The 115,343-nt window shown below is 59.0% G+C and carries 95 protein-coding genes, 5 tRNA genes and 2 riboswitches (1 of these 102 only partly in view); of the genes, 58 read left to right on the forward strand and 42 right to left on the reverse strand.

Annotation, left to right across the window (positions count from 1 at the left end; genetic code table 11):
* The first annotated feature begins 165 nt into the window (after nt 1-165).
* From GSF27_RS00185 to GSF27_RS00215, 7 genes are all read left to right on the forward strand, one after another.
* Nucleotides 166-414: an OadG family protein gene (locus tag GSF27_RS00185; protein WP_160964531.1), complete on the forward strand. Its 249-nt coding sequence runs from the start codon at nt 166-168 to the stop codon at nt 412-414.
* An 87-nt stretch (nt 415-501) separates the two neighbouring features.
* Nucleotides 502-2,289, forward strand: a complete 1,788-nt coding sequence (gene oadA / locus GSF27_RS00190) for a sodium-extruding oxaloacetate decarboxylase subunit alpha (protein ID WP_160964533.1) — start codon at nt 502-504, stop codon at nt 2,287-2,289.
* A gap of 18 nt (nt 2,290-2,307) precedes the next feature.
* On the forward strand, nt 2,308-3,621 hold the full coding sequence (locus GSF27_RS00195; RefSeq protein ID WP_160964535.1) for a sodium ion-translocating decarboxylase subunit beta: 1,314 nt from the start codon (nt 2,308-2,310) through the stop codon (nt 3,619-3,621).
* 141 nt (nt 3,622-3,762) lie between these two features.
* The gene (locus GSF27_RS00200) at nt 3,763-4,473 is read left to right on the forward strand and encodes an ATP-dependent zinc protease (RefSeq protein ID WP_160964537.1); all 711 of its coding nucleotides are present in this window, start codon (nt 3,763-3,765) and stop codon (nt 4,471-4,473) included.
* Between the two features lie 125 nt (nt 4,474-4,598).
* Nucleotides 4,599-6,125 (forward strand): UUP1 family membrane protein, encoded by a 1,527-nt coding sequence (locus tag GSF27_RS00205; protein ID WP_160964539.1) that lies wholly within the window; start codon nt 4,599-4,601, stop codon nt 6,123-6,125.
* Nucleotides 6,125-7,105, forward strand: coding sequence for an alpha-L-glutamate ligase-like protein (locus GSF27_RS00210; protein ID WP_160964541.1), 981 nt, complete (start codon nt 6,125-6,127; stop codon nt 7,103-7,105). The genes GSF27_RS00205 and GSF27_RS00210 overlap by 1 nt, the downstream gene beginning before the upstream one ends.
* Nucleotides 7,105-7,590: a GNAT family N-acetyltransferase gene (locus tag GSF27_RS00215; RefSeq protein ID WP_160964543.1), complete on the forward strand. Its 486-nt coding sequence runs from the start codon at nt 7,105-7,107 to the stop codon at nt 7,588-7,590. The genes GSF27_RS00210 and GSF27_RS00215 overlap by 1 nt, the downstream gene beginning before the upstream one ends.
* 24 nt (nt 7,591-7,614) lie before the next feature.
* Here GSF27_RS00215 and GSF27_RS00220 read toward each other — a convergent pair whose 3' ends face one another.
* From GSF27_RS00220 to GSF27_RS00265, 10 genes are all read right to left on the reverse strand, one after another.
* Nucleotides 7,615-8,586: a sensor domain-containing diguanylate cyclase gene (locus GSF27_RS00220; protein ID WP_160964545.1), complete on the reverse strand. Its 972-nt coding sequence runs from the start codon at nt 8,584-8,586 to the stop codon at nt 7,615-7,617.
* Between the two features lie 179 nt (nt 8,587-8,765).
* Complete coding sequence (gene thiE, locus GSF27_RS00225) at nt 8,766-10,238, reverse strand: thiamine phosphate synthase (RefSeq protein ID WP_160964547.1); 1,473 nt, start codon at nt 10,236-10,238, stop codon at nt 8,766-8,768.
* Nucleotides 10,239-10,249: 11 nt separating this feature from the next.
* Nucleotides 10,250-11,065: a thiazole synthase gene (locus GSF27_RS00230; protein ID WP_160964549.1), complete on the reverse strand. Its 816-nt coding sequence runs from the start codon at nt 11,063-11,065 to the stop codon at nt 10,250-10,252.
* Between the two features lie 298 nt (nt 11,066-11,363).
* Entirely contained in the window at nt 11,364-11,567 is a 204-nt protein-coding gene (gene thiS / locus GSF27_RS00235) for a sulfur carrier protein ThiS (protein ID WP_160964551.1), read from the reverse strand.
* Nucleotides 11,564-12,739, reverse strand: coding sequence for a glycine oxidase ThiO (gene thiO / locus GSF27_RS00240; RefSeq protein WP_370462540.1), 1,176 nt, complete (start codon nt 12,737-12,739; stop codon nt 11,564-11,566). The genes thiS and thiO overlap by 4 nt, the downstream gene beginning before the upstream one ends.
* A gap of 42 nt (nt 12,740-12,781) precedes the next feature.
* The gene (gene thiC / locus GSF27_RS00245) at nt 12,782-14,656 is read right to left on the reverse strand and encodes a phosphomethylpyrimidine synthase ThiC (RefSeq protein WP_160964553.1); all 1,875 of its coding nucleotides are present in this window, start codon (nt 14,654-14,656) and stop codon (nt 12,782-12,784) included.
* Nucleotides 14,657-14,830: 174 nt separating this feature from the next.
* A riboswitch (TPP riboswitch) is annotated at nt 14,831-14,979 on the reverse strand.
* Between the two features lie 113 nt (nt 14,980-15,092).
* Nucleotides 15,093-15,914, reverse strand: coding sequence for a phosphotransferase (locus GSF27_RS00250; RefSeq protein WP_160964555.1), 822 nt, complete (start codon nt 15,912-15,914; stop codon nt 15,093-15,095).
* A gap of 7 nt (nt 15,915-15,921) precedes the next feature.
* Nucleotides 15,922-16,173: a YkoF family thiamine/hydroxymethylpyrimidine-binding protein gene (locus GSF27_RS00255; RefSeq protein ID WP_160964557.1), complete on the reverse strand. Its 252-nt coding sequence runs from the start codon at nt 16,171-16,173 to the stop codon at nt 15,922-15,924.
* Nucleotides 16,174-16,201: 28 nt separating this feature from the next.
* Nucleotides 16,202-16,786 carry a nicotinamide riboside transporter PnuC gene (gene pnuC, locus GSF27_RS00260; protein WP_160964559.1) on the reverse strand — a complete coding sequence of 195 codons (585 nt, stop codon included), beginning with the start codon at nt 16,784-16,786 and terminating at the stop codon, nt 16,202-16,204.
* Between the two features lie 29 nt (nt 16,787-16,815).
* Entirely contained in the window at nt 16,816-18,918 is a 2,103-nt protein-coding gene (locus tag GSF27_RS00265; RefSeq protein WP_160964561.1) for a TonB-dependent receptor, read from the reverse strand.
* A 68-nt stretch (nt 18,919-18,986) separates the two neighbouring features.
* Nucleotides 18,987-19,090, reverse strand: a riboswitch (TPP riboswitch).
* Between the two features lie 304 nt (nt 19,091-19,394).
* Here GSF27_RS00265 and GSF27_RS00270 point away from each other — a divergent pair.
* Nucleotides 19,395-20,090 carry a 2OG-Fe(II) oxygenase gene (locus GSF27_RS00270; RefSeq protein WP_160964563.1) on the forward strand — a complete coding sequence of 232 codons (696 nt, stop codon included), beginning with the start codon at nt 19,395-19,397 and terminating at the stop codon, nt 20,088-20,090.
* Nucleotides 20,091-20,133: 43 nt separating this feature from the next.
* Here GSF27_RS00270 and GSF27_RS00275 read toward each other — a convergent pair whose 3' ends face one another.
* Together GSF27_RS00275 and GSF27_RS00280 are read right to left on the reverse strand one after the other, a co-directional pair.
* A complete protein-coding gene (locus GSF27_RS00275) occupies nt 20,134-20,583 on the reverse strand; it encodes a hypothetical protein (RefSeq protein WP_160964565.1) in 450 nt (149 codons plus the stop codon).
* Between the two features lie 38 nt (nt 20,584-20,621).
* Nucleotides 20,622-21,839: a pyridoxal phosphate-dependent aminotransferase gene (locus GSF27_RS00280; protein ID WP_160964567.1), complete on the reverse strand. Its 1,218-nt coding sequence runs from the start codon at nt 21,837-21,839 to the stop codon at nt 20,622-20,624.
* 179 nt (nt 21,840-22,018) lie between these two features.
* On the opposite strand from GSF27_RS00280, the gene msrB reads away from it, so the two are divergent.
* From msrB to GSF27_RS00315, 7 genes are all read left to right on the forward strand, one after another.
* The gene (gene msrB / locus GSF27_RS00285; protein ID WP_237457321.1) at nt 22,019-22,426 is read left to right on the forward strand and encodes a peptide-methionine (R)-S-oxide reductase MsrB; all 408 of its coding nucleotides are present in this window, start codon (nt 22,019-22,021) and stop codon (nt 22,424-22,426) included.
* Nucleotides 22,427-22,428: 2 nt separating this feature from the next.
* On the forward strand, nt 22,429-23,103 hold the full coding sequence (locus GSF27_RS00290; RefSeq protein ID WP_160967371.1) for a DNA-3-methyladenine glycosylase I: 675 nt from the start codon (nt 22,429-22,431) through the stop codon (nt 23,101-23,103).
* Between the two features lie 75 nt (nt 23,104-23,178).
* Nucleotides 23,179-24,270: a DUF1499 domain-containing protein gene (locus GSF27_RS17770; protein WP_160964571.1), complete on the forward strand. Its 1,092-nt coding sequence runs from the start codon at nt 23,179-23,181 to the stop codon at nt 24,268-24,270.
* Nucleotides 24,271-24,419: 149 nt separating this feature from the next.
* Nucleotides 24,420-24,495, forward strand: a tRNA-Glu gene (locus GSF27_RS00300).
* A 5-nt stretch (nt 24,496-24,500) separates the two neighbouring features.
* Nucleotides 24,501-24,576 (forward strand) — tRNA-Gly (locus GSF27_RS00305).
* 111 nt (nt 24,577-24,687) lie between these two features.
* A tRNA-Glu gene (locus GSF27_RS00310) sits at nt 24,688-24,763 on the forward strand.
* Between the two features lie 5 nt (nt 24,764-24,768).
* A tRNA-Gly gene (locus GSF27_RS00315) sits at nt 24,769-24,844 on the forward strand.
* Between the two features lie 154 nt (nt 24,845-24,998).
* Here the strand turns inward: GSF27_RS00315 and GSF27_RS17710 are convergent.
* Entirely contained in the window at nt 24,999-25,388 is a 390-nt protein-coding gene (locus tag GSF27_RS17710) for a PA2817 family protein (RefSeq protein ID WP_202410214.1), read from the reverse strand.
* Nucleotides 25,389-25,506: 118 nt separating this feature from the next.
* Here GSF27_RS17710 and GSF27_RS00325 point away from each other — a divergent pair, with 118 nt between their 5' ends.
* Genes GSF27_RS00325 through queF form a run of 3 tightly spaced genes read left to right on the forward strand, consistent with a single transcriptional unit; the run spans nt 25,507 to nt 28,071 of the window.
* Nucleotides 25,507-26,433, forward strand: coding sequence for an ABC transporter ATP-binding protein (locus GSF27_RS00325; protein WP_160964573.1), 927 nt, complete (start codon nt 25,507-25,509; stop codon nt 26,431-26,433).
* A complete protein-coding gene (locus GSF27_RS00330; RefSeq protein WP_160964575.1) occupies nt 26,430-27,203 on the forward strand; it encodes an ABC transporter permease in 774 nt (257 codons plus the stop codon). Before GSF27_RS00325 ends, GSF27_RS00330 begins: the two co-directional genes overlap by 4 nt.
* Nucleotides 27,204-27,240: 37 nt before the next feature.
* Nucleotides 27,241-28,071 carry an NADPH-dependent 7-cyano-7-deazaguanine reductase QueF gene (gene queF, locus GSF27_RS00335; protein WP_160964577.1) on the forward strand — a complete coding sequence of 277 codons (831 nt, stop codon included), beginning with the start codon at nt 27,241-27,243 and terminating at the stop codon, nt 28,069-28,071.
* Between the two features lie 103 nt (nt 28,072-28,174).
* Here queF and GSF27_RS00340 read toward each other — a convergent pair whose 3' ends face one another.
* Nucleotides 28,175-29,551 carry an adenylate/guanylate cyclase domain-containing protein gene (locus tag GSF27_RS00340; protein ID WP_160964579.1) on the reverse strand — a complete coding sequence of 459 codons (1,377 nt, stop codon included), beginning with the start codon at nt 29,549-29,551 and terminating at the stop codon, nt 28,175-28,177.
* A gap of 372 nt (nt 29,552-29,923) precedes the next feature.
* On the opposite strand from GSF27_RS00340, the gene GSF27_RS00345 reads away from it, so the two are divergent.
* From GSF27_RS00345 to GSF27_RS00375, 7 genes are all read left to right on the forward strand, one after another.
* A complete protein-coding gene (locus tag GSF27_RS00345; RefSeq protein ID WP_160964581.1) occupies nt 29,924-30,487 on the forward strand; it encodes a nitroreductase family protein in 564 nt (187 codons plus the stop codon).
* Nucleotides 30,488-30,580: 93 nt separating this feature from the next.
* Nucleotides 30,581-30,668 (forward strand) — tRNA-Ser (locus GSF27_RS00350).
* 628 nt (nt 30,669-31,296) lie between these two features.
* Nucleotides 31,297-31,836, forward strand: a complete 540-nt coding sequence (locus tag GSF27_RS00355; RefSeq protein ID WP_370462541.1) for a metal-dependent hydrolase — start codon at nt 31,297-31,299, stop codon at nt 31,834-31,836.
* Between the two features lie 13 nt (nt 31,837-31,849).
* Complete coding sequence (locus tag GSF27_RS00360; protein ID WP_160964583.1) at nt 31,850-32,185, forward strand: hypothetical protein; 336 nt, start codon at nt 31,850-31,852, stop codon at nt 32,183-32,185.
* A gap of 172 nt (nt 32,186-32,357) precedes the next feature.
* On the forward strand, nt 32,358-32,750 hold the full coding sequence (locus GSF27_RS00365; protein ID WP_160964585.1) for a VOC family protein: 393 nt from the start codon (nt 32,358-32,360) through the stop codon (nt 32,748-32,750).
* 196 nt (nt 32,751-32,946) lie between these two features.
* Nucleotides 32,947-33,699: a class I SAM-dependent methyltransferase gene (locus GSF27_RS00370; RefSeq protein ID WP_160964587.1), complete on the forward strand. Its 753-nt coding sequence runs from the start codon at nt 32,947-32,949 to the stop codon at nt 33,697-33,699.
* Between the two features lie 95 nt (nt 33,700-33,794).
* Entirely contained in the window at nt 33,795-34,856 is a 1,062-nt protein-coding gene (locus tag GSF27_RS00375) for a Solitary outer membrane autotransporter beta-barrel domain (protein ID WP_237457371.1), read from the forward strand.
* A 149-nt stretch (nt 34,857-35,005) separates the two neighbouring features.
* On the opposite strand, the gene GSF27_RS00380 is transcribed toward GSF27_RS00375, so the two are convergent.
* The 6 genes from GSF27_RS00380 to GSF27_RS00405 form a co-directional block, all read right to left on the reverse strand.
* Nucleotides 35,006-36,550, reverse strand: coding sequence for a sulfotransferase (locus GSF27_RS00380; protein ID WP_160964591.1), 1,545 nt, complete (start codon nt 36,548-36,550; stop codon nt 35,006-35,008).
* Between the two features lie 468 nt (nt 36,551-37,018).
* Nucleotides 37,019-38,119, reverse strand: a complete 1,101-nt coding sequence (locus GSF27_RS00385) for a P1 family peptidase (protein WP_160964593.1) — start codon at nt 38,117-38,119, stop codon at nt 37,019-37,021.
* 12 nt (nt 38,120-38,131) lie between these two features.
* Nucleotides 38,132-38,959 (reverse strand): ABC transporter permease, encoded by an 828-nt coding sequence (locus GSF27_RS00390; protein ID WP_160964595.1) that lies wholly within the window; start codon nt 38,957-38,959, stop codon nt 38,132-38,134.
* Nucleotides 38,960-38,972: 13 nt separating this feature from the next.
* Nucleotides 38,973-39,860, reverse strand: coding sequence for an ABC transporter permease (locus GSF27_RS00395; protein WP_160964597.1), 888 nt, complete (start codon nt 39,858-39,860; stop codon nt 38,973-38,975).
* Nucleotides 39,857-40,981: an ABC transporter ATP-binding protein gene (locus tag GSF27_RS00400; RefSeq protein WP_160964599.1), complete on the reverse strand. Its 1,125-nt coding sequence runs from the start codon at nt 40,979-40,981 to the stop codon at nt 39,857-39,859. Before GSF27_RS00400 ends, GSF27_RS00395 begins: the two co-directional genes overlap by 4 nt.
* Nucleotides 40,982-41,060: 79 nt before the next feature.
* Complete coding sequence (locus GSF27_RS00405) at nt 41,061-42,131, reverse strand: spermidine/putrescine ABC transporter substrate-binding protein (protein WP_202410215.1); 1,071 nt, start codon at nt 42,129-42,131, stop codon at nt 41,061-41,063.
* 253 nt (nt 42,132-42,384) lie between these two features.
* Between GSF27_RS00405 and GSF27_RS00410 the strand changes: the two genes are divergently transcribed.
* On the forward strand, nt 42,385-43,254 hold the full coding sequence (locus GSF27_RS00410) for a MurR/RpiR family transcriptional regulator (protein ID WP_160964601.1): 870 nt from the start codon (nt 42,385-42,387) through the stop codon (nt 43,252-43,254).
* 118 nt (nt 43,255-43,372) lie between these two features.
* Nucleotides 43,373-44,011, forward strand: coding sequence for a LysE family translocator (locus tag GSF27_RS00415; RefSeq protein ID WP_160964603.1), 639 nt, complete (start codon nt 43,373-43,375; stop codon nt 44,009-44,011).
* A 118-nt stretch (nt 44,012-44,129) separates the two neighbouring features.
* Here GSF27_RS00415 and GSF27_RS00420 read toward each other — a convergent pair whose 3' ends face one another.
* The 6 genes from GSF27_RS00420 to GSF27_RS00445 all read right to left on the reverse strand — a co-directional run bounded on the left by GSF27_RS00420 (nt 44,130) and on the right by GSF27_RS00445 (nt 50,912).
* Nucleotides 44,130-45,617 carry an aldehyde dehydrogenase gene (locus tag GSF27_RS00420; RefSeq protein WP_160964605.1) on the reverse strand — a complete coding sequence of 496 codons (1,488 nt, stop codon included), beginning with the start codon at nt 45,615-45,617 and terminating at the stop codon, nt 44,130-44,132.
* Nucleotides 45,618-45,845: 228 nt separating this feature from the next.
* Nucleotides 45,846-46,769: a LysR family transcriptional regulator gene (locus GSF27_RS00425; RefSeq protein WP_160964607.1), complete on the reverse strand. Its 924-nt coding sequence runs from the start codon at nt 46,767-46,769 to the stop codon at nt 45,846-45,848.
* A gap of 219 nt (nt 46,770-46,988) precedes the next feature.
* The gene (locus tag GSF27_RS00430) at nt 46,989-48,017 is read right to left on the reverse strand and encodes an extracellular solute-binding protein (RefSeq protein ID WP_160964609.1); all 1,029 of its coding nucleotides are present in this window, start codon (nt 48,015-48,017) and stop codon (nt 46,989-46,991) included.
* Between the two features lie 49 nt (nt 48,018-48,066).
* Nucleotides 48,067-48,942: an ABC transporter permease gene (locus GSF27_RS00435; protein ID WP_202410216.1), complete on the reverse strand. Its 876-nt coding sequence runs from the start codon at nt 48,940-48,942 to the stop codon at nt 48,067-48,069.
* 3 nt (nt 48,943-48,945) lie between these two features.
* Nucleotides 48,946-49,845 carry an ABC transporter permease gene (locus tag GSF27_RS00440; protein ID WP_202410217.1) on the reverse strand — a complete coding sequence of 300 codons (900 nt, stop codon included), beginning with the start codon at nt 49,843-49,845 and terminating at the stop codon, nt 48,946-48,948.
* Nucleotides 49,842-50,912: an ABC transporter ATP-binding protein gene (locus GSF27_RS00445; protein WP_160964611.1), complete on the reverse strand. Its 1,071-nt coding sequence runs from the start codon at nt 50,910-50,912 to the stop codon at nt 49,842-49,844. Before GSF27_RS00445 ends, GSF27_RS00440 begins: the two co-directional genes overlap by 4 nt.
* Nucleotides 50,913-51,554: 642 nt before the next feature.
* On the opposite strand from GSF27_RS00445, the gene GSF27_RS00450 reads away from it, so the two are divergent.
* The 5 genes from GSF27_RS00450 to GSF27_RS00470 all read left to right on the forward strand — a co-directional run bounded on the left by GSF27_RS00450 (nt 51,555) and on the right by GSF27_RS00470 (nt 56,768).
* On the forward strand, nt 51,555-52,814 hold the full coding sequence (locus GSF27_RS00450; RefSeq protein WP_160964613.1) for an NAD(P)/FAD-dependent oxidoreductase: 1,260 nt from the start codon (nt 51,555-51,557) through the stop codon (nt 52,812-52,814).
* Between the two features lie 78 nt (nt 52,815-52,892).
* On the forward strand, nt 52,893-53,312 hold the full coding sequence (locus tag GSF27_RS00455; protein WP_160964615.1) for a RidA family protein: 420 nt from the start codon (nt 52,893-52,895) through the stop codon (nt 53,310-53,312).
* Nucleotides 53,313-53,332: 20 nt separating this feature from the next.
* Complete coding sequence (locus tag GSF27_RS00460; protein WP_160964617.1) at nt 53,333-54,004, forward strand: DUF1028 domain-containing protein; 672 nt, start codon at nt 53,333-53,335, stop codon at nt 54,002-54,004.
* 80 nt (nt 54,005-54,084) lie between these two features.
* Complete coding sequence (argE, locus tag GSF27_RS00465; protein ID WP_160964619.1) at nt 54,085-55,242, forward strand: acetylornithine deacetylase; 1,158 nt, start codon at nt 54,085-54,087, stop codon at nt 55,240-55,242.
* Nucleotides 55,243-55,373: 131 nt separating this feature from the next.
* Nucleotides 55,374-56,768, forward strand: coding sequence for an aminotransferase (locus tag GSF27_RS00470; protein WP_160964621.1), 1,395 nt, complete (start codon nt 55,374-55,376; stop codon nt 56,766-56,768).
* 211 nt (nt 56,769-56,979) lie between these two features.
* On the opposite strand, the gene GSF27_RS00475 is transcribed toward GSF27_RS00470, so the two are convergent.
* Nucleotides 56,980-59,169, reverse strand: coding sequence for a TonB-dependent receptor (locus GSF27_RS00475; RefSeq protein ID WP_160964623.1), 2,190 nt, complete (start codon nt 59,167-59,169; stop codon nt 56,980-56,982).
* Between the two features lie 222 nt (nt 59,170-59,391).
* On the reverse strand, nt 59,392-60,945 hold the full coding sequence (locus GSF27_RS00480; protein ID WP_160964625.1) for an AMP-binding protein: 1,554 nt from the start codon (nt 60,943-60,945) through the stop codon (nt 59,392-59,394).
* Between the two features lie 379 nt (nt 60,946-61,324).
* Between GSF27_RS00480 and GSF27_RS00485 the strand changes: the two genes are divergently transcribed.
* From GSF27_RS00485 to GSF27_RS00510, 6 genes are all read left to right on the forward strand, one after another.
* Nucleotides 61,325-61,813: a MarR family winged helix-turn-helix transcriptional regulator gene (locus tag GSF27_RS00485; protein ID WP_160964627.1), complete on the forward strand. Its 489-nt coding sequence runs from the start codon at nt 61,325-61,327 to the stop codon at nt 61,811-61,813.
* Complete coding sequence (locus GSF27_RS00490) at nt 61,803-62,867, forward strand: phosphotransferase family protein (protein ID WP_202410218.1); 1,065 nt, start codon at nt 61,803-61,805, stop codon at nt 62,865-62,867. The genes GSF27_RS00485 and GSF27_RS00490 overlap by 11 nt, the downstream gene beginning before the upstream one ends.
* Nucleotides 62,868-62,978: 111 nt before the next feature.
* Entirely contained in the window at nt 62,979-64,271 is a 1,293-nt protein-coding gene (locus GSF27_RS00495) for an acyl-CoA dehydrogenase family protein (RefSeq protein WP_160964631.1), read from the forward strand.
* Nucleotides 64,272-64,273: 2 nt separating this feature from the next.
* Nucleotides 64,274-65,014 (forward strand): SDR family oxidoreductase, encoded by a 741-nt coding sequence (locus tag GSF27_RS00500; protein WP_160964633.1) that lies wholly within the window; start codon nt 64,274-64,276, stop codon nt 65,012-65,014.
* A 69-nt stretch (nt 65,015-65,083) separates the two neighbouring features.
* Nucleotides 65,084-66,340 (forward strand): MFS transporter, encoded by a 1,257-nt coding sequence (locus tag GSF27_RS00505; RefSeq protein ID WP_160964635.1) that lies wholly within the window; start codon nt 65,084-65,086, stop codon nt 66,338-66,340.
* 42 nt (nt 66,341-66,382) lie between these two features.
* Complete coding sequence (locus GSF27_RS00510) at nt 66,383-67,186, forward strand: tyrosine-protein phosphatase (RefSeq protein ID WP_160964637.1); 804 nt, start codon at nt 66,383-66,385, stop codon at nt 67,184-67,186.
* Nucleotides 67,187-67,207: 21 nt separating this feature from the next.
* Here GSF27_RS00510 and GSF27_RS00515 read toward each other — a convergent pair whose 3' ends face one another.
* Nucleotides 67,208-68,131, reverse strand: a complete 924-nt coding sequence (locus GSF27_RS00515) for a LysR family transcriptional regulator (protein ID WP_160964639.1) — start codon at nt 68,129-68,131, stop codon at nt 67,208-67,210.
* A gap of 183 nt (nt 68,132-68,314) precedes the next feature.
* Between GSF27_RS00515 and GSF27_RS00520 the strand changes: the two genes are divergently transcribed.
* The 4 genes from GSF27_RS00520 to GSF27_RS00535 all read left to right on the forward strand — a co-directional run bounded on the left by GSF27_RS00520 (nt 68,315) and on the right by GSF27_RS00535 (nt 75,795).
* Entirely contained in the window at nt 68,315-72,847 is a 4,533-nt protein-coding gene (locus tag GSF27_RS00520) for a biotin carboxylase N-terminal domain-containing protein (protein ID WP_160964641.1), read from the forward strand.
* Between the two features lie 211 nt (nt 72,848-73,058).
* Complete coding sequence (locus tag GSF27_RS00525) at nt 73,059-74,009, forward strand: Gfo/Idh/MocA family protein (RefSeq protein WP_160964643.1); 951 nt, start codon at nt 73,059-73,061, stop codon at nt 74,007-74,009.
* Nucleotides 74,010-74,116: 107 nt separating this feature from the next.
* Nucleotides 74,117-74,572, forward strand: a complete 456-nt coding sequence (locus GSF27_RS00530; protein WP_160964645.1) for an NUDIX domain-containing protein — start codon at nt 74,117-74,119, stop codon at nt 74,570-74,572.
* A gap of 380 nt (nt 74,573-74,952) precedes the next feature.
* Nucleotides 74,953-75,795: a sterol desaturase family protein gene (locus GSF27_RS00535; protein ID WP_160964647.1), complete on the forward strand. Its 843-nt coding sequence runs from the start codon at nt 74,953-74,955 to the stop codon at nt 75,793-75,795.
* Between the two features lie 475 nt (nt 75,796-76,270).
* On the opposite strand, the gene GSF27_RS00540 is transcribed toward GSF27_RS00535, so the two are convergent.
* Complete coding sequence (locus tag GSF27_RS00540; protein WP_160964649.1) at nt 76,271-77,764, reverse strand: YdiU family protein; 1,494 nt, start codon at nt 77,762-77,764, stop codon at nt 76,271-76,273.
* Between the two features lie 131 nt (nt 77,765-77,895).
* Complete coding sequence (locus tag GSF27_RS00545) at nt 77,896-78,561, reverse strand: SOS response-associated peptidase (protein ID WP_160964651.1); 666 nt, start codon at nt 78,559-78,561, stop codon at nt 77,896-77,898.
* A gap of 73 nt (nt 78,562-78,634) precedes the next feature.
* Here GSF27_RS00545 and GSF27_RS00550 point away from each other — a divergent pair, with 73 nt between their 5' ends.
* From GSF27_RS00550 to GSF27_RS00580, 7 genes are all read left to right on the forward strand, one after another.
* A complete protein-coding gene (locus GSF27_RS00550; protein ID WP_160964653.1) occupies nt 78,635-79,057 on the forward strand; it encodes a hypothetical protein in 423 nt (140 codons plus the stop codon).
* Nucleotides 79,058-79,133: 76 nt separating this feature from the next.
* A complete protein-coding gene (locus GSF27_RS00555) occupies nt 79,134-80,456 on the forward strand; it encodes an efflux RND transporter periplasmic adaptor subunit (protein WP_160964655.1) in 1,323 nt (440 codons plus the stop codon).
* The gene (locus GSF27_RS00560; protein WP_160964657.1) at nt 80,453-83,584 is read left to right on the forward strand and encodes an efflux RND transporter permease subunit; all 3,132 of its coding nucleotides are present in this window, start codon (nt 80,453-80,455) and stop codon (nt 83,582-83,584) included. The genes GSF27_RS00555 and GSF27_RS00560 overlap by 4 nt, the downstream gene beginning before the upstream one ends.
* Before the next feature lie 134 nt (nt 83,585-83,718).
* Complete coding sequence (locus GSF27_RS00565) at nt 83,719-84,312, forward strand: GNAT family N-acetyltransferase (RefSeq protein ID WP_202410219.1); 594 nt, start codon at nt 83,719-83,721, stop codon at nt 84,310-84,312.
* Between the two features lie 26 nt (nt 84,313-84,338).
* Nucleotides 84,339-85,229 carry a nitrilase-related carbon-nitrogen hydrolase gene (locus tag GSF27_RS00570; RefSeq protein WP_160964659.1) on the forward strand — a complete coding sequence of 297 codons (891 nt, stop codon included), beginning with the start codon at nt 84,339-84,341 and terminating at the stop codon, nt 85,227-85,229.
* 22 nt (nt 85,230-85,251) lie between these two features.
* A complete protein-coding gene (locus GSF27_RS00575) occupies nt 85,252-86,316 on the forward strand; it encodes a hypothetical protein (RefSeq protein WP_160964661.1) in 1,065 nt (354 codons plus the stop codon).
* Between the two features lie 123 nt (nt 86,317-86,439).
* Nucleotides 86,440-87,507, forward strand: a complete 1,068-nt coding sequence (locus tag GSF27_RS00580) for a dihydrodipicolinate reductase (RefSeq protein ID WP_160964663.1) — start codon at nt 86,440-86,442, stop codon at nt 87,505-87,507.
* Between the two features lie 27 nt (nt 87,508-87,534).
* On the opposite strand, the gene GSF27_RS00585 is transcribed toward GSF27_RS00580, so the two are convergent.
* Nucleotides 87,535-88,365 (reverse strand): RimK family alpha-L-glutamate ligase, encoded by an 831-nt coding sequence (locus GSF27_RS00585; protein WP_160964665.1) that lies wholly within the window; start codon nt 88,363-88,365, stop codon nt 87,535-87,537.
* Nucleotides 88,366-88,594: 229 nt separating this feature from the next.
* Here GSF27_RS00585 and GSF27_RS00590 point away from each other — a divergent pair, with 229 nt between their 5' ends.
* Both GSF27_RS00590 and GSF27_RS00595 read left to right on the forward strand, forming a co-directional pair.
* Nucleotides 88,595-90,697: a TonB-dependent receptor gene (locus GSF27_RS00590; protein WP_160964667.1), complete on the forward strand. Its 2,103-nt coding sequence runs from the start codon at nt 88,595-88,597 to the stop codon at nt 90,695-90,697.
* A gap of 34 nt (nt 90,698-90,731) precedes the next feature.
* On the forward strand, nt 90,732-91,793 hold the full coding sequence (locus tag GSF27_RS00595) for a PepSY domain-containing protein (protein ID WP_160964669.1): 1,062 nt from the start codon (nt 90,732-90,734) through the stop codon (nt 91,791-91,793).
* A gap of 204 nt (nt 91,794-91,997) precedes the next feature.
* On the opposite strand, the gene GSF27_RS00600 is transcribed toward GSF27_RS00595, so the two are convergent.
* On the reverse strand, nt 91,998-93,254 hold the full coding sequence (locus GSF27_RS00600; protein ID WP_160964671.1) for a valine--pyruvate transaminase: 1,257 nt from the start codon (nt 93,252-93,254) through the stop codon (nt 91,998-92,000).
* Nucleotides 93,255-93,443: 189 nt separating this feature from the next.
* Between GSF27_RS00600 and GSF27_RS00605 the strand changes: the two genes are divergently transcribed.
* From GSF27_RS00605 to GSF27_RS00615, 3 genes are all read left to right on the forward strand, one after another.
* Nucleotides 93,444-94,604: a CaiB/BaiF CoA-transferase family protein gene (locus GSF27_RS00605; RefSeq protein ID WP_160964673.1), complete on the forward strand. Its 1,161-nt coding sequence runs from the start codon at nt 93,444-93,446 to the stop codon at nt 94,602-94,604.
* A gap of 252 nt (nt 94,605-94,856) precedes the next feature.
* A complete protein-coding gene (locus GSF27_RS00610; protein ID WP_160964675.1) occupies nt 94,857-95,735 on the forward strand; it encodes a glycosyltransferase family 25 protein in 879 nt (292 codons plus the stop codon).
* A gap of 127 nt (nt 95,736-95,862) precedes the next feature.
* Nucleotides 95,863-96,729: a glycosyltransferase family 25 protein gene (locus tag GSF27_RS00615; protein WP_160964677.1), complete on the forward strand. Its 867-nt coding sequence runs from the start codon at nt 95,863-95,865 to the stop codon at nt 96,727-96,729.
* Nucleotides 96,730-96,785: 56 nt separating this feature from the next.
* Here the strand turns inward: GSF27_RS00615 and GSF27_RS00620 are convergent, their stop codons facing one another.
* Genes GSF27_RS00620 through GSF27_RS00645 form a run of 6 tightly spaced genes read right to left on the reverse strand, consistent with a single transcriptional unit; the run spans nt 96,786 to nt 104,012 of the window.
* On the reverse strand, nt 96,786-98,585 hold the full coding sequence (locus GSF27_RS00620) for a BatD family protein (protein ID WP_160964679.1): 1,800 nt from the start codon (nt 98,583-98,585) through the stop codon (nt 96,786-96,788).
* Nucleotides 98,586-98,603: 18 nt separating this feature from the next.
* A complete protein-coding gene (locus GSF27_RS00625; protein WP_160964681.1) occupies nt 98,604-100,565 on the reverse strand; it encodes a VWA domain-containing protein in 1,962 nt (653 codons plus the stop codon).
* Nucleotides 100,558-101,583: a VWA domain-containing protein gene (locus GSF27_RS00630; RefSeq protein WP_160964683.1), complete on the reverse strand. Its 1,026-nt coding sequence runs from the start codon at nt 101,581-101,583 to the stop codon at nt 100,558-100,560. The genes GSF27_RS00625 and GSF27_RS00630 overlap by 8 nt, the downstream gene beginning before the upstream one ends.
* Nucleotides 101,576-102,106 carry a DUF4381 domain-containing protein gene (locus GSF27_RS00635; RefSeq protein ID WP_160964685.1) on the reverse strand — a complete coding sequence of 177 codons (531 nt, stop codon included), beginning with the start codon at nt 102,104-102,106 and terminating at the stop codon, nt 101,576-101,578. Before GSF27_RS00635 ends, GSF27_RS00630 begins: the two co-directional genes overlap by 8 nt.
* The gene (locus GSF27_RS00640) at nt 102,094-103,053 is read right to left on the reverse strand and encodes a DUF58 domain-containing protein (RefSeq protein WP_160964687.1); all 960 of its coding nucleotides are present in this window, start codon (nt 103,051-103,053) and stop codon (nt 102,094-102,096) included. Before GSF27_RS00640 ends, GSF27_RS00635 begins: the two co-directional genes overlap by 13 nt.
* Nucleotides 103,053-104,012, reverse strand: a complete 960-nt coding sequence (locus tag GSF27_RS00645) for a MoxR family ATPase (RefSeq protein ID WP_160964689.1) — start codon at nt 104,010-104,012, stop codon at nt 103,053-103,055. The genes GSF27_RS00640 and GSF27_RS00645 overlap by 1 nt, the downstream gene beginning before the upstream one ends.
* A gap of 243 nt (nt 104,013-104,255) precedes the next feature.
* On the opposite strand from GSF27_RS00645, the gene GSF27_RS00650 reads away from it, so the two are divergent.
* A complete protein-coding gene (locus GSF27_RS00650) occupies nt 104,256-109,175 on the forward strand; it encodes an NAD-glutamate dehydrogenase (RefSeq protein ID WP_370462542.1) in 4,920 nt (1,639 codons plus the stop codon).
* Nucleotides 109,176-109,215: 40 nt separating this feature from the next.
* Here the strand turns inward: GSF27_RS00650 and GSF27_RS00655 are convergent, their stop codons facing one another.
* Complete coding sequence (locus tag GSF27_RS00655) at nt 109,216-110,184, reverse strand: diguanylate cyclase domain-containing protein (protein ID WP_370462543.1); 969 nt, start codon at nt 110,182-110,184, stop codon at nt 109,216-109,218.
* Between the two features lie 416 nt (nt 110,185-110,600).
* On the opposite strand from GSF27_RS00655, the gene GSF27_RS00660 reads away from it, so the two are divergent.
* Nucleotides 110,601-111,620, forward strand: coding sequence for a quinone-dependent dihydroorotate dehydrogenase (locus tag GSF27_RS00660; protein WP_160964691.1), 1,020 nt, complete (start codon nt 110,601-110,603; stop codon nt 111,618-111,620).
* A 180-nt stretch (nt 111,621-111,800) separates the two neighbouring features.
* On the opposite strand, the gene rmf is transcribed toward GSF27_RS00660, so the two are convergent.
* Nucleotides 111,801-112,004, reverse strand: a complete 204-nt coding sequence (gene rmf, locus GSF27_RS00665) for a ribosome modulation factor (protein ID WP_160964693.1) — start codon at nt 112,002-112,004, stop codon at nt 111,801-111,803.
* A 281-nt stretch (nt 112,005-112,285) separates the two neighbouring features.
* On the opposite strand from rmf, the gene rlmKL reads away from it, so the two are divergent.
* Nucleotides 112,286-114,460 (forward strand): bifunctional 23S rRNA (guanine(2069)-N(7))-methyltransferase RlmK/23S rRNA (guanine(2445)-N(2))-methyltransferase RlmL, encoded by a 2,175-nt coding sequence (gene rlmKL, locus GSF27_RS00670; protein ID WP_160964695.1) that lies wholly within the window; start codon nt 112,286-112,288, stop codon nt 114,458-114,460.
* Nucleotides 114,461-114,486: 26 nt separating this feature from the next.
* Here the strand turns inward: rlmKL and GSF27_RS00675 are convergent, their stop codons facing one another.
* Entirely contained in the window at nt 114,487-114,822 is a 336-nt protein-coding gene (locus GSF27_RS00675) for a hypothetical protein (RefSeq protein ID WP_160964697.1), read from the reverse strand.
* Between the two features lie 303 nt (nt 114,823-115,125).
* On the opposite strand from GSF27_RS00675, the gene GSF27_RS00680 reads away from it, so the two are divergent.
* Nucleotides 115,126-115,343, forward strand: partial view of a lipoprotein-releasing ABC transporter permease subunit gene (locus tag GSF27_RS00680; protein ID WP_160964699.1) — the start only. 1,021 nt of this gene lie beyond the right edge of the window; 218 of the gene's 1,239 nt are visible here — the first part of the coding sequence; the start codon lies at nt 115,126-115,128; its stop codon lies off the right edge, out of view.

Here is a 115,343-nt window from a genome sequence, read left to right on the forward strand (position 1 = left end):
TCCTGACCATCCGGCAGGCTGTGAAACAGGATCGTTGCCAGGTCGCTGTGAGCTTATCGGCTTAACCCGTACACACTGAGAACAGTCAGGCTTCCATGAGATGCCCTGTGGACACCGACACCAGGCTGAGATCCCTGATGCCGGCACTTAGGAGAAACAGACAAGATGCAACAAGGTATCATGCAACAGGGCGTCGACCTGATGCTCTACGGGATGGGAACGGTGTTCGTTTTCCTGACCCTGCTGGTGATTGCGACCGCAATCATGTCTTCACTCGTGCAACGCTTTTTACCGGAAGCGCCCCCGGTTATCCCCGCACCGCGTCCTGCTGCGGCACCGGCTGGCGTAACCGATCCCAAACTGATCGCCGTGATCAAGGCGGCTGTGGATCAGCACCGGGCCAAAAACAAGTAACCGCTGTGACCGCCGCAGCCCGCTTCCGGGCCGGCAACGACAGCAGGATCCTCCATCTTTAAAAAGTTACCTGATAAGGGAATTCTCATGAGTGAGAACAAAAAGCCACTGGGCATTACCGATGTTGTGCTGCGCGATGCGCACCAGTCCCTGTTTGCCACCCGCATGCGCCTTGACGATATGCTGCCTGTTGCCGCGCAACTGGACGAGATCGGTTTCTGGTCTCTGGAAACCTGGGGTGGTGCTACCTTTGATGCCTGTATCCGCTATCTGGGCGAAGACCCGTGGGAGCGTATCCGCGAGCTGAAAAAGGCGATGCCCAAAACCCCGATGCAGATGCTGTTTCGCGGTCAGAATATCCTGGGTTACCGTCACTACGCCGATGACGTGGTGGAAAAATTTGTCGAGCGCTGTGTGGTTAACGGCGTCGATGTGTTCCGCGTCTTCGATGCGATGAACGATATGCGCAATATCGACGTTGCGCTGAAAGCGGTTAAAAAACAGGGCAAGCACGCCCAGGGCACCATCTCCTACACTACCAGCCCGGTGCACACCATCGACATGTGGGTCGAGCAGGGCAAGCGCATTGAAGACATGGGCGCTGACTCTATCGCCATTAAAGACATGGCGGGCCTGCTGAAACCCTACGACGGCTATGAGCTGGTGACCAAGCTGAAAGCGGCCTGTGACATTCCCATTCACATGCAGTGCCACGCCACCACCGGTATGTCCACCTCCACCATTCTCAAGTGTGTGGAAGCGGGTATCGACAATGTGGATACCGCCATCTCTTCCATGTCCATGACCTACGGCCACAGCCCAACCGAGTCCGTGGTCGCCATCCTGCAGGGTACTGACCGTGACACAGGCCTGGACCTGGGCAAGCTGGAAGAGATCGCCAACTACTTCCGCGAGGTACGGAAGAAGTACGCCAAATTCGAAGGCTCCCTGCGTGGTATCGACGGCCGCATCCTCACCGCCCAGGTGCCGGGTGGCATGCTCACCAACATGGAGAGCCAGCTGAAGGACCAGGGTGCTGCCGACCGCTTCGGTGACGTGCTGGCGGAGATCCCCCGTGTTCGCGAAGACCTGGGCTTCATCCCGCTGGTAACGCCCACTTCCCAGATTGTGGGTACTCAGGCGGTATTGAACGTGCTGACCGGCGAGCGTTACAAGTCCATCTCCAAGGAGACCCAGGGCGTGCTCAAGGGCGAGTACGGTGCAGCGCCTGCCCCGTTCAACAAAGAGCTGCAGGATCGCGTACTGGATGGTGCCGAGCCTATCACCTGCCGCCCTGCGGACCTGCTGGAACCCGAAATGGACAAGCTGGCGGCGGAGCTTAAGCAGCTGGCTTCCGAGAAGGGGATCAAACTGGCCGCCGGTGAGCAGGAAATCGACGATGTGCTGACCTATGCTCTGTTCCCGCAGATCGGCCTCAAGTTTCTCGAGAACCGTGGCAACGCCGATGCCTTTGAACCTGTGCCTACCGGTAAAGAGGGCTCTGTGGTCACTAACGACAGCGGTGAAGAGGTCTACACCGTCACCGTCGAAGGCCAGTCCTACACCGTAACTGTCTCCAACGGCGGCGACCTCACCGGCATCGCACCTGTGGGTGGCGCAGCCCCTGCAGCAGCGGCTGGCGGCGGAGCGCCGGTCAGTGGTGGTGATCCGCTGCCTTCGCCGCTGGCAGGCAATATCTTCAAGGTGCTGGCTGCACCGGGCCAGTCGGTACAGGAAGGTGACCTGCTGATTATCCTCGAAGCCATGAAGATGGAAACCGAGATCCGCGCTCCCAAGGCGGGTACTGTTGGTAGCGTCAGCGTCAAGCCAGGTGACTCCGTCGCTGTGGGCGATACGCTGCTGACCATCGCTTAAGGCCGGGGGATTAAGACAATGGAAAACTTTCTCGGTTTGTGGATGGAGTCGGGCTTGCACCTGATGCAGCCCGGCCAGGTGATTATGATCCTGGTGGGGATGGTGCTGCTGTTCCTGGCCATCAACAAAAACTTTGAACCGCTGTTGCTGGTGCCGATCGGGTTCGGTGGCATTCTGGCTAACATTCCCGGTGCGGAGCTGGCCTCCTCGGCGGTGGACGCGGCACTGCACGCGGCGCACCCTGACGTGATGGCGGCCTTTGCCAACGCCCTTGGCATCGATCCGGCCGCTGGTGTTAAAGCCATCAAGCACGCCTATGAAGTGGCTTCCGCCACTCATCATGCGCAGCTGGCCAACCTTGCGGCGGACTTCGGTTACAACAACGGCATGCTCTATAACTTCTACTCCGTAGCCATCGCCTCCGGTGTTGCACCGCTGGTGATCTTTATGGGTGTGGGTGCCATGACCGATTTTGGGCCGTTACTGGCCAATCCCAGAACCCTGTTCCTGGGGGCGGCGGCGCAGTTCGGCATCTTCGCTACCGTCATGGGCGCAGTGGCGCTGAACTACTTCGGTATTATGGATTTCAGCATCGCCGACGCAGCTGCCATCGGTATTATCGGTGGTGCGGACGGCCCGACGGCGATCTATGTAGCATCATTGCTGGCGCCGGAGCTGCTGGGTGCCATTGCCGTTGCGGCCTACTCCTATATGGCACTGGTACCGCTGATCCAGCCACCGATCATGAAGGCGCTGACCACCCACGAAGAGCGCAAGATTGTCATGACCCAGATGCGGGTGGTGAGCAAGCGCGAGAAGATCATCTTCCCCATTGTGGTGTTGGTACTGGTGGCCATGTTCCTGCCATCGGCGGCGCCGCTGCTGGGTATGTTCTGCTTTGGTAACCTGATGAAAGAGTGCGGGGTGGTAGATCGTCTCTCCGACACCGCACAAAACGCCCTCATCAATATCACCACCATCTTCCTTGGTCTCTCAGTAGGGTCCAAGCTGGCGGCTGACAAGTTCCTGGACCCTAAAACCCTGGGTATCCTGGCGCTGGGTATCGTCGCCTTTGGTATTGGTACTGCGATGGGTGTCATCATGGCCAAGCTGATGAACAAGTTCAGCAGCCAGAAGATCAACCCTTTGATCGGCTCAGCTGGTGTGTCGGCGGTGCCCATGGCGGCACGGGTATCCAACAGGGTTGGCCTGGAAGCCAACCCGCAGAACTTCCTGCTGATGCATGCCATGGGCCCCAATGTTGCGGGTGTGATTGGCTCTGCAGTGGCTGCCGGTGTTATGATCTCCATGGTTCAGGCGATGACCAACTGATCGCTTATTGACCGAATTGCGAACAATATGCGGGCCCCGCTGGAAACGGCGGGGCCTTTTTTATATAAAGCGGTTCCGGTAGCAGGGAAGCAGTACCGTGCAGACAGGGAAGTGACGAGTACCCACCTGAGGAGCAATTACATGCTGGCTTTGCCCAAAAAACTGTTGAATTCGCTGATGTTGTCGGCCTGTGTGCTGGTGTTCAGCGGTTGCAGTCTGCTGGAGCAGAAAACCACCACTGACCCACAGCAGCCGGTGCAGTCACAGGAGCCCGGCGAGGCCCCGGCTTGCCCGCAGCCCGAAGCGCCGGCAGAGCAGCCGCCGGTGGTCGAGGAGAAGCCGTTACAGCCGGAGCCGCCTGCGCTCTCCTGTCCCAAGCCCAAACCCACCGCCTGTCCCGCCGTAGTGAGTGGTGATGTTACCGGTCGCGGCGACCTGCGCATTATTGGTCAGGTGGAGTACGTGGACGTAATGCCTATCAACATGCGCAAGAAGGCGCGGGTGGATACCGGTGCCGAGACCACCTCTATTGACGCCTCGGATATCGTAGAGTTCGAGCGTGATGGCAAAAGCTGGGTCAAGTTCAAGGTGGAAGACCGCCGTACCGGCGAGGTTTCAGAGATCAAGGCGCCGGTAGTGCGCTGGGTAAGAATCAAGCAGCACGGGGTGGAAAATGTGCGCCGTCAGGTGGTGCGCCTGGAGCTGCGCATGGGCAGCCTGCACGACAAGGTAGAAGTCACCCTGGCGGACCGTGACCGGTTTGACTACCCGATCCTCATCGGCCGCAACTTCCTGCAGGGCAGGGCTGTTGTGGACGTCAGTCGCAAGTACCTGACCTTGCAGAAGGAGTAGCGAAGGCGCGATAACCCGCGTAAAGTCTGACGCGGCGTCGAGAGACGTAGTTCACCCCAAAAAGGTGAAGAGCGTGCTAATCTGCGCGCTATTTGTCAGGCTTTAGAGTCATATCGGGGGAGTCATTGAAGCTTTCTTCTGCAAATCAGGTGCACCTGCTGGTTGTCCTGTTGTTTTGTGTCGGGCTGGGTGCTGCGGCCTATAAGCACCTGGCGCTGGGCTTCCCGCTACTCGCCTCCGAAACGGAAACCATCTGGCAGCTGGAGGGCAAGATTGTCTTTGACGCGAAGCCCGGCATGCCGGTGGAAGTGCGTCTTAACCTGCCGGACAACAACCCCAGCCGCCGCCTGGTCTCCTCAGATTTTATCGCCCCCGGTTTCAATTTCGATGAGATTGAGGAAGAGGGCGCCCGTATGGCCCGCTGGCGGGGCGAGGGGATTGAAGGCGAGCAGGTAATCCTGTTGCGCTCCCTCAGCTATTTTCCCGATACCGAAGACGCCCTGGAGAGCCCGCTGGCACGTCCTCTCGGTGACGATATGGACGGTCCCCTGCGTCGCACCGGCCTGAGCCTGTTGCGGGATATACAGCCAGCTGCCGGCATTGATGGCGCCCTGCAGATTATGCGCAGCCTCAACCAGCCGGGTGAGCAGCGGGTAGAGATCCTGCTGCGGGGCAATACCACCCCGGAAAAACGTACCTATCGTATGGGGCAGGTCCTGGCCCTGGCCGGCTATCAGGTGGAGCCGGTGGGTGGCATCTTCCTGGAAGATAAAAGCCGCAGCCAGACCATTAACCACTTTCTGGAAGTGTTTATCGACGGCCGCAAGTGGCTGCTGGATACCCGTGAGCTGGAGATTATTCCCTGGGACCGGATAGTGCTGTTGCAGCGCAACAAGGAGCCCCTGCTGGAAGTTTTCGGCGGTAAGGACTCCCGGGTAACCTACGCCACCAACAAGCTGCAGCGCGCCACCTTTGCCTCGGCGGTTGACGCCGCCAGCCACGCCGAAAACCCGCTCATCGACTTCTCCATTTACAGCCTGCCGCTGTCGGAGCAGAACACATTCAAACTGCTGCTGGTGATCCCGCTGGGGGCGCTGGTGGTGGTGATCCTGCGCAACCTGGTGGGACTGCGCACGTCAGGCACCTTTATGCCGGTGCTGATCGCCCTGACTTTCCTTCAGACCACGCTGGTGGTGGGGGTGATGCTGTTTATCGTGGTGGTGGGTGTGGGCCTGATCCTGCGCTCCTATCTCAGTCACCTTAACCTGTTGCTGGTGCCGAGGATCGCCTCGGTGCTGGTGTTCGTGATTATTATCTACGGCGCCATCGGTATCCTCAGTGCAAAGATGGGCTGGCAGGGGGGACTGAAGGTGACTTTCTTCCCCATGATCATCCTCTCCTGGACCATCGAACGCATGTCGATCCTGTGGGACGAAGCCGGCCCGCGGGAGGTGATGGTGGAGTCCGGTGGCAGCCTGGTGACCGCCAGCCTCGCGTACCTGCTGATGGGCAATACCCTGATCAGCGATACCATTTTCCTCTACCCGGAACTGCTGCTGGTGATCCTGGCGGTGATTATTGCCATCGGCAGTTACACCGGTTACCGGCTGTCTGACCTGCGCCGTTTTGAGCCGCTGGAGCGTCACGACTGATGAGCAGTTTCTGGCAGCGTCTGGGCATGGCATCACCGGAGTTCCTGCGCAGCAAGGGCATTGTCGGCATGAACCGTCGCAACGTGCAGCTGATTGCCCGCAATAACCCGCGTCATCTCTATCCCAACGTGGATAACAAATACAAAACCAAGATGCTGTGCGCCGAGCACGGCATTGCGGTGCCCAAGCTGCTGGGTGTCTGCCGGGTGGAAGGGCATGTACACGAGCTAAAGGAATTCCTCAGGGATCGCACCCAGTTTGTGCTCAAGCCGGCCCAGGGCAGCGGCGGCAAGGGGATTGTGGTGATTGTGGGGCGCGACGGCGATGACTATGTCAAAGCCAGTGGCAAAAAGCTGACCCATGAGGAGCTCTGCCGCCACGTATCCAATACCCTCAGTGGACTCTACAGTCTCGGGGGCAAGCCGGATGTGGTGTTGATCGAGGACCTGATCCATTTCTCCGACCATTTCGATGGCTACTCCTACGAAGGGGTGCCGGATATCCGCGTGATCGTCTACAAAGGCTTCCCGGTGATGTCCATGACCCGCCTCTCGACCCACGTGTCGGATGGCAAGGCCAACCTGCACCAGGGGGCGGTGGGAGTCGGGCTGCACATGGCCACGGGCAAGGCGCTGAGGGCGGTACAGTTCGATCGCCCCCTGACCCATCACCCGGACACCAGTCGCCTGTTGTCCGAGCTGTATATCCCCCACTGGAAGGAGATCCTGCTGCTGGCGGCCAGGGGCTTCGAGGTGAGCAAGCTTGGCTATCTGGGGGTGGATATCGTGCTCGACAGCCATCAGGGCCCGTTGCTGCTGGAGTTGAATGCCCGTCCCGGACTGGCCATCCAGGTGGCCAATGGCGAGGGACTGTTGCCGCGTATCCGCTTTGTCGACAGCCTGCCGCAGGGATTGCAGCCGGCGGAGAGGGTGCAGCGGGTACTGAATCACTGGCAGGCAAAAATGCAGGAGGCCGGTTGATGACGGCGGCTGAAGTGCGCCGGGCTGACTGGAGCCGGACGCAGGATTGCGAGGCGCTGGAGGCATTGCTGCAGCATTACGCCTGTGACCCCATGGGGGGCGGCAAGGGCTTGCCAGCGGCGCTGCTGGCTGAGCTGCCCAAACAGCTGGCGGAGTTTCCCGGCAGCTACAGTGCCATTGCCTGGCGTGGTGATGAACCTGTGGGGTTGATCAATTGTTTTGCTGGCTTTTCCACCTTTCGCGGCCGGCCTTTGCTGAATGTCCACGATATTGTTGTGCTGCGGGAGTGTCGCGGTCAGGGGATCAGTCGCCAGTTGTTACAGGCCGCCGAGGATGAAGCCCGCCGGCGGGGCTGCTGCAAATTGACTCTGGAAGTACTCTCCGGTAATCGACGGGCGCAGGACGTTTACACAGGCTTTGGATTTGCCAGCTATGAGCTGGATCCGGAGTGTGGCCAGGCGCTGTTTATGGAAAAACCCCTCTGAGTTCCTGTCCGGCGGTGCGGCGGGTTATTGCTCGGCGATGTTATCCCAGGCCTGGGATACCTGACCGCCGCCATTATGCTTGGCCTTGTAGAGCGCCGAATCAGCCCGATCCAGGAGCTCCTGTGGGCCTTCGTTGCTGCGCAGTTGGGCTGCACCAATACTGATGCTGACACTGGTGGGCAGCTCGCTTTCCAGAGTCAATAAACTCACCCGTTGCTGCAGTTTTTCCGCCAGGATGCCGGCTTGATCCAGGCTGGTATTTGGCAGTAGCAGCATGAATTCGTCCCCACCCCAGCGCACGGGGACATCGATTTCCCGGACATTGTCCCGCAGGGTGGAAGCCACCCACACCAGCGCCATGTCACCTATTGAGTGACCGTACTGGTCGTTAATCGGTTTCAGGTTATCAATATCAATGGCCAGCAATGACAGGGGTTCGTCGAAGCGGCTGGCGCGGGCGCATTCGGTCTTCAGCTTTTCGTCAAAGTGATGGCGGTTGTAGAGCCCGGTGAGCGAGTCGTGGATGGCAATGTTCTCAACCTCTTTCACCTTGGTGGCAAGCTGCTTGTTGCGGTTGCGCAATACCCGGGTGCGGCGCTCGACCATCTTGTGGAGGGAGAGGTTTTTCTGGGCTGACTGTTGCAGCAGGCGCTTTTCGGCGGAGATGTCACGTTGGGCGCCAATCATGCGGGCGACCTGGTCATGCTCGTCGCGGGCGACAATAAAGCCGCGATCCTCAACCCAGATTTCACCACCCTTTTTAGTGATGCAGCGGTACTGGATATGGTATTCGCTACTGCGTCCCTGCACGTAGTCGTCAAAAAGCTCCATCACCTGATCGTAGTCGTCGGGATGGATGACCGCTTCCCAGGTCAATACGGTCCCGGCCAGCTCGTTGGGCTCATAGCCGAGCATGCGGAACCAGCCGGGACTACGGTAGACGTAGCCGGTGAGGGCGTTCCAGTCCCAAATGCCGTCACTCGTAAGCTCCAGCATGGCTGTAATCACTTCCTTTGTGATTTCCCGTAACATGAAGGTAGGGGCCTGATAGATCAAAAGATGCTATCAGTCTAGCGGCGTTATCTGAATGTGGAAGTAAAATTTGAGAACTAAGACTCCTTTTTTTTGTGAAATGTGGCATAAGAGACTTCTTTTTGGGTTGCGGGATATGACGCCTAATGCATTCTGAAGCTCTTCTGAAGGGCCTGCAGCCCAGTAATGCAAGGGCCTGGACCCGAAATCGCCCCTACCACCGCACAACCGCTGACCCCGGCGCTCAAAACCTCTCCGATATTGGACTGATTGATGCCTCCAATGGCCACTACCGGTAATTTTGAGTCAATAATGGCCATCCAGCGGTGTAAATTCTCCAGACCTATGGCTTTTACCCCGCTTTTGCTGGTAGTTCCGAACACCGCACCCAGGGCGAGGTAGCTGGGTTTGAGGGCCAGCGCCCGCAGCCATTCAAACTCGCTGTGGCTGCTGATGCCAAGGCGCAGGCCGGCATTGGCCAGGGCATCCAGCGCTTCTGTGGATAGGTCCTCCTGGCCCAGATGCACACCGTAGGCGCCTGAGCGGATCGCCAGCTGCCAGTGGTCGTTGATAAACAGCCTCGCCCCATAGCTCTGTGACAGCTTTACAGCGGCAGTAACCGCTTGTTCCAGCTCCGTCTCAGTGGCGTGTTTCATACGCAGTTGTACAGTGCTGACGCCGGCGTCCAGAACTCGCTGCAGCCATTCGACGCTGTCTACCAGTGGATAGAGCCCCAAAGGTTCATCCCCGCAGCCAGGAAACGCCGGACGGCTGTCTGCAGTCTCTGGCAGGTGCAGGCTAGGGAAGTCACTGAGCCGTGTCGGGTGGCCGCAATTGCCCAGCAGGCCGCCGCACTCACCGATGGCAAAACCGGTGCGCAGCCCCTGTTGGACATAGGCTTCTGCCAAAACCAGTGCATCCGGCAGCGCCTTGCCCCCGGCACATAGGGCGGCGATGGCCGAGGAGAGCATGCAGCCCGTACCCCTGCTGTAGAGGGTCTGCTGGCGCTGGTGGGTTAACCAGATGCGGCGCTCGCCGTCATCGAAGTAGTCCGCGACTTCATCGCCACCCCAGTCACTGTGTCCGCCCTTGATCAGTACCGCCCCAGCACCCAGCTGGCGCAGCTCGGCCGCGGCTGCCTCGACTTCGGGGGCAGACCTGAGAGGGCGTTGCAGCAGCTGCTCTGCTTCCGGCAGGTTGGGTGTGAGCAGGGTGATGTGGGGCAGCAGTTCAAGGTAGCGGGCAATAAAGTCAGCATCGGCGAAGCGGGTGCCGCTGCTGGAGCCGAATACCGGGTCGGCTATCACCGGGCACTGCTGGCGGGCCAGGAAGTCCTGCAGCACTGCCAGCTGCTCAATGCCGGCGAGCATGCCAATCTTGATGGCATCAATCTGTATGTCCTGCTCCAGGGCTTCGCACTGCTGTGCCAGGCTCTGTGGTGGTGTGGTGGTGATATCCAGCACCCGCTGTGAATTCTGCGCCGTGAGGGCGCTGATGACCCCCAGTCCGTGGGCGCCCAGGTCCTGCACCGTGCGCAGGTCGCAGCTGTGGCCGGCGTGGCCACTGCTGTCATAGGCGGAGATCAGGCAGACATGGGTGGTGGCTTTTGTGGTCATGATGGTGCGGCTCAGCTTTGGTGCCAGAAGGGTTGCCCCAGTGTAGGGGTGGATGGCGAGGCAGTCTGTGCCTTTTCCATCAGTCCGGCCCGCCAGGCGTCGTGTCCGGCCTCAACCGCTGCGCCAAAGGCGCGGGCCATCAGCACCGGATTGCTGGCCTTGGCTACGGCTGTGTTAAGCAGTACTGCATCAAAGCCCATCTCCATGGCTTCTGCCGCCTGTGACGGCGCACCAATGCCAGCGTCCACAATCAGGGGGACGTCCGGCAGGCGTTCACGCAAGGTGCGCAGGTTATAGCGGTTGAGCAGTCCCTGACCGGTGCCAATAGGGGCGCCCCAGGGCATCAGCACCTGACAGCCCACATCCAGCAGTTTTTGCGCCAGCACCAGATCGTCGGTGGTGTAGGGCAGTACCGCAAAGCCACGGCGGATCAATTCTGCTGCCGCTTCCACCAGCCCAAAAGGGCAGGGCTGCAGGTTGTAGTCGTCGCCGATCACTTCCAGTTTCAGCCAGTGGGTCTCAAACACCTCACGGCTCATCTCCGCCAGGTTGATGGCCTCTTTCGGGGTGCGGCAGCCGGCGGTGTTCGGCAGCAGTCGGCAGCCGCTGCTGCGGATATGCTGCCAGAAAACATCCGCCTGCTGTTGCTGGGGACTGTCCGGGTTGAGGTTCTGGCGGCGCAGGGAGAGGGTGACGATCTCCGTGCCCGAGGCGGCAATGCTGTCGGCCATGACCTGGGGCGACGGGTAGAGGGCCGTGCCCAGTAACAGGCGGCTGTTGAAGGTCTCGCCGTAGAGGGTCAGGGACCCCGTGTCTGTATTACGCATGATGTTACGTCCCATCTTGTGTGTACTGTTTGTTTGGCGCATGCCCGTGCAATGGGCCCCCGCCTTCGCGGGGGCGACGGGGTGCGGGGCGCGCAGTTCCCGGCTTCGTCATTCCCGCGAAGGCGGGAATCCACTTGCCAGCGGGCGTCCGTTACACCAGCATACTGACTCGCCACTCGCCACTCGCCTCTCGCCATTCGCCATTCGCCATTCGCCATTCGCCATTCGCCATTCGCCATTCGCCATTCGCCATTCGCCATTCGCCATTCGCCATTCGCCATTCGCCACTCTTTCTGGATCAACCCCCACCAATCGGTTTCACCAGATCAATACGGTCACCCTCGCAGAGCAGCGTTTCCTCATAGCGACTGCGGGGGGTGAACTCGCCGTTAATGGCGCAGGCAATACGTTCACCTTCCACCTGCCACTGCTCCAGTGCCTGCTGCAGGGTGGTGTGCGGGGGCAGTTCCCGCGCCTCGTCGTTTACCAATACTCGAATCATGGTGTTACTGCTTCCGGTTGTGTGGTGCGGAGCAGTTGCTCCATAAACGGACTGTGCTGGCGCTGCAGCAGGCGGTCGAGCACCGCTTCCACCATCATGGGGGCCAGCAGGTAGCCGTGGCGGTAGAGTCCATTGGCCCGCAGGCAGCGACCCTGCACCAGAATTTGTGGGTGGTTGTTTAACAGTGCCGGGCGCAAATTGACATCGGTGCGGGTAATACGGGCCTCGGCAAAGGCCGGGCTAACCGCGTAGAGCGCGCTGCTTAGCTCCAGGTTGGAGCGCAGGCTGATTGCGCTCATGTCCTCAGACTCGATCTCGGTGGCGCCGATAATAAATTGGTGATCCGGTTTGGGGACAATGTAGAGCTTGTAGCGCGGGTGCATAAAACGAACCGGGCGTTGCAGTTGCACTTCGCGGGTCTGCACCCACATCACCTCACCACGTACGCCGCGCAGTTGTGGCAGCGCCTGTTTGGCGCCGATGCCCCGGCAGTCCAGTACGTGATCGAATGTATCAATGCCATGGCTGCTGCAGATGCGATTGTCCTGCAGCAATTCCACCGCGCAATGTTCGTGCAGTGTGCCGCCCATTGCGGTGATGTCGGCCAGCAGTTGATCCAGCAGGGCGTGGTTGTCTACGTAGGCTTCCGCGGGCAGGTAGAGCGCCTGGCTGAAGTGGCTGAGGTCCGGTTCCTGCGCCTGCAGTTGAGCCTGGTTGAGCCACTGATAGCCGTTCTCACCCAGCTTGTGCTGCAAGGTGTTGGCAAACTGGTTGAGCAGTCCCTGGTCCTGCCGGTGGGCCGTCACCAGTGAGCCGCCGTCATAGTAGTGCACCGGTTGTTGCAGCTGCGCCAGCCACTGCGGCCAGAGCTGCAAGCTGTGCATGCCCATGTCGTAGACCGTGCGATCACTGTCCACAAGCTCGGACAGTGGCGAAATCATCGCCGCTGCCGTGCGTGCGGCACCGGGGCAGGTGGTGAGTGAACCCGCTTCAAACAGAGTGACCTGGCAGCCTTCGCGCAGCAGGCGCCAGGCACAGAGGCGGCCGAGCAGGCCGCCGCCGGCGATACCGATGTTCATGGTGTTCTCCTTCTGGTCATGGCTCCAGCCACAAAGCTCGCGCAGGGGATAAGGTGAATTCCGCCCCGCGGAAGAGAGGATGGTCTGGGCCACTGCGCTCCTACGGTTGCAGACGCGGAGCGAGCCGCCCGGGCATCAGACCTTGTGGTAGAGCTCGCTGCCCTGTTCTTTGAACTGCTGGGACATTTCGCTCATGCCTTTTTCCGCCTCTGCTTCCTGCTGTGCAGCGAAGTCGCGCACCTCCTGGGTGATCTTCATGGAGCAGAACTTGGGTCCGCACATGGAGCAGAAGTGAGCCACCTTGGCAGAATCCTTGGGCAGGGTTTCGTCGTGGAACGAGCGGGCGGTATCCGGGTCGAGGCTGAGGTTGAACTGGTCCTCCCAGCGGAATTCGAAGCGCGCTTTCGACAGGGCGTTGTCGCGAACCTGGGCGCCGGGCATGCCTTTCGCCAGGTCGCCGGCGTGGGCGGCGATGCGGTAGGTGATGATGCCCTGTTTCACGTCCTCACGGTTGGGCAGGCCCAAATGCTCTTTGGGGGTGACGTAGCAGAGCATGGCGCAACCGAACCAGCCGATCATGGCGGCACCGATACCGGAAGAGAAGTGATCGTAGCCGGGGCTGATGTCGGTGATCAGTGGGCCCAGGGTGTAGAACGGCGCCTCGTGGCAGTGCTTGAGCTGCTCATCCATGTTGGCTTTTACCATGTGCATGGGTACGTGGCCCGGGCCTTCGATCATAACCTGCACGTCGTGCTTCCAGGCGATTTTGGTCAGCTCACCCAGGGTGTGCAGCTCGGCAAACTGCGCCTCGTCATTGGCGTCCTGCAGGCAGCCGGGGCGCAGGCCATCACCTAGGGAGAAGGAGACGTCGTAGGCCTTCATGATCTCGCAAATTTCCTCGAAGTGGGTGTAGAGGAAATTCTCCTGGTGATGGGCCAGGCACCACTTGGCCATGATGGAGCCGCCGCGGGAGACAATGCCGGTGAGGCGCTTGGCGGTCATGGGCACATAGCGCAGCAGTACGCCGGCGTGAATGGTGAAGTAGTCCACCCCCTGTTCTGCCTGTTCGATCAGCGTGTCGCGGAAGATTTCCCAGGTGAGGTCTTCGGCTACACCGTCCACTTTTTCCAGCGCCTGGTAAATTGGCACAGTACCGATGGGCACCGGAGAGTTGCGCAGGATCCACTCGCGGGTTTCATGAATGTGTTTACCGGTGGAGAGGTCCATTACGGTATCGGCACCCCAGCGAGTACCCCACACCAGTTTTTCCACCTCTTCCTCGATGGAGGAGGTCACCGCGGAGTTACCAATATTGCCGTTGATCTTGATGTGGAAGTTGCGGCCGATAATCATCGGCTCCAGCTCAGGGTGGTTGATATTGGCCGGGATAATGGCACGGCCTTCGGCAACTTCGCTGCGCACAAATTCGGCGGTGATCTCCTGGGTCACGTTGGCGCCCCAGGTCTGTCCCGGGTGCTGCTGGTGGATGGTGTCGCTCTGCGCCAGCTGCGCACGGGCAATGTTTTCGCGGATGGCAATGTACTCCATCTCCGGCGTAATAATGCCCTGGCGGGCGTAGTGCAGCTGGCTGACATTGGCGCCGGCTTTGGCACGGCGCGGCTGATGGGTGCCCTCAAAGCGCAGCGCTTCCAGGGCGATATTCAGTTCACGGGTCTTGGTGTAGTGGGAGGTGGGGTTCTCCAGCAGCTCGGTGTCGCCGCGCTCCAGAATCCAGTTCTCCCGCAGCTTGGCCAGGCCCTTGCGCACATCAATGGTGACATCCGGGTCGGTGTAGGGGCCGGAGGTATCGTACACACGCACAGGCGGGTTCTCTTCCAGCTGGTCGTCCTGCAGGCGGGTAGGAGAGAGTTCAATTTCGCGGAAGGGTACGCGGATATCGGCGCGTGAACCGCTGAGGTAGATCTTGCGTGAGCCGGACAGTGGTGAGGTTGAAATTTCGTCCACCTGAGCGGACTCGCTCAGTTTGCGGATGGGGGTGACGTCTGACATGGCTATCGGGCTCCCTGGTTTTAAAGTCAACGGGTTATTGTCAACGTCGGGGAGCTGCAGCCGCGGGGCAGAAAAACCGTGTGCTTGTGCCGTTTCCGGCGGCCTTGCCGCAAAAAAAATACGGTTAAGGCGTGCGGTCTTTCCGTGGCAGACGGGCAGCGCATGGCTGGCGTCAGTGCGGTATCACTTGATTCCTACGCAGGTACTAACCTGTTCAGGTGCAGCGGGTTCCATCAAAAGCGTTGTTCTGTAACAAGGCTTCCGGATCTCAGCCAATGCGTGTCGCTTATAGCGAATTCACATCGGCACCCCGACAAGTGGGGCGAACAGTACCACCTCGTGAGCCACAGTGGCAAGCGGTTGCGAGAGGTGTTCGTGGTTTTATTGGCGTAGGAAAAGTGTGTCGTGATTGGAGATCGGCTACCGTTGGCGGACTTCAGTTGGCAGATGCCAGCAACTGCTGCAGGCGGGTTAATACGGCATTGGCTGCTGACGGGTTGGGTTGTAACAACAGCCACAACCACTCCAGATAACGCACCACGGGGCGGAAGGCATTGGCCTGCGACAGGAGCCCGGCGGTGTCCTGCCCTCCACTGTAGGCGCGCAGCAGTTGTTTTAGCTGGTCGTCGTTCAGGTCGCCGTGTTCGGCGAGGGTGGCGAGATCAAACCCCGGCGCGTTGACGGCGGCGTACTCCCAGTCGAGCAGCACACAGCCGCTGTCATCCACCAGCATGTTGGCGGGAATCAAATCGTTGTGGCAGAGGCAGCGCAGGGGATTAAGTTGCAGTGCCTGCTTCGTCAGCTGCAGCATGCGCCGGTGCAACTCATGGTCCCGGTGTGTGTGTGGCAGCTGTTGCCAATAGGCGTCCAGGTGGGCGGTCAGGTCCAGCGGCGGTTCGTGGTCAGTGAGCCGATGCAGCTGTGACAACGTCTGGCCGATACGGACCAGGTGGTGTGGCGGTTGCCAGTGGGGCAGGTCGATGCAGGTGCAGACCAGGGTGTGCTCATCAAACCACACCGGCTGTGGTGACAGGGCACCGGTGACGCGCAGCAGGTTCAGCTCGCGGTGTTTGGCCAGCGCCAGTTGGCGATTGTCGGGATTTTCAATCCGCACCACGTAGCGGCGTTCGTCATCACCCACCAGATAGCTCTGGTGACTGAGGCCGTCCGTCAGTTCACGCAACAACAGCGGCCGGGATTGCAGCGGCGCATCCCAGTTGCGCCACTGCTGCAGTACTGCTTGCAGTGCGTCCTGCACGCCGTAATCAGTCCAATGCCTGGTAGGCGGGCAGGAACTTGGTGACAAAAATACCCATGCCGTGTGTTTCGCGATAGGCCTTCATCTCCACCTTGAGAATATCCATGACGCGATCAAAGTCGCCCTGAATCACGGTTGAGGTAGGGAATGTCTCAATCTGCACGTCGTCGTACTGATTGAGTTGGGCAATAAACGCCTTGATCGGCGGGATGAAGTCTTCGGCGTTGGGGTAGAGGCTGATATCGACACTGACTAACATGATTTACTCCTGTGCTGGGCTCGTAGATTCAGGCGGCGGCAGTGTCTGCCAGCTCCTGCTGCTGGTATTCACGATACCACTGCCACAGCCCCCATACGGACAGTACCGTGTAGACACCGATCAGTGCGGCGTAAATATCCAGCTTGCGATCGTGGTAGAGCCAGATGGAAGCGCCGTTGAGGATCAGCCAGTAGCCCCAGGCATCAAGCACCTTTTTCACTTCCAGGTAAGTGGCGCCGAAGCTGAACAGGGTGGTAAAGGCATCAATTCGCGGGCGGGCGGCGTCGCTGTGGTGTTCAAAATAGTAGCCCAACAGCAGCGCCAGTGAACTGCAGGTGCCGATCAGGATAGCGTGCTGTTGCAGGGACAGGCGTGTTACCGGGTTATAGTCCTGCCGCTGGTACCATCGAATCCAGCCCCAGATGCCAAACAGTACGTAAAAGCCGTAGAGAATGGCCTCGGAGTAGAGTTTCGCGTGCACAAACAGCCACACGCTCAGGGCCGAGCCGACAATCCCGAAGGCCCAACTGATGACCCGATCCCTGATCAGTAACACGATAAACAGCAGGTTGGCGACGGTTGCCAGAATTTCGATCCAGGTCATCAATGTCATGGGCTGGTGTCTTCTTTATGGCTGGTTAATTACAGCTGGTAGCCGAAGCTGATGCCGAAGGTTCGCGGCTCGCCGTACTGGTAGTAGGGCTCTTCAGCGTAGAACTTGCGCGGATCGTTGCCGAAACCGCCGAAGCCACGCACGGCGTAATCCTCGTCTGTGAGGTTGCGGCCCCACAGCGATACATTCCAGTTGCTCTCTGTGTAAGTCAGGCTGGCACCCACTGTTTCATAGGACCAGGATTGTTCGTCGTGGTTGTCGGAGAAGTAGAACTCGTCTTTACCTTCGACTTCCACCCGCGCTTTCCAGTGCTCGTCGAAATGATACTGCGAAGCGAGACTGAACTGGTAGGAGGGGGCGTGAGCCTGCTCGCGACCTTCCAGGTCGACCCCGGCGCTGTTAACGAAGTCTTTCAGTTCGGTTTCCAGCAGGCCCAGGGCGGCGCTGAACAGCCACTGTTGGCTGGGCTGCCACTGCAGCTCTGCCTCGAGACCGTAGTTGGTGCCCTTGGCGGCGTTGCTGAAGTAGTCGATAAACTCACCGGGGGCGTAGGGATCGCTGACGGGCACCAGGAAGGACTGTTTCACCTGCACGTCTTTGCGCTGCTGGTAGAAGAGTGCAATCTGCGTACGCAGGGTGTCATCCAGCAGGCTGCTCTTCACACCGGCTTCCCAGTTGACCATGTGCTCGGTGTCGTAGTCGCGCAGTTCGTCAGAGAGACTGTTATTGCTGTTGATGCCACCGGTTTTATAACCGCGGGACACCAGGCCGTAAAGCAGGTGCTGGTCGTTGAGCAGGAATTCCAGGGCGATACGTCCGCCCCACAGGGATTCGTCGGTATCAAAGTCGACACCGTCACTGTCGCGGTAGTCCGCCGTAAACTCTTCCAGCCGCAGGCCGGTGGTCAGCACCAGCCGCTCGCTGAGGCGGGTCTCCAATTGTGCGTAGCCGCTGATGCGATCGGTTTCGTAGTCACTGCGGAAGTCACCTGCGGCATAGGTGTATTGACGCAGCAGGTCTTCGTCCTGGCCGCGGCCGTAGATGCCCACCACCCAGCCGGTTGTGCCGTTGATGATGGCACCGTCCGCAGTGGAGACCAGTCGTGCCTCAAGAGTCGCCGTCTGGCGTTCGCGGAGGTAGTTGTCGACGCTGGCGTACTCCCAGCCATCGCAGGCCAGGCCGGCGCAGATGGCAGGATAGGACCAGTCCTCATCGTAACCGTATTCCAGGTCAGAATCGGATCCACTGGCGATCACCTCAATGCGGAAGGCATCGAAGGTGGTGCTGGTGGCTTTAACCGCAGCGGCGGTAGTTTCCTGGCGATCGTGGCCTGGCTTGTCGGAAAGGGTATGACGGGTATTGTCCAGCGAGAAGGCATCGTAACCGTTGTCTATATCGACATAGAGGCCGGTGAAGTCCAGCGTCAGGGTGTCAGTGGCCTGCCAGCGCACTTTGCCGCGCAGGGTGGCTTCGTCGATATTGTTGGTGTCATCCCGATTGAGGTAGTCGTTCTCGATAAAGCCGTCACTGCGGTTCTGTTGGCCGGCGATGCGGTAGCTGACGTTGTCGCCCAGGGGGCCGCTGACGGCACCACTGGCAGACCAGGTGTTGTAGTTGGCCAGGGTACCGTTAACCTTTGCTGTCAGTTCCTCGGTGGGATCGGCACTCTTCATGTAGATGAGGCCGGCGAGGGCGTTGGCGCCGTAGCGGGTACCCTGGGGGCCGCGCAGGATTTCCACCTGATCTATGTCCAGCAGGGTGCCGGCGGTACCGATGCCGCTGAAATCGATGTCATCAATGATGACGCCTACAGAAGGGTTCACCGGCTCGATAAACTGGCTGCGTTCTCCGATACCACGAATCTGGTAGAAGCGCGCCCGTGAGGCACCGCTGGAGAAGTTTACGTTGGGGGCCATGTTGAGCAGTTGCTCAAGGTGCAGTGCATTGCGATCGGCGATGGTTTCCTCGCCAATAACGGTAACGCTGCCGGGCAGTTCGGTGATGCTGGTTTCCCGGAAGTCGGCGGTAACCGTGACTTCAGGCAGGGATTGCGGGCTGGTTTGTGCGGTCGCCCCGGCGGAGAGGGCAAGCAACATCAATGGGTGCGCCAGGCGCTGGTACTTGAATGGCATATTGGGCTCCATAAGCTACAGGAGACCCGGATCAGTGCGTAAATTGTGCGGCGCAATACCAGTCCATGAGTGTTGCGAAGCCCTATCCCTACGCCGGTATTATCCGGATCAGGTTCAAAGGGTCTGCTGTGTAAACAGCATCTCAGGCCCCGGGCCTCCCCTTAGGAAAGGCGCCTATTTTAGGGGGGCTGCAGCGGCGTCACAAGCGGGATTTCCGGATAGGCGGATTTTCGGTCAAATACGGGCGAGTCCTGTGCCCTGGTCAGGTGATGAAGAGAGTGGAACGCTTGCCCCGGAGGTGTGTCTGAGGCATGGCTTTGAGGTGCTGCTCCAGGACATCGCTCCGGTGTATCGGGGCATTGTGCAGGGCTGCAAAAGCGGTCAGTATTTATCATCATAACGAGGCGGTCAGTGTCGCCGCGCGCTCCGGCTATGGGCGCGCCGGTAACTCATTTCATCATTCAGGGAGAGTAGGTATGGAAGAGCTGGTAGTCGAACCACGGGTCAACGTTGCACAGCTGCAGCAAGCGGATACCACCATCCGCTCAGAGCCTTTTCCTTTCCTGGTGGCCCATAACCTGGTGTCAGAGGATCAGAAGCCGGAGCTTGTCAGGGACTTTCCCGCCATGAAAGGCGCTGGTTACCTGCCCTATGAGGAGGCGCTGTGCGGCCCCAGCATTCAAGGCGTCATCGAGGAGCTGGTTGCTCCGGAGTTTGCCGATCAGCTGGGCAGTGCCCTGGGTATCGAGCGGCTCTCGCAATTTCCCACCTATGTCTCCATCTCGAAAACCCTGAACAAGCGTCACGGCCGCATTCATACCGACGGTAAGTCCAAGGTGGCCACCATGCTGCTGTACCTGAATGAGGAGTGGCCCGACCGGACCTCCGGTTGCCTGCGATTCCTCAACCAGCTGGACGATATTAACGATACCGTGGTGCCTGAGATCGTGCCCGACTACGGCACGCTGGTGGCGTTCAAGCGGGCGGAGAACTCCTTCCACGGCCACCTGCCGTTTGAGGGGGAACGACGGGCCATCCAGATTGCCTGGCTGGTGAGTGCGGAAGACAAGTTGCGTAAATCCAAACGCGGCAAGCTCTCTCACCGGTTGAAGGCGCTGCTGGGCAAGCTGGACAGCAAGTGGCGTCGACGCGCCGAGGATAAAGGGGAATAAACAGAGGGGAATAACAGGGCTGGCGCCGGCCGGCCCTGTGCGGTTAGTGCTGGTGGGACTGCAACAGCATCTGCTGCATCACCTGTCCAATCTCCACCGAAGAACCTGACTTCAGCGCTTCGCGTAATTGGTGGATATTGGTCTGCTGGGCGGCAATAACCGACTCCGGCAGGTCGCTGTCACCGAGGTAACCTTCCGGCAAGTGGTTGGCGCGGGCGGAAAGCAGGGTGAAGCCCTTGTGAGTCAGTACCACCTCGTCCAGCCCTTCCTGCCGCAGGGTCTCTGCGTAGCGAATATAGCCTGACTCGGCCAGCCAGATGGCCGTTCCGAAACAGGCCTGGTGGCGCACGCTGTGCAGGCCGTATTCATCCGGGGTGTCCGCCCCGGAGATGTCCTCCACCAGCAGCAGCGTCTTGCGCGGAAAAGCGCGGTAGAGCTGTGCCAGGATCTTGCCGGCGTCCTTATAAAAATCGTCGATGTGAAGATCGCTCACGAAACGGCTTCCGATGCTGCGGTGTGAATGTCGTCGCGCTACTGGCTGTAGCGCTCCATGAAATGACCCAGGCGGGTGAGGGCTTTCTCCAGGTCATCGGCCCGCGGCAGGAACACGATACGGAAGTGATCCGGGGTCGCCCAGTTAAAGGAAGTCCCCTCCACCAGCAGGATCTTCTCCTGGATCAGGAAGTCCTGCACAAACTGCCGGTCGTTGTGGATCTTGTGCATGTTCAGGTCGATGCGCGGGAACAGGTAGAGGCCACCCTTGGGCTTGACGCAGCTGATGCCGGGGATGTCATTCACCAGTTTCCAGGCGATATCGCGCTGCTCTTTCAGGCGGCCGCCAGGCAGGATCAGCTCATTGATACTCTGGTAGCCCCCCAGTGCGGTCTGGATGGCGTACATGGCCGGCACGTTGGCACACAGGCGCATGGAGGAGAGCATCTCCAGTCCTTCGATGTAGCTGCGGGCACGGTGCTTGGCTCCGCTGATGACCATCCAGCCTGAGCGGAAGCCCGCCAGACGGTATGCCTTGGAGAGACCGTTAAAGCTCACGCACAGCACATCTTCCTGGGCGACACGGCCCATGGGTACAAAGGTGGCATCGTCGTAAAGGATCTTGCTGTAGATCTCATCGGCGAAAATAATCAGGTTATGGGCGCGGGCCAGTTCGACGATCTGCTCCAGCACCTGCTGGCTGTACACCGCACCGGTGGGGTTGTTGGGGTTGATAACCACAATGCCCTTGGTGTTGGGGGTGATTTTGGCCGCGATGTCGTCGATGTCCGGGAACCAATCCGACTGCTCGTCACAGACGTAATGCACCGGCTTGCCGCCGGCCAGGTTCACAGCCGCGGTCCACAGGGGGTAGTCGGGGGAGGGGATCAGCACCTCGTCGCCGTTATTAAGCAGCGCCTGCATGGACATCACGATCAGCTCGCTGGCGCCGTTGCCAAGGAAAATGTCGTTGATTTCAACACCGGGTACCCGCAGCTGCTGACACTCCTGCATAATGGCTTTGCGCGCCGCGAACAGGCCGTGTGATTCGCAGTAGCCTTGCGCGCCGCGCAGGTTGGCAATCACGTCCTGGATGATCTCGTCAGGGGCATCGAAACCGAACGGGGCAGGGTTGCCAATGTTCAGTTTCAGGATGCGGTGACCTTCCTCTTCCAGGCGGTTGGCGTGTTCCAGAACCGGACCGCGGATGTCGTAACAGACATCGTCCAGTTTGTGGGATTTATAAAAGCGCTGCATTTGCATTACCATCGTATGAGTATGAGACAGGGCTCGGGTGGCCGGGGTCGACGGTTATAGCTTATATGACGTCGGCGACCTTCAGACCGCGGCTTGATCCACTTGTTGCATGCCCGCGGCAACAAGCTGGAAAGTTCTTTCTCCGTGATTCAAACCAGCGCGGGATTATGGCAGATCGTATGACAAAAAACGACGACCTCAGGGATGACGAACGCTGGCGCGGGGCGCTGACAGCGGAACAGTTTCACGTTTGCCGGGAGAAGGGCACCGAGCGTGCCTTCACCGGTGAATACTGGCAGACCACCACCCCCGGTGAGTACCTGTGCCGCTGCTGCGGCGAGGCGTTGTTCGCCTCCGCCACCAAGTTTGATGCGGGCTGCGGCTGGCCCAGCTTCTATGAGCCCCTGCAGGCGGAAAAGATCGACGAGGAACGGGACACCAGTTACGGCATGATCCGCACCGAGGTGATGTGCAGCAACTGTGGCTGCCACCTGGGTCACGTGTTCCCCGATGGCCCGGCACCCACCGGGCTGCGCTACTGCATCAACTCGGCCTCCATCAAGCTCAAGCCGGAGGCGGGTGAGTGAGCCTGCGCCCCTTTGACAGCTTCTACGCCACGGCGGTGCTGCATAAAGGGGGCGAGGCCCAGGTGGAAGCACAACTGCCCAAGCCCCTCTCCAGCAAGAAGCTGGCGGCCATCACTGATGACCGTTACCTTTCAACCCTGAGCCTGCGTATTTTCCGTGCGGGTCTCAAGCACTCCATGGTGGACGCCAAGTGGCCGGCTTTTGAAGAGGTTTTCTTCGGTTTTGATCCGGTGCGGGTGGCCATGTTCAGCGACGAGGAGCTGGAGGGGCTGATGCAGGACAAGCGCATCATCCGCCATTTCGGCAAGATCAGGGCAGTGCGGGCCAATGCCGTGTGGATGCTGGAAGTGGCGGGCCGCGAGGGCTCCTTCGGGCGCTGGATAGCCGATTGGCCAACGGAGGATGTCGTTGGCCTGTGGGCGCAGCTGAAAAAGCACGGCAGCCAGCTGGGTGGCCAGTCCGGAGCCCGTTTCCTGCGCATGATGGGCAAGGACACTTTTTTACTTACCGACGATGTCGTGAATGTGCTCAAGGCTGAAGGCGTCGTGGACAAGATGCCCACCAGCCAGAAAGCATTACAGACGGTGCAACAGGCCTTTAATAGCTGGCAGGAGCAGTCCGGCCGCAGCCTGTCGGAGATCAGCCGGGTGCTATCCTATACCGTTAATGTGAGCTGAGCTGAGCTGGCGGGGCTCGAACAGGGATTCTATAAAACCAACAAGAACAGTCAGAAGGCAGGAGGCCGGACAGGTATGACCCGAATAATGATGATCCTGCAGTTGCTGCTGGTGGTAGCCCTGGTGTTGACCATGGCGGGCCACAAGTGGCACTGGTGGGGTTTTGGTGTGCTGTCGACCGCTATGGCAGCGGAGCTGGTGGCCATTCTGCTGCTGGGGCTGACGTCATTGGGGTTGTTGCTCTGGATCGGTTATCGCAAGTTGCGCCGCCTGATCAGGCAGGGCCCCAGGCGCACAAGTGCGACCCAGGGTAGTGATCACGGCAGGGGCAGGGGGCGTCGCCGCCGGCGCAGCTCCCTGCCCGCCAACCCGACCCGGGTGCCGCAACTGGCGGTGATTGTGGGGGTGACCGTGTTGCTGATAGTGGTGGGGCTCTCCATGGTGGGGTCGGGGCTCGATAAACCGCTTATCCATGACGTGACCACCGACATTGAGGATGTGCCCCAGTATCGCGCCGCGTTGGTGGCCCGCTCGATCAGGGAAAACAGCCTGGAGTACGAAGGCGCAAAGATTGCCCGGTTGCAGGTCAGCCACTACCCGGATGTGGTACCACTGGTCACCACAGTGGATGTCAGCACTACCTATGCCACCGTTGAGGCGTTGGTGGCAGAAAGGGGGTGGGAGGTGCTGCGCAGCGATCCCGCCGCAGGCGAGCTGGAAGCGGTGGTGGAAACCGAGCTTATGGGGTTTCGTGACGATGTCATTATCCGGGTCAGGCCCGAGGTGATGGCTGAGGCTCCCGATAGGGCTGAAGCTCCCGATATGGCTGAGGCTCCCGGTATGGCTGAGGTTCCCGGTATGGCTGAAGCTCCCAATGAAGCTGCCGGTGAAGCTGCCGGTGAAGACAGCGCGGCTATTGCCGGGGCGGAAGCAGAGGTGGTCGCAGAAGCGGGTGCAGAAACCGTCGAGGATGCCGACGCGATTAAAATGGCCCCGCCGGAACCCCGTGCTGCAACTGGCAGCCGGGTGGATATGCGCTCGGTTTCACGGGTGGGCAATGGCGACCTGGGAGCCAATGCCGCACGCATCGAGGCGTTTATGGCGGACCTCTCCGCTGCGCTGGAGCCGCAACTGGTCTCGCGGCAGGAGGTGCCAGGGGGAGGTTGACGGGCCTCTCGTTGCGCCCCCCTGTGGGGCCGTAAGTCATTGTTGTGGAATACTAAAAAAAGTCTATTTGCTTGTTGACAGGTGTGCCGGTGCTACTTAGAATGCGCCCCACTTCTGACGGCCAAGTTACTTGGTGCAGGAGGTCCGGGGTCCCCTTCGTCTAGAGGCCTAGGACACCGCCCTTTCACGGCGGTAACAGGGGTTCGACTCCCCTAGGGGACGCCATTTTTGCGGGTATAGCTCAGCTGGTAGAGCGCGACCTTGCCAAGGTCGAGGTCACGAGTTCGAACCTCGTTACCCGCTCCAAATTACTTAAAGCCGTAGCTTTTTTGCTGCGGCTTTTCTTTCCTAGGAAAGAAAGTTGTATGATTCTCCCATGAGCCGTGATTGTTCATGAGAGGGGATCACCAAGTTTCTGTCCCCTTCGTCTAGAGGCCTAGGACACCGCCCTTTCACGGCGGTAACAGGGGTTCGACTCCCCTAGGGGACGCCATTTTTGCGGGTATAGCTCAGCTGGTAGAGCGCGACCTTGCCAAGGTCGAGGTCACGAGTTCGAACCTCGTTACCCGCTCCAATTTGAAGACCTGGTAGTTTCGGCTGCCGGGTCTTTTTGTTTTTCGCGAACACAAGCCCGAATTTGTTCTGTCTGCCCTGAGCTGATTTCCGCCGGGGTGTATGGCGGCTATTCTCTGTAGTCAGCCCTGCCTGAACAGGGCTGGTCGCGGTGCCTAGTGCAGGCCCAGAATCGCAGCGCGCTCCTTCTCGTAATCAAATTCGGTGTTATCATCCCCGGCCGCAAACCGGCGTTCGTCCAGCTGCTGGAAGCGCTCGATCTCGTCATCCGGCATGTAGTGCAGGCACTCGCCGCCAAACAGCCAGAACAGGTCGCGGGGCAGCTGGGGTGTCAGGGCCGGGTAGGCGGAGACGATACGGGTGATGGCCCATTGACCGCTGCTGCGGAACTCTTCGGACTGTGACTCGCTCTGAGCCAGCGTGGCCAGGGTGTCGATCAGGGCCTGGTCGTCCTCGCTGCGGTGCTCCTCCGGCAGTTGCTGGCTGGCAGCATCCAGCAGGCCCTGCAGCAGTAGCTGCTGAAATTGAAAAAATGTTTTGCTCATGAGATCCCCTGCACGACGGTGGTGGGTGTGACGTTGCTGGCGGCATGGTAACGCAAACACCGCGGCGGGTGGATCCGGAAATGTACAGTTGGCCGTTAAGGCCGGGAAAGATACGACTATGACGTTGGCACTCTCGATAAAACAGCTGAAAAAAGTCTATGACAACGGCTTCGAAGCACTTAAGGGTATCGACCTGGAGGTGAAGGAAGGTGATTTCTTTGCCTTGCTGGGTCCCAATGGCGCCGGTAAGTCCACCACCATTGGCATCCTCTGCTCGCTGGTCACCAAGTCCTCCGGCTCGGTGAGCATCTTTGGCTGCGATATCGACTCCCAATTCAGCGAAGCCAAGAAGCTGCTGGGCATTGTGCCGCAGGAGTTCAATTTTTCACCCTTCGAAGCGGTGGAGAAGATTGTGGTCAACCAGGCGGGCTACTACGGTTTGCCCAAGGCGCTGGCCACAGAGCGCACCGAGAAGTACCTGAAAAAGCTGGGACTGTGGGACAAGCGTTCCACCCCGGCACGTATGCTCTCCGGCGGTATGAAGCGCCGCCTGATGATCGCCCGTGCGCTGGTGCACGAGCCGAAGCTGCTGATTCTTGATGAGCCCACCGCCGGTGTGGATATTGAGCTGCGTCGCTCCATGTGGGAGATCCTCAAGGAGATGAACGCCCAGGGCACCACCATTATCCTCACTACTCACTACCTGGAAGAGGCCGAGAGCCTCTGCCGCCACATCGCGATCATTGATCATGGTCGTATTGTGGAGAACACCAGCATCAAGGCGCTGCTGAAGACCCTCAACAAAGAGGTGTTTGTGCTGGACCTGCGGGAGACTCTGGCCAATGTGCCTGAAGTTCCCGGCTACCGGTTGCGCCTGGTGGATGAGCACACCCTGGAGGTGGAAGTGGAGAAGGGCAGGTCCCTGAATGAGGTGTTCGCCGGGCTCAGCCAGCAGGGCGTGCATGTGGTGAGCATGAGAAACAAGGCCAATCGCCTGGAAGAGCTGTTTGTATCGCGTATCAATGCGCAGGAGGAGTCAGCATGAACCCAAGGGAACAGTGGATTTCATTCCTCACCATCCTGCGTCGGGAGATACACCGGTTTATGCGCATTTGGGTGCAGACCCTGGTGCCACCGGTGATCACCATGGCGCTCTACTTTATTATCTTCGGCAGCCTGATTGGCTCACGTATTGGCACCATGTCCGGTTTCAGCTACATGGAGTTTGTAGTGCCCGGGCTGATCATGATGGCGGTGCTGACCAACTCCTACTCCAACGTGGTCTCCTCCTTCTACAGCGCCAAGTTCCAGCACAGTGTTGAAGAGCTGCTGGTATCGCCCACGCCCAACTACATTATCCTGCTGGGCTATGTGCTGGGCGGCGTGGCCCGGGGCCTGGCGGTGGGTTTTATCGTCACCATGATCTCCATGCTGTTTACCCGCCTGCAGGTGCATCACATCGGTGTGACAGTGGCTATCGTGATCATGACCTCGGTACTGTTTTCGCTGATGGGTTTCGTCAATGCGGTGTACGCCAACTCGTTTGACGATATCTCCATTGTGCCCACGTTTGTGCTGACGCCATTGACCTATCTGGGGGGCGTTTTCTATTCCATCTCCATGCTGCCGGAGTTCTGGCAGGGAGTGTCGCAGCTGAACCCGATTCTCTACATGGTTAACGCCTTCCGCTACGGCATCCTGGGTGTGTCCGACATCCATATCGGCAATGCCTTTGCCGGTGTGGGGGTTTTTATCGTGGTGCTGTTCGCCTATTGCCTGCACCTGCTGCGCACCGGTAAGCGGCTGCGGGCTTGATGGCAATTTTTAATGTTTGAATGTACGGGTGAGTGAGATGAGTTCATCGGACCAGGATGCCAAGTCCCTGCTGCTGGGACAGCATACCGAGTACCCCTCGCAGTATGCGCCGCAGCTGCTGTTCCCCATTGCGCGGGAAGAGTCCCGGCGGGTGTTGGGTATTGATGCCGCAGCGCTGCCGTTCCGTGGCGTGGATGTGTGGACCGGCTATGAGGTCTCCTGGCTCAACCCCAAAGGCAAGCCGCAGGTGGCGGTGGTGGAGTTTGCCTTCCCGGCGGACAGCCCGTACATGGTGGAGTCCAAGTCGTTCAAGCTCTACCTCAACTCCCTCAACCAGGCCCGGCTGGCGGATACGGATGAGTTGTTGGCAACACTGATGGCTGACCTCGGTGCCGCAGCTGGTGCTGCCGTGCAGGCGCGCCTGCTGGGCATTGCCGACGCCGCCGTGGCGGAGTGCCCCGGCCTCTGCCTGGATGATGAAGACGTGACTATTGAGGCCTATGAGCCGCAGCCTCAATTGCTGTCACTGGTGGCCGGGGAGGCGTTGGTTACCGAGACCCTCTACAGTGAACTTCTGAAAACCAACTGCCCGGTCACCGGCCAGCCGGATTGGGCCACGATCAGCGTCAGTTACAGCGGGCCCCGTATCGATCGCGCGGCGCTGCTCAGCTACATCATCTCCTTCCGCAATCACCAGGATTTTCACGAGCACTGTGTGGAGCGGATGTTTACCGACATCCTGCAGCGCTGCCGGCCACAGAGCCTGACGGTGTTTGCGCGCTATACCCGTCGTGGCGGCTTGGATATCAATCCCTGTCGTACTACTGAGGCTGAGTGGCCGCAGATGCCACGCCTGTTGCGTCAGTAGTCGGGGTTTTAGGGCAGGGGAGAGCGCCTGCAGGGATGAGCGTGCGGAGTTTCGGTAGCAGGCGCTTGTTAAGAAGGTTTCGCTCGTGGGGCGAGCGCTGGGTTCAGCGCTTTTCCTTGAGGGCGCTCACTGCCTGGTGCAGCGCGGCAATGGCGCGGTCGCGGTCGTAGTTGCGTACTTTATCCAGGTCCAGGTGCATGGAGAAGCCTTCGAGGCTGTGCTCAAAGTAGCTCTGGTTCTTGCCCATATCCTTACGCAGTCCCACTACCGAGTAGACCTTGATGGGGTGACTGAAACCCTTCACGCTGATCTCGCCCTTGTCGCGGAACATAATGGTGTCGCGGCACAGGGACCAGGTTTCGTGGGAAACCAGGATCTCTTCCGGTGCGGCTGCAGACTCCAGGCGGCTGGCCAGATTCACGTGGGTACCCAGTGCCGTGTAGTCGAGGTGGTGGGTGGTACCGAAGGTACCCAGGGTGCAGTAGCCGGTGTTGATGCCCATGCGGATCTGCATGAGGCGCTTGATGCCTTGGCTGAGCCACATCTGCTGCAGCACTTTCATACGCTTGCGCATGGCGATGGCCATGGCCACGCAGCGGATGGAGTCGTGCTTGATGCCCTTACTGCCATGGTCACCAAAGATCACCATGATCCCGTCGCCCATAAACTTGTCGATGGTGCCGCCGAACTGCTCGACGATCTTGGACATCTCTTTCAGGTAGGTGTTGAGGATCTCGGTCAGGGTCTCGGCCTCCAGCTCCTCGGAGAGCTGGCTGAAGTCCTTGATGTCAGAGAAGAAGATGGTCAGTCTCTTGCGCTCGGTCTGCAGACTGCTGTCGCGGTTCTCGCTGATGGCCGCCCAAACCTGTGGGCTGATGTAGCGGGAGAGGCGGTGGGTGCGCACCTTCAGCAGGCTCTTTTCGTCTTCCATCGTCTGCAGCTGGCTTTTCAGCGAGCGAATCTGGCTGAAGGTAAATATGGCCGAAGCGCAGAAGTAGGTGGAGATACCAATCAGGCTGGCGAGGCTGACGTTCAGCTGGGTGGTAAAGGCCCAGGCTGGCTGGTGGATCAGCAGCCCCAGCAATATGCCCCCTATCAACGAAAACGAGTGTTCCGCCCACTGCCTTCCACCGCCATGCAGCAAGGCGTTGAACTGGATCATGGTGACAAACAGGATGGTGGGCAGCAGGCTGAAGTTGCACAGCGCCAGCACCAGGCCGATCAATGCCGCATCGGTGCAGCCCAGCAGGCGGGTGACTATTTCGTGTCGGCTGGCTTTGGCCCAGCCAATCATCATGTGGGCAAAGGGGATATAAATAAGACAGAGAGCAATGGCGCCTGTCAGCAGGGGGTTGAGGTCGTTCAGCGTCAGCTGTGACGCCAGCGTGCCCGCTGCCGCAAAACAGATCAGGGCTCTGAAAAAGTGCTGTGCTCTGAGAGCGTCAAATTGTCCTGCCGGGGTGTCCGTCATACGTTGCATGTCCTGTTCTTGATGCAGGACTAATACCTTCTGTTGGTCAGGAGTGATTGGGCGCAAGAGAGGTGGCATACCACGGGCGCAGCGGATCTACCTGTCTCATGATTTCGATCCCACGATTCCGTTCCCGCCTCGTCCCTTTGGCCCGGAAACCGGAATACTGCCTGCCTATTGCCGCCAGACGCGCATGATAGTAGGGGTTTTACCCGGTTTTGTCTAACGCTACAGGCCCGTTTTGAGGCCCGCCGCAGGCCATGGGCAGGGACGGGTGCTGTCATCAGGTTTATCCATCGTAACCCCGATGACGGGCGCCTGCTACTGGAGCCCGGCAGGGGCGATGGTTACAATGTCGCCTCTTCAGGCTGGAGTGACCCCATGGATGCAATTGAAGCCCTTACCAACCGAGTCTCCTGTGGCAAATTAACCGGCCCTGCGCCGGATTCGCAGCAGCGAGACAGCCTCTACCGCGCAGCCCTGCGTGCGGCGGACCACGGCAACCTGCAGCCATGGCGATTCCTGGAGGTGGAGGGGCAGGGGCTCGACGCATTGGGCGCCCTGTACGAAGCTGCAGCCCTGCAAGACAACCCCGGGTTGCCCGACGCCCAGCGTGAACGCTACCGCGCCATGCCCGGTCGTGCCCCGCTGGTGCTGGTGGCCATCGTCCGCTACAGCGACCACCCCAAAGTCCCGCGCTGGGAGCAGCTGGTCGCCACCGGCGCCGCTGTACAAAATATCGTCAATGCCTCTTTCGCCCTCGGCATAGGCGCCTACTGGCGCACTGGCGCCCTGACCGACCACGCTGTAGTGCGCGCAGGCCTCGGCATCCAGGAAAACGAGTCCATCATTGGCTTTGTCTACCTTGGTACCTGCGATGCCCCCATGAAGCCCGTGCCGGCAGCGCCCACGGCGGAATTTTTTCAGGCGTGGCCAGCGAAATAGCATTGTCTTTCCCGAAGGGTTTGTGTAAAGTACCGCCTCCCTCGAAAGAGGGCATCGCTAACCTCCCGATAGATAAGGAGTTTTAGCGAATCCGGAGAGGTGTCCGAGTGGTCGAAGGAGCACGCCTGGAAAGTGTGTATACGGCAACGTATCGGGGGTTCGAATCCCCCCCTCTCCGCCACACGCAATAAAAAAGGGCCTACCCCACAAGGGTAGGCCCTTTTTTATTGCCCGCGCAGCGGCGGGGGGATTTAACAAATTCCCCGGTTCGACCGATTGCACAGCAATCGGGACTTCGCGCAGCGAACCCGCAGGGCAGAAATAGCCCCCAGGCTATTTCTGGTCCATCCCCCCCGTTGTCCAATTCACTCCAGCGCCAATTGCATGGGTAGGCCCTTTTTATTGCCCGCGCATCGGCGGGCGGATTTAACAAATACCCCCGGTTCGACCGATTGCACAGCAATCGGGACTTCGCGCAGCGAACCCGCAGGGCAGAAATAGCCCCCAGGCTATTTCTGGTCCATCCCCCCCGTTGTCCAATTCACTCCAGCGCCAATTGCATGGGTAGGCCCTTTTTATTGCCCGCGCATCGGCGGGCGGATTTAACAAATACCCCCGGTTCGACCGATTGCACAGCAATCGGGACTTCGCGCAGCGAACCCGCAGGGCAGAAATAGCCCCCAGGCTATTTCTGGTCCATCCCCCCCGTTGTCTCTCACTCCGATCCCCGATTCCGGCCCAAGCCCCTTTATCCAGGCTGGAAAGTTGTTTTACTCTGGCCTGCCAAATTTCGTCAAAAAGGAAAGAGTGTGCCATTTACTCCACTGCACATGGGCCCGGGAATAGCGATTAAGGCTGTGCTACAAGGTAGCTTCAGCCTCATGGTATTTGGGTGGGCGCAAATCGTCATGGATATCCAGCCCCTGATGATGATGATAACCGGTGAGGGCCACTTACACGGTTTTAGTCATACATATGTCGGGGCAACCTTGTTGGCGCTGTTCTCGGCACTTACTGGTAAGTATCTTTCAGAAATGGGCCTGTTTATGCTGGGGCTAAACAGGCAATGGCAGGTGAAGATTGCCTGGTGGGTTACTTTTGTATCGGCATTCATCGGTACATACACACATGTCCTCCTTGATAGTGTAATGCACTATGATGTTGAGCCATTTTATCCTTTTTCAACAATCAACCAATTTCAGGGCTTAATATCTATCGAATCATTACACAAGATGTGTATTTCCGGCGGAGCTGTTGGTGGCGTGTTGTATTTCGCCGTTCAGGCTACGCAAGCAGTTAAAAAGTCCAGGCAGCAGGCGCCGGCGACCGGAAAGCGCTATAGCGCATAAACCGGGGTCACTTTTGCAAGAATCATTAATTTGGAAAGATATGAATATAAAAATTTCGGGATTACTGCCGGTGCAGCTGTTTGTTGGCGGGCTGCTTTGGGCTGGAACCATTAGCGCCTCGCCAACCGATAACGAATTTATCCCCTGCAAAAAGCTCGCAGTACGTACACTGGACTTCTGCCTGAATCAAAACGGCAGCGAATGCTGGGAGAAGTCGAAAGCAGACCATGACTCCTGCAGCAAGGATGTCATTTACGGCCATAGCCGGGATGCCAGAAAATATGAGGAAGAAAAGCGCCAGGCAGAGAAGGAAGCAAGAAAGGAGCTGGAAGCCCGGCAAAAGAACTAATCGGCCGCGGTCGTGACACAGGATTGGGTAGCGGTAATTCGTCAGGCCTATCCGTTCCTTTGTAGCTCAGTTCAGCGCCACAGGCCGGATAGCGAATTATGGCTATACCGGTTTGGCTACTGTTATTGAGAGCATAAGCAGTTAATCGTTAATGGACTAAAAGGAAGTTCTAATGGAAGAGATCACAGGAATTAATCATATCGGGCTAAGAGTCTATAGTCTGGATGTATCCCGGGAATTCTACGAGAAGCTGGGGTTCAGGTTTATTGCCGGACCGATGGGGCCGGAACCCGTTGCGGTCATGGAGCACCCCTCGGGAGTCAATATTAACTTTATTCTGAATGCAAACGCCGCCGAGCGCACGAATCTGCTAATGGATATTCCGGAAAAGTATCCGGGGTATACCCATGTTGCACTTGAAGTCACCGACTTGTCCGCCGTCAGGTGTCATTTAGAGAAGATGAGTATACCGCTTACCGGAGGCCCCATTGTCCTTGATAGTGGGGCATCTTTTATTTTTGCCCGGGATCCGGACGGCAACGTGATTGAATTTCATCAGCCTTAGGGGAAGCTTCCGGAGCTGGTTTAATGCGACGCCTGGGCCTGTGTTTATGATTGAATGCGACGAATAGACCGCAGGTTCAGTCTTGCGAGACACCGGATGCCCGCAGGTCTTTTATGCCTGATGGAGAACAGAAAACCGGCGCGGACTAACGGGGAAATATTGGTCGCAGAAGGGAGCAGGCTGCCCGGAGCAAGTTATGGACGACTTCTATAATCAATTGTCACCTTTCTATCACCTGATCTACCCGGACTGGGATGCCAGTGTCGAACTACAGGGGCGCCAGCTTTCCGAGTTTATCAGCAGCAGGGTCGAGGGCGAGGCAACGTCTATACTGGACGTAGCTTGTGGTATTGGTACACAAAGCCTGGGTTTGGCAGCTCTCGGCTATGCAGTTACTGCTTCCGATTTGTCGCCGGGTGCTGTGGACAGGGGGCGTCGGGAGGCGGCTCTCCGTGGATTGGATATCGCATTTTCCGTCTGTGATATGAGGCAGATTGGGAGTCATCACAGAAGCGGATTTGACGTGGTGCTCTGTGCGGACAATTCGATGCCGCACCTGCTGTCAGACGACGCCATACTGGAGGCCCTGCGGGCCATGCATTCCCGTTTGCGTGACGGGGGCTACTGTATTGTAACTCAGCGTGATTATGCCAAAGAGCCTCGCGGACAAGGCATAGTGAAGCCCTACGGGGTGCGTGAGAGCGGCGATACACGTTACCTGATCTGGCAGGTTTGGGATTTCGAAGGCGATCACTACACGGTTTCCATGTACTTCGTCGAAGATGATATGACGGGAACCTCAGCCCGTACACGGGTTATGCGTTCGAGGTACTACGCGATAACCACTGATACAATGTTGCGGCTTATGAGCGAGGCGGGTTTTCAAGCTGTTGAACGCCTGGATAATGTCTATTTTCAGCCAGTGCTAATCGGCGTAAAGGCGAGATGAACGGTGTGGGGGTATCTGTTCTTGTGTGCTGTGTGCTGTGTGTTGCTTGCGCGGCAGTGTCTGGGTGCGGGAATTGTATAAGGAGAATGCAAAAAATGATTTTTCATGGCGGAGGAGAGCCTGCAGGCAGGAGGGTTTCTCGGTGTCGGGATTCCTCTACGCAGGGACTTTGCCCACTGCGCCTCGGTGGCGGACTAGTACTGGCTTTATTCGCCGCACATGCATTTTCCCTTACCCCCCTGGAGCGGAACGTACAGGACAGTTTGTCCGCCAGTTTTGCCACGGCGTCCCTGTTGGCGGATTCGGATGTTATCAAGTTTGGTATCTGGGATTTTAATCCCAACGATATCCTTGATTCAGAGGACGAGGGCTTTGGCTCCGATGAGTCAACAGAACTGAGGCAATCGTTACGGCAACTGAGCTTTCCTTTTCGCTGGCAGCTGTCCCCGGAAGGTGAATCCGGGAAATTCGCGGTGTTGGCGAAGATGGCCTATCTGGATGTGGAGCGGGAAGAGCAAATTTTCCCCTCTCAGTCGGGAAAGGAGGACCGCATCTACCAGCAGGTCACCTCGCTGGGGCTGGGGCTTGGATACCAGAAGCCGCTGGACGCACACTGGGGCATATCCCTGAAGGGCTACGCGACCTGGATGCACTATCGCAATGAGCTGGACTTTAACACCCCGGAGTCACGGCTGTTCGAGCCTTTTCTGGAAGATGTGATTGCCAATATCGATATTGACCTGGTGATGTTTGAGCCTATCGCGGGTTTACATTACGGCTGGCGAAAACGCGCCACCGAGTACCGCTTGTTTACAGACTATCACTACATAAAAGGCGAGCCCATCGAGGTCGACAATCCCGCTCATCACCTTCGTCCCGAGGCCTGGTACTGGTCCAACGGCTTCAGGGTGAAGCGGAATCTGGCGGGTAGCTGGGAAGGGCACAGCCTATGGTTTCGTCTGTCGCGCATCGATATGGGCGGGGATTTAACGGGGCAGCTCGGGGCCAACCACTACTATGAGGCCGGAGTGGCCTGGTTAATTGACGCCCCGGAATCCTGGAGTATGGTCAGTAATCTTGGGGTAGGTATCAACCTGAACTATGGCAGTGACTTGCGTGGCGGGACATTAATTTTTCTGTACAACTTCGATGGATAGGGGCGCGTGCGCGGCGTGAATGGCTGACTTGCCAGAATGGTACAGAGAGCTTTTTGGGGGGGCTCTGCAATGTCCGGTGACGGCTTTAGCTCGGGCCCTGCAGGACTTCAGTTTCCCATCCCGCGTTAGAGCGGGATAGGGTCATCGCTTTAATCCACTGTCAAACCATGCTCTTCGAGCCGCGTTTTAATGGATTGCAGCTGCGGCATGAAATTTTTCCAATAACCGGAAGCGCCTTTATAGATAGGCTGTCTTATCTGTATGCTGCTGGTTGTCAGTACTGGTCTGTCATTTTTATGAAAATCCAGGCAGGCATCTTCCCAGTCAAGTCCCACTGCATCCACTATGCGTCTTACTTCACTCTCAAAATTATGTACCAGGTCGTCATAGCTAACCTGCACAATATTATTGGACACATGCTTCTTCCAATAATCCATCAGGTTATGGTAGGCCAGATAATAATCAGTAAGATCATTGAGGTCGTAGGTGAACTTCAGGCCATCCTGGAAGTGTTGCTTATAGCAAGCAAAAATATTATCCAGGGGGTTGCGCCGGCAATCAATGATAATGGCATCAGGCAAAGCCTTGTGAATCACACCGATAGCTTTGTAGTTGATCATCATTTTGTCGGTAAAAAAACCATTGGCTTCTCGATGAAGTTCGCTTGTTAAAGCCATATAGCGCTTTCCAAGCCATTCCCAGTCTTTAATGTCCAGATCGGAAAACCACTCCAGAGAGTCCTCCTGAGGTCTTTTCTGTTGCCGTAATTCGGATGTCGCTGCAGACAGTTCAATCAGTTCGTCACCTGCCGTGACGCAGCTGTGACTGGATAGAATCTGCTCTATTAATGTCGTGCCCGAACGGGGCAGACCACAAATAAATATAGGCTTTGCGGGAAAAGATAAGGAGCTCACACCTTTCAACATGTTGGGCGTGAATATTTTCTTTATCGCTTCATGCTCATCTATTTCTCTATTGTGGTCGTAATTAATACAGGATTTCTTTAGTGGAGCCCCAATATTTAAGTAATCTATGCAGGCTTTGTACTCATGCCTGTGCTCCGACGCTCTCGCCAGGGAATAATATAGTAAGGCCCTGTCGCTATCGGGTTTCCTGGTGGAGTTTGCGAAGATTTCCATCCTTGCAATTTCTTCGCTTGTAATATCTTTATAAAGATCCGCCCTGTTCCAATAGGGCTGTACATAATTGGCATCCAGTTTCACACACTTGTTGAAGGCTTCCAGTGCCTTTTCAAGGTCGCCAGACTCTTTGTATGCCACGCCGAGATTATTCAATATCCTGGCATTATCAGGTTCGATCTTTAATGCTTTCCGGATCGCATCCAGTGCTTTTTGGTGCTGCTGTTTTCTTCTGTAGACAAAGCTCAAATGCAAATAGGCGGGGGTGAATTTCTTGCAGTGTTCCAGGCAGCGGGTTGCAATATCTTCCAGTTCAGGGTACTTGCCAAGCTCATGATAAATCATAAAAAGGGGAAGGTAGGCCTCCTCCAATCCTGGCTTTTCATCCAGCAACTGCCGACACAGGAATTCCACGGCGCCGAAATGTTTGGCATTTTTGGCGGTCTGTATTTGCTCAAGTACAGCACCAATGGTCATGCTCTTTATTGGGCCCGTCGGGTTGATGCGGATGTTCACCGTTTTTGAGAGCTTTTTATTGGGCTTCTTCTTACTCATTGTCTGGTCTTGGCTCTTGTATAATTTGGCCGTTGTTGAACTTGCCAAACAGGAATTCGTATAAATTCAGTGCTCGTATTGTATGGATTAATCCGGGTTATTAAAAGCCGACGCAGGCTCAGGCGGGCCGGTTTGCCCGGGTCAAATTCCGGGCGGGGGAGTTGCTCATCATTGATGAGGCGGGATTTTACAGTAGCGCCAGAAAGGTCACCGCTCGTAATGTCGGCAGTGCCCGGAAGCGATACAAGGATAGGTATGGCTTTCGGTGTACAAAATATCTCTGTAATGAAGACCTGCACCGCCCCTCCGTGGGCGGCTGTTATTTGTCATCGTATCAGCGGTTCTGGCATAGCTTCCACAAAGAGCCATTGGAACCGGTATCCATTGACCTGGCGGAATGCTCCTGCGTCTCTGCCGACCTTCACCGCGTAAACTGGCCCAGGTCCTGCGAGCTTCTGCCAGCGTCGGTTATAGTTCAACGCGGGCTCGGCACACCAGTTCGGCGAGCTTCTCTGCATCCACCGCCTTGCAAATCTGTCCCGCAGGCTGCTTGAAGGTCGGGGTATCCTCTGCCGCCACCATGGCATTGATGATGGACTCATCCACCGCATCCACCGCCGCCAGGTAAAACGCATCAAACACTTCGTCGTTCAGGTACTCCATGCTGCATTTTGGCCCTGACAGCTGTGGCAGGGGCTTTTCGTTGGCGGTGCTGAAGGCGAGAAAGATATCGCCGGAGTTGTTGCCGCCGGGGGAGCCGTTGCGGCCAATACCGATGGCGGCGCGCTTGGCCATACGCTTGAGTTGGTGGGGCAGCATGGGGGCGTCGGTGGCTAGTACCACAATGATGGAACCCTGCTCCTTGGTGTGCACCCGCTCTTCACCCTCGGCTTCCAGCAGCTTGCCCACGGGCACGCCACAGACGGTAAACCAGGGGCGGATACCGTGGTTGGCCTGTACCAGGGCAGCCACGGTGTAGGTTTCGCCATCCACCTCCACCAGCCGCGATGAGGTGCCGGTACCGCCTTTGTATTCGTAGGCGATCATGCCGGTGCCACCGCCCACATTGCCTTCGGCAATGGCGCCACCGGCTGCGCTCTCCAGTGCCGCCAGGGCATCGGCCTCGGTAACGTGCTGGGCGTTAATGTCGTTGAGTACGCCGTCGTAAGTTTCGGCCACTACTGGCATGGCCCACAGGTGGTTGTCGCGCCAGTAATCGCGGTAGTGGTTGATCATCCACTTGGTGGCGGCGTGATGGACAATGCCCACGTTGTGGCTGTTGGTGATCAGCAGCGGGCCGGTGAAGTAGCCGCCGTCCTGGATCCAGTGGGTGCCGGTCATTTCGCCATTGCCGTTAAGGGCATAGGTGCCGGCCCAGACGGGCTGGGGCTCCGCCTTCTTGCCCCGCGGCAGAATGGCGGTGACGCCGGTGCGCGCGGGGGAGTGGGGGTCGTCCTTGATCAGCGTGGTGTAGCCCACTTCCACACCGGCTACATCGGTGATGGCGTTGTGGGGGCCGGTCGTACCGGTAAAGGGCAAGCCGAAATCGCGGGCGCGTTTGTGTGTCATTGGGTGTAAACCTTAACTGTCAGTCTTGCGGGATCTGAAGTAGATACCGGCGGAAGCTATGAGGACGGATACCACCAGCATCATGGTGGCAATGGCGTTGATCTCCGGTTTCACGCCGCGGCGGATCATGCTCATGATGAACACCGGCAGGGTGGTGGAGTTGACGCCACTGATGAAATAGGTGATCACCAGGTCGTCCATGGAGATGATGAAGCTCAGCAGCGCACCGCCAATCACGCCGGGCAGGATCAGCGGCAGGGTGACGCGGCGGAAGGTCTGCCACTCGCTGGCCCCAAGATCCGCGGAGGCGGATTCAATCAGCGGGTTCATACCGGCAAGGCGTGCACTGACTACCAGGAACACGTAGCTGGTGAGAAAGGTGCAGTGGCCGATAACAATAGAGGTAACCCCGAGGTTGACCCCCACGCCGACAAAGAAGATCAGCAGCGCAATGCCCAGCACGATGTCGGGCATCACCATGGGAATCATCAGCAAAACCCTGTAGAAGCCTTGTAGTTTGAAGCGGTAGCGGGCCAGGGCCACGGCCACACTGGTGCCCAGCACGGTGGAAATGACGGTGGCAAAGGCGGCCACGGTCAGACTTACCCGCAGCGCGGCCAGTAGCTGGTCGGTGGACTCCACATAGGCGCTGTCATCCTTGAGGCTGGTGGTGCCGCCAAACAGGTTGATGTACCAGTCGAAAGTGAAATCCTTCCAGATCATGACGTTGACCGGGTTGGAGTTGAACGAGTAGGCGATCAGCAGCAGTACCGGCGCGTAGAGGAAGATAAAAAACAGCGCGCCGTAGCCTGACAGCAGGTGATTGAAGACTTTTCGCATGGGTGTCAGAGCCTCACGAGTGCTGCGGGTTTTTCATGGCCCGGATCAGGTACACGGAAACCACCAGCAACATAAACACAATCATGACCATGGAGAGGGTGGCGCCGAAGGGCCAGTTGCGGGCAGCGAGGAATTGCTGCTCCACCAGGTTGCCGATCATTACCACCTTGGCGCCGCCCAGCATGGCGGGCACCACGAAGTTGCCCAGCGCCGGGATAAACACCAGGATGCAGCCGGAGACCACACCGGGCAGGGTCATGGGAAAGATCACCCGGCGGAAGGTGGTGAACGGCGTGGCGCCCAGATCCTGCGAGGCCTTGATCAGTTTCGGGTCCAGGTTCTCCACGCTGGAGTAGACCGGCAGGAACATGAACGGGATAAAGATGTACACCATACCGATGATCACCGCGGTGCCGGAGTACATCAGGTCCAGCGGCTCACTGATAATGCCCAGTGACATGAGGATCTGGTTGGCAAAGCCGGAGTCCCGCAGGATCAGAATCCAGGCGTACAGGCGGATGATCATGCTGGAGAAGAAGGGCAGCGCGATCAGGAAAATGCAGAAGGACTTCCAGCGCGACTGCATGCGGCTGATCCAGAAAGCCACCGGGTAACAGAAGGCCAGCGTCACCAGCACCGTCACCAGTGCCAGACCGGCAGAGCGCAACAGGATCTGCAGGTAGACGATATCAAACTCTTCGTAGAAGCCGTCGGCCCAGCCCAGTACCCGGCCGTAGTTCCAGTGGTAAAAGTTCCACTCTACACCGCCGTAAAGACCCGGCTCCAAAAAACTGTAGACCGCCATAATCAGCAGCGGGCCGAGAAAGAAAATACCCAGGAAAAGTGTCGCCGGGGAGAGTAGCAGTAACAGCTGCTTCTGTTGGCTGGTGAAAGACCTCATTGCGCAGTGCCCACTCCTGAGGCCCCGGGGATCACGTGCCATGCGGTCGGGTCGTACTCCAGCGTCAGTGCCTGTCCCGGCTTAAGGCCGGAGAGGGAGCTGCGAATCAGCGCTGACAGCGGTTGGCCGTTGGCCATGCGGCAGTGCAGCTGGTGATCACGGCCGATAAACACCGACTGTTCCAGCACGGCGCTGATGCCGTTGGTACCGTTCACCTGATCTGCCGGCTTCAGCTGGAAGTGCTCCGGGCGCAACAACAGTGAGACTTCATCGCCAGCGCGGAGGCTGTGGTTGCTACACACTACTTCGGTGCCGCCCACATTGACCCGGGCAAGCTGTCCACCGGATTCCACAACCGTGCCGGAAAAGATATTACTCTCACCGATAAACTCGGTGACGAAACGGCTGGCGGGGCGATGATAGACCTCATCCGGCGTGCCCAGCTGCTCCACCTTGCCCTGGTTCAGTACCACGATGCGATCGGACATGGTGAGCGCCTCCTCCTGGTCATGGGTGACAAACAGGAAGCAGATGCCCAGCTCGGCCTGCAGGTTCTTCAGTTCAATCTGCATTTTGCCGCGCAGGTTGCGATCCAGAGCTGACAGCGGTTCGTCCAGCAGCAGCATTTTGGGACGATTGATAATGGCGCGCGCCAGTGCCACCCGCTGCTGCTGACCGCCGGAGAGTTGCGATGGCTTGCGCTTTTCCACACCGCTCAGGCCCACCATCTCCAGTGCTTCGGCCACGCGCTGGTTGCGCTCCTTTTTGGCCACACCGGCCACATCCAGGCCGTAACCGACGTTGTCACCGATGTTCAGGTGCGGGAAGAGGGCGTAGGACTGGAATACGGTATTGACCGGGCGACGGTGGGGCGGGGACTCCAGCAGCGAGGCGCCGGCCAGTAAAATTTCCCCGCGATCGAGCCGCTCAAAGCCGGCGATGATGTTCAGCAGGGTGGTCTTGCCGCAGCCCGACGGGCCCAGCAAGGTAATGAATTCGTTCGATGCCACACTCAGGTCGATGCCATCCAGTGCGCGCACTGTGCCGCCTTCCGGCGTCACAAAGTGACGGTAGGCTTTTTTTATTTTCAGGAAGTCCGGAGAAGGCTGTTGAGCAGACATAACTAACCTCGAAAAAATGTGCGGGCCTCGGGGGCCCGCACGGGTGTTATCACGCGAATACGCGGCTGATCAGTAGAGATCAGGACGCGGTGCGGAACTTGGTCCAGATGCGATCGTAGAGTTTGGTGCCCTTGCCCAGCTCACGGAAGATTTGCAGCTTTTCCTTGGTCTCGGCGGAGGGGTTGATGCTGGGGTTGTCACGGATCTCGGCTGGCAGCAGTTCAATGGCGGCCTTGTTCATGGAGCCGTTGGTTTGCTGCACGGTATTCATGGCGGAGATTTCCGGCTTCATAAAGAATTCCAGGAACAGCTTGGCGTTGGCCTTGTTGGGGGCTGACTTGAGTACGCACATGTTCTCCTGATACATGGTGGCACCTTCTTCCGGAATCACATAGGCCAGGGTGTCCGGGTCTTCCATCACGTACATCATGGCGCCCACGTACCACTGTGCTGCGGCGATATCGCCGGACTGCACCATGGGGATGCTGTCGTAAGTGAAGGCGGAGACGTTGGGTTTCTGTTCCAGCAGGAATTTCTGCGCCGCTTTCAGCTCTTTGGGGTCTACCGAGTTGACGCTCTTGCCATCCAGCAGCAGGGCCAGGCCGATGTCCTCGCGCATGTCATCCAGCATGACGATCTTCTTGCCTTGCCCGGGCAGTGCAAAGAACTCTTTCCAGCTGTTCAGCTCTGGCACGGCCTTCTTGTTATAGACGATACCGACGGTGCCCCAGCCGTAGGGCAGGCAGTATTCGCCTTTGGGGTCGGACTCGGCAATCAGGTGAGCGGTGTCGATATTTTCAAAGCCGGCGGACTGGTTGATGTTGGTCTTTTCCAGCAGGTCCAGGGTGGCCATGATGTCCTGCATATGAACTGACGGGAACACGATGTCATAACCGGTGGCGCCCACCTGGAGCTTGGCCAGCATCTCTTCGTTGGAAGAGTAGGTGTCCAGGTTCACTTTAACGCCGGTCTCTGCGGTGAAGCGCTCCAGTACCTCGGGGTTGATATAGTCGCCCCAGTTGTACAGGTTGAGTACGCCCGCCGCTTGTGTCGCCATTGCCGCACCGGCACAGGACGCGCCCAGGCACGCCATGGCCAGGGTCTTTTTAATCCATTTGCTGCCTGCGGCAGCGGAATCTACAGCCTTCATGGGTCTCACCTCCAAGTATGGGTGTTGGTTAGTTATCTGGCATAAACTCTAGGGTGATTGATATATATCATTCAATAACAACATGTGTTATTTCTGTAACATATTCGGTAACCTTATAAAAATCATTCAGTTAGATATTTTTTGAGTAGCTGTAGGCTAATATTTGCTCCATTTGGTGCGCCAATATGATGCATTTTGATAGGGGTTGCACCGATATTGAGCGGCATGGAAATGGGTTGGGAGGGGCAGGACTTTGGAGAACACATTTTCCACCAGTGGTGACTACATTTCCGGGCGCACGGCCAAAAATATTCAGGCCCTGCTGCCCGGTCTGCCGTCGTCGGAGGCGCGGGTGGCGCAGTACATTCTGCTGAACCTGGAGCGCATCGCCTACGAGACCGGAGCGTCCATTGCCGAGAAGGCGTTGGTGAGCCCCATCACCGTCAGTCGCTTTCTCAAGCGGGCGGGTTACAAGGGGATTGTGGAGCTCAAGCAGGAGGTGATGCAGGATGAGACCCTGGCGCAGGACCGCGCCGGCTACCCGACCCTCACCGACGAGGGGTTAAAGAGCACCTTCAACAAGGACCTGCAGATCCTGGTGGATCTCTTCAGTCAGTTTCAGACCGACACCTGGCTGGGGCTGGTCAACTGTGTCACCGCCGCCAGTCAGGTGTACGTCTCCGGCTTCCAGACCGTGCGCGGCATCGCCGAGGATTTCACCCGCCGGCTGGCACTGGCGCGGCCGGAGGTGCGCTACCTGTCGGCCCACGAGAGCATGCTGGGGGAGTGGCTGGGGGACAATCACCCGTCCCAGGCGGGTTCCAAGGTACTGGTGCTGATTGATGTGGTGCCTTACGCCCAGGAGGGCAAGAAGCTCTGTGAGATAGCCGCCGCCAAGGGCATCAAGGTGGTGATCATCACGGATGAGTTCTGCTACTGGGCGCGGGAATTTACGCCCCATATTATTCACGCGAAATCGAAAACCGGTCTGTTTCTGGAGTCCACCTGGGGGTTGGTGCTGGCCACCAATATGCTCTGCGACCAGGTGGCCCGGCGCAACCCCGACAGCCGCCAGCGCAGCAAGGACTGGCTGGAGCTGGCCCAGTACCTGAACCTGTTCTGATCCTGACCGCGATAGCACCAGAAAGTCTTTGCCTGGCCGCCCGGTAGGGGGTATACAGTGCCGGACTTTTATCGGGCCACGGTCACAGTGGCACAGTACAGGCAATCCGGGTGATGTGATGTTTGATTATTCTCTGGCGCATTGGACGACCTTCTTCGTGGCGGCGGTGCTGCTGAACCTCTCTCCGGGACCGGATATCGCCTATATCCTCGCCCAGACCGCCCGCCACGGACAGCGCTCGGGCTTTGTGGCCATGTTTGGTATTTGGACCGGTGCCTTTGCCCACGTACTTCTCGCGGCGGTTGGCCTCTCCGCCGTTCTGGCGACATCCGCCACAGCCTTTTCTGTCGTCAAATGGATCGGCGCGGCGTACCTGATCTGGCTGGGCATCGAGGCGCTGCGCTCTGGTGGTGGCTCCTACCTTAACGACACTGCAGCGCCGCAAACCTCCAACGCCCGGATTTTCCGGCAGGGCATGCTGGTGGCGGCGCTAAACCCGAAAATGGCGATCTTCTTTCTGGCCTTTCTGCCGCAGTTTGTGGTGGCCAACGCCGGCCCTGCCAGTGCGCAACTGTTCTTGCACGGCACGCTGATTATTGTGGTGGCGGCGTTTGTGGAGCCGTTGGCGGTTATCCTCGGCGCCCGGCTGACCAGCTCACTGAAGCAAAATGTCCGCATTGCCGCCTGGATGGACCGGGGCCTGGGGGCGGTATTTGTGGCGCTGGGGGTACGGCTGGCGCTCGCTGAGCGGGGCTGACAGTTAGGGAATCAGTCGGGGAAAAGGCAGGGAATCAGTTGGGGAAACCGGGTGGGGAACTGCACGAGCACCGGCGCCGCCTGCGGGCAGCGCCGGTGTGTGTTTAAAGGGCAGCGGCTTAGCTGCCCAGTTTGATCCAGGTGGTCTTCAGCTGGGTGAACTTGTCCAGTGCGTGCAGGGACAGGTCACGGCCAAAGCCGGACTGCTTGTAACCGCCAAACGGCGTGGAGAAGTCCAGCGCATCCATGGTGTTCACCGATACGGTACCGGCGCGCAGTTTTTTCGCCACACGGTGGGCGCGGTTGAGGCCCTCAGTCCACACCGACGCGGCCAGACCGTAGATGGAGTCGTTGGCAATGGCGATGGCCTGCTCTTCGGTGTCAAAGCTCAGCACGGCCACCACCGGTCCAAACACCTCTTCACGGGCAACTGTCATGTCCGGCGTGACGCCGTCCAGAATGGTGGGGGCCACAAAGTTGGTGGCTTCGTCACCCACACCGCCTGTCGCCACACGGGCACCTTGCTCCTCGGCCTGGGTAATAAAGCTGCGCACGCGGCGGGCCTGGTTGCTGTCAATCAGGGCGCCGACACGGGTTTCGGGATCCAGTGGGTCGCCCACTGGCAGCGATTGTGCCTTGGCGATCAGTTTGTCGATAAACTGATCCTTGATGCTGCTCTCCACCAGAATGCGGGAGTTGGCGGAGCAGACCTCACCCTGATTGAAGAAAATACCCATGGCTGCATGTTCTACGGCGGCATCCAGGTTGCAGTCGGCGAAGATCAGGTTGGGGCTCTTGCCGCCGGTCTCCGGCCATACCGGCTTCATGTTGGATTGGGCCGAGTAGCCCATCAGCAGCTTGGCCACCGCGGTGGAGCCGGTGAAGGTGAGGCAGTCCACGTCGTTGTGCAGGCCCAGGGCCTTGCCCACCACTTCGCCGTAACCGGTCACCACGTTGAGCACACCGTCCGGCAGGCCCGCCTCTTTGGCCAGCTCCGCCAGGCGCAGGGCGGTCAGCGGTGATTGCTCGGCGGGTTTCAGCACCACGGAGTTGCCGCTGATCAGCGCCGGCCCCAGTTTCCAGGCGGCGATATCCAACGGGAAGTTCCAGGGAATGATGGCCGCCACCACGCCAATGGCTTCGCGGGTGATGGTGGCAATGTTGTTACCGTCGGTGGGGGCAACTTCGCCGTAGAGTTTGTCGATGGCTTCGGCGTACCAGTCAAAGCAGGCGGCGGAGCCGGGGATGTCCACATTGAGTGAGTCCTGCACCGGCTTGCCCACGTTGAGGGTCTCCAGCAGGGCCAGCTCTTCCAGGTTGTCGCGAATCAGTGCCGCCAGTTTCTGCATCACCGCCTTGCGTTCGCGGGGGGCAGCTTCGGACCAGACGCCGGAGTTGAAGCTGCGACGGGCCGCAGCGACTGCGGTATCCACGTCTGCAGGGCTGCAGGCAGCGGTTTTCACCAGCAGTTCGCCGGTGGCCGGATTGATGGTGTCGTAGGTTTCACCGGTGCAGGCGTCGACAAATTTGCCGTCAATAAAAGCCTGGCTGTGCAGTTGGGTCTGTTGCTGTTTCGAGAGCCAGTACTCTTTGCTCTGTGCAGTCATGAATAACTCCGTGGGTTACCGTGGTTGACGCCCTTCAGGGTGGCGTCAGTGCGTGAGTTTGTCCGGGCGACAGGTAAAGCACCGAAGCTTGTGCCGCAGGTGTTGGAGCCAGCCTAGGCAGGCAGTGGGTATATGTAAAATACAATTAATCTGTTGCTTGCATTATTTTTTCGAATGCAATATTTGGCGCGCAGGGGGGGCCGGGAGCAGCGGCTACGCGGGTGTACTTCAGCGTCGTGGGAAGAGGGCGGCGAACATATTGCGGGTCTCTTCTTCCACCTTGTTGATAAAGGCTTCTGCCGCCCGGGTGAGGCGCAGGTCCGCCAGGCGGGCCACACCCATACGCAGTGGCCGCAGCTGTTCTTTCAGTGGAATCTGTTTCAGTTCGGTGCCATCCAGCGCCTGCAGGTTGGCCAGTGGCGCGTTGCCCAGCGAATAGCCCATGCCGTTGCCTACCAGCCCGCGCACCATATCGGCGGACTGCGCCTCAAAGGCGTAGTTGGGTTCCAGCCCCTGGCTCATAAACAGCGAGACAAAGTACTCGCGGCTCAGCGGCCAGTCGAGAATCACCATGGGGTGCGGCGCCAGCTCCTGCAGCGACAGTTTCTTGCGGCCGGCCAGCGGGTGATCTGCCCCCAGCATGGCGTAGGGTGGAAACTCCACCAGCGGGTGAAAGTCAATTTCCGCCGGCAGCTGCAGATCGTAGGTCAGCGCCAGTTCAAAACGACCACTGGTGAGGCCCTGGATGATGTCCTTCTGGTGCATCTCTTCGCAGCGAATCCGGACGCCCGGGTACTCGGACCGAAACTGCTTCAGCAAGCCGGGAAAGAACAGGGGGGCGAAGGTGGGGAAGCCCGCCACATTGATCGAGCCTACCACTTCCTCACTGAGGGATCTGGCGTAGTGGGCCAGACCGTCGGCGTCCGCCAACAGCTGTTTGGCCTTGAGAATAAATTGCTGCCCTGACGGGGTGAGCGACAGTCCCTGGGCGTGATGGCGCACAAACAGTTGCAGGCCGGTCACCTCTTCCAGGTGCAGAATGGCCGAAGAGATAGATGGTTGGGAGACGTGCAGGACTTCCGCCGCCTTGGTCACGCTGTTCAGCTCGCCTGCCGTGACAAAATAGTGCAGTCGCTTCAGGGTGAATTGCATGGCTCGGGTCTCCGCTTGTGGGTTGCCTGTGATGACAGGCCCTGACGCGGCTGCCCTGCGGGCAGGTTTGGTCAGGATTCCATTTGAAGCCATGCAGTATAAACCATATCAATCAGTATCGGTTTGGGAATCCGGATACCCGGGTATGAACCAGGCACTCCGGCAGGGGGTGGCCTTGCGCCCCTCCCAAACCGGGAGCAGGCGCAAGCACTGCGGCGATCAGCGCAGCAGTTGGGTCCAGACTTTATCCACCAGCGCCTGGGCGGCAGGCGAACAGGCCTCGGTAAATTTCACCGGTACGGATGGGAATACTTCCGGGGAGTTGCCAGGCTTGTGCTCTGCCAGCTCTTCATTAATAAAGGAAGTAGGCGGATGGCCGTAGAAGTTGAATTCCTGGGTGGCAACGTCCTTGGTGGTCATCCAGTTGATGAAGGTCTTGGCGTTGTTGATGTTGCTGGCGCCCTTGGGGACCACCATGGAATCCAGCCAGCCCACCAAGCCCTCTTTCGGCTGAGCGTACTTGACCGGTGCCTTGTCGTTCTTGCGCGCCATCATGCTGGTGCCGTCCCACCAGCTGTGCATGATCACTTCACCGCTGGCAACCCGTGAGCTGATATTGTCAGAGCTATACACCGCTACGCTTTTCTTCTGCTTGGCCAGCAGGTCGTATACGCGCTTCATCTCTTTGCTGTCTTCAGAGCAGTAGTCAATGCCCAGGTAGAGTTGTGCAGCGGGGATGATTTCGTCCGGCGATTCGAAGACGGCCACTTTACCCTTCAATTCTGAGCTTGGTTCGAAAAACTCTTTCCAGCTGTCGGCAGGGCCCTTGTAGAGGTCACTGTTCACAGTAAAGCCGGCAGTGCCGTAGACAAAGGGAATGGAGTATTCAGAGGTAGGATCCCACCACATGTTTTTCCACTTGTCTTCGGTGTTGGCAAAGGCAGGCATCTTGTTGGCTTCGATATTTTCCAGCAGGCCTTCCTGGATCAGGATCTTGACGAAGTGCTGACTGGGGAATGCCAGGTCGTAATCGGTAGCGCCGGATTTCAGCTTGGCCAGCAGTGCTTCGTTGGAGGTGTAGCTGTCCAGCGTCACTTCGATTCCGGTCTCTTTCTCAAACTGCTCGATCAGGGCCGGATCAATGGATTCGGACCAGGCGTAGATGTTGAGCTTTTCCGCGGCGATGGCCGGCATGGCCAGCATGGCCGTGATGGCAGACGCGAGAAGGGCTTTACCAGAGGTTTTCATAGCGCTATTTCCTTGTGGGTTAAGTTGAATCTATTAAGGTTCAAGAAAGTTATTTTCGATTGGAGAGAAACCAGAACGGCGTGGCAATCAGCAGTGAGATCGCCATGATCAGGGTGGAGATGGCATTCAGCTCCGGCGATACCCCTTGCTTGACCAGCGAGTAGATGTAGACCGGCAAGGTAGTGGCGCCGCCGCCGGAGATAATATTGCTGGTGATAAAGTCATCCAGGGAGATCACAAAGCTCAACATGGCGCCAGCGAGTACACCAGGCATAATCAGGGGCAGGGTGATCAGCTTGAAGGTGGTCCAGGGTGGCGCGTAGAGATCCTGTGCCGCCTGTTCCAGATTGGTGTTCATGCCTTTCAGGCGTGCGCGGATGGGCAGGAAGGCGAAGGGAATGCAGAAACAGGTGTGTGCCAGGATCAGTTTCAGCATGCCGTTGCGGATCTCCAGCTGCGAAAACAGGATCAGTACGGCAACCGCGAACACAATTTCCGGCAGCATCAGTGGCAGATTGACCACTGCTTCCGACACCGGTGCGTGTTTCACGTTTTTGCCCCGCGACAGTACCAGTGCCGCCGCCAGGGCAATGGAAGTGGCAAAAAAGGTGGCCACCGCAGCCACCGTGAATGACACCTGCAGGGCGCTCATCAGGCCATCATTCTGCAGGGCACTGGAGTACCACTTCCACGAGAAGCCGTGCCACACCGAGACAATCTTGTTTTCGTTAAAGGAGTAGCCAATCACCACCAGGATGGGCAGGTACAGAAAGGCAAAGAACAGTACCGTAACCGCCTTGAAGCCGGGAAAGTGTTTGGCATCGTGGTTTTTTCTGACGCTGCGACGCTTGGGAGTGTTTTCGGCAGTGGTGTTCATAGGCTCGCTGATGTTGTCACTAACGGCGTCGTTAATAGAAAGGCTCATGACTTACTGCTCCTGTTGCTTGAGGCGTGATGCCCGCAGAGCTTGCAGCATCAGGAAAATCATTACGATGGCCAGCAAAGCCAAGGTCAGGCTGGCGCCGAAGGACCAGTTGCGGGCGACCCCAAACTGGTTCTGGATCAGGTTGCCCATCAGCATGGTCTTGCCACCGCCCAGCAGCATGGGTTCCAGCACGGTGCCGAGGCAGGGTACGAACACCAGGATGATGCCGGCCACAATGCCGGGTTTGCACAGTGGTAAAACAATGCGGAACAGGGTGTTGAAGCGGTTGGCGTAGAGGTCACTGGCAGCCTCGACCAGGCGCAGGTCGAGCTTTTCAATGCTGGCGTAGATGGGCAGGATCATCAGCGGGATGTAGCTGTACACCATGCCCACCAGCATGGCGCCGTTGTTGTAGAGCAGGGAGTCCATGTCATCTACCAGGCCGAGGAAGCTGAGCACGCTCTCCAGCACGCCGTTGTCGCTGAGAATCAGCACCCAGGCGTAGACGCGTACGATCATGCTGATCCAGAAGGGCAGCATCACCAGAAACAGCAGCAGGGCCTTGCGCGATGCGGATTGGCGGGCGATGTAGAAAGCCACCGGAAACGCGAGGCAAAGACAGATGATGGCGGTGATCAGTGACAGCAGGAGTGTGCGACCGATGATATTCAGGTATTGCAGATCCAGTTGCAGGTTGTCGTCCCAGTCGGTGACAAACAGGATCTGCTGAAACGAGTCCAGGGAAAATTCGCTGATGAAACCGCCGTAGGGATCGGAGGTCATCATCGAGACATAGACGATGATGCCCAGCGGTATGACCATCATAAACAGCATCACCACATAGGCGGGGGCCAGGCCGAGGATGTTGAGGTAGCCCTCTTTCATTTTGTGGACGCTGCTCATGCCGCCAGTACCCGTGCCGAGGCGTAGGCAAAACTGAGCCGAACCCGCTCGTTGAGTTTGAAGCGAATGTCGTTGCTGATCTCGTTGCCGCGGGAGACCCGCAGTTCATGACCGCCGTCGACGCGCACGGTGTAGTGGGTGTAGCCACCCATGTAGCGATGATGGATCACTTCGCCTTCGATATTGACGTCCAGATCTTTGGCGTTGATGGAGATCTTTTCCGGACGCAGGGAGAGGGTGGCTTCGTCACCCTTTTTGAAGCCGGTGTTCGCTACCTTGATGTCAATGCCCAGTGGTGTGTCCACCACAATAGCGTCGTCGCTCCTGTCCTTGACCGATACCGGCATAAAGTTGGTTTCACCGATAAAGTCGGCGACAAACTTGTTGTTGGGGTTTTCGTAGATGTCGATGGAATCGCTCAGCTGCTGAATCTCGCCATGAGCCAGCAGGCAGATGCGATCGGACATGGCCAGGGCTTCTTCCTGGTCGTGGGTCACGAACACAAAGGTGATGCCGGTTTCGCGTTGCAGGGCCTGCAGTTCATCGCGCATGTCCTGACGCAGCTTGTGGTCCAGCGCCGACAGGGGCTCATCCAGCAGCAGCACTTCCGGCTGTGGTGCCAGCGCGCGGGCCAGGGCAATGCGCTGCTGCTGGCCGCCAGAGAGCTGGGAGGGCATGCGTTTGGCAAACTGTTTCATGTGCACCAGGTCCAGCATCTCCCCCACCTGCTGGGCGCGCTCATCGGCACTCCAGTCCAGCATGCGCAGGCCGAAATCGATGTTTTCGGCCAGGTTCATGTGAGGAAAGAGGGCGTAGTTCTGGAACACGGTATTGACCCGGCGCTTGTGGGCCGGCAGGTCCTGAATGTCCTGGCCATGCAGCTTGATGGTGCCACTGGTGGGGGTCTCGAAACCGGCGATGGTGCGCAGCAGGGTGGTCTTGCCACAGCCGCTGGGGCCCAGCAGGGTAAAGAACTCGTTATGGTAGATATCGAGGGAGATGTCCTTGATGGCCTGGTAGGAACCGTAGCTCTTGGACATGTTTTTGATCTGGATGATTTCTTTCATAACGGCGCTCTGCTGATGAATTGCAGGCCCACAAGCTGTGGGTTTGTCAGTGTTTTAAAAGGTATATCACAGCGCCCTGCATTAACTGATAACTATGTTTTTATGTTTTGCTTTAAAAAAACCTATGCAGAGGGGTTGCCCCGTTACAGGGCGTAAAGGCGTGGTGGTGCGTTATTGTTGCTTCCTTATATAGGGAATCAGCTAAATGGCAGGGATTCCCCATTTGGGGGAATGCGGGGGAAAAACCGCACCAGCTGGGTGCAGGAAAAAAGATTTCCGATTGATTGAAAACTAATCATCCGACCGCGCTGTCGTCTGGCTGAGCCTGTGTGCCATCAGACGCGCTGTTGTCGCGCGGCGTGAATGGTTTGGCAGCGGTATAGCCGGACATTTGAGCGCCGGGTGTTCATCGGGCGAGGTCTTCGATTGGACTTTATGGTGTCGCTTCTGCTTTATATTGCCAAAGCCTGCATCAGATTTTTTAATTCAAATATAAAATTAATAATATTTTAACGATTCATTTTGTTCCCCTAGGCTTGATTCAAATGTTGGAGATTTGAAGGCCGGCAGATGGGCATCCCGGATGCGCATCGTGATTGGTCAGGCTCCGTAAACGTCAGACTCGCAATACGGGATGCAGACATGACAAGCACAAAAAAACAGATCGATACGTTGGTGGTAGGCGCTGGCCAGGCCGGCGTGGCTATGAGTGAACACCTGACCAAACTGGATGTACCGCATCTGGTGCTGGAGCGCAGTCGTATTGCGGAGCGCTGGCGCAGTGAGCGCTGGGATTCGCTGGTGGCCAATGGCCCTGCCTGGCACGATCGTTTTCCCGGTATGGAGTTCAGCGAGTTCGGTCCCGATGACTTTGTGCCGAAGGAGAAGATCGCCGATTACTTTGTCGATTACGCGAAGCAGTTTAACGCGCCCATTCAGACCGGCGTCGATGTACTGAAAGTCACCCGCAACACCGGTCGTGCCGGCTTTACGGTAGAGACTTCGGAAGGTGTGATTGAGGCCAACCGAATTGTGGCGGCCACGGGTCCGTTCCAGAAGCCAGTGATTCCGGCTATTGCACCGCAGGACGACAACCTGCTGCAGATGCACTCTGCCCACTACCGCAACCCTGCGCAGTTGCCGGAAGGTGCCGTGCTGGTGGTTGGTGCCGGGTCGTCCGGGGTACAGATTGCCGATGAACTGAATCGTGCCGGCAAGAAGGTTTACCTCTCCGTGGGTGCCCACGATCGTCCGCCACGCTCTTACCGCAACCGCGACTTTGTCTGGTGGCTGGGTGTGCTGGGCAAGTGGGACATGGAAGCCATGCAGCCAGGTACCGAGCACGTCACCATTGCAGTGACTGGCGCCCACGGCGGCAAGGGCACCGTGGACTTCCGCGAGCTGGCCGGGCAGGGCGTGCACCTGGTAGGCCTGACCCAGGGCTTTGACAAGGGTGTGGCTACCTTTGCCCCCAACCTGGTGGAGAATATCAATCGCGGTGATGCCAACTACCTGTCTCTGCTGGACGAGGCGGATGCCTACATCGAGCGCAATGGCCTCGACCTGCCGGAAGAGCCGGAAGCGCGTCGCCAGCTGCCGGATCCGGAATGCATGATCAACCCGTTGCAGCAACTTGACCTGGCGGCGGCCGGCGTGACCTCCATTATCTGGGCCACCGGCTACAGTATTGATTACAGCTGGTTGCAGGTGAACGCCTTTGATGAACAGGGCAAGCCCAGTCATCAGCGTGGTGTTTCGGCGGAGCCCGGTATTTACTTTGTCGGACTGCCCTGGCTGTCGCGCCGCGGCTCCACGTTTATCTGGGGTGTGTGGCACGATGCCAAACACATTGCCGACCATATCGCGACGCAGCGTAAATATTCGTCCTATCAGGAATCCTGAGAGTGTACGACGCGGGGCGGGCATGGGCCTGCCCCTGAAATGAATGACATCCGTTTTCACTATTGAGAGAGCCAGTCCATGCCAACGCACACGCGCATTCGCATGTTCAACACCAAGGAAACCTATCCTAACCAGTCCCTCGACAACGACCTGTGCCAGGCCGTTCGGGCGGGCAATACTGTATACGTTCGTGGTCAGGTGGGTACCGATTTTGACGGCAACCTGGTAGGTCTGGGTGACCCGCGGGCGCAGGCCGAGCAGGCTATGAAAAATGTTAAGCAGCTGTTGGAAGAGGCGGGCTCGGACATGTCCCACATCGTCAAAACCACCACCTACATCACTGACCCGCGCTTTCGCGAGCCGGTCTACCGCGAAGTGGGCAAATGGCTGAAAGGAGTATTCCCAATCTCCACCGGTCTGGTGGTGGCGGGGCTGGCGCAGCCGGAGTGGCTGATGGAGATCGATGTGATCGCCGTCATCCCCGATGACGCAGCCTGATTAAGAGATAGGGAACCGATATGACGTTTTCCATTGCCGGCTACTGTCCGGAAACCGGCATGCTGGGTTGTGCAATCAGCTCTTCCAGTATCTGTGTAGCCAGCCGCTGCGCGTTTGTCAGCAGCGGCACCGGTGTGGCGCTGACCCAGAACGTGACCAACCCGGATCTTGGCCCCCTGGCGCTGGAATTGCTGGCTCAGGGCGAGTCCCCGGAGCAGGTGCTGGATGCCATTAAACAGGCTGATACTGACGCCAGCTGGCGTCAATTGGGCGTCTTGAACAATCGCGGTGAGGGTGTGACCTTCAGCGGCAGCGAGGCGCTGGGGATCTATGCCACTGCCCAGGGCGAGAACTGCCTGGCCATGGGTAACCTGCTGGCGAATGAGCAGGTCCCGCAAGCCATTGTTAATGCCTTTGAGGCCAGCAGCGGCCATCTGGCGGAACGTCTGTTGCAAGCTCTGGAAGCGGGTCTTGCGGCCGGTGGAGAACTTGGACCGGTGCATTCGGCGGGCTTGCTGGTGTGTGCCGAGCCCAAGTGGCCGGTGGTGAATCTGCGCGTGGATTGGCATGAGCAGCCCATCACTGAATTGCGCAGTGTCTGGCACAACTACGAGCCGCAAATGCAGGCCTACATCACCCGTGCCAAAGATCCAGCCAATGCGGAGAGCTACGGGGTTCCGGGCGACGAGTAACACCATGAAGGCCGATGCTAAAGCGTTGGCTTAACCACTGTCATTTAATGTCGGAACTGTCATTAATTACTGGAACTAGCATGTCGAACACGCTGACTGTTGAAATTCTTCGGGCCCTGATCGGCTTCGATACCACCAGTGCCAATTCCAATCTGGCGCTGATGGAGTATGTGCTGGGTTTCCTGCGTACCCATGGCGTCGACAGCCAGCTGGTGTTTAACGCAGAAGAGAACAAGGCCAACCTCTACGCCACCATCGGCCCGCAGGACCGGGCAGGGGTGATGCTCTCCGGCCATACCGATACGGTACCTGTGACCGGCCAGCAGTGGCTCAGGGAACCCTATGCGCTGACGGAAGAGGATGATCACTACTACGGCCGCGGCACCAGCGATATGAAAGGTTTCCTGGCGGTGGTACTCGCGGCAGTGCCGGAGATGGTGAAGCGGTCACTGCACACGCCCATCCATCTGGCCTTCTCCTTTGACGAGGAGATCGGCTGTGTGGGTGTGCGGCGGCTGATCGATATGTTGCGTGAGCACCCGCTGAAACCGGCGATCTGCATCATTGGCGAGCCCACCACCATGCAGGTGGTCACCGCTCACAAGGGCAAGCTGGCGGCCCGGGTCACGGTGCAGGGCAAGGAGTGTCACTCCGGCATGGCCCCCATGGGTGTCAACGCGGTGAACTACGCCGCCCGGCTGATTAACTGGCTGGAGCAGCTGGCGTTTCAGAAACGGGAGCAGGGGCCGTTTGAGGCGGGTTACGACATTCCCTACAGCACGGTGCATACCGGCACGGTAGCGGGGGGCACGGCGCTCAATATTGTGCCCAACCACTGCAGTTTTCTGTTTGAGATCCGCAATATCGCTGCCGATGACCCGCACCAGTTGCTGGCGGAATTCCGCGCCTATGCGGAAACCCTGGTGGCAGAGATGCAGCAGGTGAGCGAAGACTGCGCTATCACTATTGATATCACCACGGAATATCCGGGGCTGAGCACGGCAGATGACGAAGCGGTGGTGGCGTTTGTACGCAGCCTCACCGATGAGAGCGAGCCGGGCAGTATCAACTTCGGCACCGAGGGTGGCCTGTTCAGCCAGGTGCTGGGTGTGCCCACGGTGGTGTGCGGCCCCGGCAGCATGGACCAGGGCCACAAGCCCGATGAGTACATTCTCGGCAGCGAACTCGGCAAGTGTGAGTTGTTTGTACAGCGGCTGATCGATCGGCTGAGTGATTGAGCCATAAAGGCTAATGCCTCTGCATCAGGTTATCTGATGCAAGGGTGAGACAAATACTATTTTATCTATATGCGCCCCCGCTATATGGTCAGGGGTAACAGTTATGAACGCAAATCAGGAGTAATCCCGAAATGTCCAACAAACAACCCATTGATGTAAAAAAGGTATGGCAGCAGGATCGGGATCACTACATCCATCCCTGGACCGACTTCTCCACCTTTAAAGAAACCGGCTCCATGGTGCTGACCGACAGTGACAACGTGCACGTGCAGGACGGCAACGGTAACCGCTACCTGGACGGCATTGGCGGACTCTGGTGTGTGAACATCGGCTACGCCCGCGAGGAGATGGCCCAGGCCATCGCCGACCAGGTGCGCCAGATTCCCTACTACTCCTGCTTTGGTCACCACACCACCGTGCCTGCAGCACAGTTGGCGGCCAAGCTGGCCGAGCTGGCTCCGGGTAACCTGAACCATGTCTTCTATGGCTGTGGTGGTTCCGTGGCCAACGACACCGCCGTGCGTATTATCCACTTCTACTTCAACCAGCTGGGCAAGCCCAACAAGAAGAAGATCATCGGTCGCATCGACGGTTACCACGGCAGTACCTACATGGCCATGTCCATCACCGGTGTAAAGTTCGACCATATCGGTTTTGATATCGATGAGCAGATGGTGGCCCACATCTCCTGCCCGAACCCTTACCGTCGTCCGGAAGGGCAGAGCCTGGAAGCGTTCTGTGATGAAAAGGTGCAGGAGCTTGAAGACAAGATCCTGGAGATGGGTCCGGATAATGTTGCTGCATTCTTCGCCGAGCCCATCATGGGCGCCGGTGGCGTTATCGTGCCGCCAGAGGGTTACCACAGGAAGACCCTGGAAGTGTGCCGCAAGTACGGCGTGCTCTATGTGTCCGATGAAGTGGTAACCGCTTTCGGTCGCCTGGGCCACATGTTCGCCTCCGAAGCCGAGTTTGGCATCGTGCCGGACATTATCACCTGCGCCAAAGGCCTGACCTCCGGTTACCTGCCGCTGGGTGCCACTATCCTGTCTGACGATATCTATGAAGTTATCAGCAAGCCGCAGGCGGACGGCGCCATCTTCACCCACGGTTTCACCTATTCCGGTCACCCGGTCAGCTGTGCTGCCGGTGTGAAAAATATCGAGATCATGGAGCGGGAAAATATCTGTGGCAACGCCATGGAGATGGGTGCCTACTTTGAAGCGCAACTGAAAACCCTGATGGATCTCCCCATTGTCGGTGATGTTCGCGGTCGCAAGTTCATGATGTGTATCGAGAACGTGGCGAACAAGGTGACCAAGGAGCTGATTGATCCGGCAGCCCGTGTAGGCAACCGTATCGCCGATCACTGCCAGGCCCGTGGACTGATTGTACGGCCGCTGGCGCACATGAACGTGTTGTCACCACCGCTGACCCTGAACAAGGAGAATGTGGATTTCCTGGTGGCTGTGTTACGCGAAAGTATTGAAGCTACCGTGGCGGACCTGAAGGCTGAAGGTTTTCTCTGACAGCATCCCGGGCGCGACCCGGTTTCCAGCCTGAAAAAGCCGGCCCTCCTGGGCCGGCTTTTTTATGGCGGGCTGGTATTGGCCCGGTGGCAGAAGGAGATCGCTTTACAGGTTGGCATCGATAATAAAAAAGACCCCAAGTGCTGCAGGGCAGCAGTTGGGGTGCAAGGTACTGTAGGGAGCGGCTACAGGTTTTTTTCAGTCGGGCTTATCAGAAATACCAATCCAGGGTTACGCCATAGGTGCGTTCCAGCCCCGGCACCTCAGAGAGACCCGCAGAACCGGCGGTATCGGCGGCGCTGCGGTACTCTTCGTCGAGGATGTTTTTACCCCACAGGGTTACACCCCAGGAGTTCGCCACTTCCAGGCCAAACCGCAGGTTAAACAGTGCGTAGGCATCCTCTTCAGTCTCCTCCGGCAGTAACACATAGAGGTTCTGGTCGCTGCGATAGGTCATGTCGATACGGCCAAACCACTCCATATCGCCCGATCCAATGCCGCGACGGTACTCACCACCCAGGTTGAGGGAGAACTCGGGCGCGTGATCCAGGGTTTCACCGCTGAGATCCTGCAGGCCGCCGACACAACCGGGTTGGGTTGAGTAGGCACAGGGGGCGCCTTCGTAGTCCGAATATTCGGCCAGTACATAGCTGGCGCTACCATCGATGGTCAGGTGGTCGGTCACCACACCGGTGAATTCCAGCTCCAGCCCCTTGGTTTCTGCCTCGGCGGCGTTGGTTACCAGTACGCTGACTTCGGAGGGCACGTTCTGCAGGACCTGGAAGTCCTCAAACTTGGTATAGAAGAGCGCGCCATTCACGCGCAGGCGATTGCCAAACCATTCGGTTTTGAAACCGAATTCGTAGTTGTAGGCCGTTTCAGGATCCCACAGGGCCAGGTCGGGTGTGATGCAGTTGCCGCCGCGTCCACAGCCGGCAAAGTCGCGCTGTACGCCCCCTGATTTAAAGCCTTTGTCGTGGGAGACGTAGAGCATGATGTCGGTATCCATCTGATACGTGAGCTTGGCGGAGTAGGTGACTTCATCGAACTCCTCCACGTGATTCTGGCCCACCACCGAGTTGCTGCCGGTGCGCTCATCCTTGTCCTTGCGCAAACCCAGGCTGGCGCTCCATTGGTCGTTAAAGTCGTAGGAGACATTACCAAACAGGGCCTTGCTCTTTACTTCAATGGGGGTCGTACCATCAAACAGTGGCGGAATCGAGGTAATACTCTCGGTGGATTCGTCCTGATAGTAGATGCCGATCAGGTAGGAAAAGGGGCCCTCGAAGTCTGAGGCCCACTGCACTTCATGGGTCATGATTTCCTGGGGTGTTTCGTTGTTGGTGTAGGGCGCAACAATTGGGCCGAACACGGGGTGGACAGCGACTACCTGGCCAGGGGCTATGGTTTCATCCCGATCCTGTCCCAGAATTGCATTGTTCTCTTCCCACGCGGAAATAGTCGACAGGGTGTGGTTGGCGAAGCTCCACTTCACGTTAAAGATGTAGCGTTCTACCTCTTCTTTGGTGAAGGAGGACTGGTCTTCCTGGGCTTTACCCAGACTCGTCTGCGGCAGAGTAACCCCCAGTGCAGCTGCGTTATTGAGGGCAGTGGTTGAGTACTCGGTGATACCGTTATCCAATCTGGAGGACTGTTTGTGATTGTCGGCGGTGAGTTTCAGTTGCAGGTCGTCGGTGACATTCCACAACAGTTTGGCTCGCCAGCCCTCGCGGTCGACGTTACGGGTGTCCTCGTTCAGATAGACGTTTTCCGTGTAACCGTCCCGTTCGGCGGTATAACCGCTGATACGGGCGCCCAGTTTTCCTTCTATCAGGGGAATGTTCACAATGCCGCGCAGTTCCTGCGCGTCAAGGTTGCCGGCCACCCCCTGCACCTTGCCGGAGAACTCGTCCGGGTTGGGGTCGGCGGTAAAAATACGAATGGCACCGGAGGTGGAGTTTTTACCAAACAGGGTCCCCTGTGGGCCGCGCAGTACTTCCACCCGCTCGATGTCCATCAGTTCGGTAAAGGCCAGGCCCTGACGGATCTGGTAGACGCCGTCGACCATGGTGGATACCGACTGCACCGCTGACGGGCCGGTGGTGCCCACACCACGCATATAGATCGCAGCGTTAATGGCAGTGGAGGGGAAGTCGAGGGTCAAACCGGAGATCTTGTCTGCGACACCGGTGAAATCGGTAATGCCTTGCTGGGCAAGTCCATCGCCGGTGACGGCTGCAATACTGGCGGGAATCGATTGCAGGCCTTCTTCCCGCCGTGTTGCCGTGACCACCACTTCTTCCAGTGTGGCGGCTGCCCGTACTGTCTCCGGTGAGGAGACTCCGGCGCAGAGTAGTGCTATACAGGATGCCAAGAGGGATTTATTGAGTTGCTTTTCCATGACGTCAGCCCATTTTATCTAGTTATTTTATTGTTGTTGGTGTTGCTGTAACGCGGGTGACCTGTCGCTCAGTAGTGCTTCGAACCCTCGCGAGCTTAGGTCGACTTAAGTACATCTACTTCGGTTGGTTAAAGATCCTGTGACTCTTATTGTTATGTCGTTGGTCGTATTCTGTAGATCCTGCTGCGTAAATCCTGTTTTGGTGTCAAAGCCTGGCCATCATTACCAGGCGCTGCCGGAGCCGTACAGGCGGCGCAATTCGTGTTTGGCCAGTTTGCCGGAGGGTAAACGCGGAATCGCGTCAACAAATTCAAATGACCTCGGGCAATTAATGGATGAGGTGTGTGATTTGCACCAGCGGATCAACTCCTCCTTGACCAATGCCTTATCACAGTCCGGGTCTTTCAGTTGGATAATGGCTTTCACCTCTTCGCCAAATTCAGGGTTGGGCACACCGATCACTGCGGCATCCAGCACATCGCGGTGCACAATGAGGGTGTCTTCGATAATCTGCGGATAGATATTGACCCCGCCGGAGATGATGGTGAAATCCTTGCGGTCGGTCAGGAACAGGTAGCCGTCCTCATCCAGATAGCCGATATCTCCCGGCGTGCCCCAGTCAGGTTCTGTAGGGTGTCTTACCTTGCGGGTTTTTTCCGGCTCATTGATGTAGTCAAAGCCCCGGCCTTCGCCCAGTTCAAAGTAGATGAGTCCCGGCTCGCCGGCTGGCTTCTCTGCACCGGTCTCTTCATCGCAGATGTGGATTTTTCCGGTAACACTTTTGCCTACCGATCCCGGCTTTTGCAGCCACTCCTGAGGGCCAATATAGGTCGCGCCCAGGTTTTCGGTGGAAGAGTAGTACTCGTGAATAATTGGCCCCAGCCAGTCAAACATCTGTTGCTTGATGCCAGCGGGACAGGGTGCAGCGGCATGGGAGACATACCTCAGGGAGGAGAGGTCGTAACTCTCTCTTACGGCCTGGGGCAGGGCCAGCATCCTGACAAACATGGTCGGTACAAACTGGGCCACGCTGATGTGCCAATCCTGAATCGCTTTGAGGGTTTGCTCTTCGTCAAACTTGCTCAGGGTGACAAAGGTTCCGCCCAGGCGATGGGTGAGCAACAGTGTATGCAGGGGTGCACCGTGGTAGACCGGGCCTGCGGTGAAGGTCACCAGTGGGTCGAACGCCTGGTACAGGCGCACGGAGCTGTCGGTTGGCGACAGGTTTTCTATGGGGCCCGGTGTAAACTTGTGCGCGATGCCCTTGGGGCGCCCGGTGGTGCCACTGGAATAGAGCAGATGGTAACCGGCGGTCTGGTCGGCTATCGGTGTGCCTGGCAGAGGCGCCAGTGCCTCGTGAAAGGAGCTGGTGCCGGGAGCAGGTTGCTCACCGGCATCGTAGAAGGCCTCCACCCCGGGTGTGAGCTCGCTGCTGGCCAACACGGCGAGAACTTCACTGGCGCTGTTGTCGGAGATCAGCAGCCGGGAATGGCTGTCGTTGAGGATATAGGCAGCTTCCTCGGGTTTCAGGTGGGTCGAAATGAGGGTCAGGATAATGCCTGAACGCTGCGCGCCCCAGTAGATGACGGGGAAGTCCAGGGTGTTTTTGAGTATGACGCCGGCGCGATCGCCGGGTGCCAGTCCATGTTGCCTGAAAAGATGGGCCACTTTATTGGAGCGTTCTTCCAGCTCTGCATAGCTGAGTTGCAGCCCTTTATCGGCTATCACGAACGCGGGGCGCTGTGGATGGCTACTGGCGTATTGATAGGGATGCATATTTATCCTTCTTATCTACATCAATCGCTACTGTTCAGTGTTGTATCTGTCGCTTTATCTATCTTGGGCAATGGGCTTCCTGTATTCGGGATAGAAATGAGGCTAGCAGAATGTCACTACTGTGACAATTAACCTAACTTAACGGGGAGGGGGGTATATGATGAACATAGTTACTTACCGTAACTCAAAGCCTTTTTAATCCCGAGTTACCTGCAATATCTGGCCATATGGCCGGTAAAATATGATTATTATTAATAATAAAGTTTGGGTTAATTCTAAAATAGTCTTGGAATGACTGGCCGGAAGGGCTGGTTTCAACGGCCCTGGGCCATTAATCAATATTGACATCAAAGATGACAATATCCAGTATGAAGACAGCATGAAAAATACACTCGATAACAAATATGCCGATCCCCTGTTTCTGATGGTCGACGAGCTGATCAGGACCAGCAGTCGCTTGCGTACGGTACTGGGACAGTCCCTCAAGGATGTTGGCCTCACCAAAACCGAAGTGACTGTACTGACCGCGGTTGTGGTTGCCGCAAAGCCTCCCACCATGTCCCAGATCGGCCGCAGTCTTGGCAGTCCCCGCCAGGTGATTCAGCGTTCAGCCAATGCATTGATAAAACAGGGGCTGATAAAAGCGGTAGATAATCCCGGCGATCTTCGCGCCAAGTTGCTTGAGCCCACGGCAAGCGGGATTGAACTGAAGGCTGAAATTGATGCCCGAGCCCGCAAGTCCGCAGAGGGCTTAACAGAAACCCTGGATCACAAACGTTGCGAAAAGATTACGGCGGATCTGCGCAAGCTGCGCCGCGAAATTGAGACCTACGTGCGACAGAGGGAAATCGATGGGGTTGAAACATAATCTTGAGGAACTGGTTAATACGCCCGCATTGTCGGCCTGGCTGGATGACAATGTTCCGCAGTTGGGAAGCGGGCCTCTTCAGGTAGACCTGATCTCCGGCGGCTTTTCCAATGTCGTCATTGGCCTTAACAGGGGAGGCCCCTCCATGGTGTTGCGGCGGCCGCCGGCAACACCTCCCCCCGGTGCTGAACGCACGGTTCTGCGCGAAGCCAGAATGCTCTCCGCTCTTGATCAGACCAATGTTCCCCATCCCAAATGTTTTGGTGCCTGCGAAGATGCAGGGCTGATAGGTGCGCCGTTTTACGTCATGGAGAAAGTCGAGGGCTGGTCGGCGCAGATCGTCGACGGAGTCACCACCTATCCTGCGCCGTTTGATAAGGCGCCCTGCGGTTACCGCGTTCCCTACGCCGTGGTCGATGCCCTGGTTGCCCTGGCCAATGTTGACTACAAGGCTATTGGACTGGAGGGGTTCGGCAAACCGGATCGTTACCTGGAGCGACAGGTGGATCGTTGGGCCACCCAGTTGGCGTCCTACAAGGAGAAGTACGACTATCCCGGTCGAGAGCTGCCAGGCTATGAGTTGGTGGAGTCCTGGTTGAGGGCCAATACGCCTGCCAACTATGAGGTCGGGATTATTCACGGTGATGTGGGCACGCCCAATATGCTATTCGCCGAAGACCTGCCCTGCCGGGTAAAGGCCCTCATCGACTGGGAGCTAACCACCATCGGCGATCCATTGGTGGATCTGGGCTGGTTCCTCGGTGGGCTGCGCGATGAGCGCATGCCTGATGTGGGCACCTCCAGTCTTAACGATACCAGCCACTGGCCCAGTCGGCAGGAGTTGATCCGCTATTACGGTGCCGGCACCGGGCGCGACATGAGTCACTTCGATTACTACCTGGTTCTCGCCCGTTTCAAGGCGGGCTGCATTATGGAGTACAAGGTGGCGCAGGCGGCTATCGGCAAACTGGATAAGGAAGCTGGCGAGTTTTTTTCCGGGATTGTGCTGGACTGCTTTGCCTCCGCCGCTGAAATTGTGAAGAGAATTGGTTAGCCGAATGCATGCGGTGGTGTGGCAGGCCTCGTCGACGCCAGGCATCAGATACTGAAAGTATTCGAGTCAGAAAAACATAAAAGCAAAGCCGAAGCTTAACAGGAGCTTGTCATGATCGACTTCAGTGTAGAGCCGGAGTTTCAGGAAAAACTGGATTGGATGAACACCTTTGTGCGTGAGGAGTGTGAGCTGGTGGACCTGCTGTTCCCTACACCCCACGACATGTATGACGTCAAGCACAGCAAGGCCCGGCGGATCGTGCGGCCGCTGCAGGAACAGGTGCAGGCGCAGAAACTCTGGGCCTGTCACCTGGGGCCTGATCTCGGTGGTCCGGGCTATGGTCAGGTGAAACTGGCGTTGATGAACGAAATCCTTGGCCGCTCCAGCTGGGCACCGACGGTCTTTGGTACTCAGGCCCCCGATACCGGCAATGCCGAAATCCTCGCCATGTTTGGCACCGAAGAGCAAAAGCGGAAATACCTCAAGCCGTTGATGGACGGCGATATTGTATCGTGCTTTTCCATGACCGAGCCGCAGGCGGGCAGCGATCCGCTGGAGTTTGAGTGTAAGGCCTGGCGTGATGGTGATGAGTGGGTCATTGAAGGGGAGAAGTGGTTCTCCTCCAATGCGCGTTTTGCCGAGTTCTTTATTGTTATGGCAGTGACCAATCCTGACAACGCGCCCCACGAGCGTATGTCCATGTTCCTCGTGGATGCCGATCGCCCGGGCATTGAAATTATCCGCAACTCGCCGCTGTTGACCGAGAACGCCGATGGCGAGAACGCCACTTCGGCGTACATGCGGTACAACCAGGTGCGTGTACCGTTGGATGCCATGCTGGGTGAGCCGGGAGGGGCGTTCAAGGTTGCCCAGGCACGTCTCGGCGGCGGTCGTATTCACCACTGCATGCGCACGGTGGGGTTGTTACAGCGCGCCATCGATATGATGCTGGAACGGGCAGTCTCCCGTCGCACCAAAGGCAAGCGCCTGGGTGATCACCAGATCGTGCAGGCGCAGATCGCCGATTCAATTATTGAACTGGAGCAGTTTCGCCTGCTGGTATTAAAAACCGCCTGGATTATCGACACCCAGCCCCACGGTGCCGCGCGTACCCACATCGGCATGTGCAAGGCGCAGCTGGGCAAAATCTTTTTCGATATCGCCCAGCGCGCGGTGCATTTGCATGGTGCGCTTGGGGTTACCCATGAAACACCTCTGGCCAAAATCTGGGCCGGCGCACCGGCGCTGGCGTCGGCAGACGGTCCCACCGAAGTTCATCAGGTGCAGGTGGCCAAGGCTTATCTAAAAAAAGCGGTGGCCACCGAGGGACTCTTCCCTACAGATCACAACCCGACCCGGCTTGCACTGGCGAAGAAGAAATACGCCCACCTGCTGGAGGATTGAGCGTGGATGCCTTGTTTGATTTCACCGGGCTGGTGGCCGTGGTCACCGGTGGCTCCCGCGGACTCGGTTACCACATGGTCCGGGCGTTGGCGGAGCGTGGTTGCGATGTGGTGATCGCCAGTCGCAAGCTGGAAAACTGTGAGCGCGTGGCCGAAGAGGTTCGTGCCATGGGCCGGCGGGCGCTGGCAGTGGCCACCCATGTGGGGCGCTGGGAACAATGTGACGCTTTGATTGAAACTGTCTACGCGCACTTTGGCCGTATCGATATCCTGATCAACAACGCCGGTATGTCGCCGGGGTGTCCCAGCCACCAGGTGAGCGAAAAATTATTTGATGCGGTGATGAACCTCAATTTCAAAGGGCCCTTCCGGCTGGCGAGCGAGATTGCCCACCGCATGTCCCAGGGGGAGGGGGGCAGCATTATCAACATTAGCTCCACCGGTGCATTGATGGCGCTGCCGCAGGTGGTGCCCTATGGCGCTTCCAAGGCGGCCTTGAATGCGATGACAGTGTCTCTGGCGAAGGAGTACGCCCCCAGCGTACGAGTCAATACGGTGTCGGCGGGGCCGTTTCTGACGGAAGCCCATACCGACTGGACCGAGGAGGAGTTGAACAGCATGAACAACGCCGCCCGGCGCGCTGGTGAGCCGCAGGAGATCATTCCCGCTGTTCTGATGCTGGCCAGCCCTCGCTCATCCTTTACCACGGGGGCACTGCTGCGGGTGGATGGCGGACAGCGCTGATACGCTGTGGTTTGAACGCCGAACTTCACTATAACGATAAAGACAATTCACGCGAGTGAGGAGCTGTTCATGAACAAGGTCTATTACGGCTGGTTTATCGTCGCCATTGCGGTGGTGATTAATACGCTCATCATCGGCGGTGTGTTTACCTCCATGGGTGTTTTCGTCCTGCCCCTGGCCACAGAGTTCGAGTTGACCCGCGCGGAGGCCAATACCGCCGCTATTTTATTGAGCTTTGGTTGCGCGGTCTGTTCGCCATTTGTTGGCAGCCTGCTGGACCGCAGGCCATTGCGGCAGATGATGTGGACAGGTGCGCTATTGCTCGGTGGCTGTCTTATCGCCATAGGCCTGTCGGATTCCCTTTATGTTTCTGCGGCCATTGTTACCTTGCCGTTGGCGGTATCCACCATTGCCGCAGGTACCGCTTCGGTAACGGTGTTGATCGCTCGCTGGTTCAGTGTTTACCGCAGCCGGGCGATGGCTCTCGCGGCCCTGGGGATATCCTTTGGCGGGGTGCTGATGCCGCCTTTGCTGGGTTTTCTGCTGGAGCGGATTGGTTGGCGGCAGACACTCATTGTTGAGGGGGTGGTGTTGATGGTGGCGATCAGTGTGCTGGTGCTGCTGGTCAGGGATCGGCCCGGTGAGAATGACCGGGAGGTACCCGGAGAGCATCCGGCCAGTGAGAGGACACCTGCCTCCACGGCTTCCGAGGTACCCATGTCCTTACTGTCCGTACTGCGGCTGCCGTTGTTCTGGTTTATGTGCCTGAGCGTCTCTTTTGTCGTCGGTGCCGCTCATGCCTTCAGTATTACCATCGTTCCCCTGGGGCAGGATATGGGGCTGACGGCGGCCACGGCTGCGGGGTTGCTGTCGCTGTTTGCCGGTGGTGGTGTGTGCGGGAAATTGTTGGTGGCCTCCATTGGCCAGCGTTTTGACAGCACCCTGGTGCTGGTGGCCTGCTTTGCGCTGATGGCGCTGGCCAATTTCGTGTTCCTGGTGGCCGACAACTACACCCAGCTCAGGATTGGCTGTGTGCTGCTGGGTATCGCTGTGGGCGCCACCTTGCCGGTCTTTTTCTCGTTGCTGGCCAGCACCTTCGGACCGGCCTCGTTTGGCACCGTCAATGGCCTGGCCACCACCGGCATGGCCATCGTTGGCGCCATCGGCGTGCGCTGTGCAGGTGAGATTTATGACCGGACCGGTGGTTATGAGCTCTTGTTCATGGTGTTGATTGGTATTCAGTTCGTGTCGATGCTGCTGATCGTCAGCGCGCGCTGGTTGATGTCCCGGGGCTATGCGCCGGCGACCCAGCCGGGTCAGGTCTGACACTTCAGGGGTCGACGTTAGTTAATGCTTTGAGGTGTGATTTTGTCTGTACTGTCCCCGGGTGAGCGCAGCATCGCTCTGCAAGGTGCCAAAAACTTCCGTGACTTTGGCGGCTATCGCAGTAACGTGGGTGGCTGTGTCAGGACGGGAAAATTGTTTCGTGCAGCTGCGCTGTCAGAATTGACTGAGGCTGACCTGGCTATGCTGGTGCCGTTGGGTATTCGTGCCGTGTGCGACTTGCGCCGTGACATCGAGCGGGACCGGGCACCTACCCGGTGGTATCAGGGAAGCGAGGTACGGTTTTACCATCTGCCATTTTTCCGGGATAAATCCAGTACGGCCGGTGTGATGAGTGGTGCCCGTGAAGGGGGCAGTGCGGAAGTTTCCAGGCAGATCATGATCGACATGTATCGGCGCATGGGTACCCGGCCACAGGTGCAGCAGCAGATGCAGCAGATCTTCTCCCTGCTGCGGGCAGGGGAAACCCCGTTACTGATTCACTGCAGTGGTGGCAAGGATCGTACTGGTGTGGCCTGTGCCCTGATTCTCGCTCTGTTGGGGGTAGAGCAGGAGACCATTGTCGAAGATTACATGCTGAGCCTGGCGTTCTACACCGGCCGGACGGATGTAACCCGCCAGGCTCGCGGGCAACTGGTGGATTCAGATCAGGCGGGTGCGCGTGAAGCGGAAGCGTTACTGCCGTTGTACACCGTGGATCCCGATTACCTGCGGGCAACGTTTGCGGGAATCATCGAGGCCTATGGTTCCATGGAGGGGTACTACGTCACCGGCCTGGGTCTGGGGCAAGGGGATATCGAAAGGCTGCGACAACAACTGCTTGCCTGAGATATTGCGGGGGGGAGACTCTCAGCTTTCCACCAGCGACAACTTGGGAAGCCCACCGCGCTGCTCATTGGCATGGCGCACCACATAATCCAGAAAGTGCGAAATCTTTGGCGCCAGCTGCATACGACTGGTGTAGAGGCCGTAGCACTTGATCGGCTCAATGGGGATCTCGGGCAGCAGTTGCACCAGTGATCCGGCCTTCAGCGCAGCCTCGCAATCGGTACGGGTGAGCATGGCGATGCCGAGCCCGGCCTTCGCCATCTGTTTGAGGCTGGCGGAGCTGTTAACCCGGTAGCGGGGTTTGATGCTGACGAGGTGGCGATTTTCACCACTGCCAAAGGGCCACAGGGGCATGGCGCGCGAGTTACCCAAAATCAGGCCGTCGTGGCTTTTGAGGCTTTCCAGGTCAGTGGGCTGGCCGTGCTGCTGAATGTATTCGCGGCTGGCCACCAGTACCCGTTCCCGTTCAAACAGCAGTTTGGCAATCAGGTTGGAGTCCGACAGGGGGCCGAACTTGATGGCGATATCGGCGTTATGCCCCAGCAGGTCCACATCCCCGTCACTGAACTGCAGGTCGATATCCACCTTGGAATAGTTCTGCATAAAGCCGGCACACAGGTTGGTCAGGGTCTCCGGGTTAAAGGAGATGGGGGCGATAATCTTGAGGTTGCCGGCCACTTCCTGACGGGAGTTCTCGGCTGTGGTGCTGACCTGCAGCGCCTCTTTGAGAATGCGCACCGAGCGGTCGTAGATCTGGCGGCCTACCTCGGTCAGCTGCACCTGGCGCGTATTGCGTTGCAGCAGGCGTACGTCGAGGTGTTCTTCCAGCTGCGAGATCTTGCGGCTGATGGTGGACTTGGGGGTATTCAACTCCCGGGACGCGTCGGAAAAGCTCCCTAATTCAACAACCTTGACGAATAAAAGCAGCGTATTCAGATCGAACATCGGTGGTCTGAGATCCCTGGTCGATTGTTTCAGATATGGAACAGTCTGTTTTTGGTCAATTCCTACAGAGTGCGCACTATATCCGATATGGTTGGGCTGTTTCGTGAATTATACGCGCCTGGTGGGTAGATCCTATCGCTTTTTGCGCACTAAGTCCCCGATTACGGATAAGAATAGGCCTCCATGAATACAAAAGCAGAGCTTGCCAAAGTCCAGGAAAGTGACGAACTCTTCATTAACGCGGATCGTGACGCCGCAACCTTCTCGGTACTGCCGGAACGGGACCCCCTGAAAGCCTCTCTCTACCTGGATGGCGTTATCGACGAGCGCCGCATCAAGTCGCGCCTGCGCCAGCTGGTGCGGATGGACGTCGATGAGTATATCGACGAAGTGGTCATGCCAACCCAGCACAACAAGCGTCCCGGTGTGCGTGAGGTGGTAGAGCAGCTCAATGCCACTATCGTCACCAGCCAGCTGAAGGGATCCCTTTATATTGCCGAGATCGAGCTGAACTTCAGCCATGGCAGGCGCCGCATCGCCATCATCGGCCAGGAGCGCACCTCCTCCAACGGCGCCTGGATGCCGGAGCACCACCTGCAGGCCAGCGAAGCCATCCTGCGTTTCTCCGAAATGGGCCTGCCGATTGTGTTCCTTATCGACACCCCCGGGGCCGATGCCGGTGAAATTGCCAACAAGAACAACCAGGCCCACTCCATCTCCCAGATGATTACCGCCAGTGCCTCGGCTTCAGTGCCGACCCTGGGGATTGTGCTGGGTATGGGCTATTCCGGTGGTGCTATTCCGCTGGCCGCGGCCAACCTGCTGCTGTCCGTGCGTGACGGGGTGTTTAACACCATCCAGCCCCAGGGCCTGCAGAGCATTGCCCGTAAGTTCAATCTCTCCTGGCAGGAGTGTGCCAAGAGCGTGGGTGTGAGCCCGGAAGAGCTGCTCTCCAACGGCTGTATCGATGGCATTATCGACTATACCCCCTGGGACCAGGATGAGCGCCGCGACAACCTGCAACGTGCCATGGTGTCCGGTATCGAAGCGATTGAGGAGGCCTCGCGCAAGTTCGTGGCCAACAATCCGTCGCTGATCAAGCAGTACCAGCTCAACCTGGACCGCTACCTCAATCCCACCGAATACTACCGCGCGCTGGACACCAAGCGTCGCACCACATCCCCAACGGCACAGCCCAATATTTTCGGCCTCTGCCTGCGCTACATCCGCTACCTGCAGAGCAGCAACCGCCTCAAGTCCATCAGTGTGCGGGAATATGAACTGACCGCTGAAGCACGCCTGCCACGGGGTGACCTGAAAGACCGTATCCTGCAGGATCAGGCGCGCCTGTTTAACACCTGGATCGAGAGCCCGGACAAGATCGTCTACGACGATGAGCTGACCAAGCTGTGGAAGCAGTTCTCCGATCGCATGGCGAGCCAGAACAAGGAGCGCAACAAGGTTTCCCGCCTGCTGCTGGGTGAGCCACAGGAGAATTACGAGAAAGCCAAACAGGCAATGCTGTTTGGTATCTGCTTCTTCCTCTACAACCGCTGGAAGGGCACGGCGAAGAATAACTTCAAGGCACTGATCGACCTGCTTGAAGATGAGACCCGCGAACCTTCCGTGGAGTACTGGCCCGAGCTGTCCGATATGCATGTACTGGATATTGTGCTGCACCGGGACCTGCGTCTGGATTTTATTCAGCAGTGCCGCAACCTGCTGATCTTCGATGCCCTCTACGACAACGTGGTTGCCAACCTGCCGAGCATTGCCCGGGAAGCGATGGAAAGCCGCAGCCTGTCGAAGAAGTCGGTTTCCGATCTGCTGGAGGCCTCCCTCAACTCCGTACTGATGGAGAGCGGCGACGCGAAGAAAGAGCGCAAGACGTTCGAACAGTGGCTGAAGTACCTGGCCAATCACGGCGGTCGTGGCGACCTGCTGACCAAGGTGGAAGCCTGGAAGAACATCGGCTTCCCGCAGATGAACGAAAGCCTGTTTGTGATCCTCACCTATTTCTTCGAGACGCTGTTGCCCGAGTACTACAGCAGCCTCAACGGTGGCACTTTCAAGGGGCTTATCACCCCGGTACGTATCGGTCGCAAGAAGGATTTCTGGAACCGCCTGACCATGGGCTATCGCGACCTGCTGTTGCAGCGCCTGCTGCGTTCCGTGAAAAAGAGCAGCACACCGCAGCCGGAAACCATCCTCAGTACTTACTTCAGTAACTTCGCTGAGTTCCACGCTGACAGTACCAGTGCCAACCCGGTAAATTTCCCCGGTTTCCACCAGTCCATTGAAGCCGCTATCGCTGCCAACAAACGCCCCTGTGGCCTGGTCACCGGTATCGGTGAGATCGCCGGTGAGGGCGGCGGCAATCCCAGTCGTGTGGGTGTGGCGATTTCCAATGTGGAGTTCCAGGCCGGTGCCTTTGATATGGCCAGTGCCCGCAAGTTCTGCGCCCTGATGGTGGAGTGTGCCCAGCAGCAGCTGCCTATCGTCTGCTTTATCAGCTCCGGTGGTATGCAGACCAAGGAGGGGGCCGCAGCGCTCTTCTCCATGGCGGTAGTCAACGACCGTATTACCCGCTTTGTGGCGGACTTCGACCTGCCCATCGTGGTATTCGGCTTTGGTGACTGTACCGGTGGTGCCCAGGCCAGCTTTGTGACCCACCCGCTGGTGCAGACCTACTACTTCTCCGGCTGTAATATGCCGTTTGCCGGCCAGATGGTGGTGCCTTCCTACCTGCCATCCCAGTCCACCCTGTCCAACTACCTCTCCACCACCCCGGGCGCGATGGCGGGACTGGTCAAGCACCCGTTTGTGGCGGACCTGGACGCGTCACTGCGCACTATTGACCCGGTCATTCCATTGCCGGATCTCACTGTTGACGATGTGATTGCCAGTGCCCTGCAGAAAGCGCTGCCGTGTGTGGATTGTGATGACCAGCTCTCCGACACCGATCCGAAAGCGCTGATGGCGCCGGTGAAGAAGGTGCTGGTACACGCCCGTGGCTGTACCGCAGTGAAGCTGATCCGCAAGGCTCAGGAAAATGATATCCAGGTGGTGTTGGTGGCGTCCGACCCGGATATGAATGCGGTGCCGGCGCGTATGCTGAAGCCCACGGATCGCCTGGTGTGTATCGGTGGTAACTCCTCCGATGAGAGCTACCTCAATGCACCGTCCATCATCAAGGTGGCCGAGTACGAGCAGGTGGACTCGCTGCACCCGGGTATTGGCTTCCTCTCCGAGAGCCCATCCTTTGCCACACTTTGTGTGAGTAACGGCATCAACTTTGTGGGCCCCAGTGCCGACAGCATGACCACCATGGGCAACAAATCCAACGCGGTGAAAACCGCCATGGCCTGTGGCGTACCTGTGGTGCCCGGCAGTCACGCGATCCTCACCGGTGTCGAGCAGGCGGCAGAGATTGCCGATCACATTGGCTACCCGGTGCTGCTGAAAGCGGTACACGGTGGTGGTGGTAAAGGCATCAAGGTGGTTCACTCCGCCGATGAGATGAGCCGTTTCTACTCCGTCATCAGTACCGAGGCCCGCTCTGCCTTTGGCAGTGGTGATCTCTACCTGGAGAAGTTCGTCACTTCCATGCGCCACATCGAGGTACAGCTGTTGCGCGACAGCGCCGGCAACACCTCCGTGCTGGGCATTCGCGACTGTACCGTACAGCGCGACAACCAGAAGGTGGTTGAAGAGTCAGGCTCCACCATGCTGCCAGCGGCGCTGAAAGCCAAGGTGGAAAACTACACCAAGGCGCTGGCGAACCAGGTGGATTACACCGGCGCCGGTACCGTGGAGTATATCTACGACATCCAGAACAACGCCGTCTACTTCATGGAGATGAACACCCGCCTGCAGGTAGAGCACCCGGTTACCGAAGCCACTTCCGGTATCGACATTGTGCAGGCGCAGTTCCGTATTGCGTCCGGCCAGACCATTGAGCATCTGCAGCCGCAGGATAAAGGTTACGCCATCGAAGTTCGCGTTACCGCCGAGAAAGCGGTTATGGGCAGCGACGGTCACCTGAAACTGGCGCCTAACCCCGGCTACATCAGCAACTGTGTGATGCCGGAGCGTGATGATGTGGAGATTATTTCCATCGCCGCCAGCGATGTGGAGATCTCGCCTTACTACGACAGTCTGATCGCACAGATCATCTGCCGGGGCGAGAGCCGTGAGGATGTCGTTGAGAAACTCTACAACTACCTGGATGGCGTGGTGATTGATGGCATTGCCACCAACATCCCGCTGCTCAAGCGTATCCTCAAGGACAAGACCTTCCGCAACGGTGTCTACGATACCAACTACCTGCCTGGCTTCCTCTCCATGCTGGATGCGGAAGAGTTTGTGGCCGAGTTCGCCCAGCAGGGTAGTGCAGGCTCGTCGGCGGATGCCATCCGTGTGGATGACAGCCATGAGCTGAAGGTATTTGCCCCGGCCACCGGTGTCTTCTACACCGCCGCCTCACCCTCAGACCCTGACTTTGTGAAGCCGGGTGATGTGGTGGATACCAGCGTTACATTGGCGCTGGTGGAGGCGATGAAGATGTTCAGCCAGCTGAGCCTGGATAACTACAACGGCCCGGACAACGAGCTCTACCCATCGGACAAGAAGTACCGGATTGAGCATCGCAACGTGGCCAACGGTCAGCAGGTCAGTGCCGGCGATCTGCTGTTTATTATCAGCGCCGTTAACTAAGGCACTATGCGGAACCAGGCCCCGTCTGCCTTCAGGTGGCAGGCGGGGCCTTTTTGTTTCTAACCCTGTCTCTGCGGTTTCGTTTGCGAAACTTTGCCCTCTGTTCCGGTTGCGCTTCGCGATGTTTGCCGGCCTCTGTGTTATGGTTTGCGCCAATACCGTCTGAAAAACCGGTACGGGCATCGACAATAAAACAGATACGGATTCGACTATGTCCCTGAAAGTGGTGGTTATTGGAACCGGCTTTGGCAAACAGACTGCCGCGCCGGCGTTTGAAGCAGTTGGCTGCGAGGTGACGGTGGTTTCACCCCGCGATGAAACCGCTGTGCGGGCAGCGATTGCGGCTCCTTGTGATCTGGTCTCGATTCACTCGCCGCCCTTTATGCACCTGCAACACGTGCAGTGGGCCACAGAACATGGCCGCCATGTACTGTGCGACAAACCCTTTGGTTGTAATGCCGCGGAAGCGGAACAGATGCTGCAGCTGGCTGAAAAGGCCGGGGTACGTCACTTCCTCAACTTTGAGTTCCGCTTTGAGCCGCAGCGCCAGAAGCTGAAAGAGCTGCTGGATACAGGCGCCATTGGCACCCCGCAACATTACGCCTGCAGTGCCTACATGAATTTCGGGCGGGATCGTCCCTACGGCTGGTTGTGCGACAAAAACCGGGGAGGGGGCTGGATCGGTGCTTACGCCAGTCACGTGGTCGATGCCCTGCACTGGATGTTCGGTGAGATTACCGAGGTGCAGTGCCTGCCCCGCATCGATGTGCCGGTGCGGCAGGGTGCCGGTGAGCAGCAATCACAGCAGTTTGAATGCACGGCGGAAGATGCGTTGATCGCCCAGTTCCGCTTGGCCAATGGTATGACGGCAACCCTGGATACCGCCTTTGCCGCACCGGTGAATCTGGCTCCGAGAATAGTGGTACTGGGCAGCGAAGGCAGCCTGGAGTGCCTGCCGGATGGCAGCCTGAGGTTGAAGCCTGTCAGTGGTGACGAGCAGGTAGTCGAGGGCGTTGGTGGCTATGTGATTCCGCTGGCGATGAAAGCCTGGGCGGCAGAGGTTTGCCAGGCGATTGCAAAGGCCGGGCCGCTGGCACCGGACTTCAGCGACGGTCTGCGCTGCGCCCGTATTCTGGACAAAATGAGGTCGCCCGCGGGTTAGGGGGCACTTACCGGCCAGCAAACGGCAGTGCATAAACGCCATGGAGTGGCTATCGGTGTTACCATCGGGGCTCTTGAACGGTAGTAACGCAACGGTTGTAGAATTACATGAAACATCGCATACGCGCCGCTGGCCTCGTCGTTGACGGCGACCACATCCTGCTGGTCCGCCACAGCCATAACGGTGTCGAATGGTGGGGCCCACCCGGAGGCGGCTTTGAAGGTGAGGATGGCTCCACGGTAGCGACTGTCCGTCGCGAGCTGCTGGAAGAGAGTGGCCTTGAGGTGAATGTTGGCGAGCTGGTGTTTGTGCGGGAGTTCTACGAGAAGTTTTCCCACACCTACCACGTTGAGCTCTTCTACCGCATCACAGGCTGGAGCGGGGAGGTCACCACCGACAACCTGCAGGGGGCCGGCGACGAGCATATCGTGCAGTCGGTGGAGTGGGTCCATCGCGAGCGATTGCCGCAGCTCAAACTCTATCCGGTAGAACTCTGCGACCTGCTCTGGCAGGTACTGCAACAGCCTCCACAAGGTGCCATCCACCTGGGCAGCTTCTCCTGATCAGCCAGCGGTCTTGCACGCAGCCCGCTGCTGTCACTTCCTGCTGAAACGCAGCTATCTCCTCCTATCGACAACCCTGGTTGACCATTCCGGGGTGCTGCCTCTCTCGTCTCTGATTTCAATAAATTGAATAAAAACATGGGGATACTGAATTCTTTCCCTTCCCTGGGGCACGAAGTCAACGTTTCTTGATCTGGCTCAATCAAAGGGTAGTTATACCATGTTGACCATTCAGACAAGCGGGGTTTACTATTTCTCCATGGTCGCACCACAGGTGCTCCGGACCAGCCAACATCCGCAGTTCATTTAGAGCGGAGCCCGGTGAGAGAGAGCCCCGGGTTGGCGGGATAACAGATAACCATCATAAGAGGAAAGCAGTCATGGACTTTCTGCCGATGCAAAACCCAACCGATAGCTACCAGTGGCTGGCAGCGTTCTACGTCATGATCGCGGTGCTGGCGATTCCTTTCGCCGCGTCATTTGTGCTGAAACTGGTACCGGCCTTTGGCAAGGTATCCCGTACCAACAAAGAGGCGGCTGCCCAGCAGGTTAAAAAGAGCTACTACAACCCTATCCAGAACCGCAGCAAGCGCTGGGGCTTTACCGCACTGCTGATCAACTTCTACGTCATTACTCCCTGGGTGATCACCACCGAATCCCAGGCCTGGTGGGAGATCCTGCTGGACGTGTTCGTGATCCTGATGGTTTACGACTTCTTCTATTACCTGGTACACCGCTTCCTGTTCCACGATGGTGGCCCCCTGGTATGGGTACACGCCGTGCACCACCAGCAGCGCAACCCCTGTCGCCAGGACTCCAACTACCTGCACCCCATTGAAACCTGTGCCGGTGTGCTGCTCTACGGTGCCACCATCGGGCTGACCGGCCTGATCATGGGTGACTTCAGCGTGATCACCATTGCCATCACCTGCATAGCCTTCTCCGAGATCAACCTGCACAACCACGACCGTATGCAGGAGGACCGCTTCCCGTTCAAGTACCTGAACTACATGTCCTACATGCACCACGTACACCACGCCCGTTTCACCGGCGGTAACTTTGCCACCATCTCCCTGTTCTACGACTGGCTGTTCGGTACCTACGACACCGGCAACGGCTGGGGTCCGCACCTGCGCCCTGAGGGTGACCAGCGCGATGCCCGTATCGTCAAGGCACAGGAAGAGGAGACCGGCGCAGACGGTAGCGCCAACGCCAGCGCCTGATACAGCAGCCGGGAACGCCCGGACCAGAAACAGATCGGCCCCAACCCTGCAAAGGTTTGGGGCCGATTTCGTTTAAGCGGTGTAAGGTTTTATGTGGGCTCTGTTCGCAACAACTTTGTCACTTCCGCGTACAAGGAGAATTTCCGCCATGCTCTCTCCATCTTTGTCACTCCCGCGCAGACGGGAGTCCGGTGGAGCTCGCGGGATTGGATTCCCGCCTGCGCGGGAATGACAGTGTTGGGTTAAGGTGGATGGGGTATGGCGCGGAGGTGGGGCTGGGCTTTCTTTTGGCTACTCACGTGTGCCCGCTGTATCGGTATTTCTTTGCCCAAACAAAGAAAAGTAACTTGCCCGGGAGGGCGAAACCCAAGGTTTAAAATCACTGCGCAAAACGCAAAGCTTAGCCCTTCAATTTCACTGCAGACCGTAATGAGTTCAGAATCATCCCAAGGCAGTGGGCTTTTTTAAAACAGGCTCAGGTACCACAAAACGTACGCGTAACCGCCTCTTCCGGCTTTGCCGGAAAAATATACTCACTGTGGTCAGGATCAAAATCAAACGGCTTGGTCAGCAGATCCACCAGCTTGTGGAAGGGCCCGAAGTCGCCCCGGTTACCCGCCTGGATTGCCTCTTCAACACGATGGTTGCGGGGAAGAAATACCGGGTTTGTACTCTGCAATTGCTGACGCAAGGTTTGCAGTTGATTACTGTCCATGGACGCCACGCCCAACTCATCCCGCCAGCGCCCCAGCCAATCATTCAATGTGAAGGGCAGGGGATAAAGCTCACCAACGCTGCCAGCTGCGGGTTCTTCACTGCCCAGGTAATCCGCCAGCACCCGGAAGCTGAGGGTGAAATCCAGTGACTCCTGTTGCAGCAGTGTCAGGAATTCGATCATCAGTGCGCGGGGTTCTTCTCCGGGCTCCTCGAAGCCCAGCTTCTTGCACATCAGCCGGGTGTAGTGCTGGTTGTAGAGATCGGGGAAAACATTCAGTGCCTGGCCCGCCAACTCCAGCGCGGTTTTTTCGTCCGGGTGCAGCAGTGGCAGCAGCGATTGCGCCAGCCAGGCCAGGTTCCAGTGGGCAATGCCCGGCTGGTTGGCGTAGGCGTAGCGACCCTGGCGGTCGATGGAACTGAACACTGTGCGTGGGTCGTAGCTCTCCATAAACGCGCAGGGGCCGAAGTCCACGGTTTCGCCACCCACCAGCATGTTGTCGGTGTTCATCACGCCGTGAATAAAGCCAATGCTTTGCCACTGGGCGATCAATTGTGCCTGCCGTTCAACCACGGTTTGCAGCAGCTCCAGGTAAGGGGCGGTGCTGCCACTGATGTGGGGGTAGTGACGCTCGATCACGTGATCGGCGAGGGTGCGTACCGCTTCCCAATCCTCCCGCGCGCCGAAGAACTGGAAGGTGCCGACGCGGATATGGCTGCGGGCCACACGGGTGAGGATGGCACCCGGAAAAATGTCATCCCGCGCTACCCGTTCACCGGTGGTCACCGCCGCCAGCGCCCGGGTGGTAGGTACACCTAAGGCGTACATGGCTTCACTGACAATGTATTCGCGCAGTACCGGTCCCAGCGGCGAGCGGCCGTCGCCCATACGGGAGTAGGGGGTTTCGCCAGCGCCTTTCAGCTGCACGTCGTAGCGCAGACCGTCGCTGCCAATCACTTCGCCCAGCAGGATGGCGCGGCCATCCCCCAATTGCGGGTTCCAGCTGCCAAACTGGTGGCCGGCGTAGACGGTGGCGATGGGTTGTGAACCTTCGGCTACGGCATTGCCGGCCAGGATATTGACGCCCTCGGCCGACTGCAGTGCTTGCGGGTCAATCCCCAGCAGCCTTGCCAATGGATCGTTTACCCGGATCAGTCCCGGTTGTTTGACCGGCGTGGGGTGACGGTGACTGAAGAGCCGCTCATCAAGAGTGACGTACAGATTGTCGAACGGGATATGGACTGCCTGGCTCATGACGAATACAACCGGTTACTGCGAACGTGAAAGTAAGGATACCCCCTTAATTTAACACCGGGGCCCGGGGATCACTAATTCCGGGCCAGGATGCCCATCATCGGTGCGTGGCTTTGTGTTGCGGCGGCAAGCTACAGCGGCTCCGGCAGTACCTTGTGGCGGGCGTTGTTGATACTGGTGTGTACCGGCCGGTAGCTGAGGGGGTAGGGGGCCTCCGGTTGCATCAGGGGTGCCAGCCGGGCCGTGGGCTGGGTGGTGTCCAGCCACAGGTCACAGCCGGCGCGATCCAGCATGACCGGCATGCGATTATGGATGACGCTGAGGGATTCACTGGCGGCCGTGGTGACAATACAGCAGGAGAGCAGCTCGTCGCCCCACAGATCCCACAGGCCGGCAAAGGCGATGGCGCCATCGGGGCGGAAGATTTCCCAGGGCTGTTTACTGCCGCCCTCCGTCTTCCACTCCACAAAAGACGTACAGGGTATGACGCAGCGCCTGTGACGGAAGGGACCCTTGAAGGCCCGGCTCTGCTCCAGGGTTTCGGCGCGGGCGTTGAACATGGAAAAGCGGGTGTCGGGCCCCGGTGACCAGGACGGTGTCAGCCACCAGCGGGCCGGGTGGCAGGAGCGCTGGCCCTCCGCTTCATAGATGATGGGCACACTTTCGGTGGGGGCGATGTTGTACTGGTTGGCCAGCGCCACGTTCGTGCCCAGCGCCTCCAGCAGGGACTGCAGGCCGGGAGTCTGGTTGATGTTAAAGCGACCGCACATGGTGATGGCCCGGGTAGCAAAGAACACAGATGTCAGTTGACCTTACTCCAAGGGGAAGGTTTATACTTCTTTCACTTGTGTCAGCCAGGTCAATTGCACCGTGTTGTATCCTCTCCGCCCTCTGGCGTCAAACCGCTTTCGTCGACTACCCCAGGCCAAACGCCTGTGGTTGCTGGCGTTATGCTGCCTGACCCTGTTGTCCGGGCAGTGGTGCCAGGCCAGTATGCAGGCGGCCAACACCGTTGCTGTGGTGTTGGAGCAGAGTGACAGCGGCCACGACTGCTGCCCTGAAGAGTTACAGCCGCCAGCCGCCGATGCCTGTGACCTCTGCGCCCAGGATTCAGCCCTGGATAAGCGTGCTGCTGCCGCGGCGGACACCCTGCCAATCCCCGTCTTTCTGGCACAGGCCTGGCTGCAGGTCAGCCCCGTAGCGCCACAACGTCTCACTCGCTATCCCGGTAGCGAGCCGCCCCAGCGTGGGCCACCGGCCCTGTTTCTGCTGTTTGATCGTTTTATCGAATAGATCCTGAACTCATTCCGGGAGGTGACTGCCCGGTTGCGGCGTCGCCATGTCGTTTTTGTGTTCAGGATTTACTGTTATGAAACTCTCCTCGTTTGTGTGGGGCGCCTGTGTCGGCGCCGTGCTGGCCGCCGCGTCTGCCTGGCTGCTGACTCCCCGCGAATTTGCACAAACCCAAATGTCTCCCGTGGCGGAGGAAAAGAGCACCGGGCGTCCTATTGCCTATTGGGTGGCGCCAATGGACCCCAACTATCGCCGTGACAAGCCCGGTAAATCCCCCATGGGGATGGACCTGGTGCCGGTCTACGAAGACGAGCAAGCCGTGGCCGCCGGTGAGGTGAAGGTGTCGCCGGCGGTAGTGAATAACCTCGGCGTTGCCCTCGGCCAGGTACAGCGCAGTCAGCTCAAACCGGTCATCGCCGCCTTTGGTGTGGTAGGCCACAACGAAGACAGCCGTGAACAGATGACGGTGCGTACCGAAGGCTGGGTGGAAAACCTGCAGGTGTTTGAAGTGGGTGAGCAGGTAACCAAGGGACAGAAGTTGTTCGACTTCTACTCGCCGGAGTTGCTGCACGCCCAGGACAACTACCTCAGTGCCCGCAACTCCCGCGACCCCGGTTTGATCCGTGGTGCACTGGGCCGTATGCGGGCGCTGGCGATTCCCGAGTTCCGTATTCGCCAGCTGGATAAATTGCCGCGCGGTTCACTGGTGCCGGAAAACATGCGCACACTGCCCTATGTGGCGCCCCGTGATGGTCACCTGGCGCAATTGAAAGTGCGTGATGGCAGTTACCTGACACCGTCCGAAATTGCCCTGGAGATGGTCTCCATCGACAGCGTGTGGGTGGTGGCGGAGGTGTTCGAACGGCACCTGTCCCGTATCCGGGTCGGACAGCAGGCGGTGATGACGCTGGACTATTTCCCCGGTCAGCGCTGGGAGGGGCAGGTGGAGTACATCTACCCCACCCTCGATGCTGCCACCCGCAGCCAGCGGGTGCGACTGCGCTTCGACAACAAGGATCACCGCCTCAAACCCAATATGTTTGCCAGGGTGGAGATTATCTCCAATGAATTTGAGGCCCTCACCGTGCCGCGGCAGGCGGTGATCCGCAGTGCCGGCGGTGACCGTGTGGTGCTTGGTCTGGGCGATGGCCGCTTCCGCTCGGTGGCGGTGGAGACGGGTTGGGAAGTGGGCGACCGCATCGTCATCCGGGAGGGTCTGGAAGAGGGGCAACAGGTGGTGGTCTCCGGCCAGTTCCTGCTGGATTCCGAGTCCAGCCTGGAGGCGGAAATGCTGCGCATGGATGACATGATTCCCGGTATGGAAGGTGAGGCCCCGGGCATGGACTCCGGCTCCGGGGGCATGGAACACGGGTCGCACAGTATGGAGAGCGGCTCATGATTCGCGCGATTATTCTGCAGGCGCTGGATAACCGCGTATTGGTGATGCTGGGGGCGTTGGCGCTGTTGTGTTTTGGCAGCTGGATTGTGCGGCAGACACCTGTGGATGCGTTGCCGGATCTCTCCGATGTGCAGGTGATCATCAAAACCGATTACGCCGGTCAGGCACCGGAAGTGGTGGAGGATCAGGTCACCTACCCGTTAACCACCGCCATGCTGGCGGTGCCGGGGGCCACCAATGTGCGTGGCATTTCCATGTACGGCACCTCCTATGTCTACGTGTTGTTCGAGGATGGCACTGATATGTATTGGGCGCGGGCGCGGGTACTGGAGTACCTGAGCCAGATGCCCGGGCGCCTGCCCGACGGTGCCAATCCGCAGCTGGGACCGGATGCCACCGGTGTGGGCTGGGTGTTCAGTTACGCCCTGATCGACAGCAGCGGCCAGCGCGACCTGGCACAACTGCGCAGCCTGCAGGACTGGTACCTGAAGCCGCAGCTGCAATCGGTGGCAGGCGTCAGCGAAGTGGCGACTGTCGGCGGCATGGTGCGCCAGTACCAGGTGGTGGCGGATCCCGACAAGCTGCGCGCCTACGGCGTGACCCTGCCGCAACTGCGGCGTTTGTTGAAAGCCGCTAACCAGGAGTCCGGTGCCAGTGTGATTGAAATGGCGGAAGCCGAGTACATGGTGCGCATGGGTGGCTATGTCAGCTCGGTGGGACAGTTAAAGGACCTGCCGCTAAAAGTCACCGCCGCCGGTATTCCGGTGCTGCTCTCCGACGTGGCGGATGTGCGGCTGGGACCGCAGATGCGTCGTGGTATCGCCGAGCTCAATGGTCTGGGGGAAGTGACCGGTGCCATGGTGGTGATGCGCTTTGGCGAAAACGCCAGCCGGGTTATCGCTGACGTCAAAGAGAAACTGGCACAGTTACAGGCGGGCCTGCCGGCCGGTGTGGAACTGGTCACCACCTATGACCGCTCGCAGCTGGTGCATGAGGCCGTGTTCAGCCTGACCTCCACACTGACCCTGCAGCTGATGATCGTGGTGCTGATCTGTGCACTGTTTTTGTGGCACTTCCGCTCGTCGCTGGTGGTGTTGGTCAGTTTGCCTTTGGGGGTGCTGGGCAGCTTTATGCTGATGTACTGGCAGGGGTTGAATGCCAATATCATGTCACTGGGTGGTATCGCCGTTGCTATCGGCTCCATGGTGGATGGCAGCATTGTGATGCTGGAAAACGCCCACAAGCAGCTGCAGCGTTTCCAGCAGCGCGAGGGGCGGGTGGCCAATCGCGAGGAGCACTGGTCGCTGGTGCGGGAGGCCAGTCTGGCGGTGGGGCCGGCGCTGTGTCTCTCCATGCTGATCGAGGCGGTGAGTTTTCTGCCGGTGCTGAGTTTGCAGGCGCAGGAGGGGCGACTGTTTGCACCGCTGGCCTATACCAAATCCTACGCCATGGTGGTGGCTGCCGGCCTCACCATTACCCTGATTCCGGTGCTGATCGGCTACTGGCTCAAGGGCCCCCTGCAGCCGGAGACACGCAACCCCTGTAACCGCGCCCTGCACGCCATCTACCGGCCTATGTTGCGGGCGGTGTTGGCGCGCCCCTGGGTAACTGTAGCGGTCAGTGTGCTGTTTCTGCTGTTAAGTGTGTGGCCATTGCGCCAACTGGGCAGCGAGTTTCTCGGCCCGCTGGATGAGGGTGACCTGATGTACATGCCCACCACCCAGGCGGCTATCTCCACCGGTGAGGCGCGACGTCTGCTGCAGATTACCGACAAACTGATCATGTCAGTGCCGGAGGTGGCCACAGTCTTTGGCAAGATTGGCCGCGCGGAAACCGCCACCGACCCGGCGCCGCTGACCATGATCGAAACCGTGATTCAGTTTAAACCGCGGGCGCAGTGGCGCCCCGGTATGACGCCGGAACGGTTGCGCCAGGAGCTGGATCAGCGGGTACGGTTGCCCGGTGTCAGCAACAGTTGGGTGATGCCCATCCGCACCCGGATCGATATGTTGGCGACCGGTATCAAAACACCCCTGGGGCTGGTGCTCACCGGGCCGGAGCTGGACGAGCTGGGACGTCTGGGGAGACGCCTGGAGGGCTTGCTCTCGCCACTGGATGGTGCCGTATCCGTCTACGCTGAACAGGTGAGCAGCAGTCGCTATATCCGGGTGGATATCGACCGCCTGAAGGCGGCCCGTTACGGCCTCAATATTGCCGACATCCACGACATTGCTGCAGTGGCGATCGGCGGTGAAGATGTCACGCAAACGGTGGAGGGGCTGGAGCGTTACCCGGTTAACCTGCGCTACCCACGGGACTACCGCGACAGCCTGAAAAAACTGCGCGACCTGCCGCTGCTGACGCCGCAGGGGCAGAGCATCACCCTCGCCGATGTGGCACAGGTGTATGTGGATGACGGGCCCAGCATGGTGCGTACGGAAAACAGTCGTCCGGCGGCGCGGGTCCTGATCGATGTGGAAGGGCGCTCGCTGGGAGACTTTGTGGCGCAGGCGCAGCAGCGCATCGACAGTGGTCTGCAGTTACCGCCCGGTTATGCGCTGGAGTGGAGCGGCCAGTACCAGTACATGCAGCGTGCGGCGGAGCGCTTGATGCTGATTGTGCCCATGACGTTGTTGCTGATTACGGTGCTGCTCTATCTCACTTTCCGCCGGGCCTTCGATGTGGCACTGGCGCTCACCATTGTGCCCTTTGCACTCTGTGGTGGTGTCTGGCTGTTGTGGTTACTGAGCTTCAATCTGTCGGTGGTGGTCGGTGTGGGCTTTATTGCGCTGGCAGGGGTGACGGTGGGCAATGGTGTGATGATGATGGTCTACCTTAACCAGGCACTGGAAGCGGCTGTGGCAGACACGCCTTTGTCCACGGTGATTATGGAAGGCGCCGTGCAGCGGGTGCGGCCGGTGATGATGACCGTGATTACCGTACTGCTGGGATTGTTGCCGGCCATGCTCTCAACAGGCACCGGCTCTGAGGTGATGCAGCGCATAGCCGCGCCCATGGTGGGCGGGATTGTCAGCTCCATGCTGATGACGCTGCTGGTAATTCCGGTGGTCTACCTGCTCTGGTTGCGTCGCCGTCAGGCCGGGGAGGGACTACCGGTAACGTCCTGACATCACTCGCCGGTGCCCGGTAAAATAACCGGGCACCGGTTACCTCCACAGGGGTAATCCCTGCGTCGGGGCGGCTGTGGTAAGGTTGCCCGTTTCGCGGCTGCTGCCGCCCGAACCCGTATGCCGGAGTGATTGTGACTGTTGAAGTAATCCCCTTGCGCGGCCGTGAGATCGAGCCATACATCCCCAGCCTGGCGGAACTGCGCATCGTCGTGTTCCGCGAGTTTCCCTATCTCTACGAAGGTGACGCTGCCTATGAAGCCCGTTACCTGTCCCACTATGCCGAGCACCCCGACAGCCTGTGTGTGATCGCCAAAGACGGAGAGCGTGTTGTGGGCGCGGCTACCGGCCTGTGGTTGCAGGACGCCGACGCTGACTTCCAGAGCTGCTTCCGCGATACCCCCTGGGCAGAACAGCGCTTTTTCTATTTTGGGGAGTCGGTGCTGTTAGCGGAGTACCGGGGGCAGGGGCTGGGGCACAGATTTTTCGACGAACGTGAAGCCCACGCCCGGGCGGTAGGCGCGGAGGTCACAGGCTTCTGTGCGGTGGAGCGTGCGCTGGATCATCCCGCCCGTCCCGGTGACTACCGTGACCTGCACGCCTTCTGGCGCAAGCGCGGTTATCGCCACTACCCGGAACTGAAAGTGGGTTTCAATTGGAAAGAGATCGGTCAGTCCGAATCTTCGCAGCAAACCATGTCCTTCTGGCTGCGCTCACTGGTGGACTAAACACGGCCAGCAACTGATTTACCTTTGTGACGGAACAGAAACAGATGCACTACACCATTGCGGCCTCCCAGCACCGCGTGCAGCCGGCTGACAGCTGGCAAACCTACTGCAATACCGTTATCGCACGACTCGATGCGCTGCCAGCCAGCGTCCAGATTGCGCTCTTCCCCGAGTACGGGGCGATAGAACTGAGCGCCATGTTCCCCGCCGGCCGCAGCGTTGCCGGGGAGCTGGCGGACCTGCAGCCGCTGTTGCCGGAGTTTGTGCAGTTCTACAGTGAGCAGGCGCAGAAGCGCGGCATGGTGATAGTGGCACCGGGACTGCTGGTGTTTAAGCCGGAGCTGAACAATTACGTGAACCGCAGTTGGGTGCTTTTCCCGGACGGGCAGGTGAGCTATCAGGACAAACAGCATCTCACCCAATACGAAACCTCTCCCATGGCCATAGCCCGCGGCGACACTCTGCACTGTTTCCACTGGCAGGGGCTGGGCTTTGCCGTGGCCATCTGTTATGACAGTGAATTCCCGCAGCAGGTGATGGCGCTGACCAACGCCGGTGCGGAACTGATACTGGTGCCGGCCTGCACCGACAAGCCAGCAGGTCACAGCCGGGTAGCGGTAAGCTGCCGCGCGCGGGCGCTGGAAAACCAGTGCTATGTACTGCAGGCGCCGCTGCGTGGCGAGGCGGACTGGAGTGAACTTATTGATGTGAACGTGGGACAGGCCGGACTCTACACGCCCATCGATATCGGTTTTACCGACGACGGCATTCAGGCGCTGGCAGCGGATGATGACGATTGGCTGGTCCAGGAGATTGATCCCGCCAGGTTGCAGCGGGTACGCAGCGGTGGGCAGGTGCTGAACTTTGCCGACCAGCAGTTGCCGCTACCGGCAACGGTAGTAAAGGTCACGGCATAACCTGCTGCGGGAGGGTCGGGGAGTGTTAGTCGAGGGAAGTGGATTGGGCACACTGCGGTTGCAGAATATTTTCGGTTGCAGCCAGCGGCTATTGCTGCTGGCAATTCTCACCTGCGCCGTTCCGCTGGCTGCCGCCAGAACCCTGAACGTGCCCAATGCAGAAGACCTGGCGCTGGTGGATGGCGGGCGCTGGGTGGTGGCCAGCAGCATGCCGGGCGGGGCGTTGTCACAGGGCGGTTTGTATGCGGTCAATGTCGCTACTGGTGACGCCCATAGAATTACACCGCTGCGGGACTCCGGGCTGCGCCGGGATCCGGCCTGCAGGGAGCCGGTAGCGGCCGGCCAACTGGCGCCCCATGGTATCAGCACCAGTGTGGCGAAAGATGGCAGCGAGTTGTTGTGGGTGGTGAACCACGGCGTCCGTGAGTCCATCGAAATCTACCGTATAAGTGGCGGGAAGACGTTGGGCCTGAGTTGGCAGGGGTGCCTGCTGCTGCCTGCAGGAGCCATGGGTAACGCCGTCGCTGTTGATGCACAGGGTCAGGTATTCGTCACCAACTACGGCGCCTCCATCAGCGGTACCCCAAAGACCGATCGCTGGATGGGTGACGTCCTGGTCTGGCAGCGGGGCAGGGGCTGGCAAGCGGTTGCCGGTAGCGACATCTTCGCCCCGAATGGTTTGCTGGTGAGTACGGATGGTCAGCAGTTGTACGTCAACTCCTGGGCGGCGGGGCAAGTGCTGCACCTGGATCGCGCCACCGGTGAGCGTCAAACCCTGACGCTGCCGTTCCTGCCGGATAATTTGCGCTGGGGAGCAGCAGGGGAAATAGTGGCGGCCGGGCTTTACGCCACCGCCACCGAAGTCGCCCGCTGCGTGATGGCCAGTGGGCCCTGTGAGCGGCATATTGCTACCGGCGCCGCGCTCATTGGAGTGACCGATTTCACGGTGAAGTGTCAGCGCAAAACCCCTCTGCACATGGGGACCGTGGCCCTGCGAGTGGCTGACGAGTTGTGGCTGGGGCCGGTGAGGGGAGACGCGATCCTGGCACTGGATGGCCGCTCCCCGGCGTGGGATCAGTGCCGCTAGCCTGTCCGGCCGCAGCGGGTTGGCCATGACAAACCTTTGCATTGCAGTGATTGCAATTCCCAAGTGATCACGTGATCATTTATGCCTTTCCAGATAACTGAATAACAACAGGAAGATAAGGTTATGACGCTCTCCGCCCATTCCCCCTCCTCACCGTCCCGGCCACTCAAGGTAGTGCAGTGGGCTACCGGTAATATCGGCCTTCGTTCCCTGATGATGGTGCTGGATCACCCGCACCTGGAGCTGGTGGGCCTGTATGTCTACTCCGACAGCAAGGCCGGGAAGGATGCCGGTGAGATCTGTGGCCGGGCGCCGGTGGGGGTAATTGCCACCAACAAGATCGGGGATATCAAGGCACTGGGTGCCGATTGCGTGCTCTATATGCCGCAGGGTTGTGACTACGATGAAATCTGCGAGCTGTTGGCCTCTGGCTGTAATGTGGTCACCACACGGGTGGAATTCCACATGCCGGAGCTGCTGGAAGCGGACCTGCGCCAGCGCCTGTTGAGCGCCTGTGAAACTGGCGGCACATCTATCTACAGCACCGGTTCCAGCCCCGGTTTTATTACCGAGGCACTGCCCATCCCCATGCTCTCCCTGCAGCGTCGCCTGGACTGCCTGATCATCGACGAGTTCGCCGATGTCAGCAGCCGCAACTCACCGGACATGATCTACAAGATCATGGGCTTTGGTGCGCCACCCTATGAATTCGGTGCAGAGCGCCTGGAGCATGTGAAACACGGCTTTGGCCTCTCCCTCAGCCAGCTGGCCAAGGCTATTGGCCTGGAGCTGGACGAAGTGACCGTCAGCGGGGAAGTGGGCGCTCTCAATGACACCATTCACATCGCCGCCGGTGAGGTGAAGGCGGGTACGGTGGGTGCCCAGCGCATTACCGTTTCCGGCATGCGCAACGGCAAAGCGCTGATGAAGATGCGCCTCAACTGGTACGTGGGCACCGACACCGACAAGGGCTGGGACTTGCGCGAGACCGGCTGGCGGGTGCAGGTGCAGGGTGACACACCACTGGATATGAGCATTACCTTCCCGATTAAGGAGGAGGATATGGCGGCCACTACCCCGGGCCTGACCGCTCACCGGGCTGTGAATGCCGTTGAGGTGGTGTGTGCTGCCGCGCCGGGTATTCGTACCACCGTGGACCTGCCACAGGTCATTGCTTACCTGGGCGATTAATCCTCATTGCGCCGGAGATCGGGCAACTTAAACCGCCAGGGTGAAGTTGTCCGATGACTCCGGGTCCCAGGGGGTGTGGTCGCTGCTGTGCTGTTGCAGGTAACGCAGCATGGCGTCAGTAATGGCGCGGCCACCACCGGGAATACCCTGGTTGCCAAACAGACGGTTGAACTCCAGCAGGTAGGGATGGCCGTCCACCATGGCGATATCAAAACCCGCATGATTGATGTTCAGTTTGCGCGCCAGTTGTTGCACATAGTCGATGGCCGCCGCCGGTACATCGTCATAGCTGACATGCCCCCCGCGGGACACATTGGTGTGAAAACTCCTCTCTGACTGGTGGCGCCAGTAGGCGGCAATCACCTCGTTACCCACCATTACAATGCGTAGATCGCGGTCGATGGGCAGGTGCTCCTGCACATACAGGCTGTCGGCGCGCTGCCGGTACTCAAGCCACTGCTGCCGGTCTTCAATCAGCCACACACCTTCTCCCTGGCTGGCCTTGGCCAGCTTCGCCACAAACGGCAATTCCATCGCCTGCCACAGGTGCCCGGCATCACTGTCGTTGTTGGCCGCAATTAGGGTGCGGGGCAGGTTGGAGGGGGTCAGCAGTTGAATGGCGCGGGTCATCTCGATCTTGTTGTGACCGATACGGTAGGTGGATTCGCTGGGAAATATACGGCTGTTGAGGCTGTAGAGCAGCCCGTTGAGCTGCCAGTACTCGGGGAAGAGTACCCAGTCGGCGGCTTCGATCTGCGCCTGGTATTTCTCCGGGTGTCGCTGAAAGCTTTCGGGCTTGATGAAGGTGGTGTTGGGCAGGCCCAGGGTGCGGAACAGATTGAAGGATACCAGCTGCATGATGTGGTGTAAGAGGTCCCGGGCCCCTGTAAAAGGTGCGGCAGTTTGTGCGAAAGGATCAGGATCTGACAACTGCCGTTTTTTGATCTGGCAGCAAAATTCTCTTATGTGTCCAATTGGTAAAATACATACTAATCTAGTTGATAATCGTTATCATTATATATAAAGTTGCACCTGATTTTATGCGCCACGTCCGGGGGCTGGCGCGTTTGGACCAAGGTGTGACTCTATGAAAACTTCCCGCGTCGTTTCCCAGGCGGCACTGCTGTGTGGTGCCGTCTTTGCCGTGGATCTGCTGGCTGCAGCCATTTCCGAGGAGGTGGTAGTTACCGCCGCCCGTATCGAAAAACCGCTTAATACCATCCCCAACACTGTCACCATTATCAGTGAGCTGGATCTGCAGCAGCAGCTGGCGGTCTCCAATGACCTGTCTTCTGTGCTCGGTAACCTGGTACCCAGCTTCTCGCCCAGCCGACAGAAGATGACCAGCGCTGGGGAGAGCCTGCGGGGACGCAAGCCGCTCTATATGATTGACGGGATTCCGCAGTCCAACCCGCTGCGCAACGGCGGTCGTGACGGCCATACTATCGATCCCCACTTGCTGGAGCGGGTGGAGGTTCTGCACGGTGCCAACGCCATCCACGGCCTCGGCGCGGCAGGAGGAATTATCAACCTGATTACCAAAAAGCCGTCGGATGAGCTGGAGCAAAGCATTCGGGTTGAGACCGGGTTCCAGTCGGAAGATGTTGGCGACAGTGCTGACTACGGGGTCAGCTACAGCGTCTCCAACCGTTTTGATCAGGCGGATGTGCTGGCCAGCGTCAGCTACCGCAGCAGCGGGCTGGCCTACGACGCCAATGGCGACATCATCGGCGTCGATAATACCCAGGGCGATACCATGGATTCCGAGTCCCTGGACCTGTTCCTGAAGACCGGTTACAACTGGGACAATCAGCGCCTGGAGCTGATGGTCAACCGCTACGATATCGAAGGTAACAACGAATACATCTCCGTTGCCGGCGACGTGGATGCCGATATCCCCAGCAGTGCGGTAAAAGGTGAAATTGACGGCGAGGGGGCGCGCAACAAGGTGATGACCTCAAGCCTGACCTACAGCCACGATGATCTGCTTAGCCACAGCCTGCGAGTACAGGCCTTCCGCCAGGATTTCGAAGCAACTTACGGTGCGGAAGTGAATCCTCTGGCGACTTTCCAGGATCCTGCCTATGGCCCCGGTCTGTTGGACCAGTCGCAGAACAACTCCGAGAAAACCGGGCTCAAGATTACCCTCGCCAAAGAGAGTGTCGCTGGCCTGCCGGTGAGCCTGATTTACGGTGTGGACCTGCTGGAGGATGAAACCTGGCAGGCGCTGATCCAGACCGGGCGTACCTGGGTGCCCGAAACCCGCTACGAAAATGTTGCACCCTACCTGCAGGCCGAGTTTACCGGCATTGAGCGTCTGACCGTTACCACGGGCGTGCGTTACGAGAAGTCACGCCTTGAAGTGGATGATTTCACCACACTGGCATCCTATGGCAGTCAGTTTGTGGAGGGGGGTGATCCTGATTTCTCCGAGACTCTTTACAACTACGGTGCCACCTACAAATTCGACAGTGGCTGGCGCGTGTTTGCCAACTACGCCGAAGCTTTCTCCATGCCCGATGTGGGTCGTGTGTTGCGAGGTATTAATACACCGGGCCAGAGTGTGGAGACCTTCCTTGATCTCGAACCCATTCTCACAGAGAACACCGAACTTGGGGTGGAGTACGAAGGCGGCGACCTGCATATGCAACTCAGCTATTACGCCTCCGATTCGGATTTTGGTCAGCGCCTGCAGCGAGGCGTCGACGGTATTTACACCGTGAAGCGTGAGCAGACCGAGGTGGACGGTATCGAGTTCCGGGTTGACTGGAGTGCGACCGATGTCGACCTGCTGGGCCTGCGTTACGCCGGCGCTGACGGGCGCTATGACTCCGATCAGGACGGCAAGGTGGACAGCGACCTGGGCGGTACCAACATTGCGCCGGATCGCATTAATGCCAGCTGGCAGCGCAGCTGGACCGATATTCTCAGCACCCGCCTGCAGGTCAGTTACCTGATGGATCGCAAGTTCCGCAACAGCGATGATGAGGTGGTTAACGAGTTTGAGGGTTACACCACGGTCGACCTGACGACAGACCTGGAGCTGTTCGAGGGACGCCTTAGTTTCGGTGTGCAGAACCTTACCAATCGCGATTACTACACCTACTACTCCCAGGTCAGCCCCAACGATGTGCGCAACTTCAAGGGTATGGGGCGCAGCTTCACCCTCTCTTACCAACGCAGTTTCTGAATGTGGGAAGTTGTGGTTGTGAGGTGTGACGGCTATGCCACGTAAGCGCGGGTTATGGTTCTGGCATCGCTGGCTCGGTGTCCTGACACTGGTCATGCTGCTGGTGACTGCTGTCAGTGGCGCATTGCTGGTCTACAAGCAACCGCTGCTGCGCCTGCTGGTGGCAGAAGGGGCAACGCTGCCGGCGGGCTTTGACCGCCAGGCACTGTTGCAGGAACTGGATCGCCTGGCAGAGACGCTGCCAGCCGATGAGCCGGTACTGATCAAGGCTCCCAGCGACGAAGAACCTTACTGGACCCTGCGCTACAGTGGCGTCACGCCAGAGCTTTACGCCATAGGCAGTTTGCAGCGGTACGAGGCCAACCCCTGGCTCGGTGACCTGATGGCGTGGTTGTTTCGCCTGCACACCGAGCTGTTGCTGGGTGAGCCGGGTGAGTGGTTGTTATTGATCGCCGCCTTCGGCGGTGTTGTGCTGGCTGTTACCGGCGTGGTGTTGTGGTGGCCAGCCCGGCGGGGTTTTCGCTGGCGCATGGCGCTGCCCTGGCCGATTCGCAGGCCGCTGATGCTGCACTATCACCGCCATGCCGGTGTAGTGGCTGCACTGCCACTGTTGCTGGTGCTGCTGACGGCAGCAGTGATGATGTGGCAAATCATGATTAAGCCGCTACTGCCACCGCTCGCCGAGACCACGCAGCCCATGCCCCGATCACTGCTCGCAAGCGAATCCTCAGCAGGGCACGGGATCTCAGCATCCGCTGCCATGATGGCGGCCTGGTCAGTGATGGCCGATGGCTGGCCGAGTTATATTCGTTTGCCGCAGGGTGACAATAACCAATACCGGATTCGCTTCCGCCTGCCGGGCGAGTGGCATCCCAACGGTCGCACGTCGGTGACTCTGGATGTGGACGGTGAAACGTTGCGGGTCACACAGCGGGCGGATGAGGTATCGTCACCGCGTCGTTTGTTGAATGCGGTTTATCCGCTGCACAGTGGCCACGGCATGAACAGCGTGTACGCCCTGTTGGTATTCCTGGCGGGGTTGTTTCTGCTGTGGTCCTGTGTGACCGGATTTGTGAGTTGGCGGCGGCGGAGATAGGGTAGGGTTCAGGACGCTTCGCTACAGGATTCAGGACGCTGCGCTACAGGATTCAGGACGCTGCGCTACAGGATTCAGGACGCTGCGCTACAGGTGTTGTAGGGCGATCTTTTAACTGTAGCGCAGCGTCCTGAATCCTGTAGCGCAGCGTCCTGAATCCTGTAGCGCAGCGTCCTGAATCCTGTAGCGAAGCGTCCTGTTTACCTAACCTTCCTCATAAGCCCGCGCCACTTCCTCGGCAATAATCTTCACACCCTGTTGTACCGTGGCTTCATCCTGCGCATAGGAGACGCGGATACACTCGTGCTTGTGCTGCCAGCCATCGCCAATTCCGATAAAGAAATTGTGGCCTGGAACCACCAGTACGCCGCGCTGCTTCAGTCGCTCATACAACTCCTGACTGGTAATGGGCAAGCCTTCAAACCAGAGCCAGAGGAATATCGCCCCTTCCGGTTTGTGGATGTGGTATGGCAGGTCTCCGAGGGCCTGGCGGAACCACTGCAGGGTCTGTTGTGAACGCTGCTGGTAGAAGGGGGTGACGTGTTGGCGGGTCAGGGTCAGGATCTCGCCGCTGCTGAACAGGCCTCTGGTTAACGCCGGACCCAGATTGCCGCAGGCCAGGTTCACAATGGTGTTGGCGTTGGTGTAGGCCTGGATAATCTCTTCCCGGGCGACGATGATGCCGGTGCGCACACCGGGCAGGCCCAGCTTGGAGAGGCTTAGTGCCAGCACGGTGTTGTCGTTCCAGTGGGGGCGGGCGTCGTTGAAAACGATAGACGGGAAGGGCAGTCCATAGGCGCCATCAATAATCAACGGGATATCGCGCTCGCGGGCCAGCTCATCCAGGTGCGCTACCTCCTCATCGGTCAGTACGTTACCGGTGGGGTTGGTGGGGCGTGAGACGCAGAGGGCGCCGGCACTCTTCTTTACTTCCAGCTGGGAGAAGTCCACGTGGTATTTAAACTGCTGGTCTCCAAGGCGCTCAATGCTGGGGCGGGTGGCGGTGAAAAACTGCTCGCTCAATCCCACATCCCCATAACCCAGGTATTCCGGTGACAACGGCAGGTGAATGCTGCGGTGGCTGCCATCGGGCATCTCCCCGGCAAACATATTGAGCAGCACGAAAAACGCCGCCTGGCTGCCATTGGCCACGGCGATATTGTTGGCGGTAACCGGCCAGTCGAACTGCTGGCGCAGGAAGCCCGCGACCTCTGCACGAAAATCCCGCTCACCCTGGGGTGACTGATAGATTCCCAGCAGTTTGTGGCGCTGCTCGCTGGAATCCAGCAGTTGCTGCAGCCGCAGGCTGAAGGCTTTCTCGATAGCAGGCAGCTGCGCCGGATTGCCACCGCCCATGAACAGCATGTCCGGATTTTCGTTCAGGGCTGAACCCAGGTCGTCCATCAGTTCGATGATGCCGGTTCTGCCGGTGAATTTTTCGCCAAAGGCCGAGAGTTTCATAAGTGTCTCGCAGGGCTGGGAGGTATGGGGTCGATTGTAGTAGTACCGTGCCCCAACAGAAAGCACTGCAGTGACAGTTTTGGACCGTTTTGGCGATGCAAGCGGGCATTGTTGCTGCTACCCCTATGGGGGAGAATGGGCCAGATTCGGGCCGGAACAGGCCACATTTTACTCAGAGAGGAGGGTGATATGAGCAAAGGACCACTGGCGGGTATCAAAGTCGTGGAGATGGCAGGCATCGGGCCTGCACCCTGTGCCGGCATGATGCTGGCGGACATGGGGGCAGAGGTGATTCTGATCGACCGCAAGGTGGCCAATGCCAACGCTGCCAACCTGGGTACCGGCGATGACCCCAACCAATCCTTTTTTAACCGTGGCAAGAAGTCCCTGGCGGTCAACCTGAAGAGTGCTGAAGGTATCGAAGCGGTACTGAAGCTGATCGACAGCGCCGACGTACTGCTGGAAGGCTTCCGTCCCGGCGTTATGGAACGCCTTGGCCTGGGGCCTGAGGTGTGTCACGCCCGCAACCCGAAACTGGTTTACGGCCGCATGACCGGCTGGGGCCAGACCGGTCCACTGGCCCATGCCGCTGGCCACGATCCCAACTATATCGGTGTCTCCGGCGCGCTTTACTACGGTGGTCGCGAGAACCATCCCCCCACGGCACCGCTGACCCTGGTGGGTGACCTGGGTGGCGGCACCATGGTGCTGGCCTGGGGTGTCATCTGTGCGGTGCTGGATGCCCAGCGCAACGGCAAGGGGCAGGTGGTGGACGCCGCCATTACCGACGGTTCTGCCTATATCTCCAGCCTGCTGATGCTGATGCGTAACACCGGCCAGATCCGCGATGACAAGCTGCAGACTGGCTGGGCCGATGGTGCGGCTCCCTGGAACGACACCTATCAGTGTGCCGATGGCAATTACATCACCGTCTGTCCGCTGGAGCCGGGCTTCTACAAGCTGTTCCTGGACAAGCTGGGGCTGGCTGACAATCCCGCCTTTGCTGACCAGTGGGACGCTGCCAGCTGGCCGGAGGGGCGTCGTATCCTCACCGAGCTGTTTGCCGGCAAAACCCGTGAGCAGTGGTGCGAGGAGCTTGAGGGTACCGATGTCTGCTTTGGTCCGGTGCTGAGCTTCGCCGAGGCTGCCGAACACCCACACAACAAGGCCCGCGGTACCTTCCTTGAGATCAACGGTGTGCCGCAGCCGGCGCCAGCGCCCAAACTGAGCGGCTACACCCCTGACATCAAGCCGTGTCCGGAGATCGGCGCTCACTCCGACGAGGTGCTTACCGGTGCCGGGATGGACGCGGCTGCCATCGCCCAACTGAAAGAGCTGGGAGTGATCTGATCCTGCGCTTCCCGCAGGTTTGACCTCTGGCAGTTATAGCCTCTGGCAATTATCACCTGGCAACTCCCGTTCGGGGGTTGCCGGCTCTCCCTGTTTACCGCTGACCTGAACTACCCGCAGCCGATGGCAACTGGCCTGGTTTGTGCTTTGTTGCGTCTGGTGGTTTCTCTTTTGCCGCCACAATACCGATAATATTTGAGCGTACTTCCCGGCTTGGCGCCAGCGTCGCCTGCGAGGGAGGGGGAGTTGGAATTGCGCGCAGCACAAGAACAACAGAATTTTGCCTGTCACATTATCACCCTGAACCCTGAGGCACCTGCGACGCAGGAGATCCTGCGCTCGCTGCAGCAGCAGGGCGTGGAGGCGGGGGTGTTTACCGCCGTTGATGGCCGTCAGGGTTACCCGCAGCTGCAGCCAGGCGAATACCTTAACCAGCGCATGTCCATGCTGCGCAATCGCCGCTATATGACGGCCACCGAGGTGGGCTGTTATTTGTCACATTTGCGCGCTGTGCGTCACTCCTACGAGGCCGGGCACCAGTTTGTCTGCCTGCTGGAGGATGATGTGGTGATAGAGCCGGACTTTGGGCGTGTGGTGAGGGAGCTGACCCGCGAGCCGCGGGACATTGTACGACTGATGGCGCTTAAGCTGCGGCGCCGCAAGGTGGTGGGAGAGGTACTGCCCGGCTTCAGCCTGACCCGCCCGGAGCGGGGCACCCTGGGGACCCAGGCCTACCTGCTGAGTCGCGCCGGGATGGAGAAGTTTTTGGCCCACGCCTCCGATATCCATCGAGCGATTGACCATGTGCTCGATCATTTCTTTCTTTTTGACCTGGAGACCTACGCTGTAGAGCCTCACCTGGTCTATGAGCGTCACTCGGCTTCCACTATCAGCAAGCGTGCGGCCGATGCCGGTCGCCGTCCCAACCTGCTGGAAAGCCTGCTCTACCACCCGCTGAAGATGTGGTTCAGTGGCCGCCGGCACCTCTATTTCTGGCGCAAGCGCGCCGAGCTGTATCCCAACCAGTGGCCCCGGGAATTGCCGGGCAAGAGCCCCCGTTTGCGCGGCAAAGGCCGGGCCTGCGAGGCACTGCTGGAAAGCCCGGGCGGGGGCCAGCTGGCAGGGGAGTGAGGCGCAGGCCCTGTGGGCCGGGGTGTTGGGTTTGCGTTTTTTTAAGGGTCTCTTAAGCTTGGGTAGTCACCATAACGGGTTTCTTGTTTGAGATTGTCTCCTGTCTCAGGAGACCGGGAGCCGCCCTTTGCACCAGCCTGATTCATACCCTTCCCTGGCCTGTCGGGTTATCACCCTCAATCCCCGGGCTGACAATACCTGTAAGCTCCTGTCGAGCCTGCGGCAACAGGGAATTAATGCCACGCTCTTCGACGCGGTAGACGGCCGCCAGGGGTTTCCGCCGCTGCAAACGGGTGAGCGGCTGGATCAGCGCATGGCGATGTTGCGTCGTCGCAGCCATTTGACCGCCACCGAGCTGGGCTGTTACCTGTCACACTTGCGCGCCGTCAGGGAGGCGTACGACCAGGGGTATGAATTTGTCTGCCTGCTGGAGGACGATGTGGTGATTGAGCCCGGGTTCGCCGCGGTGCTGGCAGAGTTGCTGCCCGAGCAGCTGGATATCGTGCGTTTTATGGCTCTCAAGCTACGGCGCCGCAAGCTGGTCAAAACCCTGTCGGCCGGTGTGGATCTGGTACGCCCCGAGCGGGGAACGCTGGGTACCCAGGCCTATATGCTCAGCCGCCGGGGTATGGAAAAATTCCTCGCCCACGCCAGCCATATTTATGAAGCCATTGATCATGTGCTGGATCACTTCTTTCTCTTTGACCTGGATACCTGGCTGGTGGAGCCCCATACGGCCTATGAGTTGGCGGGGTCTTCCAGCGTCAGCAAACGGGAGACCGCCGCCGCAGCCCCGGGGTTCCGGGAATCGCTGCTCTATCATCCGGTAAAACTCTGGTTCAGCGCCCGGCGCCACCTCTACTTCTGGCGCAAGCGTGCGGAACTCTATCCCAATCAGTGGCCGGTCCGGCGGCCGGGCCGGAGCCCGCGCTTGCGGGGTAAAGGCCCGGAGTGTCGTGAGCTGTTGGCCACGCCAGGCCGTTCCGGCGATTGAGTGAATGGTCGGCTGCTCCCCCGATCGTTGACAGGGAGCCGTGTGCAGACGATCTGTCAGTGTGAACGATAGAGTGGCGGCAGGGGCTCATCTGCCGGTGTCCCGCTGTTGCCCTGACGCAGGGCAATAACCGCTTCCATCAATTGCTTGCCATCGAAATCTGCTGACCCATGGCCGCCATAGAGGGCGGCATCCAGTTGCTGCAGTGACTGCGCCAGCGGCGGGGATTGCAGGCACAGGCCCGGCAGGGCCGCCATGGCCTGTCGTTGGGCTACCGGTCGCTGTTGCTGCTGCTCCCGCCACCAGATTTGCGCCCACTGTTGCAGGGCCTGTCGCAGTGCCTGCAGGTCATCCTTGCCGCTGGCAATGCGCAGCGCCTTGAAGGCATCGGCGTCGCTGCGGCTAAGCTGATCGTAGGGGGATGTTTTCTGCGGCTGCAAAGCGCGCAGCTGGCGTCGTGCACGCAGCCACTGCATCCCCAGAACCAGGCACAGAAACGCCAGCGCCAGGGTGCTGTAGAACCAGCTGCGGTTGTGCGCAGAGGGGCGCCCGGCCTCCGGCAGGTTGCTGTCAGCAGAGGAGTGTTCCTCGGCCGGCAGGGCCGTTACTGCCTCCGGGGTGGCGGTGGCAGGCAGGCGCGCGGCACTGGCGGCACCTACCTCGATCTCGCGGGCGGGCAAGGTCAGCTGCCGCTGCCGGCCGCTGCCATTGTCCCACCAGCTCAGCACCACTGGCGGCAGGGTGTAGCGGCCGGGCTTGCTGGCGACAATGGCGTAGCTCTCGACCTTACGGGTAGAGACCCCGCTGGTACCGAGCGACTCTTCGCTCTGGGGTTGGTCGGGGTAGTAGCGCAGGCCGTCAACGTCTCCGGGTTGCAGGGGCGGCAGCTGTGCGGCGAGAACGCCAGTGCCCTGCAGGACAAGACGGCGGGTGATGGGTTCGCCCGCTTTCATACGTTCCGGGTTACCACTCCACTCCTCACTCAACTGCAGGGCGTCCGCCGGCAGCCAGACGTAACCGTTGTAACTGTCCGGTTTTGGCTTTACCTCCAGGGTGGAGGGGGAGGTGCGCAGGCGCAGGCGCTTGCCGCTGCTGCGGCCAAACGGGTCATAGGTACGGTTGCTGTGGTCGGGCGCGGTCACCTCCCACAGGGTGGCGGGAATGTTGATGGAGCCGCTCTGCTGCGGGAAGAGGGCATAGACAATTTCCACCACACCGTAATCCACGCCACCTACGGTTTTGCGGTATTGGGTCTCTTCTACCTGTTTCAGTTGTACGTTGTCGATTTTCAGCTCGCTGCGGTTGAGGCCGGTGAGCGGGACACGGGTGAAAAGGCGAATGGTGTAGAGCACCTGCTGCTGCACGTAGGCCGTTTCCGGTTGCAGTTCGGTCTGCATAAACACCTCCTGTGACGAGGAGGGTGTTTTGCCGGAGCCCGGCTGAACCTTGATTTCAATGGCCTCACTGAACGCGCCCTTGAGCTCAAAGGATGGAATCAGCAGGGTGCCTTCGTGTCGGGGTGCCAGCGTCAGCACCCATTGGGTCCAGGATTCATTCTGGCCATTGATGCTGCGAAACTGGTTGCTGCGCTGGGTGTTGAGTATGTCGAAGTCCTGTTGCAGCTGACTGAATTCGGGAGCGTCCATCATCACCTGGCTGTCGTAGCGCAGGGTGAGGCGGAAGGTCTCTTCCGGGCTGATGCTGTTGCGATCCACGGTCGCCTGCAAACTGCCGGCAGCGGCGCCGAGGCTGGCCAGCAGCAGGCAGCAACCCAGTATCCAGTGGCAGAGTGTCCGGCACCGGGACGGGAAGAGCGTCGTGATGGCTGATGTTTGTGTCTGGTTAAACGTTGTCATATGGATTCGCCAATGCAATTACCAGCGCTGGGCGGCATTGTTTTCCGGTGGCTCCCAGGTGCCCTGTTGATAGGCCTGGCGTCGCTGCCGGTATTGATATTCAAATTTGTTGCGCAACAGGCCGCTGGGATCGTCGGGGATGCGGCGCAGCATCTGTTCCATGGTCTGGCGCTCTTCGTCGCTGAGGCCGTCGTCCTCGCTGGCCATGCCTTCAACACCTTGCTGTGGTGATTCATCGCCGGTGTTTTGTTTGTCCTGTGGCTGGCCAGCGGCCTGACTGGCGTTCTGCTGCTCACCATTGTCTTCGGTTTGCTGGCCGGCCTCCTGCGCTTGTGATTCGGGTTTGCGGCCGTCACTTTTTTCTTCGGCGTCGCCAGGTGAATTGGCCTGGCGCTGCTGCTCGTCACCGGCCTCGCCTTGTTGCCGGGAGTCTCCCTGCTCCCCGGATGAGGATTGCCCGGATGAGGACTGTTGGGATGATTGTTGCTGCCCGTCCTGTGATTCCTGTCCCTGCTGGTTCTGTGAAGAATCACCGCTCTGCTGCTGATTTTGCTGCGGGTCGTTTTGCTGCCCCTGGGAGTTCTGATTTTGTTGCTGCTGCTGTTGCTGTTGTTGCAGTAAGGCTTCCACCTGCTGGCGATTGGCGGCTGCGTCTTCCAGCGCGGGATTCAGCTGCAGGGCCTGGTCGTACGCTTCCAGGGCGCCAGGCAGGTCGCCGCTTTTGGCCAGTGCGTTGCCGCGGTTGTAGTGGCCCCCGGCGCTGTGATCCTGTTCCAGCAATTTCGCGGCTTCGGCGTAGTTACCGGCGCGGTACTGGGCAGTGGCTTTCCAGTCGGGGCGCTCAAACTTTTCTGCGGCGGCAGCATTGTCACCGGCTTGCAGCAGTTCGCTGGCCTGTTGGTCCGGTGTCTGCCACAGGTCTTGCCAGACGCCTGCCTGGGCCGGTTCTCCGGGGAACAGCATCAGCGGAAACAGCGCCAGCAGCCAGCCGCGGCGGAAGGCCAGCAGCATCAGCGGCAGCAGTGGCAGCAGCAGCCAGGGGCCGCGATCGAGCCAGGTGTCGAATTCCCGCTGCAGCTGGCGGGTCTCGCTCTGCAGCGGTGTCGGTTTACGGCTCAGCAGTTGCAGGTCCCGGTCGTCAGGGGTGAGTGGTGTAAAGCGTCCGCCGCTGCTCACTGCCAGCTCTGCCAGGTCCGTACTGTTGAGTTTTGCCAGCACCATATTACCGAGATGATTTTTGGCAAAGCCACCGTTGGCCAGCGGAATCGGGGCGCCTTCAGTGGTGCCGACACCCAGGATAGAGAGGCGCACGGAGGAGGGCAGCAGTCTGCGAACCGAATCCAGTGCGTCTGTGGCCACACCATCGGTGACCAGCAGCAGTTCACCCTCGGTGTGGCCGGCATCGAGCAGCAGTTGCAGGCCCCGCTCCACCGCCATCTCGGTGTTGCTGCCACGCAGCGGCATGACGTCCGGTGACAGTGCCGGCAGCAGGTTGATAATGGTGGCGGTGTCGTCCGTCAGTGGTGTGACGGTGTGGGCTTCACCGGCGTAGACCACCAGGGCGGTGACCCCTTCGCGACGTTGCTTGAGCAGGTCGGTCAGTTTCAGGCGAGCCCGCACCAGGCGCGACGGTTGCAGGTCCTGGGCCTCCATGGAGGGCGACAGGTCCAGCAGGATTACGGTGGCGTCCTCGCGCTTGTGGATTGGCTGCGGCAGTTTCTCCCAGGCCGGTCCCGCCAGTGCCAGCGAGGTGAGCACCAGTGCCAGGCCCAGCAGTACAACCGGCCAGCGCTGCCGGGCGCCAGCGCCCTGTTGCAGCAGGTAGGGCAGCAGGGCGGGGTCGATGATCTTTTTCCAGTGGCTGCCGTGTTGCGGGTGGCGCAACAGCCACAGGGTCAGCAGCACTGCCACCGGAATCAGCAGCAGCCACAGTGGGCGCAACCAGTGGAACTGGTTCAGCAGCGTGCTCCAGTCAGCCATTGCCCGCCTCCGTCACTGGTGCCCGGGTCAGGGGAGCAAGGAGCCGCGGCAGTAGCAGCAGCGCGAGGCAGAACAGCGCGGTAGCCAGCGGCCAGTGAAACAGCGACTGGGTAGGGCGGAAGGTCTCGGCGTCCTGTTCCACCGGTTCCAGCTGGTCCAGTTGCAGATAGATCTGTTGCAGGTCCTGGGGTGAGCGGGCGCGGAAGTAAGCTCCACCGGTTTGCTCTGCAATGGATTGCAGGGTGGCTTCATCCAGGTCTGCGGAGGGGTTGACCCGTCGCTGGCCAAAGCCGAAGAAGCCGCTGGTGAGCATCTCGTCGGCGCCGATACCAATGGTGTAGATTTTGACTCCGGCCTTGGCGGCAATATCGGCGGCCTGCATGGGTTGCACCTGACCGGCGGTGTTGGCGCCATCGGTCAGCAGGATGAGCACGCGGCTCTCCTGTGGTCGTTCGCGCAGTTGTTTCACTGCCATACCAATGGCATCGCCGATGGCGGTCTTCTCACCGGCAAAGCCCAGTTGGGCTTCGCTCAGCAGTTGTTGCACGGTGTTGCGGTCGAAGGTCAGTGGTGCCTGCACATAGGCGCGGGTGCCAAACAGTATCAGCCCCAGGCGGTCACTTTCACGGCGTTTGACGAAGTCATTAACCACCACTTTTACCGCGTCAATACGGGGATAGTAGGTGCTGTCCCAGAGCATGTCGCGGGTCTCCATACTGCCGGAGATATCCACCGCCAGCAGCAGGTCACGACCACTGGCGGGCAGGGAGACCGGCTCCCCTACCCAGGTGGGGCGGGCGGCCGCCAGCAGCAAACAGCTCCAGCTCAGGGCCAGTAACAACAGTCGCCACCAGTGCCGGGGGCGCACAACGCCCCGCTCGGTTTCGGCGCCCGGCAGGCGCGCGTAGAAAGGCACCTGCAGGGCGGCCTCCTGCTGACGGGCGGCCGGGGCAAAGCGATACACCAGCCAGGGCAGGGGCAGGCACAGCAACAACCATGGCCACTGCAGGTCAAGCATGGCGGCCTCCACTGACGGGAACAGCAGCGGGCGCGCGGTGGTGGCGGATCCAGTGGGCGGCAAACTGCCGGGCGCGGGACATATCTTCAGCCCCGGCGGCGCGGTAGAGGTTGTCGCCAAAGCAGTCGCTGCCGTCGCAGGCGTTATGGCCCAGGGTCTGTTGCAGGAATTCGCTCCAGGCCTGGCCGTGCAGTTGCGCCACCGGCTGCTGCGGACAGGCGTGCAGTGCGGTGCGTTTCAGCAGTTGATTGATGGCCTGCAATTGCTGTGCATCCGCGCCGGTGGTGCTGTACTCCTGCAACAGTTGCAGGGCCCGGCGGCGATAGGCGTTGCGACGGCGCCATTGCCACCACCACAGCACCGCGGCAATGGTAGCCAGTGCCAGCAGTGCAGCCAGCAACCACCAGCCCCAGGCGGGTGCGGCCGAGACCGGGTCGGGCAGGTGGATATCCCGCAACGACGCCAGCGGATCAACGGGGAGAGCGGCAGGCGGGTTGCTCCCTGGACTGGTCAGCGACGACATGGGCGTTTACCGAACAGTGGCAGCAGTTGCGCGAGCGGACTCTGCGCGGTGGTGAGGGGCAGGAGCCAGGCGCCGGCTTCGCTGGCCGCCTGTTGCAGGCGGCTCTGGCGCTGCAGGAAATCCTGGTGGAACTGGCCGGCAAGGTTGGCATCGGCGGTGTTGAGCGCACGACGCTCCATGCCATTGGTGACCGTCAGGGTCATCGCTTGCGGCAGTTGCTGCTCCAGCGGATCGGTGACCCACAACAGCGAGACATCGGCGTGCCGTCCCAGCTGGTGCAGCTGTTCCGTGCAGGCGTCATTCCACCCCTGCAGATCGCTGATGATCATCACCGCGCTGCCGGGCTTGCTGATGCGGCGCAAATCTGCCAGTCGTTGCTGCAGGGGTACGGCATCGGGCTGGCTCAGCGGTGACTGCAATTCGCTGTTGAACTGCTGGATTACCTGCAGCAGCGTCAGCAGGGTGTGGCGGCTGCGCTTGGGACGAATGTCGCGCTCGCTGCGATCGTTGAAAATGAGGCCGCCGACGCGATCGTTCTGGGCCAGTGCTGCCCACCCCAGTAATACCGCGGTGTGCGCGGCCAGTACCGATTTGAAGCAGTGGCGACTGCCAAAAAACATGCTGCTGCCCTGATCCAGCATCAGCATCACCGGGCGCTCGCGTTCTTCGCGATAGAGCTTGGTGTGGGCGACCTGGGTGCGGGCGGTAACGCGCCAGTCGATGCTGCGGATATCGTCACCGGCCTGGTACAGGCGCACCTCCTCGAACTCCATGCCGCGACCGCGGAAACGGGTGCGGGCCGAACCGGCCTGGGTGGACTGACTGCGGCGGCGGGGAGTGAGCTGCAGTTCACGGGCGGCAAAACGCAGCGCCAGCAACTGGTCGAGCTGCGTATAGGCGCCCTCAACCGGCTGGAAGTAGCTGTCGTATTGCGCTGCCGAACTCATCAGGCCACAGGCACCTGGCGAATCAACTCGGCGATCACCGCGTCGCGATCAACACCGGCGGCTTCGGCTTCAAAACTCAGCAGCAGGCGGTGGCGGAAGACGTCCGGCAGGATGGCCTGCACGTCGCCGGGGCTGACAAAATCCTGCCCCCGCAGCCAGGCGTGGGCGCGGGCGCAGCGATCCAGGGCAATGGTGCCCCGGGGACTGACACCGAACTCGATCCAGCGCGCCAGCTCCTCGCTGTAGTCCCCCGGCCAGCGGGTGGCGAGGGTGAGGTTGACGATGTACTCCTCGACGCTGTCGGCCATGTGCAGCGCCAGGATCTCTTCGCGCATGGCAAACAGCAGCTGCTGGGTGATCGGCACAGGTGGCTCGACGGGTTTGTGGGCTGCTTCGTTGCGGGCCAGGCGCAGGATCTCGCGTTCGGCGGCGGCATCGGGGTAGGCGACTGTAACGTGCATCAGGAAGCGGTCCAGCTGGGCCTCCGGCAACGGGTAGGTTCCCTCCTGCTCGATGGGGTTCTGGGTGGCCATCACCAGGAACAGTTCCGGCAGCGGGTAGGTGTGGCGCCCCACACTCACCTGACGCTCCGCCATGGCCTCCAGCAGTGCTGACTGCACCTTGGCGGGAGCGCGGTTGATCTCGTCCGCCAGCACCAGGTTGTGGAAGATCGGACCCTGCTGGAAATCGAAGCTGGCGGTCTCCGGGCGGTAGATATCGGTTCCGGTGACGTCCGAGGGCAGCAGGTCGGGGGTGAACTGGATGCGGTGGAAATTCCCTTCAATGCCGTCGGCGAGGGTTTTGATAGCCTTGGTCTTGGCCAGTCCCGGCGCGCCCTCCACCAGCAGGTGGCCGTCGGCCAGCAGGGCAATTAACAGGCGTTCAACCAGTTGGGTCTGGCCCACGATCTGGGATTCCAGCCAGCGTTGTAATTCGGCCAGCGCGCTTTGATTATTCATGCGAGAACTCATTTCTCTGTTGTTGCCAGGGTAAAAGTCGGCCTGGTAAAAAACGGGAAATTCTACCGCCTGCACAAGGCTTGGCAAGTGGACCCGGCAATAGACCGGTATGTGGCACGCAAGTTCCTGTAAGTATCCCTATCCAAATCCGTTTCCGGTCCCTGTCACACGCACGTTGATACAGGTTTGATAGGCTATGCTGAATTTGGCGGCCAGTGGTTGGCGCAGCAAGAGGAAGGGAATGTGAATATCAGCATGGTGACGGCTGACAGCAGAGAGACGTTTTTTCAGCAGCTGGGCGACTTTATAGACCAGCGCAGGCCGGCGGTGGACAGCGACAGCCTCAAGCACCTGGCGCACTACTGTTACCTGCGGACGAGCCTGGAGGAGCTGGACGGGCGCGCTATCAGTGACATATTTGGCAGGGTGTTTGGCTGCTGGAACTTTATTCAGCAACTGGAGGCTGGCGGCGCGGCGCGGGTGCAGGTGTTTAACCCCAGCCTCGACGAGGATGGATGGCTCTGCCCGCACACGGTGGTGGCGGTGCTGCAGCGGGATATGCCGTTCCTGGTGGACTCCGTGCGTATGGAGGTGAGTCGCCGCAATATCACCATTCACGAGATTGCCAGCACCCAGCTTACCGTCTGTCGGGATGAGCAGGGGCAGTTGCTGGAGCTGGCACCCGTCGGCAGCAAGCCCGCCAACAGCAAAAAACGCCAGTACCAGCATGAAGCGCTGATCTACCTGGAGATTAACCTGCACACCGATGAATCTGCCATGCATGAGCTGGCGGAGTCCCTGCGTTCGGTGCTGACGGATGTGGAGTTGGTGGTCTCAGATTACCAGCACCAGTTGCAGCGGGTCGCGGAGTGCCGGGGTAACCTGCAACAGATTACCGATGACAGTTTGCTGGCGTGTGCCAAAGAGGTGGATGCCTTGCTGAAGTGGATGGCCGATGGCTGTTTCACCTTCCTCGGTTATGCCGAGTACAGTTTTTGTGGTGAGGGCGATGCCCGCTACCTGCGTGAAGAACCGGGCCGGCGACTGGGGCTGTTCCGTCAGCATGGCTCGGTGGCGCCCGAGGTACCTGTATCCGGGTTTAATGAGGGCATGGCGCGTTTCCACAGTGGTGAGCAGCTGGTCTCCTTCACCAAATCCGCTGTGCGATCGCGGGTACACCGCCACGCCTATTCAGATTACGTAGTGGTGAAACGCTTTGATGATGAGGGCCGTGTCTGTGGCGAATCCCGCTTTATGGGTCTCTATACCTCGCCGGTGTATACGCTGTCACCGTCACAGATTCCCATGTTGCGGCAAAAGGTGGCGGGTGTGCTGGAGCGCTCCGGGCTCAACCCTGTGTCCCACGACGGCAAGGCGCTGAAGCAGATCCTGGAAACCTTCCCCCGCGATGAACTGTTCCAGAGCAGTGACGAAGAGTTGTTCGCCACGGTCATGGGGGTGGCCGGTATCAAGGAGCGGCCACTGGTGCGCCTGTTTATGCGGCGCGATCCCTACGGCAAGTTTGTCAGTGCGCTGGTGTATGTGCCGCGGGATGATTTCAGTACCCAGATCCGCGTGCATATCCAGAACCTGATCGGCAGTGCGATCAACGCCTGTGAGCACGAATTCAACACCTACTTTTCGGAATCGGTACTGGCGCGGGCGCACCTGGTGTTCCGGGTGAACCCAGGTGAGTCACATCTTATTGATGTGCCACGGCTGGAGCGGCAGATTGTGGATATTACCCGCTCCTGGGATGACCGCCTCTACGACAGCCTCTGCGAGTATCACGGTGAAGAGCGGGGCGCGCGCCTCTACGATCGCTTCTGTGAAGCCTTTCCGGTCAGCTACAAAGCCAGCTTTGAAGCCCGCGCCGCGGTGCAGGATATCGACACCATTGTCACCCTGCAGGAGACCACCGATCTGGCCATGAGCTTTTATCAGGCGGTAGGGGCGGGACGCCAGAGCATGCGCTTCAAGGTATTTCACCTGGACGCGTTGCTGGAGTTGTCCGATGCTATTCCTGTGTTGGAGAACCTGGGGTTGCGGGTGATTGGTGAACACCCTTATCGCCTGCAGCTGAGCGAAGGCCACTGCGTCTGGATACAGGATTTCGACCTGCGTTTTGATCTTAACGTTGAGGTGGATGTGCACTCGGTGCGCAGTAATTTTCAGGAGGCGTTCGCCGCCATCTGGAACCGCCGTACGGTCAGCGATCCCTTCAATAGGCTGGTGCTGGGTGCGCGACTGGACTGGCGCGAGGTGTCGGTGCTGCGGGCCTACGCCGCCTACATGAAGCAGACACTGTTCAACTTCGGTCACTCCTACGTAGCCCACACCCTGGCCAATCACCTGGATATCACCCGCAACCTGGTGGCCTTGTTCAAGTCGATGTTCGATCCAAGGGTGCACAAGGGCAGCGGCAAGGACAGTGAGCGTATTGAGCGCCTGAAACAAAAGGTGATTGAAGGTCTGGATCGGGTGGATAACCTCAATGAGGATCGTATTATCCGTCGCTACCTGGAGCTGATCAGTGGCACGCTGCGCACCAACTTTTTTCAGGTGACTGCGGGGGGCGAGTCGAAGGATTACATCTCCATCAAGTTCAGCCCGCGGGATATTCCCAATATCCCCGAGCCCCGCCCCATGTACGAAATCTTTGTCTACTCGCCGCGCATGGAGGGGGTGCACCTGCGTGGCGGCCCGGTGGCCCGGGGCGGCCTGCGCTGGTCTGACCGCCTGCAGGATTACCGTACCGAGGTGCTGGGTCTGGTGAAGGCGCAGCAGGTAAAAAATGCCGTGATCGTGCCCAGCGGCGCCAAGGGTGGCTTTGTGGCCAAGCAGTTGCCCGCCGCCACGGACCGGGAGGCCTGGCTGAAAGAGGGCATCGCCTGCTACCAGATCTTTATTCGCGGGCTGCTGGATATTACCGACAACATCATCGACGGCCAGGTCAGGGCGCCGGAAAACGTGGTGCGCGTGGATGGCGATGACCCCTACCTGGTGGTGGCGGCAGACAAGGGTACCGCTACCTTTTCCGATATCGCCAACACCATCTCCGCCGAGTATCACCACTGGCTGGGTGACGCCTTTGCCTCCGGTGGCAGCCAGGGTTATGACCACAAGGGTATGGGCATCACCGCCCGCGGTGCCTGGGTCTCGGTGCGGCGCCACTTCAAGGAGCTGGGGCTGGATGTACAGCAACAGGATTTCACCGTGGTGGGTATCGGCGATATGGCCGGCGATGTGTTCGGCAACGGCATGTTGATGTCGGAGCACATCTGCCTGACCGCCGCATTTAACCACCTGCACATCTTTGTCGACCCCAACCCCGACAGCGCCCGCAGTTTTACTGAGCGTATGCGCCTGTTCCAGACATCGGGTACCAACTGGAACGATTATGACCAAAGCCTGATCTCTGCCGGTGGTGGCGTATTCTCCCGCGCTGCCAAGTCGATCACTCTGACGCCGGAGATGAAAGCGCGATTCGATATCGCGGCCGACAAGCTCACGCCCACCGAGCTGATCCACGCGCTGTTGCAGGCGCCGGTGGACCTGATCTGGAATGGCGGCATTGGCACCTATGTCAAAGGCAGCCAGGAGAATCACGCCGATGTCGGCGACAAGGCCAACGATAGCCTCAGGGTGGACGGACGGGAATTGCGCTGCCGGGTGTTTGGCGAGGGCGGCAACCTGGGCATGACCCAGCGTGGTCGTATCGAGTTTTGTCTCAATGGCGGTGCCTGTAACACCGACTTTATCGACAACGCCGCCGGTGTGGATTGTTCCGACCACGAGGTAAATATCAAGATCCTGCTGGATGGGGTGGTCAGCAACGGCGACCTGACCGCCAAGCAGCGCAACCAGCTGTTGGTGGAGATGACCGACAGTGTTGCCGGGTTGGTGCTGAGTAACAACTACAAACAGACCCAGGCCATCTCGCTGGCGGAATATCAGGCGGCCACCCGCGTGAACGAATACCGCCGCTTTATCAGCACCATGGTGGACAGTGGCCACCTGAACCGGCAACTGGAGTATCTGCCGGAAGACGAGGAGATCCTGGAGCGCCAGCAGCAGGGCAAATCCCTCACCCGCCCGGAGCTGTCGGTGCTGATCTCCTACGCCAAGGTACAGCTCAAGGAAGCATTGGCCACTGACGCCCTGGTGAACGATCCCTATATGGTGCGGGCGGTAGAGAGCGCGTTTCCCGCACAGTTACAGGAGCGTTTCCGCGAGCAGCTCTACAACCACCGGCTGCGCAAGGAGATTGTCGCCACCCAGCTGGCCAACGACATGATCAACCACATGGGTATCACCTTTGCCCAGCGGCTGAGGGAGTCCACCGGCGCCAACATGGTCGAGGTGGCCAAGGCCTATGTCACCGCCCGGGATATCTCCAACATGCCCGAGTTTTTTGCCAGTGTGGAGGCGCTTGATTATCAGGTGGAGTCCGGTACCCAGAACCTGATCATGTCCCGCAGTATGCGTCGTATGCGCCGCACCACACGCTGGTTTTTGCGCAACCGACGCGGTCATCTCTCGCCACAGGTGGAGGTGGACTCCTTTGCAGAAGCCGTGCGCGACCTGAATGAAAAGCTGCCACAGATTATTTGCGGTGTACCCAGGGACGAGTGGCAGCGCAACATGGACGAGCTGATGGCGCAGAATATTCCGGAGCCTATTGCGTCGCGGGCTTCGCTGCCGGTCACCATCTACTCGTCGCTTTACATGGTGGATGCCGCCCGCACCGCCGGGGTGGAGCCGGAGCTGGTGGCGCGGGTCTATTTCGCCATGAGCGACGCCCTGGGACTGGCGTGGTTTGCGCTGCAGGTGTCAGAGGTGAAAGTGGAGAACTACTGGCAGGCGATGGCCAGGGAAGCTTTTATGGATGATCTGGAGTCGCAGATGCGGGCGCTCGCCATCGCCATCATTCGTCTTGGTGGCCCGGAGATGGACATTATGGCAACCGTGCAGCGCTGGATGGATCAGCACCAGCTGCTGGTGGGACGCTGGCGCAGCATGGTGAATGAGCTGCAGGGTGCGGCGGGCTCCGACTACGCCATGTTTGCGGTGGCGCTGCGGGAGTTACTGGACCTGGCGCAGGCCAGTCAGCACTGTGTCTCGCTGGACGATGACAGTGACCTCTGCCTGCTGGGCGGCTGAGTAACTTAACTTAAGCAACAGCCGCCCGTGAGCGCAGGGATCAGGCGCCGGACTGGCCCTGGTTGTCGTGCTGGCGGCGGGGGCCGGCGTACTCCACCCGGTTGCGGCCATTCTGCTTGGCCAGGTAGAGCATTTTATCGGCGGCACTGAAGAGGCTGTCGGCGTCGGTGTGGTCGTTGGGAATCATGGTGGCCAGACCGGCGCTGATGGTAATCACGTCCGCGGTGGCGGAAGCGGCGTGGGGAACGCGCAGCTCTTTCACCAGCTGACAGCACTTCTGCGCCAGTGCCAGGGCGGCATCGCGATCGGTGTTGGGCAGCATCAGCACAAACTCCTCACCACCGTAACGGGCCAGCAGGTCGGAAGAGCGTTTGGAGACGCCGTTGAGTGCCTCGGCCACCTGCCGCAGGCAGCGATCACCGGCAACGTGGCCGTAGTGATCGTTAAACTGCTTGAAGTGATCCACATCCATAATGACCAGTGACACCGGCGTCTGGTTGCGCAGGGCACGGTGCCATTCGGCGTCCATGGCCTTGTCGTACTGGCGGCGGTTGGCGATGCTGGTGAGGGCGTCGTGGAAGGAGAGGGATTCCAGCTGCTGGTTGAGGTTGCGCAGCACGTCCTCCATCTTCTTACGTTCGGAAATATCAAAGATAAAGCCCACCAGGGCTTTGGTTTTGCCGTTTTCCCGCAGCACATGCACCACGTCCCGCACCCACACGTAGCCGCCGTCGGCGGTCAGGGCGCGGTAGTCGGCCTCGTGGTCAATACCGTGTTCGGACTGGGTGATGCAGAGATTGGCGGTATCGGCGCGCTCGTCCGGATGGATACGGTCAATCCAGTCCTGGGCGGTGGCCCAGCTCTCCCGGGGCCAGCCCAGCAGCTTTTCGATCTGTGGACCAATGTACTCAAACTGCTTGGTCTCCCAATTGATCTGCCAGGGGATGGCCTTGGTGGATTCCAGCAGGATTTTGTAGGGGTTGTCCTTGTCGATATCGTCGTAGCTCACCGGGGTGATCCTCAGGGTTTTCAGTCGGGCACGAGGCCTTGTGCCTTGGAGAGAGTGCCATAGAGAGAGTGTCAGGGTTGCCCAGCAACAGATTTGGCCACTACGAAGGCGGAAGCCCCCACAGTAAGGGCGTATTCCTCGCCACCGCAATGTCACCGCGTGTTTCTGTCACCGGTCGGCAGCTGTCCGGCTGGTGACTTCTCAAGCTGACCGGTGACCGGGTTCATCCTTGCGGTGTGAGCCGGGTCGTTGGTCGATCCGAGTATAAAATCTGATCAGCGTTACTACAATCAGTTATAGCGATTCGGTTGTGGCGTCCCGGTGACCCCGGGTGAGCAGCCTGGCTGTCTCGCTTTAGCGCTGTGATTTCAGTATCCTTGCGGCCGTTCCCTTCCCCTGATCCCGGTGGTGTTTCCATGTATCAACTGGCCCGCAAAGCCCTCTTTTGCCTCGATGCCGAGACCTCTCACGAACTGGCGCTGGATATGCTTGGTGCCGGAGAACGGCTGGGGCTGATCAAGCCTTTCCTGCCGGCTATTCCCAACCGCCCGGTGGAGGTGATGGGGCTGGTGTTCCCCAATCCGGTGGGTATGGCTGCAGGCCTGGATAAAAACGGCGATTACTTTAACGCGCTGGGTCAATTGGGTTTCGGTTTTGTGGAGATCGGCACCATCACTCCACGGCCACAGCCGGGTAATCCCAAACCGCGCCTGTTCCGCCTGCCGGAGCACGAAGGGATCATTAACCGCATGGGCTTCAACAACAAAGGTGTCGCCCACATGGTGGAGCGCCTGAAGCATCGCCGGTTTGACGGCGTGCTGGGTGTCAATATCGGCAAGAATTTCGATACTCCGGTAGAGAAGGCAGCTGATGACTACTGCCTCTGTATGCAGGCTGTCTACGAGTACGCCGATTACATCACGGTGAATATCTCCTCGCCCAATACACCGGGCCTGCGTGACCTGCAGTTTGGCGACAGCCTCAAATCGCTGCTGGGTGCGGTCAAGGAACAGCAGCTGGCCCTGCAACAGGCCCAGGGTCGCTATGTGCCGGTGGCGGTGAAGATCGCCCCGGATATGGACCAGGTGGCTGTGGAACAGGTGGCAGAGGTGCTGTTGCAGAGCGAGCTGGACGGTGTGATCGCCACCAATACCACCATCTCCCGTGAGGGGGTTGAGGGCAGTCGCTACGCCGCCGAAGCGGGTGGCCTGAGTGGCACCCCGGTGAGGGACAAGTCCACCGCAGTGATCCGTATGCTGGACGCCGCGCTGCAGGGCAAACTGCCCATTATCGGCGTGGGCGGGATTCTCGACGGCGAAGATGCTGCAGAGAAGATTGAGGCCGGTGCCAGCCTGGTGCAGGTCTACAGTGGCTTTATCTATCGCGGACCCGCCTTGATCAAGGAGTGCGCGGACGCGATTGCGGGTATCCGGTAAATCACAGTTGCCGGTGCCGGCTGCACGGCAGGTGATTTCGCGCAGGGAGTTGACCTGGCTGTAGTGAAGTCAATGCGACGGGTGATTTACCCTGTTGGTTGGTGTTGGAAGTGTGGTGACGGGTGTTTGGCATAATGGCCCGACGTATTGTCGGGCCTGGCTCATGAGGAAGATGTAGCGTCAGAGTGTGCTCATTTTCTGAGCCAGTGCGGCTTTGTTGATGCCGCCCCAGTGGTCTTCGCGTCCTTCGCGCCAGCCACTTAACCAGGTTTGCCTGGCTTCGCCGGTATCGTGGGGGCATAGACTGCGGGAGCGTCCGTCAATACCAGCTTGATAACCTTTGGAAAAAGCTCGTTCGGAATTGCTGCGTTTCTGGGTTTTCATCAGGCGATGTACCTCTTTCGTGCAGTTTGCGACACGCTACCGATCCCTTGACTGATCCGTCGTTCATACATCGGCAGCGAATGGGTGGGATGTCGCCACCAGTCTGAGCCGGTGACGAAAATCCAGTGAAGCAAAACGCCACAGGGCTTGTGAACAATTTATTTCTTATACTGATAAGCCTGCTTAGTGAAAGTAGACATATCAGTTTGAAGTTTTCTCGGAAACTCCTGCTAACGCTATGAAGTTAAAAGGCTTTTTCCACCACTCAAGATGACAGAATCATGACAGAGCAGCAGTTTTTTGCCACGTGTCCCAAGGGTCTGGAAGCACTTCTGGTTCAGGAATTGACCGATTTGGGGGGCTCCGAGCCCCGCGAAACCGTAGCAGGTGTCTATTTTACCGCGACCCTGAAGAGCGCCTGGAGGGCCTGTCTCTGGAGTCGCCTGGCCAATAAAATCTACCTGCCATTGGGCAAATTTACGGTCAAATCCGCCGATGACCTCTATGAGGCGGCACGCTCCATTGACTGGAGCGAGCACCTGCGCCCCGAGGGCACCCTGCTGGTGGATTTCATCGGAACCAGCGACTCGATTCGCAACACCCAGTTCGGCGCCGTGCGCATCAAGGACGCGGTGGTGGACCAGATGCGCGAGACCCACCGCCAGCGCCCGGGGGTGGCGAAGACCAACCCGGACCTGCGTATTCAGGCCCGCCTCAGCAAAGGCTCTGTCACCATCAGCCTCGACCTGTGTGGCGAAAGCCTGCACCGGCGCGGTTACCGCACCCGTCAGGGGGCGGCGCCACTGAAAGAGAATCTCGCAGCGGCCTTGCTGCTGCGGGCTGGCTGGCCGCAGATGGCAGCAGAGGGTGCCAGCCTGATTGATCCCATGTGCGGCTCTGCCACCATTCTGGTGGAAGGGGCAATGATGGCACTGGACATGGCGCCGGGTATCAATCGTCCCGAGTTTGCCTTCGAGCGCTGGCCCGGCTTTGACGCTGACCTGTGGCGTGAGCTGCGGGCTGAAGCCCTCAGTCGCTACCGTGAAGGTTTGAAGCGGCCCATTGGCGAGATCCGCGGCTACGACGAGGATCGCAAGGTACTGTCAGCGGCGGCGTCCAATGTGGGTATGGCAGGATTGGAAGATGTGGTGCGACTGACCCACAAACCGCTGGAGCAGTGGGTCAAGCCCACGCACACGGAGTTGAAGACGGGGCTGATCCTCACCAACCCGCCCTATGGCGAGCGGCTGGGAGAGCAGGAGCAGTTACAGGGGCTTTACCGCCTGCTGGGGGACAAATGCCGCGAACAGTTTGAGGGCTGGAAACTGGGGGTTTTTACCAGCAATCCGTCCCTGGGCAAGAGCCTGGGCCTGCGGGCCAACAAACGCTACAAACTGTACAACGGTGCGCTGCCCAGTGAGCTGCTGCTGATCGACGTCACGCCAGAGCAGTATGTGAATGCGCCACCGGTGCAGCTGCAGGAAGAGGGTGGCGAGCCGCAGGCGCAACTGACAGAAGGGGCGCTGATGCTGGTAAACCGGCTGCGCAAGAACCAGAAGCAGCTGGGCAAGTGGATCAAGCGCGAGCAGATCCAGTGTTACCGCCTCTACGATGCCGATATGCCGGAGTACTCCGCTGCCATCGATATCTATGGCGACTACGTGCATGTGCAGGAGTATGCTGCTCCCAAGTCCATCGATGAGGACAAGGCCGCCGCCCGCTTTGCGGAAATCCGCGCGGCGGTGCCGGAAGCACTGGGTGTGTCGCCGGACAATATCAGTTTCAAGCAGCGGCGCCGCAATCGCGGGGCGCAGCAGTACGAGCGCCAGAGTGAACGCGCCTATCCATTGATTCCTGTGCAGGAAGGGCCGGTCACGGTGCTGGTTAACCTGTGGGAGTACCTGGATACCGGACTGTTCCTCGATCACCGTCCCGTGCGTCGGATGATCAGCGAGATGGCTCGCGGTAAACGCTTTCTCAACCTGTTCTGTTACACCGCCACTGCCACCCTGCACGCTGCCATGGGCGGGGCCCGGGAGTCGGTCAGTGTGGATATGTCGAAGACCTACCTGAAGTGGGCGGAGAAAAACTTTCTCGCCAACAACCTGTCGCTGGAAAAGCACAAGCTGGTGCAGGGTAACTGTCTGGAGTGGTTACAGGAGTGCCGTCAGGGGTTCGACCTGATCATGCTGGATCCGCCCAGTTTCTCCAACTCCAAGCGCATGGAAGGGGTGCTGGATATCCAGCGCGACCACGTGGACATGATCAACCGCTGCATGGAGTTGCTGCAGCCCGGCGGCACACTGGTGTTTTCCAATAACCTGCGCAGTTTCAAACTGGACGAGGAAGCGCTGTCGGCTTTTGCGGTGGAAAACATTACGGCGAAAACCCTGGATCCGGATTTTGCCCGCAATCCGCGCATTCATCAGTGCTGGTTAATCCGCGCCCGGGCTTAATCCCGGGGCGGGAGAAATGGCTGGGCTTAATTAGCCGGTTGTGCGGCGGGCGGGGTCTTGTGTGCGACGGCGTGGATGACGGTCTTGTACTCAAAGTAGACACTGAAGCCGGCGTAGTCCCAGCGGGTAATGGGGGGATTGCCAACCGCATCGGAGCGATTCCCCGGCTCCCCGAAGCGTGTTTCCACCATCTCCATGCTCATACCCATGGTGGGCTTTTCCACACCTGTGGCTTGTTGCCCAACCGGTACCGCCACCTCTTCGGCCTGCAGCGGGGTGATGGAAAACAGGCTCAGCACGAGGGCGCAGGCGGCAGCTGGCAAGAGTGAAGGGCGGGTGTGGCGATCCCTGACGAAACGCATGAACGACTCCTGTTGTCGGCATTGGTGGCCTGTTCCTGCCCGGGCTTCGGGCCTCTCTCTCACGGGATCGGGTGCCGGCGCGAAGCGGGCAACCTGCAGGAAAAGGCTTAGAAAAAGTACCGGTAATGGTCTGCCAATCCGGTTGAAAAGGCAACTCCCTGCGCCAGGCCTAGGCTCCTGCCACGCCGGTGTCCTGAATGTGACCACCGTGGCGAATCTTTTTGCGGTCTCTTTCGTGGCCGAGACCTGAGGGCGGGCTTATGGTAGCCTCCGGCTTTCGGTTTCCGGCGTCACTATAAAACTATGTTACTCCCCGCCTTTATTGGACTGCGTTACACCCGCGCCAAGCGTCGCAATCAGTTTATCTCTTTTGTCAGTGGATTCTCCCTGTTGGGGATGACGCTGGGTACCCTGGCGTTGATTGTGGTGATGTCGGTAATGAATGGCTTCGACCGCGAAATCAAGCAGCGCCTGTTACAGGTGATTCCCCATATTGAAGTGTTCGCTGATGACGGTGTCAG

Origin of the sequence: Pseudomaricurvus sp. HS19 (assembly GCF_009857815.1) — a bacterium.
Classification (GTDB): Bacteria; Pseudomonadota; Gammaproteobacteria; order Pseudomonadales; family Cellvibrionaceae; genus Pseudomaricurvus.

What these genes read in the sequence shown, in the direction of transcription:
- GSF27_RS00185 (WP_160964531.1), top strand. Translation starts at nt 166, where the DNA reads ATGCAACAAGGTATCATGCAACAGGGCGTCGACCTGATGCTCTACGGG.
- oadA (WP_160964533.1), top strand. Translation starts at nt 502, where the DNA reads ATGAGTGAGAACAAAAAGCCACTGGGCATTACCGATGTTGTGCTGCGC.
- GSF27_RS00195 (WP_160964535.1), top strand. Translation starts at nt 2,308, where the DNA reads ATGGAAAACTTTCTCGGTTTGTGGATGGAGTCGGGCTTGCACCTGATG.
- GSF27_RS00200 (WP_160964537.1), top strand. Translation starts at nt 3,763, where the DNA reads ATGCTGGCTTTGCCCAAAAAACTGTTGAATTCGCTGATGTTGTCGGCC.
- GSF27_RS00210 (WP_160964541.1), top strand. Translation starts at nt 6,125, where the DNA reads ATGAGCAGTTTCTGGCAGCGTCTGGGCATGGCATCACCGGAGTTCCTG.
- GSF27_RS00215 (WP_160964543.1), top strand. Translation starts at nt 7,105, where the DNA reads ATGACGGCGGCTGAAGTGCGCCGGGCTGACTGGAGCCGGACGCAGGAT.
- GSF27_RS00220 (WP_160964545.1), bottom strand. Translation starts at nt 8,586, where the DNA reads ATGCTGGAGCTTACGAGTGACGGCATTTGGGACTGGAACGCCCTCACC.
- thiE (WP_160964547.1), bottom strand. Translation starts at nt 10,238, where the DNA reads ATGACCACAAAAGCCACCACCCATGTCTGCCTGATCTCCGCCTATGAC.
- GSF27_RS00230 (WP_160964549.1), bottom strand. Translation starts at nt 11,065, where the DNA reads ATGCGTAATACAGACACGGGGTCCCTGACCCTCTACGGCGAGACCTTC.
- thiS (WP_160964551.1), bottom strand. Translation starts at nt 11,567, where the DNA reads ATGATTCGAGTATTGGTAAACGACGAGGCGCGGGAACTGCCCCCGCAC.
- thiC (WP_160964553.1), bottom strand. Translation starts at nt 14,656, where the DNA reads ATGTCAGACGTCACCCCCATCCGCAAACTGAGCGAGTCCGCTCAGGTG.
- GSF27_RS00255 (WP_160964557.1), bottom strand. Translation starts at nt 16,173, where the DNA reads ATGTTAGTCAGTGTCGATATCAGCCTCTACCCCAACGCCGAAGACTTC.
- pnuC (WP_160964559.1), bottom strand. Translation starts at nt 16,786, where the DNA reads ATGACATTGATGACCTGGATCGAAATTCTGGCAACCGTCGCCAACCTG.
- GSF27_RS00265 (WP_160964561.1), bottom strand. Translation starts at nt 18,918, where the DNA reads ATGCCATTCAAGTACCAGCGCCTGGCGCACCCATTGATGTTGCTTGCC.
- GSF27_RS00270 (WP_160964563.1), top strand. Translation starts at nt 19,395, where the DNA reads ATGGAAGAGCTGGTAGTCGAACCACGGGTCAACGTTGCACAGCTGCAG.
- GSF27_RS00280 (WP_160964567.1), bottom strand. Translation starts at nt 21,839, where the DNA reads ATGCAGCGCTTTTATAAATCCCACAAACTGGACGATGTCTGTTACGAC.
- msrB (WP_237457321.1), top strand. Translation starts at nt 22,019, where the DNA reads ATGACAAAAAACGACGACCTCAGGGATGACGAACGCTGGCGCGGGGCG.
- GSF27_RS17770 (WP_160964571.1), top strand. Translation starts at nt 23,179, where the DNA reads ATGACCCGAATAATGATGATCCTGCAGTTGCTGCTGGTGGTAGCCCTG.
- GSF27_RS17710 (WP_202410214.1), bottom strand. Translation starts at nt 25,388, where the DNA reads ATGAGCAAAACATTTTTTCAATTTCAGCAGCTACTGCTGCAGGGCCTG.
- GSF27_RS00325 (WP_160964573.1), top strand. Translation starts at nt 25,507, where the DNA reads ATGACGTTGGCACTCTCGATAAAACAGCTGAAAAAAGTCTATGACAAC.
- GSF27_RS00330 (WP_160964575.1), top strand. Translation starts at nt 26,430, where the DNA reads ATGAACCCAAGGGAACAGTGGATTTCATTCCTCACCATCCTGCGTCGG.
- queF (WP_160964577.1), top strand. Translation starts at nt 27,241, where the DNA reads ATGAGTTCATCGGACCAGGATGCCAAGTCCCTGCTGCTGGGACAGCAT.
- GSF27_RS00340 (WP_160964579.1), bottom strand. Translation starts at nt 29,551, where the DNA reads ATGCAACGTATGACGGACACCCCGGCAGGACAATTTGACGCTCTCAGA.
- GSF27_RS00345 (WP_160964581.1), top strand. Translation starts at nt 29,924, where the DNA reads ATGGATGCAATTGAAGCCCTTACCAACCGAGTCTCCTGTGGCAAATTA.
- GSF27_RS00365 (WP_160964585.1), top strand. Translation starts at nt 32,358, where the DNA reads ATGGAAGAGATCACAGGAATTAATCATATCGGGCTAAGAGTCTATAGT.
- GSF27_RS00370 (WP_160964587.1), top strand. Translation starts at nt 32,947, where the DNA reads ATGGACGACTTCTATAATCAATTGTCACCTTTCTATCACCTGATCTAC.
- GSF27_RS00375 (WP_237457371.1), top strand. Translation starts at nt 33,795, where the DNA reads ATGATTTTTCATGGCGGAGGAGAGCCTGCAGGCAGGAGGGTTTCTCGG.
- GSF27_RS00380 (WP_160964591.1), bottom strand. Translation starts at nt 36,550, where the DNA reads ATGAGTAAGAAGAAGCCCAATAAAAAGCTCTCAAAAACGGTGAACATC.
- GSF27_RS00385 (WP_160964593.1), bottom strand. Translation starts at nt 38,119, where the DNA reads ATGACACACAAACGCGCCCGCGATTTCGGCTTGCCCTTTACCGGTACG.
- GSF27_RS00390 (WP_160964595.1), bottom strand. Translation starts at nt 38,959, where the DNA reads ATGCGAAAAGTCTTCAATCACCTGCTGTCAGGCTACGGCGCGCTGTTT.
- GSF27_RS00395 (WP_160964597.1), bottom strand. Translation starts at nt 39,860, where the DNA reads ATGAGGTCTTTCACCAGCCAACAGAAGCAGCTGTTACTGCTACTCTCC.
- GSF27_RS00400 (WP_160964599.1), bottom strand. Translation starts at nt 40,981, where the DNA reads ATGTCTGCTCAACAGCCTTCTCCGGACTTCCTGAAAATAAAAAAAGCC.
- GSF27_RS00405 (WP_202410215.1), bottom strand. Translation starts at nt 42,131, where the DNA reads ATGAAGGCTGTAGATTCCGCTGCCGCAGGCAGCAAATGGATTAAAAAG.
- GSF27_RS00415 (WP_160964603.1), top strand. Translation starts at nt 43,373, where the DNA reads ATGTTTGATTATTCTCTGGCGCATTGGACGACCTTCTTCGTGGCGGCG.
- GSF27_RS00420 (WP_160964605.1), bottom strand. Translation starts at nt 45,617, where the DNA reads ATGACTGCACAGAGCAAAGAGTACTGGCTCTCGAAACAGCAACAGACC.
- GSF27_RS00425 (WP_160964607.1), bottom strand. Translation starts at nt 46,769, where the DNA reads ATGCAATTCACCCTGAAGCGACTGCACTATTTTGTCACGGCAGGCGAG.
- GSF27_RS00430 (WP_160964609.1), bottom strand. Translation starts at nt 48,017, where the DNA reads ATGAAAACCTCTGGTAAAGCCCTTCTCGCGTCTGCCATCACGGCCATG.
- GSF27_RS00435 (WP_202410216.1), bottom strand. Translation starts at nt 48,942, where the DNA reads ATGAGCCTTTCTATTAACGACGCCGTTAGTGACAACATCAGCGAGCCT.
- GSF27_RS00440 (WP_202410217.1), bottom strand. Translation starts at nt 49,845, where the DNA reads ATGAGCAGCGTCCACAAAATGAAAGAGGGCTACCTCAACATCCTCGGC.
- GSF27_RS00445 (WP_160964611.1), bottom strand. Translation starts at nt 50,912, where the DNA reads ATGAAAGAAATCATCCAGATCAAAAACATGTCCAAGAGCTACGGTTCC.
- GSF27_RS00450 (WP_160964613.1), top strand. Translation starts at nt 51,555, where the DNA reads ATGACAAGCACAAAAAAACAGATCGATACGTTGGTGGTAGGCGCTGGC.
- GSF27_RS00455 (WP_160964615.1), top strand. Translation starts at nt 52,893, where the DNA reads ATGCCAACGCACACGCGCATTCGCATGTTCAACACCAAGGAAACCTAT.
- GSF27_RS00460 (WP_160964617.1), top strand. Translation starts at nt 53,333, where the DNA reads ATGACGTTTTCCATTGCCGGCTACTGTCCGGAAACCGGCATGCTGGGT.
- argE (WP_160964619.1), top strand. Translation starts at nt 54,085, where the DNA reads ATGTCGAACACGCTGACTGTTGAAATTCTTCGGGCCCTGATCGGCTTC.
- GSF27_RS00470 (WP_160964621.1), top strand. Translation starts at nt 55,374, where the DNA reads ATGTCCAACAAACAACCCATTGATGTAAAAAAGGTATGGCAGCAGGAT.
- GSF27_RS00475 (WP_160964623.1), bottom strand. Translation starts at nt 59,169, where the DNA reads ATGGAAAAGCAACTCAATAAATCCCTCTTGGCATCCTGTATAGCACTA.
- GSF27_RS00480 (WP_160964625.1), bottom strand. Translation starts at nt 60,945, where the DNA reads ATGCATCCCTATCAATACGCCAGTAGCCATCCACAGCGCCCCGCGTTC.
- GSF27_RS00485 (WP_160964627.1), top strand. Translation starts at nt 61,325, where the DNA reads ATGAAAAATACACTCGATAACAAATATGCCGATCCCCTGTTTCTGATG.
- GSF27_RS00495 (WP_160964631.1), top strand. Translation starts at nt 62,979, where the DNA reads ATGATCGACTTCAGTGTAGAGCCGGAGTTTCAGGAAAAACTGGATTGG.
- GSF27_RS00505 (WP_160964635.1), top strand. Translation starts at nt 65,084, where the DNA reads ATGAACAAGGTCTATTACGGCTGGTTTATCGTCGCCATTGCGGTGGTG.
- GSF27_RS00515 (WP_160964639.1), bottom strand. Translation starts at nt 68,131, where the DNA reads ATGTTCGATCTGAATACGCTGCTTTTATTCGTCAAGGTTGTTGAATTA.
- GSF27_RS00520 (WP_160964641.1), top strand. Translation starts at nt 68,315, where the DNA reads ATGAATACAAAAGCAGAGCTTGCCAAAGTCCAGGAAAGTGACGAACTC.
- GSF27_RS00525 (WP_160964643.1), top strand. Translation starts at nt 73,059, where the DNA reads ATGTCCCTGAAAGTGGTGGTTATTGGAACCGGCTTTGGCAAACAGACT.
- GSF27_RS00530 (WP_160964645.1), top strand. Translation starts at nt 74,117, where the DNA reads ATGAAACATCGCATACGCGCCGCTGGCCTCGTCGTTGACGGCGACCAC.
- GSF27_RS00535 (WP_160964647.1), top strand. Translation starts at nt 74,953, where the DNA reads ATGGACTTTCTGCCGATGCAAAACCCAACCGATAGCTACCAGTGGCTG.
- GSF27_RS00540 (WP_160964649.1), bottom strand. Translation starts at nt 77,764, where the DNA reads ATGAGCCAGGCAGTCCATATCCCGTTCGACAATCTGTACGTCACTCTT.
- GSF27_RS00555 (WP_160964655.1), top strand. Translation starts at nt 79,134, where the DNA reads ATGAAACTCTCCTCGTTTGTGTGGGGCGCCTGTGTCGGCGCCGTGCTG.
- GSF27_RS00560 (WP_160964657.1), top strand. Translation starts at nt 80,453, where the DNA reads ATGATTCGCGCGATTATTCTGCAGGCGCTGGATAACCGCGTATTGGTG.
- GSF27_RS00580 (WP_160964663.1), top strand. Translation starts at nt 86,440, where the DNA reads ATGACGCTCTCCGCCCATTCCCCCTCCTCACCGTCCCGGCCACTCAAG.
- GSF27_RS00585 (WP_160964665.1), bottom strand. Translation starts at nt 88,365, where the DNA reads ATGCAGCTGGTATCCTTCAATCTGTTCCGCACCCTGGGCCTGCCCAAC.
- GSF27_RS00590 (WP_160964667.1), top strand. Translation starts at nt 88,595, where the DNA reads ATGAAAACTTCCCGCGTCGTTTCCCAGGCGGCACTGCTGTGTGGTGCC.
- GSF27_RS00595 (WP_160964669.1), top strand. Translation starts at nt 90,732, where the DNA reads ATGCCACGTAAGCGCGGGTTATGGTTCTGGCATCGCTGGCTCGGTGTC.
- GSF27_RS00600 (WP_160964671.1), bottom strand. Translation starts at nt 93,254, where the DNA reads ATGAAACTCTCGGCCTTTGGCGAAAAATTCACCGGCAGAACCGGCATC.
- GSF27_RS00605 (WP_160964673.1), top strand. Translation starts at nt 93,444, where the DNA reads ATGAGCAAAGGACCACTGGCGGGTATCAAAGTCGTGGAGATGGCAGGC.
- GSF27_RS00620 (WP_160964679.1), bottom strand. Translation starts at nt 98,585, where the DNA reads ATGACAACGTTTAACCAGACACAAACATCAGCCATCACGACGCTCTTC.
- GSF27_RS00625 (WP_160964681.1), bottom strand. Translation starts at nt 100,565, where the DNA reads ATGGCTGACTGGAGCACGCTGCTGAACCAGTTCCACTGGTTGCGCCCA.
- GSF27_RS00630 (WP_160964683.1), bottom strand. Translation starts at nt 101,583, where the DNA reads ATGCTTGACCTGCAGTGGCCATGGTTGTTGCTGTGCCTGCCCCTGCCC.
- GSF27_RS00635 (WP_160964685.1), bottom strand. Translation starts at nt 102,106, where the DNA reads ATGTCGTCGCTGACCAGTCCAGGGAGCAACCCGCCTGCCGCTCTCCCC.
- GSF27_RS00640 (WP_160964687.1), bottom strand. Translation starts at nt 103,053, where the DNA reads ATGAGTTCGGCAGCGCAATACGACAGCTACTTCCAGCCGGTTGAGGGC.
- GSF27_RS00645 (WP_160964689.1), bottom strand. Translation starts at nt 104,012, where the DNA reads ATGAATAATCAAAGCGCGCTGGCCGAATTACAACGCTGGCTGGAATCC.
- GSF27_RS00660 (WP_160964691.1), top strand. Translation starts at nt 110,601, where the DNA reads ATGTATCAACTGGCCCGCAAAGCCCTCTTTTGCCTCGATGCCGAGACC.
- rmf (WP_160964693.1), bottom strand. Translation starts at nt 112,004, where the DNA reads ATGAAAACCCAGAAACGCAGCAATTCCGAACGAGCTTTTTCCAAAGGT.
- rlmKL (WP_160964695.1), top strand. Translation starts at nt 112,286, where the DNA reads ATGACAGAGCAGCAGTTTTTTGCCACGTGTCCCAAGGGTCTGGAAGCA.
- GSF27_RS00675 (WP_160964697.1), bottom strand. Translation starts at nt 114,822, where the DNA reads ATGCGTTTCGTCAGGGATCGCCACACCCGCCCTTCACTCTTGCCAGCT.